Source organism: Micromonospora sp. NPDC047644, from assembly GCF_040704315.1.
In the GTDB taxonomy this organism is placed as follows: domain Bacteria; phylum Actinomycetota; class Actinomycetes; order Mycobacteriales; family Micromonosporaceae; genus Micromonospora.
The window spans coordinates 57,672-172,076 of record NZ_JBEYSY010000005.1 but is presented as its reverse complement, the minus strand read 5'-3'; the positions used below and the strand labels follow the sequence as shown (position 1 = coordinate 172,076).

Below are 114,405 nucleotides of genomic sequence, written 5' to 3'. Positions count from 1 at the left end.
CCGGCACCGACGGCGACCACCAGGGTCACCGCCGCCACCACGATCGCGGTACGCCGGGTCGTCCGCCGACCAGGATCGTCGTCCGGGCTACTTCTTGGCACCGAAGATCTCCATCGTGCAGTCCCGCTCGACCTTGTCCATCGCGGCACCCTCAAGCCCGTTGGTCGGGTCGGCGACGCCGTCGTCGTAGGTCCAGCCCGAGCCGTCCGGCAGTGAATGGATCTTCAGCCCGCGCCCGCGCAGGCACTGGACGTAGTCGTTCCACTGGCTCACGTAGTTCGGGTTCTTGTCCGGATCCAGCTCCGGCGGCTGGAGCGGCAGCTTGTTGGCGCACGCCACGTACGCCGCCTTCGGCTCCCCGCTCTGGTCCAGCGACAGGCCCGTGCCGTCACCCACCGGGCCGGGCCGGGACCGGCCGTCGTTCAGCTTCACGCCGTTGTCGTGCAGGCAGATGTTGTACAACCCCCAGAGCTGGTTCTCCTCCTCGTCGGTGCTGTCGAGGCGCAGCTGTGGACGGCCGCTGACCGTGGTGCCGGTAGCGCTCGCCGAGGCGGACGGGGTGGTCAGCGACGCCACCTCGCCCGTACCGCTGGCGGTGTCCTTGTCGGCGTCACCGCCACCGCCACAGCCGGCCAGGGCGGCGACGAGCACTGTGGCGGCGGCGAGCCCGGCCGCGACCCGATGGGTTGAGTTGGTCATGGCGTGCAGCTTCACGCCCGGGTGTCAGAGACCTGTAAGGAAGCGGTCGTCATCCGATAGCCCCAGCTCAGCGGCCGTACTGGAACCGGTACGCGCCACGTACAGTCGCTGCCGTGTGTGCGTACGTGCTGGTGGCCGAGGACGACCAGAAGCAGGCGGAGTTGGCCCGCCGCTATCTGGAACGCGAGGGGCACGAGGTGACGGTGGTGGCCGACGGTCGGGCCGCCCTGGAGCAGATCCGTCAGCGACCCCCGGCGCTGCTCGTCCTCGACGTGATGATGCCGAAGGTCGACGGCCTGGACGTCTGTCGCATTCTGCGGCGGGAGTCCGACCTGCCGGTGCTCATGCTGACCGCCAGGTCGACCGAGGACGACCTGCTGCTCGGCCTCGACCTGGGCGCCGACGACTACATGACGAAGCCGTACAGCCCCCGTGAACTGGTCGCCCGGGCCCGCAGCCTGCTGCGCCGGGGCCAACGGACGCCGGCGGACCCGGTGCTGCGGGTCGGTGCCGTGCAGGTCGACCCGGTGCGCCACGAGGTACGCAGCGACGGACGCCTCGTCGACTGCACACCCGGCGAGTTCCAGCTGCTCCAGGCGATGGCCGCCCAGCCCTCCCGGGCGTTCACCCGGGATCAGCTCCTGGGCTACCTGCACGGGTTCGACAGGTACATCACCAACCGGACCGTCGACGTGCACGTGATGAACCTCCGCCGCAAGATCGAGCCGAACCCGCGCAAGCCGGCCCGGCTGGTGACCGTGTACGGCATCGGATACAAGCTCGTCGAAGAGCCACCCCGTGTCGGGTGAGGTCCCGCTGCGCCGCAGCCTGCTGCTCCGACTGCTGGCGCTGGCCGTCCTCATCGCCATCGGCTCGATCGCGGCGACCGCCTGGCTGGCTGTGCGCACCACCACCGGAGCGATCCGGCAGGAGCAGGGTCAGGCGCTCGCCGACGACGCGCGCATCTACGACACGGTGCTCGCGTACGCGGCGACCCACCCGAGCTGGGACGGAGTCGACGCGACCCTCCGGCCGCTCGCCCAGGACGTCGGCCGACGGATCGCCCTGACCACCGAGACCGGTGCGCCGATCGCGGACTCGGCCCCCGGAGCGGGCCCGTTGCCGACGACGTCGTCCGCGACCGTCGACGCGCTCGCCGTCGACACCGCCCTGATGCCCGGCACCACCCCGTCGAGCAGCGGTGACGGCGGCACCACCCCGGCGGGCGGCAGCGGTGACGGCGGCACCAGCCGCATCGACCCGCGCACCACCGGGCCGTACCTGCTTCCGCCCGAGGAGCGCGCCGCGCTGCGCGACAAGGCGGCCCGCGCGGCCCAGTGTCTGCGGCTCCGGGCGCAGATCGACGCCACCGTGGTGGACGGGCCCACCGGCCGCCCTCGCCTCGACACCCCCGGCACCGACCTCGCCGACAGTGCCGTCTGCGCTCCGTTGCGGGAAGAACTCGCGACCCGTACGGCCACCGAGGGCAAGGCGCTCGCCCAGCTCAACGCGCTGGTGAACACCTGCCTGGCGCGGCGACGCCTGCCCGCCGTGCAGGTGGACCTGAACTGGACCTGGACGAGGCAGCCGGCGGCCAGCGCACCCGACTCCCGCAGCGCGGCGGGGGTAGACCAGGAGCACAACCGGTCGGTCAGCGCCTGCGTCGGCACCAGTCGACGCGAACAACTCCTCCCGTACGTCGCCCCGGCCGCGACCCTCTTCGTCACCGACCCGGGCGGTCGCCCCTCGACCACCTTCGACCTCTCCCCCGCCAACCAGACCCGCATCGTCGCGGTCGCCGGACTCGTCCTGCTGGTCACGATCGGCTTCACCGTCCTCGCCGGAATCCGGCTGACCCGCCCGCTGCACGCGCTGACCAGGGCCGCCCAACGGATGCGCGACGGCGACGGCGCCGCCCGGGTCCGGGTGACCGGCCGCGACGAGATCGCCCGGTTGGCCGAGGCCTTCAACGACATGGCCGAACGGCGGGAACGGCTGGAGCAGCTACGCCGGGCCATGGTCAGCGACATCGCCCACGAGATGCGTACGCCGGTGAGCAACATCCGGGGTTGGCTCGAAGCGGTCGAAGACGGCGTCGCGGTCCCCGACCGCCGGCTGCTCGCCTCACTGCTGGAGGAGGCGACACTGCTCCAACATGTGATCACCGACCTACAGGACCTGGCCGAGGCCGACGCGGGCGCGTTGCGGCTGCACCGTGAAGAGGTCTACCTCACCGACCTGCTCGCCCAGGTCGCGGAGGCGCACCGGGCCCAGGCCGACCGGGTCGGCGTCACCATCACGGTACGCACCGAGGCCGACCCGCGGGTGGACGCCGACCCGGTGCGACTCCGCCAGGCCGTCGGCAACCTGGTGGCCAACGCGGTACGGCACACCCCGTCGGGCGGGCACGTGACGATCAGCGCCAGCGCGACCGACGCCGAGGTCGCCATCTCGGTGACCGACACCGGCAGCGGCATCAGCGCCGAGGACCTGCCCCGGGTCTTCGACCGCTTCTGGCGGGCCGAGAAGTCCCGGAGCCGGCAGACCGGCGGCAGCGGCCTGGGTCTCGCCATCGTGCGCAAGCTCGCCGAGGCCCACGGCGGCACAGTCAACGCCACCAGCACCCCCACCCAAGGCTCCACCTTCACCCTCCACCTCCCCCACCCTCCCCCCATCCCCCCATCCCCCGCCCACCGCCCCGCCCCCGCCCCGCCCCGCCGGGTTGATCATGAAGTTATTGCCACGACACGCCGCGCAGAGTGGCAATAACTTCATGATCAACGGGGAGCAGGGTGGGAGCCGGACGGGGAGTGGGGTGGGGACCAGGGTGGGGAGCGGGGTGGGTGGGGTTGGGGTGTGGTGGGGCTAGGGTGCGGTGGTATGAGCAGTGAGATTCCAGCCCGCGCCGACGTCGTGATCATCGGTGCCGGGCACAATGGTCTGGTCTCCGCTGTCCTGCTGGCCCGCGCCGGCCTGGACGTCCTCGTGTTGGAGGCAGCCGACGTGATCGGCGGCGCGACCCGCACCGAGAACCCGTTCCCGAAGGTGCCGGGGCTGCGCCACTCCACCGGGTCGTACCTGCTCGGGCTGATGCCCCCGGAACTGCTCGCCACGCTCGACGTACGGATCCCGGTGCTGCGCCGCGACCCCCACTACTTCCTTCCCACCCCGGGTGGCCTCGGCTCGCCGTACCTGCTCTTCGGCAGTGACACCGCCGCCACCCGGGCGCAGCTCGCCGAGTTCTTCTCCCCCGCCGACATGGCCGCCGACGACGCCATGCAGGCCGAGCTGGCCGCGCTGCGGGAAGACCTCGCCCCGGCCTGGTTGGCCGAGCCGCTGAGCGTCCAGGAGACCGCCGAGCGGCACGTCCGTCCGGCGCTGCGCCAGGTCTTCGTCGACCTCGTGCAGGGCTCGGTCGCCGACTACCTGGCCCGGTTCGAGTTCCGCTCGGAGCTGCTGGTCAGCATGTACGCGGTCACCGACGGTCTGTCCGGGCTCAACGCCGGCCCGGACGACCCCGGCACCGGCCACAACTTCCTCGTGCACAACATGTGCCGGCTGCCCGGCTCCGGCGGCACCTGGATGATCGCCGAGGGTGGGATGGGCACCGTCTCCAGGACCTTCGCCGAGGCCGCGCGCGCCGCCGGAGCAACGATCCTGACCGGTACGCCGGTGCACGCGGTGACCCTGGACGGCGGCGCGGCGAGCGGAGTGGTGCTGGCCGACGGTCGGGAGGTCGCCGCCCGGGTGGTGCTCGGCGCGTGTGACCCGTACCGGATGATGGAGCTGTTGCCCGACGGTGCGCTCCCGGCGCGGCTCGGCGAACGGATGGCGGCGGTCCGCCGGCCCGGCACCACCCTCAAGCTCAACCTGGCGCTCACCGGGCTGCCGCGGTTCTCCTGCCTGCCGGACGGCACGCCGAGCCCGTTCGGCTCGACGATCCACCTGCTGCCCGGGTCGGCGTCGCTGGTCGGCGGGGCGCAGACCTCACCGATGACCGCGCTGCGCGCGATGTGGGCGGACGTGCAGGCCGGGTTGCTGCCGGCGGAGCCCACCATCGAGTGGTACCTGCACACCACTGTCGACCCGTCGCTCTCCGACGCCGCCGGGCACCACTCATCGGCGCTGTTCGTCCAGTCCGTCCCCTACGAGTTGGCCGGCACCACCTGGGACGCGGAGCTGCCCGGCTACGTCGACCGGCTGCTCGGAATCGTCGAGCGGTACGCCCCCGGCACCGGCGAGCTGATCGCCGACGCGGTGCCGTTGCCGCCGCCCGGCATCGAGGAGCACTTCGGCATCACCGGCGGCCACATCCACCACGTCGACAACACCGTCTCGTTCACCGATCGGATGCCGTACGCCACCGGCGTCGACGGTGTGTACGCCGGCAGCGCCGGCTGCCACCCGGCCGGCAGCGTCATCGGCGCGGCCGGCCACAACGCCGCCCGCCGCATCCTCACCGACCTCGGCCGCTGACCGGCAGTGTGCTGGCGCGGGCGGAGGGCCGGAGGTCACCCGGCCCCCCGATCAGGTAGAAGCCGACCAGCAGCAGGTACGCGCACAGGCTGAGGATGGGGTTGACGAAGACGATGGCGAACGCGACCAGGTAGAACAGGGGCTTCAGCACTATCCGCCGCGCGACGGCCCTGGCCAGCCGGGGATCCAGGTCGGGGTGGAGCAGTCCGCGCCGACGAGCCCACCACCAGGTCAGGTTCACGAAGATCGCCTCACCGAGCACGGTGCCGACGTAGAGGGCGGCGGTCAGCCGCTGCTCGGTCGGGCTGCCCCGCAGGTTGTCCGACAGCAGGTCGGCGGTGAACGGGATCGTGGCGATGAAGAGCAACACGAGCAGGTTGAAGACCAGCAGCATCTGGTCCACCCGGGCCACGTACCGCCACAGGTTGTGGTGGGCGAGCCACACCTGCCCGGCGATCGCGAAGGTGATCACGTACGCCAGGTAGGACGGCCAGGCGTGGGCCAGGGCGTCCGGAAGCTCTCGCCCGCTCTCCCTGGCCGGGCCGGTCTGGAGCAGCTCGACGGCCATCACCGTCAGCACGACCCCGAAGACCCCGTCGCTGAACGTCTCCACCCGAGCGGCGTCCCGGGCCTTCTCCCGGCCGCGCCCGTACCGGTACTCGCTCTCCCGCGCGTCCGCCCCCGCCACTCACACCCCCAAGCCCGGTCGCCGCGCGGTCACCCCACCCGCGATCTTGCACTTTTTGTCGCCGCTATGGGGTGATTGCCCCACTTTGCTGGGTCCGAAAGTGCAAGATCGCGGGTGGGGTGGGGGTCAGATCACCGCTTCGCCGGCCGGGGCGGGGGTCTCCGCGTCCACCCGGTGGGCTCGCACCTTGTGGCCGACGCTGGTCAGGCAGCGGCCGGACGGCAGGTCGAAGCGCCAGCCGTGCAGCTGACAGGTGAGCTGGTCACCGTCGACGATGCCGAAGCGGGTCAGGTCGGCCTTCAGGTGCGGGCAGCGCCGCTGCACCACCCAGTCGCCCAGCGTGATGTCCTCGGCGTCGGTGCTGCGCTCGTGCTCGTCGTACCAGCCCTCGGCGTACTGGAGACGCTCCTCGGACAGGCACTTGAAGAAGGCGTAGACGAACTCGTTGTACTGGCCGATCCGGGCCGCCGAGAACCGGCAGGACAGGAAGAGCGAGTTGACCCAGTCCACCTCGTCGATGAAGAGCAGGTGCTCGATCAGCGACCGCTCCATCCGGAACCGGTAGCGGACCTTCTCGTCCGCGTACGGCCGGACCTCCTTACCCGGGAAGTCCACCACGATCGACTCGACGCTCTCGCCGTCGTAGCCGACCAGGTCGAAACGGACCGGGCCACCGACCCCCTTGGCCAGGTAGATCGACTCGTCGAGCAGCGGTTCGATCCGACGCTTCATCTCGCCGAGCACGTCCACCTCGGGATGCCGCCAGGACGCCTTCTCCGCCTCGATGATCGGACGCTTGCGCTCCCGCATCTCCTCCAGGTGCGCGACCTTGTTGGCGAAGAACTCCTGCACCGGCACCGGATGGGTGGTGCTCGCGCCCTCGGTGGTGACCTCGGCGACGCTGCCCGGCAGCAGCACGATCCCGTTGGTGCCGCCGACCTTGGCGTACTCGCTCAGGAAGACCGACTGGTCGGGGAAGATGTTGCCCTCGTCGCCGTGGATGTCGTTGAACTGCCACAACTCGTCGTCGAGGAAGCACGGCGGGCCGGCGATCGGGAAGACGTGCGACGCCTTCAGGTCGTCGATGTAGCGCCAGGTCCGATCGAACTGCCGGTCGCGCTTCTGCTTGCCGAACGCGGTCTTCGCCGCCTGGGGCAGCTCGTAGACCATCGGATACCAGATCGCGCCGGAGAACTGGAGCAGATGCGCGTGCACGTGCCCCAGCTCGGCGAAGAGGCTCAGGTCGGTGGGGCGGGCGTCGTTCTGGTTGAGCAGCCGCACCCCGTCGTACTCGACCCAGAGCGACGAGTCGCCGATCGGCCCGTCGGTCGGGCTGGTCAACGCCTGAATCATGACCTTCAGACCGCCGGGCAGCTCCACCACCTGCTCGTTGGGGGTCTTCAGGAACTTGGTGAAGCCCAACGCCCGGAACTCGTCCTCCATCTCCGAGGTGGGGAACTCGGGGAGCAGGACCGTGGCGTCCTTCGAGACGAAGTCACGCAGGTGCTGCGCGTCGAAGTGGTCCCGGTGCAGGTGGGAGACGTACAGGTAGTCGACCTGACCCAGACTCTCCCAGTCCAGCAGTGAATTGTCGGGGAACGGGAACCACGACGCGAAGTAGGCCGGGTTGACCCACGGGTCGCACAGGATGCTGCCCGCGGCCGTGTCGATCCGCATGCTGGCGTGCCCGGTTCCGGTCACTCGCACCGCACAGTCCCCCTCAAACAGACAATCAGGTGTACGCCAAACGCTACCGGAGCGAGTCTGACCGCCGCCCCGCGACGCCGGTAGTGCCCTCCAGCCCAGGTGGGGCAGGGCCGATGGCCAGGAAACCCCCACCCCACCGCACCGCGTACGAGGCGTGCCAGACTAACCAAAGATCCGATCGCGAGGGAAGGACCGACAGTGGCAGGAAGCGAGCCGGTAACGTCGCCAGACCAGCACAAGCCCGGGCACCGCAAGGCCGGGCAGATCGGCGCCGTGCTGTCCGCACTGGCGCTGCTGGCGATGATCTGCGGCAACCACGAGGGCAGGGTCGAGGACATCTGGCTGATCGGCCTGGCCGCGCTGCTGCTGATCATCGTGATCGGCGACATCGTGTTGCGGCGCAGCGGTCTGCGCTCCTGACCCGACCCACCGCCGGACGACCGGCCGACGTACGCCGAGGGCCCGCCCCCACCCGGGGGACGGGCCCTCGTCCGTGTCGCGTCGGGGTCAGCGCCCGAAGAGAATGTCCTGCACGTCCTTCAGCGCGGCGTCGACCTCGGCCTCGAAGTAGCCACCCGGCACCAGGCCGAACCGGAGCGTGTCCAGGTCCTTCGGGTCGACCGGCATCGGGTTGCGGCGCTGCATGCCACCGAGCAGGGTGTCGAAGAACCGGTCCACCTGGTCGGGGTCGTACCCGCTGCCGAACCGGCGCACCTGGAAGCTGCGACGGATCTGGTCGACCCGGTACAGGTCACTGCCGGGCGGACCGGCCATCGGCGGACCACCCATCGGCGGACCGGCCACCGCAGGAGGACCGGCCATCGGCGGCGGACCGGCCATCGGCGGGCCGCCCATGCCCTGCTGCGGCAGCGGAGGCGGACCGGCCGGACCACGGCGCATGTCGCGCAGATCCCGCTCCGGCATCCGGATCTCGGCCGTCATGTCGGCGCGACCGTGCCGTCCGGCCTCGAAGCCGTCGAAGCGCGGCTCCTCCGGCGGCGGCGGATAACCGCCGGGCGCGCGCTGGTCGTCCTGGCCGTACCCGCCGCGCTGATCATCCGGGCCGTAGCCACCGGGTGAGCGCTGGTCGTCCGGGGGGCCGTACGCGCTGGGACCGGCGGGCAGGCCGCGCTGCGGCATACCGTGGCCACCCATCGGGCCGGGGCCCATCGGGCCACCGGGACCCATCGGCGGGCCGGCCGGACCACGTGGCGCGTCGTAACCACCGCCGCGGGGGGCGTCGTACCCACCGGCGAAGGCACCGGTCGGCTCGTCGTAGCGGCCGTAGGGCGGGCCGGGCTGCGCGGGCATCGGCCGGGGCGGCATCGGCTGCGGGACCATGCCCCGGTCGTCACGCATCGGCGGACCCATCCGGTCCGGCGGGCCCATCCGGTCACCCATCCGGGGGTCGCCGCCGCGCCCGGCGTTGTTGCGCTCCTCCAGCTCGGCCAGCTGCCGCTCGACCCGGTCCAGGTGCAGGTCGACCTGCCACTCGTCGTAGCCGTTGAAGCGGACCCGGAAGACGACGTCATGAACCTCCTGGGAGGCCACCGGGGCACCGACCTGTCGGCCGTCGAGCGTCGCCTCGACCCGGTCGAGGAAGGCATCCACCTCGTCGACCTTGTATCCCCGGCGGAGCGCCTTGCGCCGGAAACGCTGACCCTGACTCGCCACTATGTCTCCTGGTCTCGTTCGCCACGCCCGGTCACGCCGGTGCCTCTCCGGCGCGGTCGGTGTTGGTGTCGTTGTCTTCGGCAGCGGCAAGCTGGCCACACGCGCCGTCGATCTCGCGACCTCGGGTGTCCCGAACTGTGGTGGACACCCCGGCGTCGCGCAACCGCCGGACGAACTCCCGCTCGACCGGCTTCGGGCTCGCGTCCCAGCGGCTGCCCGGCGTCGGATTGAGCGGAATGAGGTTCACGTGGGCCAACTTGCCGGCCAGCAGCCGCCCGAGCAGGTCGGCTCGCCACGGCTGGTCGTTCATGTCCTTGATCATCGCGTACTCGATCGACACGCGGCGGCCCGTCCGGGCGGCGTAGTCCCACGCTGCGTCCAGCACCTCGGCTACCTTCCAGCGCTGGTTTACCGGCACGAGTTCGTCGCGCAGATCATCATCGGGCGCGTGCAACGACAACGCAAGGGTCACTGAGAGGTCTTCGCTGGCCAGTCGGTGGATGGCCGGAACCAGGCCAACCGTGGAAACGGTGATGTGCCGCTGGGACAGACCGAGCCCCTCCGGAGCCGGGCTGACCAGCCGACGGATCGCCGCGATCACCCGGTTGTAGTTGGCCAGCGGCTCGCCCATGCCCATGAAGACGACGCGCGACAGCCTCGGCGGGGAACCCGCCACCACGCCGGAGGCCGCCACCCCGGCCATGTAGACCGCCTGGTCGACGATCTCCGCCGTCGACAGGTTACGGGTGAGCCCGGCCTGCCCGGTCGCGCAGAACGGACAGGCCATGCCGCAACCCGCCTGGCTGGAGATGCAGACGGTCACCCGGTCCGGGTAACCCATCAGCACGCTCTCCACCAGCGCACCGTCGTGCAGCCGCCAGAGCGCCTTGCGGGTCGCGCCGTCATCACAGGCCAGCTCGCGCACCGGGTTGAGCAACGTCGGCAGCAACTGGTCTGCCAGCCGCTCCCGGGTCGCCGCGGGCAGATCGGTCATCGCCTGCGGGTCGCGGACCAACCGCCCGAAGTAGTGGTTGGAGACCTGCTTGGCGCGGAAGGCCGGTTCACCCAGCTTGGTGACCAGTTCCTGGCGACCGGCCAGGTCCAGGTCAGCGAGGTGCTGAGGGGGCATGGAGGCCCGGCGCGCGGCGGGGGCGACCGAGATGGCGGGGATCAGGGGCAGGCTCGTCATGGCTGGTCCAGTGTGTCACGCCGTCGGCGGCGGCTGCCGGTCCGGAGGTGTCGGACGGGCCGCGACCGCCGGAGTCGGATGACCAGGTCGCCGTGATTCATACCTCAGCTCACCACCGGCACGAAGACCGCCAACAGCAGGTAGGCCGTCGGCACCGCGAACAGGATCGAGTCCAGCCGGTCCATCAGACCGCCGTGACCGGGCAGCAGGTTGCTCATGTCCTTCACGCCGAGATCCCGCTTGATCATCGACTCGGCCAGGTCGCCGAGGACCGCCGCACAGGAGACGGCCACCCCGAACAGCGCACCCCACCAGGGGGCCACCTCGAACATCAGCCACAGCAGCAACGCTCCGCCCAGGGCCGCCGCGGTGACCGAGCCGGCGAAGCCCTCCCAGGACTTCTTCGGGCTGATCGACGGGGCCATCGGGTGTTTGCCGAAGGAGACCCCGGCCGCGTACCCACCGGTGTCGGAGAGGACCACCCCGATCAGCGTGGCCAGGATGCGCAGATGCCCATCGTCGGGAGCCGCCGCCAGCAACGCCGCGAAACCGGCGAGGAACGGCACGTAGACGGCGATCAGGGTGGCCGCGGTGAGATCCCGCTGGAAGCCGGCCGGCCCGTCACCCAACCGCCAGATCATGGTGCCCAGCACGGTGACCAGCAGCCCCAGGCTGAGCGCGTCCGGGCCCGCGTACCAGGCCAGACCCACTGTCAACACGCCGCCGGCGATCAACGGCACCAGCGGCGGGTGCGCGCCGCTGCGGCGTACCGCGCGGGCCATCTCCCAGGTGCCGACGGCGACCGCGGCGGCGATCACCGGCAGGAAGGCCAACGGATAGAAGGCCAGCGGCACCACGATCAACGCGCCGAGGCCGAGCCCGACCCCGATCGCCGCGGGCAGGTTGCGCCCGGCCCGCCCGGTGCCCACCTGCTGGGTGGCCGGTCGGTCGAGGCTGGCCCGACGTCGCCCCTTCGACCGTCGACCGGTCGTCGGCTCCGGCTCGACGGTCGGCTCCGGATCCGGCCCGATCTCCGCCCCGATGGGCGCCAGCTGCGCGGTCGGGTAATCGGCATCGTCGTCAGAACGGACCGGCCCGTCGAACGGTCCCGGGCCGCCGTACCGGCCGGGCTCACCGAAAGGCGGGAGGCCGCCGCGGGCAGGGGCACCGTCCGCACCGGCGGGCGCGCGGTCACCGTAGCGGTCACCGCGACCCCGGTCGTCGTACCGGTCGGGCTGGTTGCGGTCGTCCACGTGCCGGTCCCGGTCGTCGAAACGGTCGCGCCGGTCCCGGTCGTCGAAACGGTCGTCCGGGCGGACCGGGCGGCCACGCTCGTCGTACGGGTCCGCGGGCCGCGGGTCGGCGTACGGCCGGGCGGGCGGGTCGGCGTACAGCTCAGGGCCGGCGGCCGGACGGCGGCTCCACTGACCGGCCTCCAGCTCCTGGTCCGGCCAGGGCAGCGCCACCGGGCGCTCCGGGCGGTCCCAGCCGCGAGGCTCGCTGCCGTAGGGGTCGGGGTGGGACATCACGCACCGCAAAGCGGCACGAGAACCACCACATGACGCAAGACCACAAGCATCCCCTACACGTGCGATGTTCCTCCGATTGACCGCCCCGACGGTCGGTCGATCCCCGGTGTTCACCACCCGGTGGCCGGGAATCCTGCCGAGCCTACTGCACCGGCCGAATCGGCACGGCGGACGAGGCACGCCCACCGACGTCACCCGGCGCCGCCGGCCCGCCGGCCCGCCGCACACCCATCCGGTACGGCGGACAGCTCGTCCGGTGCGCGATCGAGCACCGCGCCAACCCGCCGGCGTGGTCCGCTGAGGTCGCGCCGGGCACCAGGACCGTCTGGACCCCCTGCTGACCCAGGTACGGAACGAGGCCCGTTCCCGACGTCGGGAACGGGCCTCGGAGCAGGGCTCACACCTCGAGCAGCTCGGTTTCCTTGTGCTTCACCAGGTCGTCGATGCTGGCCACGTACCGCTGGGTCAGGTCGTCGAGTTCCTTCTCGGCGCGGCGGCCGTCGTCCTCGCCGGCCTCGCCGTCCTTGACGATCCGGTCCAGTTCCTCTTTGCCACGGCGGCGGACGTTGCGGATCGCCACCTTGGCCTCCTCGCCCTTGTGCCGAGCCACCTTGATCATGTCGCGGCGGCGTTCCTCGGTCATCTGCGGGAGCAGGATGCGCAGCTGGTTGCCCTCGTTGTTCGGGTTCACCCCGAGGTCCGAGTCGCGGATCGCCTTCTCCATCGCGTTGATCTGCGAGTTGTCGTACGGCTTGATGATCGCCATCCGCGGCTCGGGAACCGCGATGGACGCCATCTGCGTCAGCGGCGTGGGCGTGCCGTAGTAGTCGATAATGACCTTGGAGAACATGGCGGCGTTGGCGCGACCGGTACGGATGGCGCCGAACTCCTCCTTGGCGTGCTCAACCGCACGCTCCATCTTCTCCTCGGCCTCGAGGAGGGTGTCGTCGATCACCGGTCTCCTCGCCTCCTTCTGTGCTCGTGGTGGGCTCTGCTGAAAGTCGTCAGACCGCTGTCGTCGTCGCCGGTAGGCGGGGTTCAGGCGGTGATCAGGGTGCCGATCTTGTCGCCACCCACCGCGCGGATGATGGTGTCGTCACCCTGCGCGCCAAAGACCAGCATCGGCAGGCCGTTCTCCATGCAGAGGCTGAACGCCGCCGCGTCGGCCACCCGCAGGTTGCGGCGCAGCACCTCGGAGAAGGTGATCGAGTCGAGCTTACTGGCGGTGGGGTCGATCCGCGGGTCGGCGGTGTAGACGCCGTCCACGCCGTTCTTGCTCATCAGCACCACGTCGGCCCGGATCTCCAGCGCCCGCTGGGCGGCCACCGTGTCGGTGGAGAAGTACGGCATCCCGGCGCCGGCGCCGAAGATGACCACGCGGCCCTTCTCCAGGTGCCGGATGGCCCGCAGCGGGATGTACGGCTCGGCGACCTGGGCCATCGTGATGGCGCTCTGCACCCGGGTCTCGATGCCCTCCTTCTCCAGGAAGTCCTGGAGCGCGAGGCAGTTCATCACCGTGCCGAGCATGCCCATGTAGTCGGCGCGGGCCCGGTCCATCCCACGCTTCTGCAGCTCCGCGCCGCGGAAGAAGTTGCCTCCGCCGACCACCACGGAGACCTGCACGCCGCGGCGGACCACTGTGGCGATCTGCCGGGCGATGGCCTGGACGACGTCCGGGTCGACGCCGATCGCGCCGCCACCGAAAACCTCACCGGAGAGCTTCAGCACCACCCGGCGGGCGCGCCCCGGCGGCGGTGCCGTCGGATCGTCCAGCTCCAGCGTCCGGTCACTCACAACCTGCGTCATCCGCCCCGCCCTTCCCCACGCGCACGCCCCGTGCGGCGCGTACCGCGAACCTGCCGCTGCCGACCCTATGTGACGAGGAGGCCGCGGTGCCTGTCACGTACACCGGCGGCCTCCTCGTTGACGTCTTCTGCCCACGGGCGCGCGTGGCGCCCGATGGCGGCTCAGGCCTGGCCGACCTCGAACCGCACGAAGCGGGTGACCTCGATGCCGGCCTCGGCCAGCAGCTGCTTCACCGACTTCTTGTTGTCGGAGACGGACGCCTGCTCGATCAGGACGAAGTCCTTGAAGAAGGAGTTGACCCGACCCTCGATGATCTTCGGCAGGGCCGCCTCGGGCTTGTTCTCCTCGCGGGCGGTCTGCTCGGCGATGCGCCGCTCGGACTCGACGACCTCGGCCGGAACCTCGTCCCGGGTGAGGTACTTCGGCCGCATCGCGGCGATCTGCATGGCCACACCACGGGCGTCGGCGTCGCCGGCCTCGTCGGTCTTGCCGGTGTACGACACCAGCACGCCGACGGCCGGAGGCAGGTCCTGGGCCTTGCGGTGCAGGTAGACGGCGGTGGTGCCCTCGACCCGGGCGAACCGGTTCAGCACCAGCTTCTCGCCGATCTTGGCGGACTGCTCCTGGATCAGGTCCGCGATGACCTTGCCGTCGAGCTCGGTGGCGAGCAGCTCCTCGGCGGAGTTCACGCCGGCGCGCTCGCCGTGCTCGACCAGCTGCTGACCCAGCGCGATGAACGACTCGGTCTTGGCGACGAAGTCGGTCTCGCAGTTCAGCTCGAGCAGCGCCTTGCCGGAGTGGGCGATCAGGCCGTTCGCGGCCGTACGGCCGGCCCGCTTGCCAACGTCCTTGGCGCCCTTGACGCGCAGGATCTCGACGGCCTTGTCGAAGTCGCCCTCGGCCTCGGTCAGCGCCTTCTTGCTGTCCATCATGCCGGCGCCGGTGAGGTCGCGGAGCTTCTTGACGTCCGCGGCGGTGATTTGGGACATGGCTCTCTCTTCGGTGTTGAGACGGCGTGTGGATGGTCAGAGGTGCCGGTTACCCGGATCCGGGCGGATGGTGCCCGGCGTACCGCCGCTGCCCGCCGTCCGCGAAAACGGACGGCGGGGCAGCGACGGTGCGATCACTCCGCGGTGGCGGCCGCCGGCTGCTCGGTGGTGGCCTGCGCCGGCTGCTCCGGGGTGGTGGCGGGCTGCTCGGTGGCGGCAGCGGCGGGCTGCTCGGCCGGGGCGGCCTCGTCGGCCTTCTTCGGCTCCAGCAGCTCGCGCTCCCACTCGGTCAGCGGCTCGTCGCTCGCGACACCCTCGGGCTTCTCGTCGTTGCCCCGGCGACGGCCGGAGCGCGCGATCAGACCATCCGCGACGGCAGCGGCGACGACCTTGGTCAGCAGCTCCGCCGAACGGATCGCGTCGTCGTTACCCGGGATCGGGAAGTCGACCTCGTCCGGGTCACAGTTGGTGTCCAGCACCGCGATCACCGGGATGCCCAGCTTGCGGGCCTCGTCGACGGCGATGTGCTCCTTCTTGGTGTCGACGATCCACACCGCGGCGGGAAGCTTCTGCATGTCCCGCAGGCCACCGAGGGTGCGGGTCAGCTTGATCTTCTCGCGGGAGAGCTGCAGGGTCTCCTTCTTGGTGTAACCGGCGGCGGTGCCGCTGAGGTCACCCAGGCCCTCCAGCTCCTTCATCCGCTGGAGCCGCTTGTAAACGGTCTGGAAGTTGGTCAGCATGCCACCGAGCCAGCGGTGGTTGACGTACGGCTGGCCGACCCGGGTCGCCTGCTCGGCAATCGCCTCCTGGGCCTGCTTCTTGGTGCCGACGAACAGGATGCTGCCGCCCTCGGCGACGGTCCCACGCACGAACTCGTACGCCTTCTCGATGTAGTCGAGGGTCTGGCGCAGGTCGATGATGTAGATGCCGTTGCGCTCGGTCATGATGAAGCGCTTCATCTTCGGGTTCCAGCGCCGGGTCTGGTGCCCGAAGTGGACACCGCTCTCCAGCAGCTGACGCATGGTCACGACGGCCATGGTTGGGGTACTCCTCAAGGTCCCTGGTTGTCACGTCCGGCCGGTGGCCGGGCGTCCTGGCGCCTGGTCGCCGACCCATGGTGGACCCGATCAAGATCGGGACCAGGGAGGCCGTCGCTCCACGACGATTCGTGAAGAGGGCGCGCGAGGTCGACCGCACAAGGCGGTCGCCAGTTGGCCAGTGTACGCCCCTCACCCGTTCAGCCGCCCCGGGGTGCGTGTGGCGTACCCCGCCGCCCGCCGCTCGCTGCTCGCTCGTGCGAGTTGCGGGCGGCGGGCGAGCAGCGGGCGGCGGCCGGGTCAGGTCAGCCGGCGGCGAGCGCGGCGGCCACGAAGAGCACCAGGCCGACGGTCAGGTAGGCCGTCGGTGGGCGCAGCCAGCCCCGACCGTTGTCGGCGAGCGCCAGACCTCCGGTTCGTAGCCCGTACAGCCCGGTCGCGAAGATCGGTAGTCCGGCAACCAGGGCGATACCCACCACCACGTTGCCGGCGTCGACCGGATCGCCGGTCACGCCCGCCAGCAGCACCCGCAACGCGGGGACCTCGAAGACCACCACCAACAGAGCGAAGAGTACGGCCAGCACCGGTCGACGGGTCCGATAGACGCCGTCGGCGGCCGGCGGGTACACCGCTGGTTCGCCGGTGGGCAGGTCGGGGCGAGGCCCGATCCCCGGCATCGGGCCGGTCGGCATCTCCAGCGGGTGCGGCGTGTCGCCGCCGCCCCGGGTCGGCTCGACGATCGGGTACCCACCGAGCGGAGCGGGACGAGTCTGGTCAGCGAGCACCCCGGCCGGCACTGTCGACGTGCTGTCGCGGGTGGTCTCCGGCGCCGCGCTGGTCACCGGTGATCCCGCCGTGGTCGTCTCTCGGGCGGCCCGGCGACCGGGCAGCTCTCCGGAGGTCTCGGAGGGGTCCCGGTCCGCCCGCCGCGACCGGGTGGCCCGGTAACCGTCCGCCTCCGGCCGGGCGGCACCCAACGGGTCCACCGCGCCGAAGCGCCCCGAATCAGCCTCGCCCCCACCGAACCGACCGGTCTGGGCGTCGAGGGCGCGAAAGCGACCCGAGTCCGACTCAGGCGTACCGAAGCGGCCCACGTCCACCGCGCTCAGGCGACCCGAATCCGACTCCGGCGTGCCGAAGCGGCTCGCATCGACGGCACCGAAGCGATCCGAGTCCGGCTCCGGCGCACCACCGAAGCTGCTCGCGTCGACGGCACCGAAGCGGCCCGAGTCCGGCTCACGGCGGCGGCCGACGCCGGTGTCGGTGACAGAGCGGTCGTCCTCCGCGCCACGCTGCTCGGGGATCTCGGTGTCCCGGTAGCGCGGTTCGCCCGCGCCGCGCCACTCCGACTCGCCGTAACCGCGACCCCGCTCGTCGGGGTACCAGCGCGACTCCTGATCTTCCGGAAAACTCCGTCGTCCGTCCACGTCAGGCACCGTATGCGACCGGCCACGCCTGCGCCATTTCAACCCGGCGGCCGGGCCGGGACGCCGGCACGAATCGTGCCCCCGAAATGGAGCCACGGGACCCGCACCATGATCAAGGAGACACCGCTAGCACAGCGCGGGCATGATCGTCGCGTTGTCCACAGCACCCCCGTTGTCCACAGCTGGGCTGCCGCCGGGTCGCGGCGACCACCCTCGGGCGGGCACCGTGCCGGCCATGACGAAGCGGAACCAGGCGGTTGGCGCGTACGGCGAGCAATGTGCGGCCCGGCACCTGACCGAGGCGGGGCTGCGCCCCATCGCGCGGAACTGGCGCTGCCCGGCCGGGGAGATCGACATAATCGCGTGGGACGGGCCCGTGCTCGCCTTCTGCGAGGTGAAGACCCGCCGGGGTGAGGGCTTCGGCACCCCGGCCGAGGCGGTCGTACCGGCCAAGGCCCGCCGGCTGCGAGGGCTCGCCGCGCGGTGGCTGACCGAGACCGGCACGACCGCCGAGGAGGTCCGCTTCGACGTGCTGTCGGTGCGGCTGCCCGACGCCGGCCCGGCGCAGGTCGACCACCTCAAGGGCGCGTTCTGAGATGCGTACCCGGAGGATCGGTGACGTGCCGTGAGCTACGCCAAGGTGCTCTGCGTGGGGCTGGTCGGCGTGACCGGACACCTCGTCGAGGTGGAGGCCGACCTGGCCGCCGGTCTGCCGGCAGTGGTGATCTCCGGTCTGCCGGACACCGCACTGCACGAGGCCCGCGACCGGGTCCGCGCCGCCGTGGTCAACTCCGGCCAGCGCTGGCCCAACCGGCGGATCACCCTCAACCTGTTGCCCGCCACGTTGCCGAAGTTCGGGTCGGCCTTCGATCTGGCCATCGCCGCAGCGCTGCTGGGCGGCTCGGGTGAGTTGCCGCTGCTGCCGTTGGAGGGAGTGGTGGTCCTCGGCGAGCTGGGGCTCGACGGGACGGTCCGGCCGGTGCGCGGCGTACTCCCGATGGTCGCCGCCGCGGCCCAGGCCGGCGTCGCGCGGGTGATCGTTCCGGTCGGCAACGCCGCCGAGGCCGCCGTCATCCCCGGGGTACGGGTACGGGCGGTGGACAACCTGCACCGACTCGTCGCCTTCGTTCGGGACGGGACCCCGCTGATCGAACCACCGGCGGACATCCCGGAGCCGCTGACCGGTGGGCCGGATCTCGCCGACGTCGCCGGGCAGCAGCTGGGTCGGCGCGCCCTGGAGGTTTCCGCGGCCGGCGGGCACCACGTGGCACTGCTCGGCCCACCGGGCGCCGGCAAGACGATGCTCGCCGAACGGCTGCCGTCGATCCTGCCCGAGCTGGACGACGACGCGGCGCTGGAGGTCACCGCGCTGCACTCGGTCGCCGGGCTGCTGCCGCCGGGTGGTCGGCTGCTGCGTCGCCCACCGTTCCAGGCGCCGCACCACACCGCGACCGTGCCGTCGCTGGTCGGCGGTGGTTCGGGGCTGGCCCGACCCGGCGCGGTGTCGCTGGCGCATCGCGGGGTGCTCTTTCTGGATGAGGCCCCCGAGTTCAGCAAGGGTGCGCTGGAGGCGCTGCGCCAGCCGCTGGAGCACGGCCGCATCCAGCTCAGCCGCAGCGGGGGCGGCACCGTCTATCCGGCCCGGACCCAGCTGGTGCTGGCCGCCAACCCGTGTCCGTGCGCGAAGCCGGCTGGCGACGCCCACTGCGAGTGTTCGACGCTGGTGCGCCGCCGCTACCTGGGAAGGCTCTCCGGGCCGCTGCTCGACCGGATCGACGTCCAGGTACGGCTGATGCCGGTGCGGGCGGCCGAGCTGATGGCGACCGACGGCGGTGTCGAGCCCTCGGCGACGGTCGCCGCCCGGGTGGCGGCGGCCCGACAGGCGGCGGCCAGCCGCTGGGCGGACCTCGGCCGACGGCTCAACGCCGAGGTGGAAGGGCCGCACCTGCGCCGCCCGCCGTGGCGGCTGCCGGCCCGGGTCACCGTGGAGCTGCGGGGCCGGCTCGACTCCGGCTCGCTGTCGGCGCGCGGCTTCGACCGGGTGATCCGGATGGCCTGGACCATCGCCGATCTCGACGGTCGCGACCGACCTGACCGGGACGACGTCCGGGAGGCGCTTCAACTACGGACGGGGGAGGCGACGTGAGCGCCGAGGAGGAACGACGGCTGGCCCGGGTCGCCCTGACCTGGTTGGCGGAGCCGGGCACGCGCGCTGTGCATCACCTGGTCGAACGGCACGGCCCGGTGGAAACCCTGGAACTGCTGCTCGACGGGGGCAGTCCGGACGGCTGGCTGCACACCACCGTCGCGGCACGCTCGGCGGCCGGCGACGCGCGGGCAGTGGCCGCGGAGGCCCTGGAGCGGGCGGACCGACTGGGCGCCCGCCTGATCACGCCGGACGACGAGGAGTGGCCGGCCCAGGTCGCCAGCCTGGCCGCGTTGCGGCTGCCGGACGTCAGCCGCCGGGTGGACGCGGAGACCGCCCCGCCGCTGTGCTTCTGGGTGCGCGGGAGCTGGCCGCTCGGCGAGGCTCTGGATCGTTCGGTGGCCGTGGTCGGGGCGCGGGCGGCCACCGGATACGGACAGCACGTCGCCACCGAGCTGGGGTACGGCTTGGCGGAGCGGGACTGGACGGTGGTGTCCGGTGGCGCGTTCGGCATCGACGCCGCCGCCCACCGGGGCGCACTCACCGCTGGCGGTCTGACCATCGCGGTGCTCGCCTGTGGGCTCGACCGTCCGTACCCGATGGGCAACGCCGCGCTCTTCGACCGGATCGCCGAGACGGGGCTGCTGGTCAGCGAGTGGCCGCCCGGTGCCGAGCCACTGCGACCCCGTTTCCTGATCCGCAACCGGGTGATCGCCGCGGGCACCCGGGGCACCGTCGTCGTGGAGGCGTCGGCGCGCAGTGGCGCGACGCAGACCGCGCGGCGAGCGGTCCACGCCGATCGGGTGGCCATGGTGGTACCGGGGCCGGTGACCTCGGCGATGTCCGTCGGCGCGCACGAGTTCCTGCGCGAGTTCCCCGACAAGGTCCGACTGGTGACCGGGGTGGCCCACGTGCTGGAGGAGGTGGGTCGGATCGGCGCGGACCTGGCCCCGCTGGCGCGTGGACCGCAGCGGGCCACCGACGCGTTGGACGACGACGCGCGGTCGCTGCTGGAGGCGCTGCCCCGCCGGGGCGCGGTGGGCGTGGACCGGCTCTCCGCGCGCGCCGGCGTCGACGTACGGACCGCGTTGCGCAAGTTGTCGCTGTTGGAGGAGCTGTCCATGGTGGTCCGTCGCGACGACGGCTACGCCCTCGCCGCACCCGTCAAACCCAAGCGTGCTGCGGCGGCGGAGCCGTCCGTTCTGCCTGGTACGTGAGCGGGTGCGAAACAGCCCGCCGGCCGGGGTCGTCGTCATGGTTTCAGCGAGGAGGTGACGCCGGCCGCCGAGAGATTGGTGACGGCGCTGCGGGTCACACGATTGAACGACATCCCTCCCAAGTCGTTGTGCACGGAGCCAGAGGCACAGACTCCTCAGACGTTCGGAGCCCGCCACACCCGAGCAATGAACACTGGTCGAGATCCCCGGGCTCGAAGCTGGCCTCAGAACCAGCGGAAGTGGTCGGCGTTGCGGGGCCGGCTGGCGGCCAGAGCCTGCTTGATCCACCCAAGAAACCGCCTGTAGTGCTCAACCGGGTCGGGTGCGGTCCAGTACAGCTCGGCCAGGTCGCGGTTGGCCTCGGTCAAGCAGTCAGCCATGTCTACCCCGAGCAACCTCGGCTCGTCGGCGTATTCGGCCACCAGTTCGGCCTTAGCCCTGTCGCACGGCCATGGGCGGACGCAGTTTGCGCAGAACCAGAAGGGTCGGACGGGGCTGTGCCGCTGCCGGGTCACCGCTGGACGCCTCGGTATCGGACCGGCGACCACCGACTCAGCCGACGCAGCGGTGGGCGCTCGTTATTCAACACCGAGTTCACCGAACCGAACACCACCCCGGGGGGCCCGGGTCGCCCGATCCAGGTCATCCGTGATCCGCTCGATAGCGGCCAGCCGACTGCGCGCGTCGAACAACTGCCGCCGGGCGAGTCGGAGCGAGCTTTCCAGCTCCCCCACCCTCTCGCGTAGTCGCTCTAGTTCGGGATCTGGTTCCACGTCCCACCTCCGGGGGTTGAGTCGAGGGCGGCACCCCCGCCTGCCACGTGACCCGCCACCACCAGCCGAGGGCCTCGGCCTATCGCACCCCAACGCTTGCCACCCTGTCAACATTAGCGCGCCCACACGAGTGTGACTATGTAGGCGCGCTCATGCTGGCCCGATCGCCTCGGTCTACTTTCCTTGGCATGGGTAGGGGGCCGGGAGAACTCGTCGCAGCAGGCGAGATCTTGGCCATGCTCGGCGTTGGCCGCTCGCGATTCCGCCAGATCCGGGAGCACCCCGCCTTCCCCGAGCCGTACCAGACTCTGAGCGTCGGGTCGATCTGGTTGAAGGCCGACGTTGAGAAGTACATCCGCGAGCACCGTCGCCCCCGCCTGGCCGACGAGGACGAGTAGCCCCTTCCGCCCGTCCGGTGCCCGCCGGGAGACACGGAGCGGCCCGGGGGCGGTGATCACTCCCCGACCCGTCGCGCGTGGCTTCCGTAAATCGTCATGCTACGTAAGCAGCCTCGTACTGAGGCGGCGTCGTCCATCGCGGTCCGTCGGGATGACGGCTACGCCCTCACCCCACCCGCCAAAACCAAGCGAGCGGCGGCAGCGGAGACATCCGGCCGGCCGCGCACCTGAGCGTGGGCGACACAGCCCGCCGGCCTGGGTCATCGTCCAGATGCCCGTACCCCCTCGCGCTCGGGGCCCCAGCCAGCCGGTGCTGCCGGTACCGTGCCCGCTCATGGGTGCAATCAAGCCGTGGCACATCAGCGTGCTCCTCTGTCTCGTCGTGACCGCCGCGCTCGTGGTCGGCCTGGTCGTGGTGCTGAGCAAGAGGAACAACCGCCGGTAGTCGGGGGTGGACGCCGGCAGCGTCGTGCCGGGTGCCGGCCGCGGACCGGCCGTAGGCTGGTGCCGTGTCAGCCGTCAGTGAGGGTGCCGGGGCCGAGGAACCGGCCGGCACGTCGGTGCGGCCACGATGAGCCGACCGGACCGGGGCACCCGGGCCATGCACCAGGCGCTCCCGCCAGCGTTGCGCGACGCTGTCGACGACTTCGCCGCACACCTGTCCCGGGTCCGTAACCGCTCGGCGCACACCGTCCGCGCGTACGTCACCGATGTGGTCTCGCTGCTCGACCACGCCGTCCGGATGGGCTGCGTCGACCTCGCCGAGCTGGACCTGTCGGTGCTGCGCAGTTGGCTGGCGCGGCAGCGCACCACGGGTGCGGCGCGCACGTCGTTGGCCCGGCGGGCCGCGTCGGCGCGGGCTTTCAGCGCCTGGGCGCACCGGGCGGGCCTGCTCCCCGCCGACGTGGGTGCCGCGCTGGCCAGCCCTCGCGCGCACCGGGAGCTGCCCAACGTGCTGCGCGCCGACCAGGCCGCCGCTCTGGTCGAGGCACCGTCCCGGCAGGCGCCTCCCCCGAATCCGCCAACGGAGTCGGGCCCCGGCGAAGCCGCCGAGGCGGTACCGCTGCGGGACCGGGTGCTGTTGGAGCTGCTCTACGCCACCGGCGTACGGGTCAGCGAGGCCTGCGGGTTGAACGTCGGGGACGTCGACCACGGCCGGCGGGTGATCCGGGTGTTCGGCAAGGGCGGGCGGGAGCGCTCGGTGCCGTACGGGGTGCCCGCCCAGCGGGCGTTGGACGACTGGCTGCGCCGGGGCCGCCCGGTGCTGGTGGGCGCGCGTTCCGGCGACGCGCTGCTGCTGGGTGCCCGGGGTGGTCGGCTCAACCCGACGACCGCCCGTCAGGTTGTCGGTGCGTACGCCGAGGCCGCCGGGCTGCCCCGGACCAGCCCGCACGGCCTGCGCCACTCCGCCGCCACCCACCTCCTGGAGGGTGGCGCGGACCTGCGCGCCGTGCAGGAGGTACTCGGCCACTCGTCGCTGGCGAGCACGCAGATCTACACCCACGTCTCGGTCGAGCGGCTGCGGACCGCCTACCGGCAGGCGCATCCGCGCGCCTGATCACGGGGGCCGGAGTGCACGCCCGCCCGCCTGGTCGAGGGCCGTGGGCGCACCTGCGTGGCGGTTACGATCATCAGGTGAGCGTCCCGAGTCCTCCTGAGCCGATCCCGGGCGCCCGCCTGCTCTTCTCCCTGGACCCGGCGGTCAGTCACCTCAACCATGGCTCGTTCGGCGCGGTGCCGATCACCGTGCAGCGCGCCCAGCAGCGGCTGCGCGACGAGATGGAGGCGAACCCGCTGCGCTTCTTCACCCAGGGGCTGGTGGACCGGATCGCGCACACCCGCCGGCACCTCGCCGGGTTCCTGGGTGCCGACCCGGACGGCAGCGCCCTGGTGGGCAACACCACCACCGGCGTCGCGGTGGTGCTCCAGTCGATTGGTCTCGAGGCCGGCGACGAGGTGCTGAGCACCGACCACGGGTACGGGGCGGTGAGCCTGGCGATCCAGCGTGAGTGCCGCCGCACCGGCGCGGTGAGCCGGGTCCTGCCGATCCCGCTGGCCGCCACCGACGAGCAGATCGTGCAGAGCATCCGCGACGGCCTGCGCCCCGGGATCACCCGGCTGCTCGTCGTCGACCAGCTCAGCTCGGCCACCGCGAAGCTCTTTCCGACCGCCGCCATCGTCGGGGCGGCCCGCGAACACGGTGTGCCGGTCCTGGTGGATGCCGCGCACGCCCCGGGGATGCTGCCCATCCCGGTGGCCGGCATCGGCGCGGACTTCTGGGTGGGCAACCTGCACAAGTGGGCGTACGCCCCGCGTGGGACCGCCCTGCTGGCGGTGGCGCCGCGGTGGCGGGACCGGGTCGAGCCGCTGGTGGTGTCGTGGGAGCAGGAGTCGGGTTTCCCGGCCCGGCTCGAGTGGCAGGCCACGCTCGACTACACGCCCTGGCTGGCCGCCCCGGCGGGCCTGTTCGCGATGCGCAGCCTCGGCGTCGACCGGGTGCGGGCGCACAACGCGGCGCTCGCCGCGTACGGCCAGCGGGTGGTGGGGGACGCTCTGGGGGTGGCCCCCGCCGACCTGCCCGACCCCGGCGGGCCGGGGGTGGCTCTGCGCCTCATCCCGCTGCCGGCCGGCACGGGCACCACGATCGACGCGGCGCGGGCGTTGCAGGCGCGGATCGGTGAGCGGCTCGCCGCCGAGGTGGCGGTGATGAGCTGGAACGGCCGGGGGTGGCTGCGGCTCACCGGCCAGGTCTACAACGCGGCCGACGAGTACGAACGGCTTGGCGCGCGGCTGCCGGCACTGCTCGCCCAGCGCTGACCGGACGGCCGGGAGCGGACACCGGGACGGGGTCGGCCGGGAGCAGGCGCACCGGACCGAGGCCGAGCAGGGCCAGCGGGTCGAGATACTCCTCGCCCCGGCGCAGGCCCCAGTGCAGGCACGCCTCGGCCGGGCACCCCGGGTGGCCGGGCAGCAGGTCGCCCAGCGGCGCGCCGGCGGCGACCGGCTGGCCGGGGCGTACGCCGGGTTGGACCGGCTCGTGGGTGGTCCGCAGCCCGTCGGCGTGCCCCACGGTGACCACCGGTCGACCGGCCACCAGGCCGGCGAAGAGCACGGTGCCCGGCCCGGCGCTGCGGACCACCGTGCCGGCGGGAGCCGCCAGGTCGACGCCGCGATGGCCGGGGAGCCATGGCTCAGGTGGCGGGTCGAAGCGGCGCACCGGACGGGGCGGCCCGTCGAGCGGCCAGCGGAACCGCCCAGCGGGAGCGGGCGCGGACGCGGACGCCTGGAACGCGATGGGCACGGTCGGCGTCGGTGGTTGGCCGGGCACCGCCGCGACGAGCACCGCCAAGCCGCAGAGCTGCGCGGTCAGCGCCAGTGGCACGGCGGCGCAGAGCAGCACGCTACGGCACATCGAACGGACCGATGGTTGTCGCATAACGGCAGCCTCCGGTCACGGCCGGGTGTACGCCAGCCCAGCCGACAAACCTGTGGACAACCGACGGCGCTGTGGACGACCACCCGACGCTCTCGATGATCTGCTATGCGCAACGCCGCCACGCAGGGCCTAGGCTGGGCCGCGTACGGCGGGGTGCCGCCGTCTGTACCGGGGAGGCCGCATGACCACTCTCGATGACCGGACGTCGTCCCCGACCGGGCCCACGGTGGCCGACGTGAGCGGCCCGTCCCGGCTCGCGGAGCCGGACGAGACGATCAGCGCCGAGGAGCTGCAACTCGCGGCCCGCAACCACGGCATCCCGTTGGAGGCGCTGCGCTACGACGTCACCCCGGCCGGGTTGCACTACCTGCTGATCCACTACGACATCCCGGCGCTCGACCCGGAGACGCACACACTGACCATCGGCGGTGCGGTCGACCGTCAGCTGACCGTCACCCTCGCCGACCTGCGCGAGCGGCCCCGCGTCACCCGGCAGGTGACCCTGGAGTGCGCCGGCAACGGGCGAGCCCTGCTGCACCCCCGACCGGTCAGCCAACCCTGGCTGGTCGAGGCGGTCGGCAACGCGGAGTGGACCGGCACCCCCCTCGCTCCGCTGCTGCGGGAGGCGGGCGTCGACCCGGACGCGGTGGACGTGGTCTTCACCGGCGCCGATCACGGTGTGGAGCGCGGGATCGAGCAGGACTACCAGCGGGCGCTTCCGGTCGCCGACGCGCTTCGCGAGGAGGTGCTGCTGGCGTACGAGATGAACGGCGCTCCCCTGCTGCCGCAGCATGGCGCGCCGCTGCGGCTGATCGTGCCGGGCTGGTACGGAATGGCGCACGTGAAGTGGGTCCACTCGATCGAGCTGCGGACCGAGCCGTTCGAGGGGTACCAGAACGCGGTGGCCTACCGGGTACGTCGCGACGCGGACGACCCGGGCGTGCCGGTCACCCGGATCGAGCCACGGGCGCTGGTCCGTCCGCCCGGCTTCCCCGACTTCATGTCCCGTCGTCGGGTGCTGCGACAGGGCCCGTGCACGCTGGATGGTCGGGCCTGGTCGGGGCACGCCCCGGTGGTCGCCGTGGAGGTGACCACCGACGGCGGGCGGAGCTGGGCGCCGGCCGAGCTGGACCCGGCGGACGCCGGGGACTTCGCCTGGCGGCGCTGGCGGCACGAGTGGGTCGCCACCCCCGGCCGGTACGTGCTCGGCGCGCGGGCGACCGACGCGTCCGGGCGGACCCAGCCGGTCGAGCAACAGTGGAACCGTGGCGGCTTCGCCAACAACTCGGCGCAGCGGGTCGAGGTCGTGGTGCCGACCGAATGATCGGCGGCGGGTGTCACGCCACGGGTGGGGGGCCCGTGGCGGGGCCCGGCGGCTCGGGTGCGCTCAGCCGCCGAAGCCGGAGTCGGCGGGCAGCGAGATGTCGGGCTTCTCCAGCTCCTCGACGTTGACGTCCTTGAAGGTCATCACCCGGACGTTCTTCACGAAGCGGGCAGGACGGTACATGTCCCAGACCCAGGCGTCGTGCATCTCGACCTCGAAGTAGACCTCGCCGTCGGAGTTGCGCACGTGCAGGTCGACCTGGTTGGCCAGGTAGAACCGACGCTCCGTCTCCACCACGTAGGAGAATTGGCGGACAATGTCGCGGTACTCCCGGTAGAGCTGCAGCTCCATCTCGGTCTCGTACTTCTCGAGATCTTCCGCGCTCATCGCACTCCGCCTTCCATGGCCACATCTTCCCCCACCGGCGTCTGAGGCCGAGGCTGCTCGCCCAACGCCACGCCGACGGTACCCCCTGACGCCCACGAGCGCTCCATCGGCTCATCCGGGCCGTGGCCGCCGGGCCGTCGGGCGCGCGGCGGCCGGCCGTCGCGGCCGGAGACCGCGGCGACATTGACGTACGAGAACCGGTGCTCCCGGCACGGCCCGTGCTCCCGCAGCGCCGCCGAGTGCTCCGGGGTGATGTAGCCCTTGTGCTCGGCGAAGCCGTACGCCGGGAACACCGCGTCCAACTCCACCATGAGCCGGTCCCGGGTGACCTTGGCCAGCACACTGGCCGCCGCCACACACGCGGCAACCCGGTCGCCCTTCCACACCGCCAACCCGGGCACACCCAGGCCGTCCACGCCGAACCCGTCGGTCAGCACGTACTCGGGGCGGGTGGTGAGCGAGGCGAGCGCCCGGCGCATCGCGGCCAGGTTGCACACGTGCAGACCCCGGGCGTCGACCTCCTCGGCCGGGATGACCACCACGGCGTACGCGAGCGCGCGGTCCACCACCTCCGCGTACACCCGCTCCCGGCTGGCCGGGGTGAGCAGCTTCGAGTCGGCCAGCCCCTCGATTTCGCCGCGACGCCCCTCGGGCAGCACCGCCGCGGCGGCGACCAGCGGACCGGCACACGCCCCCCGGCCCGCCTCGTCGGCGCCGGCGACGTGCCGGAAGCCACGCCGCTGCAACGCCCGCTCCAGGGCGTACAGGCCGGCCTCGCGGCGCACCACGGTGCGCGGCGGGGTCAGCACGACGCTCCGCCCTGGCCGACGGCGGTCGACCGCCCCAGCCGGGTCAGCAGGGCGGGCAGTTCGGGCGGGTAGAACCGGTCGCCGCTGGCCACCAGCTCGTCCGGGACCCACCAGCGGTGGTCGGCGATGCTGCGGCGCTCGACGTCGTTGAAGCCGGAGGTGTCCACCTGCCAGGAGTCCACCCGGAAGAGGAAGAAATCCTGCTCCTGGCGGTACCAGGTGCCGTCGAAGGAGAACTCGGTCGCATCGGCCCAGACCGGGTCGCCCAACTGGGCCGGGTCGAGCCGCAGGCCGGTCTCCTCGGCCAACTCCCGGGCCGCGCCCGCCGCCGACGACTCCGACGGGTCGAGCCCGCCGCCGGGAGTGAACCAGTATCGGTGCCCGGGCCGGGCCGGGTCGAAGCCCTCGAACAGCAGGACCCTGCCGGCCGCGTCGACGAGCAGCACGCGAGCCGCGCGTCGAGGGGTGTAGACGGTCACCGCACCAGCCTGCCAGACCGACGGCGGATCGCCCACGCCCCGTCGGCCTACGGCTTGGGAATGCCGTCGAACCCGTCGGGCACCGTCAGCCAGGTGGCCCGGTTGACCGGCCAGAAGACGGTGAACGCCCGCCCGACCACGTCTTCCTCGGGGATGGTGGCCTCGGTGATGTCCTGCTGCGACTGCTGCCAGTGCTCCAGCGAGTCGCCGGAGGCGGAGCGGTGGTCGCCCATCACCCACAGCCGACCCTTCGGCACGGTGATGTCGAACTCCTGGTCGGCGGCCTTGTCGCGAATCCCGTCCATGGAGAAGATGTACGGCTCGTCCAGCGACTTGCCGTTGATCATCAACCGTTCCTCGGGGTCGCAGCAGACCACGTGGTCACCGGGGATGCCGATCACCCGCTTGATGAAGTCCTCACCGTCGGGGTTACCGCTCCACGCGGTCGGCGCCTTGAACACGATCACCTCGCCGCGGTGCGGTGACCGGAAGTCGTAGACCAGCTTGTTGACCAGCACCCGGTCATCGATCTTGAGAGTGTTCTCCATGGACGGGGAGGGGATGAAGAAGGTCTGCAGCACGAAGGCGCGGACCAGCACCGCGACCAGGATCGCCACACCCAGCAGGATCGGCAGCTCCTTCCAGAAGGAGCTGCGCGGCTTGTCGGTCTGCTCGTCAATCACGCCAAGGAGCCTACGTTGCCCGGCTGGACGGCACCGTCCGGAACGCGCGGGAACCACGCAGCGCGGCTACCAATGGAAGCATCAGCAGCACACCGCCCTGCGGAGTCGGTCGCGCCGGAGTCGCACCGGGGGACGCCGTGACCGGCCCGGAGACGTCCTCGAACGTGGACGGCACCGACAGGGCGCTCCACCGCGACGACGGCCAGACCACCATGAAGGCCCGGCCGACCACGTTGTCGATCGGCACCGGCCCCTGGCAACGGGCGTCCTGGGAGACCTCACGGTGATCACCCATCACGAAGATCTGACCGGGTGGCACGACGATCTCGTCGAAGCGCCGGGAGCGGCACTCTGCCGGGTTGGGCGGCAGGTCCAGGGGTGAGTCCCGCAGGACGTACGACTCGTTGAGCGGGATGCCGTTGACGGTCACCCGACCCTGACTGTCGCAGCACGCGACCCGGTCACCGGGAAGACCGATCACCCGCTTGATGAAGTCCTTCTCACCGGGGCGGCTCACCCCGACCAGGTCGCCGACGGTGCGGGCGAGCCGGCCGCTGACGCCGGGCTCCGGCTGCTCGTCGACCTGCGGCGCCCAGCGATCGGTGCCCCGGAAGACCACCACCTCGCCGCGCAGCGGGTCGCGAACGTCGTAGACGACCTTGTTGACCAGCACCCGGTCACCGACGAGGAGGGTGTCCTCCATCGAGCCGGACGGAATGAAGAACGCCTGGAGCAGGAAGGTGCGGATCAGCACCGCGAGGCAGAACGCGACCACCAGCAGCAGCGGCAACTCCTGCCAGAGCGGCATCTGCCGGCGGGTGCGGCGAGCCCGTCGGCGCCACGGATCGACGGTGCCGTCCTCGTCAAGCGTCTGCACCACGCCACTCCCCGGTCCGCAGAAAACACCACCGCCCGGGAGCCTCGTCGAGGCTCCACGGGCGGTCGTGGACAACTACCCGCCACCTGGGGCGGGACCGCTGCCTCGCTGCGCCCGTACCGACCAGGGTAGTGCGCTCTGGTCGGTACGGCATACGCGCAGCTCGGGCGGCGTGGCGAGCGGGAAGTCAGCTGGGCTGCTTCTCCCGCTTCTCCTTGATCTTGGCCTTCTTGCCGCGCAGCTCGCGCAGGTAGTAGAGCTTGGCGCGACGCACGTCACCGCGGGTCACGACCTCGATCCGGTCGATGCCCGGGCCGTTGAGCGGGTAGGTCCGCTCGACGCCGACACCGAAGCTGACCTTGCGGACCGAGAAGGTCTCGCGCAGACCGTCACCCTGGCGACGGATCACGACGCCCTGGAAGATCTGGACACGGGACCGGTTGCCCTCGACGACGCGGGCGTGCACCTTGACGGTGTCACCGGCCCGGAAGTCGGGAAGGTCGGTCCGCTTCGACTGGGCGTCAAGGGCGTCCAGGATGTTCATCGCTGCGTCCTCGTAAGGCTCACGGCGCACCGTCACTCGGTGCGCGGGTGGGTGATTCTGATTCCCGGGTGGTGATCGGCGAACCGACCCCGGTCGGGGATCCTCGCAGCCGACCGCGGGCGCGGACGGATGCGGCAACCCCCCTACTTTGCCACATCCCCCGGTGGAGGTTGAAATCCGGCCTGGTCCAGGGCCGCGATGTCCCGTTTGTCGAGCCGGTCGGCCGGTAGCGCGGCCAGCAGATCCGGCCGGCGGGCGGCGGTGCGCAGCAGACCCTCCTCGCGCCGCCAGCGGGCGATCCTGCCGTGGTCACCGGAGCGGAGCACCTCCGGCACGTCGTGCCCACGCCAGCTCGGCGGCTTGGTGTAGATCGGCGCCTCCAGCAGCCCGTGCGCGTGCGACTCCTCGTCCAACGAGCCCGCGTTGCCCAGCACCCCGGGCAGCAGCCGGGTGACCGCCTCCAGCATCACCAGGACCGCGACCTCGCCGCCGAAGAGCACGTAGTCACCGAGCGACACCTCGGTGACCGGCATCCGGGTGGCGGCGTGCGCCAGGACCCGCTGGTCGATCCCCTCGTAGCGGCCGCAGGTGAAGAGCAGATGCGACTCCGCCGCCAACTCGTACGCCATGGCCTGGGTGAAGGGGGCACCGGCCGGCGACGGCACCAGCAGCCGTGGCGGCGGGGCGTCGAGGGGCGCGAGGGCGTCCAGCGCCTCGCCCCACGGCTCAGGACGCATCACCATGCCCGGCCCGCCACCGTAGGGGGTGTCGTCGACGGTGCGGTGCACGTCATGGGTCCAGGTCCGCAGGTCGTGCACGGCGAGGTGGAGTACGCCGTTGGCCCGCGCCCGTCCGATCAGCGACAGGTCCAGCGGGGCGAAGTACTCCGGAAAGATCGACACGACGTCGACGCGCATGCGGGCTGGTCCTAAAGGTCGAGCAGTCCGGCTGGCGGGTCGACGATCACACGTCCGCCGGCCAGGTCGACCTCCGGAACGATCGCCCGGACGAACGGGATCAACGCGGTACGCCCCTCTGGGCGCCGCAGCACCAGCAGGTCGGACGAGGGCGCGTGGTCGATGCGGGCGACCTCACCCAGGCGCTCACCGGCCGGGGTCACCACGGCCAACCCGACCAACTGGTGGTCGTGGAACTCCTCCGGGTCGTCCGGTGGGGTCACGTCGGCGCTGTCCAGCACGAGCAGCGTCCCGCGCAGCGCCTCGGCGGTGTTGCGGTCCAGGATGCCCTCGAACGCGATCAGCATCCGGCCCTGGTGGAAGCGGGCTTCCTCGATGGTCAGCTCCGCGGGAACCCGGAACGGCACCCCGGGCCCATCGCTGGCCGGTGGGGGTGTCGCCCCCGGCTCAGTGCGCAGCACACCGCTGCTGCGCGGGGACGCAGTCGGGGGTGTCGCCCCCGGCTCAGTGCGCAGCACACCGCTGCTGCGCGGGGACGCAGTCGGGGGCGTCGCCCCCGGCTCAGTGCGCAGCACTGCACCGGGGGCGAACCGTGCCTCGGGCTCGTCGGTCCGCACTTCCACGGTGACCTCACCGCGGACACCGTGCGGCTTGCCGATCCTGCCGACGACGAGCTGCATCAGTACGAGTCGACGATGTCGACGCGAACCCCGCGCCCGCCGATGGAGCCGATCACCTGGCGCAGCGCCTTGGCGGTCCGGCCGGACCGCCCGATCACAGTGCCGAGGTCCTCGGGGTGCACGCGGACTTCCAGCCGCTTACCCCGACGGGAATCGACCAACCGCACCCGGACGTCGTCCGGGTGGTCGACGATGCCCTTGACCAGGTGCTCCAACGCCGGACGCAGTGGCATGTCAGGCCTGCTCACCGGCGTCGGCAGCGGCCGGAGCCTCGGCCTTCGGAGCCTCGGCGGCCGGAGTCTCAGCGTCGGCCTTCGGAGCCTCGGCAGCCTTGGCGGCCTTCTTGGCCGGCTTGGCCGGGGTCTCCGGGGCGAGCCCGGCGGCGGCCTTCGCCTCAGCCTCGTACGCCGCCTTGCGGTCGGCCCGCTCGGGAGCGACCAGGAGCGGCGGCGGGGCCGGCAGGCCCTTGTACTTCTGCCAGTCACCGGTCAGCTCCAGCAGCCGCTGCACCGCCTCGCTCGGCTGAGCGCCGACGGACAGCCAGTACTGGACCCGCTCCGACTTGACCTCGATGATCGAGGGGTCTTCCTTGGGCTGGTAAACCCCGACGAACTCGATCGCCCGGCCGTCACGCTTGGTGCGCGAATCGGCGACGACGATGCGGTACTGCGGGTTGCGGATCTTGCCCATCCGCAGGAGCCGGATCTTTACGGCCACAGTTGTTTCGCTCCTGTTGCGATCTCACCGGCCCAAACGGGCGGTGTGCATGGGTGAGCGCCGACCGGCACAGTGGGGTTGGGCCGGAGACTACTCGGTGGACTGGCGACGTGCCCGGGTTAGAGGGCGCCGGACGCGCGCCGGATACCAGCTAGCCATTCTGCCAGATCCGGCGCCGATCTCCCGCATCGGAGGGGTACACCACGTCGTCGGCGACCTCGACACCGCTCAGCGCACCGGTGGACGGTCCCATCCCGGTGGCAGTTTGTCTGGTATGCCCCACTCCGGCGGGGGTGTGAAGTCACACCAGGTGCCGTCGAACGGGAACTCGCCGGACTCGGCCAGCGCGATCACCCGCTCCCCCTCGGCGCGGACCGCCTTCTCGTCGGTCACCCAGTAGTCGGCGCCGAAGGCGAGCCGCTCGACGAACTCACCCTCGTCCTTCCACTCCCAGCTGCGGTCCGGCCACACCACCACGTCCAGGTCCTGGTCCACCACGTCGACGCCGGCCACCGGGCCGTCGTCCCAGCGGACACCGGGCTCCTCCAGGTTGACGTACCAGTGGGCGAACCGGCCCTGGGCGTCGGAGAACCACCAGACGGAGTGCGCCGCCCCCGTGGGCAGGAACTTCAACAGCGGCGGGCCGTTCCAACGCCCCTGCGCCAACCGGTACGTCGACGAGATCCACTCGGCGAACGGCATCGCCCGCATCCCCAGCCCGGCCTCGGTCACCTCGTGGGCCACCGGCGAGTCCCGGGCGATCCAGACCAGCAACCCTCGATCATCGTCGCTGACCACGCGGGCCGGCCGGACCCACCCGATCCGGCCGTGCCGCACGTTCCGATGCATGATCAGCCGGCCTGGCGCGAAGCGCACGACCGTCCTACGTCTCAGTAGGCGCGGGCGAGGATGGCGACCAGATCCGGCTCGTCCTCCGAGTCCGGTACCGACCCGTCGGCGCGCAGCAGGCAGCGCACCGTGACGCCCTGACCGTTCGCCTCCGCCTCACCGGCCACGCCGACCGCCGACCACGGCACCCGCGCCCAGCCGGTCGCGGCGGCCTCGATCGCCTCGGCCAGGGTGGCCACCTCCACGGTGCGCGACTCGCGGTTGGCCAGCGCCTGGTCGTGCAGCACCTGCTGGTCCGTCTCCAAAGCGCTCAGCACCGCGGTGACCACGTCCGCCACCGGCGTCGGGGTCTTCGAACCGTCGGTCCGCCGCACCACCGTCGCATTGCCAACGGCCAGGTCACGGGGGCCGACCTCGACGCGTACCGGATAGCCACGCAGCTCGGCGTCGACGGCCCGGCGGCCGAACGGGGTGTCGGTCCGGTCGTCGAGCGCGACCCGGACACCGGCGTCGCGCAGGCCGTCGCGCAGCTTGGCCGCCGCCTCGCCGACGCCGTCGCCGTCCTTGACGATCATGACGTACGCCTGGATCGGGGCCAGCTTCGGCGGCACGCGCAGGCCGTTGTCGTCGCCGTGCGCCATGATCAGGCCACCGAGCATGCGGGTGGACGTGCCCCAGGAGGTGGTCCAGGCGTGCTCCCGGCCGCCCTCCTTGGAGGAGTAGCTGATGTCGAAGGCCCTGGCGAAGTTCTGGCCCAGCTCGTGGCTGGTGCCCAGCTGCAACGCCTTGCCGTCGCCCATCATGCCTTCGCAGGTGTACGTGGCCGTCGCCCCGGCGAAGCGCTCACGCTTCGTCTTCAGACCGACCACGACCGGAATGCCGATCACGTTGACCATCAGGTCCTCGTACGCCTCGTGCAGAATCCGCCGCGCGTACGCCCGGGCGTCCTCACGGGTGGCGTGCGCGGTGTGCCCCTCCTGCCAGAGGAACTCGCTGGTACGCAGGAAGATCCGCGGCCGAAGCTCCCACCGGACCACGTTCGCCCACTGGTTCAGCAGCAGCGGCAGGTCCCGGTACGAGTCGATCCACTTGGCCATGAACTCGCCGATGACCGTCTCGCTGGTCGGGCGCACCACCACCGGCTCGGCCAGCGGCTTGCCACCACCGTGCGTGACGACGGCCAGCTCCGGCGAGAATCCCTCGACGTGCTCCGCCTCGCGCTTGAGATAGTTCTCGGGGATGAACAACGGGAAGTACGCGTTCTCCGCACCCGCCGCCTTGATCCGAGCGTCCATCTCAGCCTGCATACGCTCCCAGATGGCGTAGCCGGCCGGTCGGATGACCATGGTGCCGCGAACCGGGCCGTTGTCGGCCAGCTTCGCCTTGGCGATCAGGTCCTGGTACCAGCGGGGAAAATCCTCCGCACGGGGAGTGAGCACGCGTGCCATGACCGCACATCCTATGCGCCGCTCGTCAGAGCGGTGCGCTCGGGCGCGGCATCGCCTGCCCCCGCCGCCCTGTCCTCCGTCCGCACGCCCGCGCAAGTTCCCGGATGTTGCGGCCTCAGGTGCGCAGGAGGCAGCAACATCCCCGATGTCGCGGGGATCTTTCTCTCTCCGGGCCCGCCTGATCTCGCTACGACGCCGAGATCGCGCCGGCTCGGCCCCGGGCCGGTCGGTGTGGCGCTCGGGGAGGCGGTCAGCGGATGACGCGGCCGCGGAGGATCGTGCGGGACGGGGCGCGGACGACGCGCAGGTCACTGCGGGGGTCCTCGGGGTAGACGGTCAGGTCGGCGAGGCCGCCCTCCACCAGGCCGGGAAAGCCGAGCCACTCCCGGGCGCCCCAGGAGGCGGCGGCGAGCACGTCGATCGGAGCCATGCCCGCCCGCTCGTGCAGCAGCAGCATCTCCTCGGCGGCCAACCCGTGATCGATGCCACCGCCGGCGTCGGTGCCCACGTAGATGGGCACCCCAGCCTCGTACGCGGCACGCACCACCTCGGGGAAGCCGTCACGCAACGCCAGCATGTGGTCGGCGTACCCGGGAAACTTGCCCCGCGCCTGCTCGGCGATCCCCCCGAAGGTGGCGATGTTGATCATCGTGGGGACCAGCGCGGTGCCCTGGCGGGCCATCTCGTCGATCAGGTCGAGGCTGAGCCCGGTGCCGTGCTCCACCGAGTCGACCCCGGCCCGCACCATGATCTCGACGGCCGACTCGGAGAAGGTGTGCACCGCGGCGCGTACCCCGGCGTCGTGTGCGGCCCGCACGGCGGCGCTGAGGGTGTCCGCGTCCCAGGCCGGCGCCAGGTCACCGACGCCACGGTCGATCCAGTCGCCGACCAGTTTGACCCAGCCGTTGCCGGCCCGTGCCTGCACGGCCACCGTCGCGGCGACCTCGGTCGCGTCGACCTCCACGCCGATGTCGCGCAGGTAGCGCTTCGGCGGGGCGACGTGGCGGCCCGCGCGGGCCAGTCGCGGCAGGTCCGGCTCGTCGTCCAGTTCGGGGTACGGGTACGGCGAGCCGGCGTCCCGGATCGCCAGCACCCCGGCGTCCCGGTCGACGTGGGCCAACGTGCGGGCCTGGTCGAGTGAGGTGATCGGGGCGCCACCTCGGGCGATGCCGATGTGGCAGTGCGCGTCGACCAACCCCGGCAACACGAAGCCGCCGTCGACGACGGTCTGGGCATCGGGTACGGGGGTGAAGGTCACCCGGTCGCCGACCAGCCAGAGATCCCGGACCTCGTCGTCGGGGAGCAGCACGCCGCGCACATGAAGAGCCATGCGCACAGTCCTACCCGATCACTCCCCGTCGGGGGCGAGCAGGTCGTTCTTCCGAGCGGTCAGGGCGGGCAGGTCCACGGAGACCTTCCACGGGTGCTCGGTGACGAACAGGTCCTCGGTGTGGGCGACCTGCTCGTACTCGCGGGTGGCGCCAAGGGTGTACTCGGTCAGCGTGACGCGTTCCTGCAACGGGTCCACCACCCAGTAGGACCGGACTCCGGCGTGCGCGTAGACCTTCGCCTTGTCGTACATGTCGCGGAAGCTGGAGGTCGGGGAGACGACCTCCACGGCGAGCAGGGCGTCCTCCACCGGGACCGGCGATCGGCCGGCATGCTTACGGCGAATGACCACCACGTCGGGGCGAGGCTCGTTGCGCCGGTCGACCCGCATGGACAGGTCGATACTGACCAGGTATTCCGGCGGGCAGTTGACTTCGACGGCCAGCAGCAGTCGAACACAGAGATCTTGGTGCACGGCAGTCGGCGACGGCACGATCAACCTTCCGTTGATCAGTTCGTACGGAAGGTCCTTCGGCAGGTCACCGAGGTCGTCGACCGTCCACTCGTGCCGTTCGGGCAGGATCGGGGCCGCGGTCATGACATCTCCTTCCAGGGGGCGACCTCACCCTAAGCGCCGGATCAGTCGCCCGCCGTCACCGACACACGTCAGCGCGGGCCCTTGTCGCCGCCCTTGCCGAGCTTGTTGAAGTCGATCTTCGGAAGCTTGAAGCCGGGCGGCAGGCCCTGGCCGCCAGCGAGGTCGTTCGGGTCCATCCCCGGCGGGAGCTGCGGCATTCCGCCGGGGAAACCGGCGGGCATCCCGGCGCCGGCGCCGGTACGCGGACGACCGCCACCCTTGGTGCCCTTGCGCTTGTTCTTCGGCGACTTGGTCGCCTTGCGCCGGCCACCGCCGGGCAGGCCCATCATGCCGCCCATCTGCTTCATCATCTTCTGCGCGTCGGCGAAGCGGTTGAGCAGTTGGTTGACGTCCATCACGGTGACCCCGGAGCCGTTGGCGATACGCGCCCGGCGGGAACCGTTGATGATCTTCGGGTTGGTCCGCTCGCCCGGGGTCATCGACCGGATGATCGCGGTGACCCGGTCGAAGTGGCTGTCGTCCAGCTCGGCGAGCTGGTCCTTCATCTGCCCCATGCCCGGCATCATGGCCAGCACGTTGGCGATCGGGCCCATCCGCCGCACCGCGATGAGCTGGTCGAGGAAGTCGTCAAGGGTGAACTGCTCACCGCCCATCAGCTTGGCGGTCATCTTCTCCTTCTGATCGGAGTCGAAGGCCTGCTCGGCCTGCTCGATCAGAGTGAGGACGTCGCCCATGCCGAGGATCCGGCTGGCCATCCGGTCGGGGTGGAAGACGTCGAAGTCCTCCAGCTTCTCACCGGTGGACGCGAACAGGATCGGCTGCCCGGTGACCTCGCGGACCGACAGCGCGGCACCACCACGGGCGTCGCCGTCGAGCTTGGAGAGCACCACACCGGTGATGCCGACGCCGTCGCGGAACGCCTCGGCGGTGCGGACGGCGTCCTGACCGACCATCGCGTCGATGACGAAGATGACCTCGTCCGGCGAGACGGCGTCGCGAATGTCGGCGGCCTGCTGCATCATCTCGGCGTCGATGCCGAGGCGGCCGGCGGTGTCGACGATGACGATGTCGCGGGCGGCGCGCTTGGCGTGCTCGATCGACGCGCGGGCCACCTGCACCGGGTCACCGGTGCCGTTGCCGGGCTCCGGGGCGTACACCTCGACACCGGCCCGGCCACCGAGCACCTGGAGCTGCCCGACGGCGTTGGGGCGCTGGAGGTCGGCGGCGACGAGCAGCGGCTGATGCCCCTGGCCCTTCAGCCAGCGGGCCAGCTTGCCGGCGAGGGTCGTCTTACCGGAACCCTGGAGGCCGGCCAACATGATCACTGTCGGCGGCTGCTTGGCGAACTGGAGTCGCCGTCCCTCGCCGCCGAGCACGTTGATCAGCTCTTCGTTGACGATCTTGATGATCTGCTGGGCCGGGTTCAGCGCCTGGGAGACCTCGGAGCTGCGGGCCCGCTCCTTGACGGCCGCGATGAAACCCTTGACCACCGGCAGCGCGACGTCCGCCTCCAGCAGCGCGAGGCGGATCTCGCGCGCGGTGGCGTCGATGTCGGCGTCGGTGAGCCGCCCCTTGCCGCGGAGCTTGGTGAAGATCCCGGACAGGCGGTCACTCAAGGTGTCAAACACGCGAACATCCCGTTTGTCAGTGTTCCGGCGGGCACAACGCGGCCGGCACTGCGGAGTCCGGCCACCGCTAGGGTAACCGCCCGGCCGTAGGGCCGCTGTCGCCCGGCCCCGGCCTCACCCCGAGACCAACCCCGACTGGTACGCGAACACGACGAGCTGGGCCCGATCCCGGGCTCCCAGCTTGCCCATCGCCCGGCTGACGTGGGTCCGCGCGGTCGCCGGGCTGACCACCAACCGCACGGCGATCTCCTCGTTGTTCAGGCCCTCACCGACCAGGCCGACGACCTGACGCTCCCGATCGGTCAGCGCCTCCAGTCGCGGGTGCGGACGAGGCACCCGCGACGGCCGGGTGGCGAACTCCCGCACCACCCGACGGGTCACCGACGGCGACAGCAGCGCCTCCCCCTCGGCGACGAGCCGGATCGCGCGCAGCAGCTCAGTCGGTCTGGTGTCCTTGGTGAGGAACCCGCTCGCACCGTGCCGCAGCGCGTCGAAGACGTACTCGTCCAGCTCGAACGTGGTGAGCACCACCACCCGCGTGCCGGTCAGGTCGGGGTCGCCGACGATACGGCGGGTCGCCTCGATGCCGTCGATGCCGGGCATCCGGATGTCCATCAGCACCACGTCCGGGCGCTCCCGACGGGCCAACTCGACCGCCCGCAGCCCGTCGGACGCCTCGCCGGCCAGCGCCAGGTCGTCCTCGCTCTCCACCAACGCGCGCAGCCCGAGCCGGACCAGATCCTGGTCGTCGGCGATCAGCACCCGGATCACGTGGTCGGCTCCACGGGCAGCTCGGCGTACACCCGAAACCCGCCCCCGGCGCGCGGCCCGGTGGTCAACCGCCCACCCAGCGCCGCGACCCGCTCGCGCATCCCGGCCAGACCGTGGCCACCCTCGCCGTCGGCCGGAGCCGTCCCGGCGCGGTCGGCACCTGACCCCCGGTCGGTGACCTCGACGGTCACCTCGTCGACCCGGTAGTCCACCGTCACCTCGGCGCTCGCCACTCCCGCGTGACGCAGCACGTTGGTCAACGCCTCCTGCACCACCCGGTACGCGGCCAGGTCCACCGCGGCCGGCACCTCCCTGGGCTCCCCGACCACGCGCACCTCGACGGCGAGCCCCGCCCCGGCCAGCCGGTCGCGCAGCGCCGGAAGCCGGGCCAGGCCGGGTACCGGCTCGCGCTCGGCGCCCCGGCGCACCGCACCCAGGGTGACCCGCAGCTCGTCCAGCGCCTCGCGGCTGGTCCGGCTGATCGCGGTCAAGGCCACCTCCGCCTGCTCCGGCCGCTTCGGCAGCAGGTGCAGGGCGATCTCCGCCTGCATGCTGATCGCGGCCAGCCCGTGCCCCACCACGTCGTGCACCTCCTGCGCGATGCGCAGCCGCTCCTCGTCGGCCTGCCGTCGCGCCTGCTCAACTCGGCCGCGGGCCTCTTCGGCACGGGTACGCGCGGTCGCCTCGCGGCTCACCCGCACCACCACCCCCACCGCGAACGGTACGACCACCCAGGCCGACGCGGGCAGCACTCCCGTCCAACCCGGCGCGGGCCCCCGCCCGAAGAACACGTGCGTCAACAACAAAACGAACGCGCCACCGGTGGCGAGCGCCGCCGGTCGCACCGGCAGCCACACGGCCACGGTGTAGACCGCGACCAGGAACGTGACCAGAATCGGGCCGTACGGGTAGCCGATCAGCAGGTACGCCGAGGTGGCCACCGTTACCACGGCGAGGGCGACGACCGGAGCACGCCGCCGCACCAGCAGGGCGAGCGCCGCGACGGCGATCAGCACCCGACTCACGGCGTCCACCGGCCTCGACCCCGGCTGGTTGTCCCCGGCCAGCCCGGTGGCGAGCAGTCCGAACCCGAGCAGCACCACGCCGAGCGCGGCATCCGCCGCCACCTCCGGCCACCACCACCGCCCGCCTCGCCGCATGTCCGTCATTCTGCCCGCGCGGTCCCCGCGCGACGTCCGTCCACCAGCGGCACCGCCCCTACGCCCCCCGACGTACCCCCGCCCGCCCGCCCCCGCCCCACCCTCGCCCCCGCCCTCGCCCTCGCCCCCGCCCTCGCCCTCGCGATCTTGCACTTTGTGTCGTCGCTATGCGGCTTTTGCCTGGTATGCGGGGACACAAAGTGCAAGATCGACGTAGAGGTGCGGCGGCGACGCGGGGCCGGGGCGACGCGGGGCCGGGGCGGGGCCGGGGCGACGCGGGGCGGGGCGGGGCGGGGCGGTTAGACGGCGGCTAGGACGGCGGCTTCCAGGCGGGCCCGGGTGGTGTCGTCCGGCCAACCGCCCACCAGGTAGAAGGCGTCGACCACGTCGGCGCCGAGGGTGGAGATGCGGGCCGCGCGAACCAGGGCGCCGGCCTCGTCGAGCGCGCAGGTGACCCGGTAGAGCAGCCCGGCGGCGTCGGCGGCGCGCAGTTCCAGCAGTACGGCGTCGGTGGCCGCCTCGCGGTGCCAGACCACCCGTGGAGCCGCGCCACCGCCACGGCTGGCGAGGGCACGGCCCCGCAGCCGTTGGGTGACCGACACGTCGCCGGCGACCGCCCGGCGCAGGTCGGCGCGGAGCGGGACCGGGTCCGGCGGAAGGCCGTAGCGAGGCTGCACCCGGCACTCGACCAGAGCCCGACCGTCGACGGCGGAGGCGTCCGCGGAGATCACCTCCAGCCGGTGCAGGGCCAGGCAGCCGGCCACCGTGGCGAGCAGACCCCGCCGGTCGGCCGCCGCGACCGACACCCGGTCGCCGGTCAGGTGGACGACCGGCAGAGGCCCGGCCAGCAGCTCCGGGTCCGGGGCGGGTGGCTCCGGGAGTACGCCGGTGTCCAGCGCGGTGCGGACCCGGGCGACCAACTCGGCGACGAGCCGGCCCTTCCAGTCGGACCAGGCCGCCGGCCCGGTCGCCGCCGCGTCGGCGCGGACCAACGCGTGCAGCACGTCGAGGGTTCCGGTGTCGCCGACCGCCTCGGCCACCGAGGCGATGGTGACCGGGTCGCTCAGGTCCCGGCGGGTGGCCACGTCGGGCAGCAGCAGGTGCAGCCGGACCAGCTTGCCGATCAGCTCGACCTCGGCGGTGGGCAGACCGACCCTGGTGGCCACCGCCTGGGCTACCGGCACACCGACGGTGCTGTGGTCACCGGGGAGTCCCTTGCCGATGTCGTGCAGGAGAGCGCCGAGGAGCAGCAGGTCCGGGCGCTCCACCTCGCGGGCGTGCCGGCTGGCCTCGTGCGCGGTCTGCACGAGGTGCCGGTCGAGGGTGAAGCGGTGCACCGGGTTGTGCTGGGGCAGGCTGCGCAGCCGGGTCCACTCGGGCAGCCAGCCGTCGACCAGCCCGTACCGGTCGCAGGTCTCCCAGGCGGGCACCAGGCCGGGACCGGCGCCCAGCAGGGTGATCAGCGCGGCCCGGGCCTCGGCCGGCCAGGGGGCCGGCAGGGGCGGACAGTACGCCGCCAGCCACTCGCAGGTGGCCCGCGCGATGGGGAGTCGGGTCGTGGCCGACGCGGCGGCCACCCGCAGCGAGAGGCTCGGGTCGGGGCGCGCCCCGATCGCCGTGCGGGCGAGCACCAACTCGCCGTCGTGTTCGACCACGTCGCGGGCGACCGGGCGGCGGACCGGGCGGCCGTTGCCGCCGCGGGAGCGGCCGGAGCGCAGCCGGTCGGCGGCCCGGAAGGCGTCGTCCAGGGCGTGGCTGACCGTGCGGGCGTCACCGGCGACCCGACGCAGCAGCGCGTCGCCGTCGTCCACCACGGCGCCCGGCCGCCCCTCGGCGTCGGACCCGCCGGGCTGGAGTTGTCGCAGGCCGAGCAGGGTGGCCACTCCGTCGCGTTCCTGGGCGACCAGCCGGTCGACCCGTCGGCCGACCTGCTGGTGCAGCGCGTCGCGGGTGTCCAACAGGCGCAGGTGAGCGGCGCGTACGGCGGGACGCAGCGCGTCGGTGATGCCGGCGGCGGAGATCGCCCGCAGCAGCCCCACGTCGCGCAGCCCACCGGCGGCCTCCTTGAGGTCGCCCTCCAGCAGGAACGCCAGCTCGCCGTGGGCCTGCCAACGGGCCTCGGTGACCTCCCGCAGGCCGGAAAGGTGCCGGACGGCGGTACGTCGCCAGTGATCGGCGGCGGTGCGGATCAGCGCGTCGGCCAGCGCCTGGTCCCCCACGATCATCCGGGCGTCGAGCAGCCCGAGGGCTACCTTGACGTCGTCCTGGGCCACCGAGAGCGCCTCGGCGACGGTGCGGACGGAGTGGTCGAGCCGCAGGCCCGCGTCCCAGATCGGGTACCACACCGAGGCGGCCAGCTCGTCGGTGCCGGGCACCCCGGCGTGCACCAGCACCAGGTCGAGGTCGCTGTACGGGGCACACTGCCGCCGACCCAGGCCCCCGACGGCCAGCAGCGCCACCCCGTCCCGCGGCGGCAGCAACCCCCGCAGGAACGCGTCGTACGCCGCGGCCCGCCCCCGCCGGGCCGCTTCCCCGATCCCCCCGGGAACGCCGACGACCTCGTTGATCAAGAAGTTCGCGTCGCCGTCATCGGCGGGTCCTGACGCGTTCTTCTTGATCAACGAGGTCATGTCAGTCGTGGCCCGCGTCAGAGTGCGTCGAGGCCGCGTTCGCCGGTACGTACCCGGACGACCTCTTCGACACCGGTGACCCAGACCTTGCCGTCACCGATCTTGCCCGTGCGGGCCGCTCCGACGATGGCGTCCACCACCTTGTCGACGTCGATCTCGTCGGTGAGCACCTCGACCCGGATCTTGGGCAGGAACTCGACCGTGTACTCGGCACCCCGGTAGACCTCGGTGTGCCCCTTCTGCCGTCCGTACCCCTGAACCTCGCTGACGGTCAGCCCGGCCACCCCGAGGGCGTGCAGGGCCTCCTTCACCGCGTCCAGTTGGTACGGCTTGATGACTGCGGTCACCAGCTTCATGTCCAACCCCTCCATCCCAGGAACGTTAACCGGCGACCTTTTCGCTGACCGGCTCGGCGGGCTCCGCCTCCGGCTTGGCACCACTCGTCGAACCGCCACCGGAGGTGCCGATGCCGGCCATCGCGAACGCGCCGCCCGCGCCGCCACCGGCCGGGGACAGGTCGTAGCCGCTCTCGGCGTGCTCGCCGATGTCGATGCCCTCGACCTCCGCCTCGGCCTTGACCCGGAAGCCGATCGTCTTCTCGATGACGAAGGCGAGCACCCAGGCGATGCCGAACGACCAGGCGGTGACGATCAGGCCGGCGAGCGCCTGGCGTCCGAGTTGGGTCACGCCGCCGCCGTAGAAGAGGCCGTCGGACGCGCCCACCACGTCGGTGATCGCGGAGTTGACCGAGTTGGTGGCGAAGAGGCCGAGCCAGAGCGACCCGATCCAACCACCGACGAAGTGCACGCCCACCACGTCGAGCGAGTCGTCGTAGCCGAGCTTGTACTTGAGGCTGACGGCGAGCGCGCACACCGCGCCGGCGACGACACCGAGCAGGACGGACGCCCACGGTGCGATGAAGCCACAGGCCGGAGTGATGGCGACCAGGCCGGCGACGGCGCCGGACGAGGCGCCGACCATCGTCGGCTTGCGGGTCTTGACCCACTCGACAGCGATCCAGCCGAGCACCGCCGCAGCCGTGGCGAGCTGGGTGTTGATGAAGGCGAGGCCGGCGACCGAGTCGACGGTCAGCTCCGAGCCGGCGTTGAACCCGAACCAGCCGAACCACAGCAGACCCGCACCGAGCGCGACCAGCGGGATGTTGTGCGGCTTCATGCCCTCACGCGGCCAACCGAGCCGCTTTCCGAGGACCAGGACCACGGCCAGGGCCGCCGCACCGGCGTTGATGTGCACCGCGGTGCCACCGGCGAAGTCCAGCGCGTGGATGTCGCCGCCGATGATGCCGCCGCCCCACACCCAGTGGGCGACCGGGAAGTAGACCAGGGTGGCCCAGCCGAAGGCGAACAGCAGCCAGCCGGCGAACTTGGCCCGGTCGGCGATGGCGCCGCTGATGAGCGCGACGGTGATCACCGCGAAGACCATCTGGAAGGCCATGAACACGTAGAGCGGGACGCCGATGCCGCTGGGGTTCTCCGCCGTGGCACCCCACAGGTCGGTCTCGGCGAGGAAGGTCTTGGTGCCGAGGTACGCGCCCGGGTCGCCCCAGAAGCCGTTCACGTCGGTCCCGAAGGCGACGCTGAATCCGTAGAACCACCACAGAATAGAGATGAGCCCGATAGCCGAGAAGCTCATCATCATCATGTTGAGTACGCCCTTGGCCCGGTTGAGGCCGCCGTAGAACAGCGCCAGTCCGGGGGTCATGAGCAGCACGAGCGCGGTCGAAACCAGCAGCCACGTGGTATTGGCGCCGTCGATCGTCGGTGCTTCAGGCACGCTGGCCTCCTAAAAGGTGAAGTCCTCCTTCGCGGCTTTCCGGGGCAGCGTCGCCCGTAGGCCGGTTGCGCGGAAGCTTCGCGGCCGGCTGTTTCACTTTGGGTCCCGTGCGGGTTTCCGTTTCGTGACGGGTTGTTTCGGACGTGTCACGAACTCCGCACAGTCATCAGCATGGACGATTGTGGATCGACCGGACGGCGACCGTCGATGGCTGACCGGTCAACGGCATCGACCGGTGCGCTTGACGCGCCCGGCCGAGCATCGCCGGCCGGCGCTCAGCGGAGGGCGTTCTCCAGGGTGTGCCGCTCGTAGTCGAGCAGTCGCAGATCGCGCATCGGTCGACGCAGGTGGCCCTTGTGCACGATCCGGACGAACGCCGGCTCGCCGGCGGCGGCCATCCGGCGGATCCCCTCGACGTGGTCCACGATCCGTTTACGGATGGTGCGGATCAGCCGGTGCCGGTCCCGGGGGATCAGCCCGTACGCGTCGGCGAAGAGCCGGAGGCGGCGAGGGCGGTCCGGGTTCTTCCAGCCCAGCGTGATCGAGTCGCGGTCCGCGAAGATCGGCACCCAGGTCCAGGCCGCGTACGCCACGTCGTAGATCCGCGCTCCGGGCGAGGCGAGGTCGAAGTCGATCAGCCCGAGGGTGCCGTCCGGACGCCAGATCACGTTGTGCGGCGCGGCGTCGTGGTGACAGATCACCTCGGTGTCCGGCGGTGGGGGCCCGAACGAGCGCCAGACCGCCGCCTGCGGAGGGGTGAAGCCGTACTGCGCGTCGTGGAACATGCGCAGCATGGTGGCGACGGTGACCAGGGCCTCGTCGGTCACCCAGTGCGGGGCGAGCGGATATTCGCCGCACTCCCCCTCCAGGTACGACAGCACCTCACGGTTGCGCTCGTCCATCCCGAGCGCCCGGGGGGCTCCGGTGAACCCCACGTACTCCAGGTGGCGCAGCAGCGCGTGCACGGACGGGGTCCACGGTCCGGCGTTGCGACGGACCGTGTCACCCACGCGGACGACGGTGCTCACGTTGCCGCCGTGGAGCGGGATCTCCTGCGAAGTCACGTACGGTCTCCCGAGGCGCTGCGAAGAATGGCCAGGGTCACGCCAGCCCGCGTACGCGCGATCGTCAGTGGTCACCCGAGACTACGCGTCCCGGCCGGTGGCCTCAGTCCCCAGCAACGCGTCGACGAACTGCGCCGGGTCGAACGGAGCCAGGTCGTCCTTGCCCTCGCCGAGGCCGACCAGCTTCACGGGGATACCGAGCTTGCGCTGCACGGCGATCACGATGCCGCCCTTGGCGGTGCCGTCGAGCTTGGTGAGCACCACGCCGGTCACGTTGACCACCTCGGTGAAGACCCGGGCCTGCTCCAGGCCGTTCTGCCCGGTGGTGGCGTCCAGGATGAGCAGTGTCTCGTCGATCGGGCCCTGCTTCTCCACCACGCGCTTGACCTTGCCCAGCTCGTCCATCAGGCCGATCTTGTTCTGCAGGCGGCCGGCGGTGTCGATGAGCACGGTGTCCACGCCGGTGTCGATACCGCGCTTGACGGCGTCGAAGGCGACGCTGGCCGGATCGGCGGCCTCGGGCCCCCGCACGGTTTCCGCTCCGACGCGGGAGCCCCAGGTCTCCAGTTGGTCGGCCGCGGCGGCCCGGAAGGTGTCCGCCGCGCCGAGCAGCACGCTGCGACCGTCGGCCACCAGCACCCGGGCGATCTTGCCGCAGGTGGTGGTCTTGCCGGCGCCGTTGACGCCGACGACGAGGACTACCGCGGGCACGCCGTCCTTGGGGGCGGTCCGCAACGAGCGGTCCAGGCTCGGGTCGAGCGCGTTGACCAGCTCGGCGGCGAGCAGTGCCCGCAGCTCGGAGGCCGAGCGGGTACCGAGCACCCGGGTGCGCTCGCGAAGCCGGTCGACGATGTCGCGGGTGGCGTCGACGCCGACGTCGGCGGTGATCAGGCTGTCCTCGATCTCCTCCCAGACGTCCTCGTCGAGGTGGTCACGGGCGAGCAGACCGAGCAGGCCCTTGCCGAACACGCTCTGTGAGCGGGACAGCCGCGAGCGGAGCCGGACCAGCCGGCCGGCGGTCGGCTCGGGCACCTCGACCTGCGGTTCGAGGACCGGCGGCGGCTCGACCAGGACGCCGGTGGACAGATCGGACTCCGGTGCCTCGACCGGCGGGCCGGCGAGATCCTCCTCGGCCCTGGTGTCGACCTCCGTGCGGGGCAACGGGGGCTCGGGCCGTCGCCGCAGGCGCGGGACGACCAACCCGACTGTGCCGGCGATCAGCACACCGAGCAGGACCAGAGCGAGGACGAGATATTCGGCCATGCCGGAATCCTGTCAGATGCCGGCGACGGCGTCCCAGCCACCGCACCCCGAGCCGTGCACGGAGTCTCAGCCGCCGCCCTCCCAGGCGGTGCCCGGCATCTCAGCCGCCGCCCTCCCGCGCGGTGCCCAGCATCTCAGCCACCGCCCGCAGCCGGTGCCCGGAATCCGGCGGTAGGCTCGCGCCATGTCCGCCGCACACCTCCTCATCGGCCCACTCCTGCGGCGAGTCGTGGACACCCGGGCCACCATCTGGGTGGAGACCGCCGGGCCCGCCGTGGTCACCGTCCGCACCGCCGACGGCGCCACCGGCACCGCGCCCACCTTCTCGGCGTACGACCATCACTACGCCCTCGTGGTCGTGGAGGGGCTCACCCCGGACAGCGAGACCACCTACGAGGTGCTCGTCGACGACGAGCTCGTCTGGCCCGTGCCGAGCAGCGGGTTCCCGCCGAGCGTGATCCGCACCCGGGCCGCCGACGACCGGGACCAGCCGGTCAACCTGATCTTCGGCTCGTGCCGGGAGACCACCCAGCACTCCACCACCCGCAAGCTGCCACCTGACGCGCTGGACGCGTACGCCCGGCGGTTGATGGCGGACCCGGAGTCGAACCCGCTGCCCGACCTGCTCGTATTGCTCGGTGACCAGGTCTACGCCGACGTCACCTCGCCCACTGTGCGCCGGTTGCTGCGTCGACGGCGGCGGCGGCCGAAGGGCGCTCCCGCCGACCAGGTGGTGAGTTTCGACGAGTACACCAAGCTCTACCTGGAGTCCTGGCGTGATCCGGAGATCCGCTGGCTGCTCTCCACGGTGCCCAGCGTGATGATCTTCGACGATCACGAGATTATCGACGACTGGAACACCTCGGCGGCGTGGCGGGCCGAGGTACGCGAGCAGCCGTGGTGGGCGGAGCGGATCGGCAGCGGGCTCGCCTCGTACTGGGTCTACCAGCACCTGGGCAATCTCTCGCCCGACGAGATCGTCGCCGATCCGGTCTTTGCCAAGGTCGCCGCCGCCGAGGACGCCACCAGCGTGCTGCGCGAGTTCGGCCACCGGGTCGACCAGGAGTCCGACCTGGCCCACGACACCGAACGCTGGCGCGCGGTGCAGTATCAGTGGAGCTACGCACTGGATCTGGGCCGGACCCGGCTGGTCATGCTGGACAACCGGTGCAGCCGGGTGCTCGAGCCCAACAGCAGGGCGATGCTGCCGCCGGGCGAGTGGGCCTGGTTCCTCGACCAGGCGCACGGGGTCTACGACCACCTGGTGGTGGGCGCCTCGCTGCCCTGGCTGCTGCCGCAGGGCATCCACCACATCGAGGCGTGGAACGAAAAGCTGGCGGACTCACGCCGGCCGTGGGTGGCGCGCGGGGCGGAAAAGCTGCGGCGTGCCCTGGATCTGGAGCACTGGGCTGCGTTCCGGCGGTCCTTCGAGGCTCTCGCGGAAACGTTCGCCCGGATCGGCACCGGCACGCCGCGGCAGTCCGGCGCGCGGATCGGGGCCGGCCCGGCGTACGCCCCACCGGCGTCGATCAGCGTGCTCTCCGGTGACGTGCACCACTCGTACGTGGCGCGGGCCCGGTTCGCGGACCCGGCGGTGGTCACTCCGGTGCACCAGCTCACCTGTTCGCCGATCCACAACCAGGTGCCGGCGGGCATTCGTCCGCTGATGAAGCTGGGCTGGTCGCCGGGGCCGGCCGGGGCCACCCGGGCGCTGGCCCGTTCGGCGGGCGTACGCCGGCCGGGGGTGCGCTGGCGCAAGCTGGCCGGCCCGTACTTCGGCAACGCGGTCGCCACTCTGACCCATCAGGGGCGCGGGGCGGACGTGGTCATCGAGGGCACCACGAAGGACGGGCACCTACGCCCCGTGATGCGGCGTCGACTCTCCGGCGACGGCGAGCCGGCCGCGCCGTAGTCTCTACGCCGTGGACGAGCACCTGCCGGAGCCGATCCGGGCGGTCGAGCACGAGTTGACCGCTTTGCTGCGCCGTGGCCGGGCGGTCTCCTGGGAGATCGCCCGGGAGGTGCACCCGAATCTGGAGCCGAACACCTATGGGCTGTTGCTCTGGTTGCGGCGTAGCGGATCGATCCGGTTGACCGAGTTGGCGGCGCGGTTGGGCGTGGGCAAGGGCACGCTGAGCCGGCAGATCAACGCGTTGGAGGTCCTCGGCCTGGTCCACCGCGACCCCGATCCGAGTGATCGGCGGGCCGCGCAGATCAGCATGACCGAGGAGGGGCAGCGCCGGTTCGACGTTGCCCGTTCGGCGCGACTGGGCGAGTTTCTGCGTGCCCTGGACGGTTGGCCGGAGCGGGACGTTGAGGAGTTCGCCCGGCTGCTCGGCCGGTTCAACGACTCCTGGCAGTAGGCGTCGCGGCGGGGAATAGCGCGCCGGTCCCACAAGTTGTTGCTTCAGGCAACCAAGGCATACGGTTGCCTCAGGCAATTCTCAGGCGGCCCGCGCGTACCGGCCCCGCCGCCGTTCCACCTCGACTCCGCTCGGAGGCAACCCACGATGAGCCAGGCCACAGTCCCCACCCGGGCGGCCGCCGTCGACATGACCCACCGGCAGATCCTGGAAGCACTCTCCGGCCTGCTGCTGGGTCTGTTCGTCGCGATCCTCTCCTCCACGGTCATCTCGAACGCGCTGCCGCGAATCATCACCGAACTGCACGGCGGCCAGTCCGCGTACACCTGGGTGGTGACCTCGGCCCTGCTCGCGACCACCGCGACCACCCCCATCTGGGGCAAGATGGCCGATCTGACCAACAAGAAGACACTCGTCCAGATCGCGCTGGGGGTCTACGTGCTGGGCTCGGTGCTGGCCGGCCTCGCGCAGGGCACCGGCGAGCTGATCGCCTGCCGGGTGCTTCAGGGCGTCGGCGCAGGCGGCCTCACCGCACTGGCCCAGGTGATCATGGCCACGATGATCTCGCCGCGCGAGCGGGGCCGCTACAGCGGCTACCTCGGCGCGGTGATGGCCGTCGGCACCATCGGCGGCCCGCTGATCGGCGGCGTGATCGTGGACACCTCCTGGCTCGGCTGGCGCTGGTGCTTCTACGTCGGCGTGCCGTTCGCCATCATCGCGCTGATCGTGCTCCAGAAGACCCTGCACCTGCCGGTGGTCAAGCGGAAGGCGCAGATCGACTGGTGGGGCGCCACTCTGATCACCGCGGCCGTCTCGCTGCTGCTGATCTGGGTCTCGCTCGCCGGCGACCAGTTCGCCTGGGCGTCCTGGCAGACCGCCGCGATGGTCGTCGGTGCCGTGCTCCTCGGCGCGCTGGCGATCCGGGTCGAGACCCGGGCCGCCGAGCCGGTGATCCCGCCGCGGTTGTTCCGCAACCGCACCATCACCCTCGCCGTGGTCGCCAGCGTCGCGGTCGGTGTGGCTCTGTTCGGCGCGTCGATCTTCCTCGGTCAGTACTTCCAGATCAGCCGCGGCCAGAGCCCGACCATGTCCGGTCTGATGACCCTGCCGATGATCCTCGGCCTGCTGGTCGCCTCCACGGTGATCGGGCGGGTCATCTCCACGACCGGCCGCTGGAAGCGGTACCTGGTGATCGGCACGGCGCTGCTCACCGTCGGCTTCGCCCTGATGGGCACGCTCCGCGCGGACACCAGCTTCACCCTGCTCAGCGTGTACATGGCGCTGATCGGCCTCGGCCTGGGCATGACGATGCAGAACCTGGTCCTCGCCGTGCAGAACACCGTCAGCGTCCACGAGCTCGGCGCGGCCAGCTCGGTGGTGGCGTTCTTCCGCAGCCTCGGTGGCGCGATCGGTGTCTCCGCCCTCGGCGCGGTGCTCGCCCACCGGGTCAAGGACTACACCGCCGACGGGCTGGCCCAGCTCGGCATCCCCGCCTCCAGCTCCGGCAGCGGCGGCACCCTGCCCGACGTGCACACCCTGCCCGGCCCGCTGCGGGCTGTCGTCGAGAGCGCGTACGGCCACGGTGCCGGCGACATCTTCCTGGTGGCCGCCCCGTTCGCGTTGATCGCGTTCATCGCGGTGCTCTGCATCAAGGAGGTGCCGCTGCGTCAGCACAACGACAGCCCGGTTTCCGCCGAGGTCGAGCGGGAATCGACAGTCGCCGCCGGCGCTGGCGCGGCCGTGATCCGTACCGGCGAGCAGAGGTGAGGTAGAGCCATGGGCGTGGGAGCACCGGACCGCGAGGAGTACGGCCCCCGGACCCGACCGCTGCCCTTCGAGCGCGGCACGGACGGCCCTCGGGTGATCATGGCGGGTGTCGACGGCACCCGCACCTCCGAGCGGGCCGGTGCCTACGCCGCCGGCCTGGCCCGTCGGCAGAGCGCCGCGCTGGTGGTGGTCTTCGTCAGCTCACCGAGCGGGCTGACCGCCCTGGTTCCCGGCATGGACGCCGGCGCGGTCCAACGCACGCACGACGAGCTGGCCGACGAACTGCGCCGGGAGTGCCGGCGTGGGGCCGAGCAGTGGGGCATCCCGGTGACCCTGCTGGTGCGGCGCGGCGACGCGTACGGCGAGCTGTGCGCGGCGGCCGACGAGTTCCAGGCCGACATGCTCGTGGTCGGCGCGTCCGAGCAGGCCGGACACCGGCTGGTCGGCTCGGTCGCCACCCGGCTGGTCCGTGCCGGCCGCTGGCCCGTCGTCGTGGTGCCCTGATAACCCGTCGCGGCATGTCCGGGGTGCCGGGCAGGATGCGCGGCATGATCTGGACCGCACCGGAGATAACCCGGACTCCCGAACCGTACGTCGGCGACGAGCGCACCATGCTCGACGGCTGGCTCGACTACCACCGACAGACGCTGCTGCTCAAGTGTGCCGGGCTGACCGAGGAGCAGTTGCGCACGCCGAGCGTGCAACCGTCCGGGCTGACCCTGCTCGGCCTGGTCCGGCACCTGGCCGAGGTGGAGGCCTGGTGGTTCCGGGAGAACTTCGCCGGCGAGCCCGTCGACTACCCGTACTTCACCCCGGAGAACCCGGACGCCGACCACGACGTCAGCGCCGCCGACGCCGAGGCCGACTTCGCCACCTTCCACCGCGAGGTGGCACTGGCCCGCGAGGCCGCCGCCGGCCACTCGCTCGACGAGACGTTCATCGAGGTCGGCGCGAAGAAGCGCACCTTCAACCTGCGCTGGGTGTACGTGCACATGATCGAGGAGTACGCCCGGCACAACGGCCACGCCGACCTGATCCGGGAACGCATCGACGGCGTCACCGGCGAGTGACAAGGGCTCAGTAGTCCAGGGCCGCCCGCAGGTAACGCAGGTCGGCGTGGCCGCCCCAGCGGTGCGCCGACAACCCGGCGGACCGGGCACCCCGCACGGCCCAGTCCTCGTCGTCGACGCACAGGACCCGGGCCGGCGGGGTGGCCAGGGCCACGCAGGCGGCCTTGAAGTATTCCGGGGCGGGCTTGTGCACGCCGATCACCGAGGAGTTGACCACCACGTCCAGCTCGCCGACCAGGCCGAGCGCGGCCAGGTCGGAGTCGAGCAGGTCGGTGGCGTTGGTGCCCAGCCCGACCCGGACGCCCGCCGCACGGACCTCCCGAACGAACGCCAGCACCTCCTGGTCGACCTCTCCCCGGTAGCTCTGCCACTGCTCCACGGCGGCGCGGGCCCGTTCCGGGCTGCCCACCGACTCGGCCAGGGCGTCCGCCACGCTGTTCACCCACTCGGCGTGGTTGACCTGGCCGGTGAGCACCGGCTGGAGCCGCCCCCACTGCATGGCGATCTCGCCGAGCACCCCCTCGGAGAGGCCGTACTCCCGCTCGACAACGGCGGCCACCGCCGGGTCCCACCGGCGCAGTACGCCGTCGAAGTCCAGCAGGAGCGCCGTCGCGCGTTCCCGAGCCACTACCCGTTCTCCTCGCCGCGGCCGTGCCGCTGGTCGTTCTCGTCGGTCTGGTTGAGCCGTTGGCTGATCACCTGGGTGACCCCACTGCGCATGGTCACGCCGTAGAGCGCGTCGGCGATCTCCATCGTCCGCTTCTGGTGCGTGATGACGATCAACTGACTCTTCTCGCGCAACTGTGCCATCAACGTGATCAACCGGCCCAGGTTGACGTCGTCCAGGGCCGCCTCCACCTCGTCCATGATGTAGAACGGGCTGGGCCGGGCGCGGAAGATCGCCACCAACATGGCCACCGCGGTCAGCGACCGCTCGCCACCGGAGAGCAGCGACAGCCGCTTGATCTTCTTGCCCGGCGGGCGGGCCTCCACCTCGACGCCGGTGGTGAGCAGGTCGTCGGGTTCGGTGAGGATCAGCCGTCCCTCACCACCGGGGAAGAGGACGGTGAACACCTGCTCGAACTCCCGGGCGGTGTCCTCGAAGGCACTGGCGAAGACCTCCAGGATCCGCTCGTCCACGTCCTTGACCACGGTGAGCAGGTCCCGACGGGTGGCCTTGAGGTCCTCCAACTGCTCGGAGAGGAACTTGAAACGCTCCTCCAGCGCGGCGAACTCCTCCAGCGCGAGTGGGTTGACCTTGCCGAGCAGGGCGAGTTCGCGTTCCGCCTTCGCGGCGCGCTTCTCCTGCACCGGCCGCTCGTAGCGCACCGGCTCGGGCACCGGCAGACCGTCACGTTCGGCCGTCGCGACGTCCACCGGGGTCGGCGGAACGGGCTGCGTCGGACCGTACTCGGCGACCAGCGTCTCCACGTCCAGCCCGAAATCCTCGGCGGCCTTCGCCTCCAACTGCTCGATGCGCAGCCGCTGCTCCGCCCGCGCCACCTCGTCGCGGTGCACCTGGCTGGTCAGCCGCTCCAACTCCGCCCCGAGCCGTTTGGCGGCACCGCGTACCTCCTGAAGCTCCGCCTCCCGCGCGGCGCGCTCCAGGGCGACCGCGTCGCGGTGCTCCTCCGCCGTCGCGATCGAGGTGGTCAGTCGGGTCAGCGCCTCCCGGGCGCCACCGGCGACGGACCGGGCGATGCCCGCACCCCGGGCGCGGGCGGCCCGGCGGGCCGCCGCGCGTTCCCGGGCGGCCCGCTCCGCGGTGGCCTGCCGCGCGAGCGAGTCGGCCCGGCCGGCGATCGAGGAGACCCGCTCCTCGGCGGTACGCACGGCGAGCCGGACCTCCATCTCGTTCTGCCGGGCCTGCGGCACCATGGCCGCCAATTGATCCCGTTCCTCGCTGGAGGGCTCGGCGTCGACCGGGGTCTCCTCGGCCAGCCGTAGCCGCTCCTCCAACTCGGCGAGCGCGGTGAGGTCCCGTTGCCGGGCGGCCTCGGCGCGGGAGCGGGAGTCGCCGAGCCGGTCGGTCTCGGCCTTCGCGGAGCGGGCCGCCGCGCCCAGCTCGGCCAGCCGGCGGGCAGCGGCGTTGCGGTGGCTCTCCGCCTCACGCTTCTCGGCGGCGGCGTGCTGCACGGCCTCCTTGGCGGTCGCCACCTCGGCGCGCGCCTCGACCAACTGATCACGCAACTCCAGGCCGGCGCGTTCGGCGGTGACCCGGTTGGCGCGGGCCTCCTCGACTGCGGCCTGCACCTCGATGTAACTGGGAGCCTTGGCCGACCCGCCCGCCGCCGCGTACGCCCCGACGACGTCACCGTCCGGGGTGACCGCCCGCAGCTCGGGGTTGCTGGCGATCAGCTCGGCGGCGGCGGCCAGATCGTCGACGAGCGCCACGTCCCGCAGGGCCCGGTGCACCGCCGGACGCAGCTCGGCGCTGCACTCCACCAGGTCGGGCGCCCACCGGGCGTCGTCCGGCAACTTCGGGCGCAGAGCGTCCGCGGAGCCGGTCATGCCGGGCCCCGCCGGGCTGCCGACCAGCAGTCCGGCCCGGCCGGCGTCGGAGATCTTCAACAGCCGCATCGCCTCGACGGCCTCGTCCACCCCACTGACGGCGACGGCGTCGGCGAGGCCGCCGAGCGCGGCGGCCAGCGCGGCCTCGTGACCGGGCGTGACGGTGAGCAACCCGGCGAGGCTGCCGAGCAGGCCGGGCACGTCTCCGGCGCGGGCGAGCAGCGCCCCGGCGCCGTCCTTGCGCCGCAGCCCCAGGGCGAGCGCCTCCTCGCGGGCCTTCCAGGAGGCGGCGTCCTTCTCCGCCGCCCGCTCGGCGTCGGACAGCGATCGGACGGTGGCTTGGGCCCGTTCCTGCACGGCGACCGCCTCGGCGTGCCGGGCGTCCAGGTCCGCGTTGTCCCGGTCGGCCTCGGTGGACTGGGCGGCGACCGCGTCCAGGTCGGCCTGCGCCTGCTCGGCGCGGCCCAGCGCGTCGGCGTGCGCGATCGCGAGGCGTTCGATCTCCTCGCCGGCGCTGGTGGTCCGGGCCCGGGCGGAGTTGACCTGGCCGGTGAGCCGGGCCATGCCCTCGCGCCGGTCGGCGATGGCCTTGGCCGCGGCGACCAGCTCGCGCTCGGCGGCGGCCAACTGCCGCTCCAACTCCTGGCGGTGCTCGACCGCCTCAGCCAGTCGGATCTGGTCGTCGGTGAGCGCGCCGCGCAGCTCCTCCTCCTGCTCGCGGACGCGTTCCGCCTCGGCTTCCAGCTGGTCCGGATCGCGGCCGGGCCGCTCGTCGTCGCCGGTGGCGCTGAGGTGCCGCAGCCGCTCCCGGGCCAACTGCTCGATCGAGCGAAAGCGTTCCTGGAGGGCGGAGAGCTTGTACCAGGTGTCCTGGGCGGCGGCGAGCAGCGGCGCGTCCTCGGCGAGGGCGGCCTCCAACTCGCCGAGCCGACCCTGCACCTCGGTGTGCTCACCCTCGATCTGCTCGCGCCGCTCGCGCAGCGCGGTCTCGTCGGCGATCTCCCGGTCCAGGGTGGTCCGCAGGGTGGCCAGGTCGTCGGCGAGCAGCCGCAACCGGGCGTCGCGCAGGTTGGCCTGGATGGCGGCGGCGCGGCGGGCCACCTCGGCCTGCCGGCCCAGCGGCTTGAGCTGACGACGCAGCTCCGCCGTGAGGTCGGTCAGGCGATTGAGATTCACCTGCATCGCGTCGAGCTTGCGAAGCGCCTTCTCCTTGCGCTTGCGGTGCTTGAGGACGCCGGCCGCCTCCTCGATGAACGCCCGGCGGTCCTCCGGCTTGGCGTGCAGCATGCCGTCGAGGCGGCCCTGCCCGACGATGATGTGCATCTCCCGGCCGATGCCGGAGTCGGACAGCAGCTCCTGGATGTCGAGCAACCGGCAGGAGTTGCCGTTGATCTCGTACTCGCTCTCACCGGAACGGAACATCCGGCGGGTGATGGAGACCTCGGTGTACTCGATCGGCAGCGCGCCGTCGGTGTTGTCGATGGTGAGGGTGACCTCGGCGCGACCCAGCGGAGCCCGGCCGGCGGTGCCGGCGAAGATGACGTCCTCCATCTTGCCGCCACGGAGGGCCTTGGCGCCCTGCTCGCCGAGGACCCAGGCGATGGCGTCGACGACGTTGGACTTGCCCGAGCCGTTCGGGCCCACCACACAGGTGATCCCGGGCTCCAGCTTCAACGTCGTGGCGGAGGCGAAGGACTTGAACCCCTTCACCGTCAGGCTCTTGAGATACACCTACTCGATCCTCGTCCGGTGGCCGCCGTACCGTCGCCGGCTGCGGGGACCTGGGTGAACCCGCAGACTAACCCGGCGGTGTGAGCGGGCCGGCACGCGACCCGCCCCGCGTCGCGTCGACAGGGTTCGCGCTGTTGTTCGGTTGACCGCGAGAAAGACAAGCGCCTTTCATGATCGGCTTATCCGCCGACGTGCTTTTCGGTAACTGTGCGGCGCGCTTCCCACACGATCGGCTGCAAGATCATGAATGGTCGGCACCGAAAAGGTGCCGGACAGTGTTGCGCGCCGGCACTCAGGTGTCGGCGCGCATTTTTGCGGTGGTGCGATTCAGTTTTTTGCGACGTGAAGATCAGGTCAACGCCGGCTCGGCCAGACGGAGAAGATCATCCGCCTCCGCCGCAGCCGCCGCGAGCCGATCATTGTCGGCACGCAGACGCGTGATCTCGAACTCCAGCGCCTGAACCCTGGAACGCAGTCGGGTGACCTCGTCGAGCAGACGCCGGTCGGGCGCTGCACCTACGTGGCCGTAGAGGGCCTTCGCCATGCTGACTCCTTGATATGCGCTGCCGGAAAGGCCGGCCAAACGCGCGCCCATTTGTACGCGGCTGTCATTCCAGGCTGTATCTGGGCATGACCGGGCGCGACTGGCGACACCTATATATTGAGCCGCAAACCCCTCCTTCGTCAAGTTCTCGCAGGCCGTAGATCATCTCCACGTCGACCTGTCCACTTGTCGGGGGGCTGCCACAAGGCACGGACACTCTCTGTCCGGACGCCTTTACTGTACGCCTGGATTCGCGGAAGTCCGCACCCTGGCGTCCGACTTCCCCTTAACTCTTTCTTAGCCACGTTGCCGCAGGTCGTAGGCGCGCCGTAGCGTCACCCCGGCCCGCAACCGACCCCTGGAGGCATAGGCGTGTACGGCTGGACCGATCCGATGGACCCCAACGGCGCCCCCCGGCGCGCCGGAGGACCGACCGACGAGCCGGCCTGGCTGCACGACCGCCCGGAACCCCGCTCGGCCTACCTCTTCGGCGACGAACCCGATCAGCCGCGCGACGAGTGGCACCGGGAGCACACCGACAGCCGGCAACCGGACCCGGCGAACCCCGCCGAGGCGGCCGACGCCCGCACCGCCGCCTGGGGGGCGTACCAGCCGGACGGAGCGACCCACGGTTGGGGCGACAGCCACCCGGCCGAGGACACCACCGGAGGACGGCGCGCCGAGACGCCCGGCGGCTGGCACACCGACACCGACCCGGCGGCCACCGACGGCTGGCACGGCACCGCCGAGACCAGCCGGCCCGGTGAGGGACGGCACCGCTCCCCACGCCGCTGGCGCCGCCCACTGATGATCGGAGGGGCCGCCGCGGCCGCCACCCTCGTGGTGAGCTTCGGCGTCGGCGCGCTCACCCTGCCCGGCGGTGACGACGGGGCCGCTCAGCCGACGGCAGTCGACGACTCCTTCGCCACGCCGGCCGCGCCCACCGAAGAGCCGGTGCTGGACACCCTCGCCGCGCCCTCTCCGTCGACCATCCCCAGCCCGGCTTCTCCCAGCCCGTCGCCGACCAAGGTCGTCAAGCCCACGCCGGCGGCGTCGCGGAGCACCGCCGCCTCGCGCCGCAGCGTCCAACGCAGCACCGCGCCGAGCAACACCGGCAACTCCGCCGGTTCCAACGGCTCCAGCGGCACCGTCAGCGCGCAGGCCCGCGAGGTCGTGGACCTGGTCAACGCCGAGCGGGCCAAGGCCGGCTGCCAGGCGCTGAGCATCAACACCAAGCTGATGACGGCCGCCCAGCGGCACAGCCAGGACCAGGCCGACAACAAGAACATGTCGCACACCGGCAGCGACGGCAGCAACGCCGGCACCCGCCTGGACCGGGTCGGCTACACCTGGCGCACGTACGGCGAGAACGTGGCCTGGAACCAGCAGACCCCCGCCGCGGTGATGGACGCCTGGATGAACAGCTCCGGCCACAAGGCCAACATCCTGAACTGCGCGTTCACCGAGATCGGCGTCGGCATCGCCAACAGCAACGGACCGTACTGGACGCAGGTCTTCGCAGCACCGCGCTGACCGCGCGTCGTTCCCGCCCCCGCGCTCGTTGACCCGGTGAGGTACGTCGGGCCGGAGCGTGGGGGCCGCGTACCGGTGCGGGCGGCGACCGGCCGCCCGGGACCCGGGAGCTGCCGATGCGGATCCGGCCGCGGCGACGCGTCGCCGTACGCCCAGTGCGCCGCGCCCTGTCCGCCAGCGTCGCGCTCGTGCTGGTCATACCGGCGTACGGGTGCCGCCCGGCGCTGACCCCGCCCGGTGCGCCCACCGCGTGGCCGGCGGCGCAGGCCCGGCACTGGCAGTGGCAGTGGCAGCTCAGCGGCCCGCTCGACCCGGCGGTGGACGCCCACGTCTTCCTCCTCGACCCGGTGGCCACCACCGCCGCACAGACCGCCGACCTGCGTTCCCGGGACCGCCGGTTGATCTGCCAGGTCCACGTCGGATCGGTCCGCTCCGACGACCCGGACGCCAGCCGGTTTCCCGAGGTCGTCCGGGGCGCGGCCGGACGTAGAGCCGACAGCCGGTGGCTGGACGTCCGGAGTTGGGACGCGCTCCGGCCGGTGCTGACCGACCGGTTCCGGCTCTGCCGGGGCAAGGGCTTCGGCGCGGTGGCGCTCTTCGACGCCGACGGGTACGCGGCGCGCTCCGGCTTTGCGCTCGACTTCGACGACCAACTGCTGTTCAACCGCCGGCTGGCCGAGCTGGCCCGCTCACTGAGCCTCTCCCCGGGGCTGGTCAACGACGTGCCACAGCTCGCCGCGCTGGCCCCGGACTTCGACTTCGCCGTCAACGAGGAGTGCGTCCGGCTGACCCAGTGCGCCAAACTGCTGCCGTTCAGCGACGCCGGCAAGCCGGTCTTCCACGTCGAGTACACCGGCTCGACCGACGACTTCTGTGTCACCACCGTCGGCTACGGCTTCGCGTCCATCCGAAAGGACCGCACCCTCGACGCATCCCGCGAACCCTGCCCCCTCCCCTAACCCCACCCCACCCCGCCCCTACGCCCCACGCCCGCGCCCGCCCCGCCCCGCCCTGCCCTGCCCCGCCCCGCGATCTTGCACTTTCGGTTACCGTTTTGCCGGGTTGCTCCCGCTTTGCCGCGACAGAAACCGCAAGATCGCCGGGCTGAAGGCGGGGTGGGGCTGAGTGGGCTGGGCAGGGCGGGGACGAGGCGGGAGCGGGGGCGGGACGGGGGCGGGGCGGGAGCGGGGGCGGGAGCGGGGCGGGCGGGGGTTAGGGCACTGGGACCAGTTCCGGGGCGGAGGCGGGTGGGTCGGTGGGGGCGGGGGCCGGGCGGGGGCGCAGGAATCGCGGGGCCCACCAGTTGGCGTCGCCGAGCATGGTCATCAAGGCCGGCAGCACCACGCCCCGGATGATGGTGGCGTCCAGCAGGATGGCCGCCGCCAGCCCGATGCCGAGCTGCTTCATGTCGATCGTGCTGAGCGTGGCGAAGATCGAGAAGACCCCGACCATCACGATCGCCGCACTGGTCACCACCCCGGCCGACGACGTGATCCCGTACGACACGGCGTCGCGGTTGGGCAGGCCGGACCGGACGCCCTCGCGGATCCGACTGACCACGAAGACGTGGTAGTCCATCGAGAGGCCGAAGAGCACCACGAACAGGAACAGCGGCAGCCAGGACACGATGGCGCCCATCGAGGTGAAGCCGAGCAGCCCCTGCGCCCACTCACCCTGGAAGACCAGCACCAGCAGGCCGTACGCGGCGCCGGCGGAGAGCAGGTTCAGCGCGATCGAGCTCGCCGCGATCACCACCGACCGGAAGGTGAACGTCATGACCAGGAAGGTCAGCACCAGCACGAAGCCCATGACCAGCGGCAGCTTGTCCCGGACGTGCTGGGCGTAGTCCTCGCTGTCGGCGACGCTCCCGCCCACCGCGTACTCGATGCCGGGGATGGCCCGCAGTTCGGCCGGGACCAGATCCTCGCGCAGCTTCTCCAGCGACTGCACCGACCGGTCGTCCCGGCTGGCGTACGGGGTGGGAACCTCCAGCACCGAGACCCGCCGATCGGCCGACACCTCGATCTTCGGTCCGTCCGCCTCGGCCGGGGCGAACAGCGGATCGGCGGCTGCCCGGATGGACAGGCCGGTGAGGGCGGCGCGTACCCGATCGGCCTGGTCGGCGGGCGCCCGGACGGCCACCACGTGATTGGTGCCGGCGCTCGGGAAAGCGGCGGTGAGCCGGTCGTACGCCTGCATTGCCGGAGTCGTGCGGGGCAGGTCCTCCATGCCGGGGAACTTCAGCTTCATGCCGAGCGCCGGCGCGGCCAGCGCCAGCAGCAGACCGACCGAGATGACGAGCGTCGCCACCGGGGCGCGCAGCGCGGGTCGGAGCACCGCCGGCCACAGCCGGGGCGCGCGGGGCTCGCCGTGCCGGCCGGTACGTGGCGCGGTCAGTCGCCAGAGCAGCGGCACCCGGGGCCGGTCCACCCAACGGCCGAGCCGGGCCAGCAGGGCGGGCAGGACGGTCAGTGAGCCGGTCACCGCGACGGCCACCACGAGGATCGAGCCGATGGCGAGGGACGAGAAGACGACGTCGCCGGCGAGCAGCAGCCCGGCCATCGAGATGATCACCGCGAAGCCGGAGACGACGACGGCGTGCCCTGAGGTCTCCGCGGCGATCTCCACCGCGTCCAGACCGGACCGACCCTTGGCTCGTTCCTCCCGCTCTCGACGGATGTAGAACAGCGAGTAGTCGACGCCGACCGCCATGCCGATCAGAAGGATCACCGGTGCCGTGGTGTCGGTGGCCGGCACCAGGTGGGAGGCGAGTGTGGACAGACCCATCGCGGCGGCGACCGAGGAGAGGGCCAGCAGCACCGGCACGCTCGCCGCGATCAACGCGCCGAACGCGATGATCAGGATCGCCAGGGTGACCGGCAGGCTGAGCAGCTCGGCGCGCTTGAAGTCCTTGCCCAGGGTGTCGTCGAGGGCCTGGCCGATCGACGGTCCGCCGACCTGCTCGACGCGAAGCCCGGGGTGCGCGGCCTGCACGGAGGCGGTGGCGTCCCGCAACGGCTGCACCCGCTCCGAGGCCGTCTCCGGGTCACCCGACATGGTGATCGGCAGCAGCAGCGCCGAGCCGTCCCGCGCGGTGACCGGCTGCCCCACCCCGGCGACCCCGGGGACCGTCCGCAGCCGGGCCGCCGCGTCGTCGGCCGCCGACTTTGCCGCCGCCGGGTCCAACGCGCCACCCCGGGCGGTGATGAGGACGTTGTCCACGGCCGGGTCGTCGAAGCTACCGGCGTCGACGATCAGGCCGGCCCGCCCCGCCTCGCCGATCGCCTGGTCACCGCTGGTGGCCTCGTTGATTCCGGCGGCGTTGCCGCCGACGAAGCACACCGCCACGAACACGGCCCACAGTGCGATCGCCCGCCACGGATGCTCGGCGCTCCACCGCGCCAGCCGCACCGTCACCGGTCTTCTGCCCATCTCGGGTCCCCCTGTCACGTCAACCCCCTGTCAACGGTGCTGACGCTAGGTGCGTGACGAGGCGGTCACATCGGGGATCGACCCGGGCCCACCCTGGAACCGGCGGACCGGGCGCGGGGGTGCGTCCGCCGGACATCGGCCCGCGATTCGGACGTACACCGGGGGCCTGCCCCGAGCGCCAGGCCGCGACCCGCCGGCATCGCCCCGAGCCGGCTCCGGGTCATCCCCGAAGGGAACCCCGGGGCCGTGGCTGACAGTGCGGGCAACTGTACGAGGACCGGTTCATGAACGCCTCACGGCGGATCGGCGCGCCACACCGACGGCACGGCTCGCCCTCGCGGCCGTAGGCGTTGAGCGCCCGGTCGAAGTAGCCGCTCTCGCCATTGACGTTCACGTAGAGGGCGTCGAAGCTGGTGCCGCCCTCGCTGATCGCCTCGGCCAGCACGTCACGGACGTGGCCGAGCAGACGCTGCGCGGCCGGGCCGGTCAACGCGTCGGTGGGTCGGCCGCCGTGCAGCTTGGCGCGCCAGAGCGCCTCGTCGGCGTAGATGTTGCCCACCCCGGAGATCAGGGTCTGGTCGAGCAGCGCGCGCTTCACCTCGGTGTGCCGGCGGCGCAGCGCCGCGACGAACGCCTCGTCGGAGAACTCCGGGTCCATCGGGTCGCGGGCGATGTGCGCGATTTCGTCGGGCAACTCGGCGCCGCCCTCGCTCACCGAGAGCCCGCCGAACGTGCGCTGGTCGACGAAGCGCAGCTCCGGACCGTCGTCGCTGAACCGGAACCGGACCCGAAGGTGGGTCTCGTCGGTCGTGCCGGGGGGCTGGAGCAGTAGCTGACCCGACATGCCGAGGTGCCCGACGATCGCGTCACCGCTGTCCAGTGGCAGCCACAGGTACTTGCCGCGACGGCGGGCGTCCAGCACCGTCCGGCCGGCGAGCACGTCGGCGAAGTGCACGTCGCCGGGAGCGTGCCGGCGGACCGCACGCGGATGACGAACCTCGACCGAGGCGATCCGGCGGCCGACGACCCACTGGGCCACCCCCTGCCGGACGGTCTCCACCTCGGGCAGCTCAGGCACGCGGGCCACCCGTCTCGTGACCGTCGGCGCCCCCGGCCGGCAGGGCCTGCGCCAGGTGGTCGGCCTGCTCGGCCTGCGCCGCCCGCTCGGCGCTCTCCAGCGGCCCGAACGACTCGCCCCGATCGGCCGAGTCGTCCCGGTCGGCCGGCTGGCCCCGGCCGGGGTCGCCGTCCTGACCACCCTGGCTGCCGTCGCCGTTCTGGCCGTCCTGGCCGCCGTCGCCGTTCTGGCCGTTCTGCTCGGCGAGCGTCCGCCAGGCGGCCTCGGCGGCCCGCTGCTCGGCCTCCTTCTTGCTGCGCCCCTCCGCGCCGCCGTACCGGTTGCCGGCAACGACCACCCAGGCGGTGAACGTCTTGAGGTGGTCCGGGCCGGTGCCCTCGATCCGGTACTCCGGGACGCCGAGACCGAGCGCCGCCGTCAGCTCCTGGAGACTGGTCTTCCAGTCCAGCGCGGCCCCACGACCGGCCGACTCGGCCATCAGCGGGTCGAAGAGCCGGTGGATGACGATCCCCGTGGTGTCCAGGCCGTACTGGAGGTAGATCGCGCCGAGCAGCGCCTCCAGCGTGTCGGCGAGGATGCTCGCCTTGTCCCGACCGCCGGTCGTCTCCTCACCCTTGCCGAGCAGCAGGTACGCGCCGAGCCCGTCCGGGCCCAGACCGCGCGCCACGTCGGCGAGCGCCCGCATGTTGACCACGCTGGCCCGCAACTTGGCCAACTGCCCCTCGGGCAGATCCGGGTGGTTGTGGAACAGCGCCGTGGTGATCACCACGCCGAGCACCGAGTCGCCGAGGAACTCCAGCCGCTCGTTGGTCGGCAGCCCGCCGTTCTCGTACGCGTACGACCGGTGGGTCAACGCGCGCTGGAGCAGCTCGGGTTCCAGGCTTACTCCGAAGGCGGCTTCCAGGTGACCGACGGACGCCCGCCGCCGCTTGTCGTTGCTCATGTGCGTACCTCGGTGTCGGTGGAGCGGTCGGTGCGACCGGTCGCGGCGTTGCGGTCGAGCAACGCGGAGACCAGATCGGTGGCGCGCCGCCGCCACAGGTGGGCGGCGAGAGCTATGCCGGAGGCGACGTCGTCGGCGCGGGCGGACCCGTGACAGACGACCACCGTCCCCGCGACGCCCAGCAGGGCCGCCGCGCGGGGCGCGCCGCCCTGGGCAGGTGGGCCGCCGGCCATCGCGTACGCGCCCTCAATGGCCTTGAGCAGCACGTTACCGGTGAAGCCGTCGGTGACGACCACATCGGCGCGCGCGCCGAGGGCCACGTCGAACCCTTCGACCAGGCCGACGTAGCGCGCCCCGCCGGGCAGCGGTTCGACGGCCAGCAGGGGGTCGGTGGCGCGGCGGACCCGGTCACCCTTTCCGGCCTCGGTGCCGACCGAGAGCAGCCCGACCCGGGGCGCGGCGATCGAGTGGGCCACCGCCGCGTACGCGGCGCCGAGCACGGCGTGGCGGGCGAGGGTCGCCGGGCGGGGTTCCAGGGAACCGCCGACGTCGAGCAACACGACCGGACCGGCCACGGCGGGCAGGGTGGCGGCCAGCGCGGGTTGGCGGATCTCCGGCGAACGGCCGAGGCCGAGTACGGCCGCGGTGACGGTGGCACCGGTGGCACCGGCGGAGACCAGGGCATCGGCGGTCCCGTCCCGGACGGCGGTGACCGCGGCCCGGACGGTGCTCTCGGAGCGGGCGGCGCTGGGATGGTCGGCCATGCCGACGACATCGCGCACGGGTCGCACCGTGATCCTGGCGCGTTGCGTGGGATCGAGGGCAGCGATCAGCTCGTCGGCGACCTCGGTCGGACCGACGAGAAGCAGGTGCAGGTCGGGGTCGGCGCGCATGGCCCGCAGAGCGCCGTCAACCACGACGGCGGGAGCGTCGTCCCCGCCGAGGAGGTCAACGGCGATCCGCGCGGTGCCCGGCTCCACCGGAACGCCGGCCGGGTTGGACCGGCCGGCGTCGGAGGGAGCCGGGGCACCGGGCGAATGCCAGGATGCGCGCGCCTCCCGACCTGAGGTCGGGGGCGTCACTCGGCGTCCAGGTCAGACCTCGAGAACCTGGCGGCCGTTGTAGGTGCCGCAGACGGAGCAGGCGGCGTGCGGCAGCTTCGGGGACTTGCACTGCGGGCACGCGACGGTCGCGACCACTGTCGCCTTCCAGTTCGCCCGGCGGGACCGGGTGTTGCTGCGCGACATCTTGCGCTTCGGGACGGCCACGGTTCTTACTCCTCTGTAACGGTCAGTTGCGACAGGCCCGCCCAACGCGGGTCGATCTGCTGGTGACTGTGGTCGGCCGGCAGATCGTCCCAGTGCGCCCCGCATTCGGGGCACAGTCCTGGGCAGTCCTCCCGGCAGAGCGGGTTGGTCGGCAGCGTGAGCACCAACGCGTCCCGCAGCGCCGGCTCCAGGTCGATCAGATCGCCCTGCATCCGGCCCACCTCGTCCTCGTCGGTCGTGGCGTCCGTGGTGCTGTCCTCGTACGCGTACAGCTCCTGGATCGTCACGCCCATCGAGTCGTTGATCTCGCGCAGGCAACGGCCGCACTCACCCCGGACGGGACCGGTGATGGTCCCGGAGACGAGCACGCCCTCGGACACCGACTGCAACCTCAGATCGAGGTCGAGGTCCGCGCCCTCCGGCACGCCGATCAACTCCACACCGAGGTCCGCCGGTGCCGGCACGACCCGCCGGACCTCACGCAACGCGCCAGGGCGACGCGGCAGTTCCCTCGTGTCGAGGACCAGCGGCGACCTGGGGTTGAGTGTCGATGGCGAGTGCTTGGGCATAGTTAGACTCCGGCCGGTGAGAGGCCGACAAAAAAGGTTACCTGGACGACCGCCGGACCGTCGAACCGGGGGCGACGCCCGCCTGAGAAGTCGGCTGGTGAGGTGCCGCTCAGAAGGGTAGCGGGCGTTCGGCCTCATCCCCAGCGAAGGTGCCGATCTCCCGCAGCGCGTGCATCTTGTCCCGGCCGCGCTCTATCGAGGCCAGCGCCCGGGTGAGGAACTGCTCGAAGTTGGCCAGCGCGGTGTCGACGTAGTCGTCGACCTCCTCACGCAGGCGTTGCGCCTCGGCGCGGGCCTCGCCGATGATCCGGGCGCCCTCGTGCTCGGCCGACACGGTGATCTCGTTCACCGAGACCAGGCGGGCGTGTTCTGCCTCACCCTCGCTGATGATCCGGTCCGCCTCGCGCTTGCCGGCGTCCATGATCTTGTCCCGCTCCTCGAGGAGCGCGGCGGCGCGACGCAGGTCGGCGGGGAGATCGGCACGCATCTCATCGAGGGCAGCGATCATCTCACCCCGGTCGACCATGCAGTTGTTGCGCGACATCGGGACGGAGCGGGCCTGCTCCAGGATGGCGATCAGTTCTTCGATGCGATCGAGCGGGTCCACCGGCTACCTCACTCCTGTCGTTCGTCGGCCGACCTCCATGATGCGGGCTACGGCCGTTCCCCGCGCCACCAATCATGTCGTGCCGGCCCCACCACCGCCCCACTCACCCCAACCCGGCGAGTCGCGACATAGTCACCCGCGGCTCCCACCGCGCCGATCTTGCACTTTCCGTCCCGTCAAACCATGACGAAAAAGGCGTTGCGGGCACCGCAAGTGCAAGATCGCGAAGGTGGGAGGTGGAAGGCGGCCGGGGTTCGTTCAGTGGCGGGGGGCGAGGCGGGCCTGGAGGGCTTCGCGGACCGGGTCCGGGACGTGGGCGGAGATGTCGCCGCCCCACTTGGCCACGTCCTTGACCAGACTCGACGAGAGGAACGAGTAGAGCGGGTTGGTCGGCATGAAGAGCGTCTCGACGCCGGCCAGACCGATGTTCATCTGGGCCATCTGCAACTCGTAGTCGAAGTCGCTGACCGCCCGCAGGCCCTTGATCAGCACACTGGCCTGCTGCGCCCGGCAGAAGTCCACCAGCAGCCCCCGGAACGACTCGACCCGTACGTTGCCGTACGACGAGGTCACCTCGCGGAGCATCTCGATGCGCTCCTCGACGGTGAACAGGCCACTCTTCGACTGATTCACCAGCACACCGACGATCACCTCGTCGAAGAGCCGGCTGGCCCGCCCGATGATGTCGAGGTGTCCGTTGGTGACCGGATCGAACGAACCGGGGCACACCGCACGTCTCATGATCGGCGACCGTACCAAAGGGTGGTCTCGCCGTAACGGCGACTGCGCTCGGCGGTGATCCCCTCCACCCAGTCGAACTCCCTGGTGCGGCGGGACCGCTCCACCACCACCAACGCGTCGGGCGTCAGCCAGCCGCCGTCGACCAGCGCGGCCAACAGCGCGGTGATCTCCTCGTCCGGCACCGCGTACGGCGGGTCGGCGAAGACCACGTCGTACGGCCCGTCGTCCGGCCCGGCGGCCAGCACAGTCGCCACCTTGCCGGTGACCAGACGGGCCGCCGGACCCGCACGGAGAGCCGCCACGTTCTCCCGGATCACCCGGGCCGCCCGCGGATCGGACTCGACCAGCAACACGTGCCGGGCGCCTCGGGAGAGCGCCTCCAGGCCGACCGCGCCGGAGCCGGCGTACAGGTCCGCGAAGCGGGCGCCATCGAGATCGACAGCGGCCTGGACGGCACTGAACAGCGCCTCCCGAACCCGGTCCGAGGTGGGTCGGGTGCCGGCGCCGGGTGGCGCGGCGATCCGCCGGCCACCGAGCGTCCCGGCCACGATCCGGGTCACCGTTTCCTCCTGCTCATGCCCGCGACGCTACGCGATGCGGCGCGGACCCGGTCCGCACGGCACGGATCCGGGGAGCGGGCCGGCCGGCAACGACGGGGGCACCTGAGCAGCCTCGACGCAGCGGCATCCACCGTGGAGCCGGAGCGGGGCGGACCGTCCCCAGTGACCGGACCGGCACCTTCGGTATATCAAAGATCACGAATCGACTACATTGCCGGATGGCAATGATCTGAACTCCCCTCATTAACCACCCATCAGTACAGTCTCCCCCTGTCCCCGCTTTCGCCGCGGGAACACCACCGCGTCGCGCGACGCCCCGGTGAGCAGTGACTCCCCGGTCACGATGCCTCCCGGCCTTCCGCCACGCGATCCGTACCCCCCTCACCAGGAGCAGGCGTGAACCCTCCCAAGTCTCCGTTCCGGCGCGTAGCGGCCATCGCCGCGGGCGCGTTGATCGGCATCGCCGGCGTCGGCGTCCTCGCGAGCCCCGCGAGTGCCCACCACCCCGAGCCCTCCGGCACCTACTGCCTGACCTCCGACGGCCAGGTCAAGGTGACCTGGACGGTCGGCAACAGCGAGAACATCACCGCGAAGATCACCACGCTGAAGTCGACCGTTCCGGCCGACTTCACCGGCGGCCTGGCGCAGGACGCCACTCTCCCGGCGAAGGGCGAGGGTTTCCTCACCGGCACCCAGGCCTACCGCTTCGACCAGAAGCGGCCGACGGTCGAGCTGACCGTCGAGGCCCGCTGGGTGCGCGACGACCGGATCGTGAGCGAGTCGCGGACCGTGGCCGCCGAGCCGAAGGGCACCTGCGCGGCAGAGGCCACGCCCTCGCCGAGCAGCCCGACGCCGACCGCCACTCCGTCGGCGACCCCCACCCCGACCCCCACTGTCGCCTCGCCGTCGCCGAGCCAGCCTCCGACCCAGAGCCCGACCCCGACTGCCACCCCGGCTCCGGCGGAGCCGGTGGGCTCGGTCGAGTCGACCTGCGACAAGCTGACCTTCGCGATCGAGAACCCCGCCGACGGTGAGACCGTCACGCTCACCCTGACCCCGAACAAGGGCGAGGTGAAGACGCTGGTCGTCAAGCCGGGCGAGACCGGCTCCGTCTCCTTCGACGCGACCGAGGGTCTCGTCGTCACGCCGGCGGCCGAGGGCCTCGACGACACCGAGCCGATCGCCTGGGAGCAGCCGGCCGACTGCGCCCCGGGTCAGGGTGGCGGCAAGGACGAGCCGGCTCTGCCGCTGACCGGTGCCGCCACCGGCGGCATCATCGCCGGTGCCGTGGTGCTGCTGGCCGCCGGTGCCGCCCTGTTCGTGGTGGCCCGTCGTCGTCGGGTCCGCTTCACCGCCTGAGACAACCCGCTCCGACAGCTGAGGGCGCGTCGACCACCCGGTCGGCGCGCCCTCAGCCATGTGATGGCTTGCGTGGTCAGCCCTTCTCCAGGTACTCCGCGCGGTCCTCGTCCACCAGTGCGGCCACCGACGCGGCCAGTGCCGGGCTGCGGGCCAGCTCCGGGTCGTCCTCGATCAGGGTGATCGCCTCGGCGCGGGCGTCGCGGATCAGGTCGGCGTCGCGCCGCAGGGACAGCAACCGCAGGTGCGAGCGGTGCCCGGACTGGGTGGCACCCAGCACGTCGCCCTCGCGGCGTTGCTCCAGATCCAGTTCGGCGAGCTTGAAACCGTCGCTCGTGGACGCCACCGCGTCCAACCGTTCCCGCGCCGACGAACCCTCGGCCGCCTCGCTGACCAGCAGGCACAGCCCGGCGGCGGCGCCCCGGCCGACCCGGCCCCGCAACTGGTGCAGTTGGGAGACACCGAACCGGTCGGCGTCCAGCACGATCATCACTGTCGCGTTCGGCACGTCCACGCCGACCTCGATCACTGTGGTCGCCACCAGCACGTCCAGGTCACCGGCCGCGAAGGAACGCATCACCGCGTCCTTCTCGTCGGCCGGCAGGCGACCGTGCAGCACCCCGATCCGCAGGCCGCGCAGCGGACCCTCGGCCAGCAGCGGGGCCACCTCGGTCACCGCCAGCGGCGGCCGACGGCCGTTGTCGTCCTCGGCTGGCGGCTCCTCGTCGGACGTGGGACCGTCACCGATCCGGGGACACACCACGTACGCCTGGTGGCCGGCGGTCACCTCCTCGCGCAGCCGACGCCAGGCCCGGTCCAGGTAGGCGGGCTTCTCGGCGGCCGGCACCACGTGCGAGGCGATCGGCGACCGCCCCCGGGGCAGCTGGGAGAGCGTGGAGACCTCCAGGTCGCCGTAGACGGTCATCGCCACCGTGCGCGGGATCGGGGTGGCCGTCATCACCAGCACGTGCGGCGGCTGGTCGGCTTTGGCGCGCAGGGCGTCGCGCTGCTCCACGCCGAAGCGGTGCTGCTCGTCGACCACCACCAGGCCGAGATCGGCGAAGTCGACCCCCTCGTAGAGCAGGGCGTGGGTGCCGAGCACGATGCCGGCGGCACCGCTGGCCACCTCGCCGAGCGCCCGACGGCGGGCCGCCGCGCCGAGCGAGCCGGTGACCAACTCGACCCGGGTGGCGTGCTCGGCGGAGCCCAGCTCACCGGCCCGCCCGAGCGGCCCGAGCAGGTCGAGCATGCCGCGGTGGTGTTGGGCGGCCAGCACCTCGGTCGGCGCCAGCAGCGCGGCCTGCCCACCCGCGTCGACCACCTGGAGCATCGCCCGTAGCGCCACCACCGTCTTGCCCGAACCCACCTCGCCCTGCAACAGGCGGTGCATGGGGTGCGCTGTGGCCAGGTCAGCGGCGATCTCCACACCGACCTCCCGCTGACCGGCCGTCAGCTCGTACGGAAGTCGGGCGTCGAAGGCCTCCAACAGCCCGTCCGGACGCGCCGGGCGGGGCCGGGCCGGCCAGTCGGCCGCCCGGTGCTTGCGCTGCACCAGGGTCACCTGGACGGCGAAAGCCTCGTCCCACTTGAGGCGCCGCCGCGCCTGGTGCAGCGCCTCCTTGCTGGACGGCCGGTGGATCTCGGTCAACGCGACGCCCAGCCCGACGAGCTTGCGGCCGGCCCGCACGGCGCTCGGCAGTGGATCGTCCGGCGGGGTGAACGTGTCCAGTACGACGCGCACGCAGCGCGCGATCACCCAGGTCGGCACGGCCGCGGCGGCCGGGTAGACCGGGATCAGCGCCCCGGCGAACTCCTCGATGTCCTCGCTGATCGCCGCCTCGCCGTCGCCGCCCTCACCGAGCAGGACGTACTCCGGGCCGTTGAGCTGCCGTTTGCTGCGGAACTCGGTGACCTTGCCGGCGAACAGACCCCACCGACCCGGGCGCAGCTCGCGCTCGCGCCACGCCTGGTTGCCGAAGAAGGTCAACGTCAGCACCCCGCCGGAGCCGTCGCCGACGGTCACCTCGAGCAGGTTGCCCCGCCGCTGACGCATCGGGCGCACGGTGGTGCGCTGCACCTGGGCCATGACGGTGACCTGCTCACCGACGTCCAGTGAGCGGATGTCGGTGTGTTCGCCGCGCTCGTCGTAGCGACGCGGGAAGTGGTAGACCAGGTCACCCGCGGTGTGCAGGTCGAGGTGCGAGGCCAGCGCCTTCGCTGTCTTGTCCCCGACCAGCTTCTTCAGCGGAGTGTCCACGGTGGCTGGTTCGCTCATTCGATCCCTACCAGGAGCGGATAAAACGGCTGACCGCCCGGGTACGCGTGCACCTCGACGAACGGCCAGCGTCGCGCGACGTGCGCGCGGACGGCGTCGGTGAGCCCGGCCGGAGCGTCCACCCCGGCCAGCAGGGTGACCATCTCGCCGCCACCACCGAGCATCCGGTCGACCACCGCCGCGCAGGTGTCGGTGAGGTCGGTGCCGATCAGGTGCACCTCCCCCTCCACCAGCGCCAGCACGTCACCGGGACGGCACGGGCCGGCCACGGTCAGCGCCTCCCGGCTGGCATGGCAGACCTCGGCGTACCGGCAGGCCCCAGCCGCCTCGGCCATCGCGATGACGTCGTCCTCGAAACGGCGGTCGCCGTCGCGGACCGCGAGCGCCGCCAGGGCCTGCACCGGCGAGCGGGTCGGCACCACGCTCACCTTGATGCCGTACCGATGGGCCTCGCGGGCGGCGGCGCTCGCCACCGCCTCGGTGTTGGCGTCGTTGGGCAGCACCACCACCCGGGCCGCGCCGGTGCCGCGGACGGCGTCGAGCAACTCACCGGTGGACGGGTTGCCAGGCACGACGGTCGCGCCCTCCGCGGCGAACAGGTCGGCGATGCCGCCGCCGGTGGCCACCACCACCGCGGCCCGGCCGGCCACCACCGGGCCGGGGGGCGACTCTTGCTGGTCGGCCAAACGGGTGACCGAGATGCGGTACGGGCGGCCGGCGGCGACACCCGCCTCCACCGCCGCGCCCACGTCGTTGACGTGCACGTGCACGTTCCAGGTGCCCTCCGGCTCACGCCCGTCGCCGACGACGACCAGCGAGTCGCCCAGGGCGTCGAGGGCCCGCCGCAGCCCGTCGACCGCCTCGGCGTGGGCGTCGAGCAGGAACTGCACCTCGTACGCGTACTCGCCCGAACCGGTCTCGCGGGCGACGGTGGCCGCCGGGCGGGCGGGGCGCGGTGCCGGCGCGGGACCTGCCGCGCTCTCCCCGGTCAGCACCTCGACCAGGGCGTCGAGCAACACGCAGAGCCCCCGGCCACCGGCGTCGACCACACCCGCGCGGGCCAGCGCCGGCAACTGCTCCGGGGTCCGGGCGAGCGCCTCGGCCGCCGCTCGGGCCGCGACCCCGGCCACCGCCGGCAGGTCGTCGCTGTCCGCGCCTTCGGCCGCGGCGGCGGCGGCCGCGATCACGGTGAGCAGGGTGCCCTCGACCGGCCGGGAGACCGCCGTGTACGCGGCGGTGGTGCCGCAGCGCAGCGCGGCGGCCAACTCCCGGCCACGCACCGCCGGCACCCCGGCGACCTGGTCGGCGAGGCCACGCAGGATCTGCGAGAGGATCACCCCGGAGTTGCCCCGCGCGCCGAGCAGCGCTCCCTGGGCCATCAGCCGCAGCGCGTGCCCGTGCGCTGTGGGCCCGCTGTGCGGGAGCGTGTCCAGATCCATGGCGAGGGCCTGCTGCGCCGAGGTGAGGGTGAGCACCAGGTTGGTGCCGGTGTCACCGTCGGGCACCGGATAGACGTTGAGCTGGTCGATCTCGCCCTGGTGGCGCTTCAGTGCGGCCAGCCCGCTCGCGCACCAGCGGCGGACCGCGGCGGCGTCGAGGGTGTCCAGCACGGGCAGAAGCCTACTGGCGCACACCGACACCCGTCGGACTCGTCCGGCGTGTCCTCGCCGGCCCCGGGCGGCGTAGGCCGCAGGCTCTCGCGGGGCCCGTGCGGCGCTGGCCGCGGCGGGGACGAGCACCTCCGGTACCCTTGCCGCCGGGCCGGCCCGCCGCAGGGCGGACGGGCCCACGACCAGGCGTGAGCCGGGGCACGGGCGAGCGCCGGACCGGGCCGGTTGGCCGGGTCGGCGAGTCATCGGGTAACCTGACCAGGTTGCCCGGGCAGCACCTGCCGGCGACCTCATGAACGTATCAATCCCAGGAGTATCCCGTGGCTAGCGTGTGCGACGTCTGTGGCAAGGGACCGGGCTTCGGCCACAACGTGTCCCACTCGCACCGGCGGACCAACCGCCGCTGGAACCCGAACATCCAGTCGGTGCGTACCCCGGCCGGTGGCGGCAACACCAAGAAGTTGAAGGTCTGCACCTCGTGCATCAAGGCCGGCAAGGTCACCCGCGCCTGACGCGGTAGCACCCACCTTTCGTTCGGCTCAGCCGGCGGACCCCGAGGGTCCGCCGGCTGAGTCGTGTTCCCGGGCAGATGCCGCACACCGCCCGGGGCCTGGGCACGCCCAGGTCCCCGGCGAGCAGGTCAGAGGGTACGGCCGAAGGAGACGCAGCCCTCCGCGTCCTTGTAGAAGCCGAAGTTCGGGATCCGTTCGTACCCGGCGGAGCCGTACATGGCGATCGCCTCGGGCTGCTTGTCACCGCACTCCAGGACCACCCGCTTGCGGCCGTGCTCGCGGGCGGAGCGTTCGACGGCCGCCAGCACCGCCCGGGCCACCCCGCGCCCCCGTGCCGCCGGGGCCGTGTACATCCGCTTCAGCTCCGCGCTGTCCGCGCCGTGGCTGCGCCAGCCACCGCAGCCGACCGGCTCACCGGCCAGGTAGGCCACCAGGAACGCGCCATCGGGCGGCTCGAACTCGGCCGCGTCGACCGGGGTGTCGTCGCCGGTGCCGCCGTAACGGGCACCGAGGTCGGCCAGTGCGGCATGGATCAGGTGCTGCGCCACCGGTGCGTCGAACCGCACCGCCCGGATCTCGATCTCACTCACGGTATCAGGGTACGGCGGCGCGAGGGCCTTACCGGAAGTGGTCCCAGCCGGCCGGGCCGTCGTAGGCGACGCCGTCGACCGTCACACCGCCACCGTCGGTGACCAGGCCGATCGGCTGCCAGCCCGGCGGCAACGCCACCGCCGGGGGGAAGGTCGCGGCCAGCGCGTGATCGTCGCCACCGGCGAGAATCCAGGTGTACGGGTCGACGCCGAGCGCCTGCGCCGCGTCGGCCATCTGCCGGGGCACCTCGAACCCGTCGCGGCGCACGTCGATCGCCACCCCGCTGGCCGCCGAGACGTGCCCGAGGTCGGCGAGGAGCCCGTCCGAGACGTCGATCATGGAGGTGGCGCCGAGCTGTGCGGCCTGCGGGCCGGCCTGGTAGGGCACCTGCGGTCGCCGGTACGCCTCGACCAGCAGCCGGGGTGTACGGAAGCCCCGGGTCAGCACGGTCAGCCCGGCCGCCGCGTACCCGGTGCGCCCGGCCAGAGCGAGCACGTCCCCAGGTCGGGCGCCCGAGCGCAGCACGGGCGGACGGCCCCCCAGGTCGCCCAGCGCGGTGACCGCGACGGTCAGGGTGGGGCTGGCCGACATGTCCCCGCCGACGACGCTCGCGCCGACCGTCGCCGCCTCCGCGGCGAGCCCGTCGGCCAACTCCTCCGCCCAGGCGGTGTCCAGATCCGCCGGCATGCAGAGAGCGACCAGCAGGGCGGTCGGCGTGGCGCCCATCGCCGCGATGTCCGCCAGGTTGGCGGCTGCCGCCCGGTGCCCCACGTCGCGGGCCGAGGACCAGTCCCGTCGGAAGTGCCGCCCGTCGACCAGTACGTCGGTGGAGGCCGCCACCCGGCCGTCCGGCGCGGCCACCACCGCCGCGTCGTCGCCCGGGCCGAGCAGGGTCGTCGGCCCGTACGACAGCCGGGCGGTGATCTTCCCGATCAGCCCGAACTCCCCGATTCCGGACACCCCGACGCCGCTGCGGTCATTCCGCCCGTGCTGCCCGGCCCCGCCGTGCTCGCTCACCGCTGCTCCTTGACCACCGATAGGGATCAGACCTGGTCCGTAAGGTAGTTTCACCCTTCGGGCCGCTCCCGGGCGGCGACGGACGGAGGTCGAGTCGTGGTACAGGCGTACATCCTCATCCAGACCGAGGTCGGCCGCGCACGTGACGTGGCGGGTCTCATCGCGGACATCCCCGGCGTGGTACGCGTCGACGCCGTCACCGGGCCGTACGACGTGGTCGTCCTCACCGAGGCGAACACCGTCGACGAGCTCGGCAAACTCATCGTCAGCAAGGTGCAGATGGTGCCCGGCATCACCCGCACCCTCACGTGTTCGGTGGTGCGGCTGTAAGTGGACGAGATGACGACCTCCTCCTCGGCTCTGGACGACGGCGGGGCGCGCGACGCGGCCGACGGGACGCCCGAGCCGGCTGACGGTAACCGCGAGTCGACCGATCCCGCCGCCGCCGCGCCGGCCGGCCGGGATCGGACCATGCGTGGCGCGGCTCTGCTGGCCACGTTGATCGCGTTGCCGATCACGCTGCTGGTGGCCGTGCTGGCCTTCAGCAAGCTCAGTCCGGACGCGCCGGCCGCCGCGCCGACGCCCTCCGCGACCACCACCCGGGTGCAGTCCACCACCCCGGTGGAGATGGCCGCCCCGGCGCTGGCCGCCCGACCGGCCACGGTCTGCCGGGCCCTGCTCTCGCAGCTTCCGGCGAACATCCGCGACCTGGCCCAGCGACCGGTCACCGCCGGCCCGGAGCAGAACGCCGCCTACGGCGACCCCGCGCTCACCGTGGCCTGCGGCGGCACCGAACCGACGTTTCCCAGCACCGACGAGGTCTGGACGGTCAACCGGGTCTGTTGGCACCTGGCCGACCAGGCCGACGCGGCGGTCCTCTCCACTGTCGACCGGGAGACGCTGATCACCGTGCGCGTCCCGCGCTCGTACGAGCAGCCGTTGCAGTGGTTGCCGACGATCTCCAGCACGATCGTGGCGAGCGTGCCCTCCGGCGGGGCGATCCCGTCGGGCTGCCAGCGCTGAACCCGAACCGACCCCGCCCGCGCCGGCTGACCGGCGCGGGCGGGGTTCGGACTGCTCAGTGCAGGCCGACGCCGCGCCGCTGGGCGGTACGGATCAGCCGGTTGACCAGCTTCGGGTACTCCAGGCCGGAGGCCGCCCACATCCGCGGGAACATCGACGTCGGAGTGAAGCCGGGCATCGTGTTGATCTCGTTGAGGTAGACGTCCAGCTCGTCGGTGACGAAGAAGTCGGCCCGGGCGAGACCGGCGCAGTCCAGCGCGGTGAACGCGCGGACCGCGTACTCCTGCACCTGGCGGGTCACCTTCTCCGGCAGGTTGGCCGGGATGTCGTACTCGCAGGAGTCGTCGAGGTACTTCGCCTCGAAGTCGTAGAAGTCGTGGTCGGCGACGACCCGCACCTCGGCCAGCACGGACGCCTCTGGCGTGCCACCGGCCTCGCCCTCCAGCACCCCGCACTCGATCTCGCGGCCGACGATCGCGGCCTCGATGATGACCTTCGGGTCGAACTGCCGGGCGGCGGCGACGGCCGCATCCAACTCGGCCCAGTCGGTGACCTTGCTGACGCCGAACGACGAACCGGCCCGGGACGGCTTGACGAAGACCGGCAGGCCGAGCCGCTCCTTGTCCTGCTCGCTGAGCGTCATGCCGTTGCGCAGCACGGCGTACGTGCCGACCGGGATGCCCTCGACGGCACAGAGCTTCTTGGTGAACTCCTTGTCCATGGCGGCCGCGGAGGCGAACACGTTCGCCCCGACGTAGGGGATGCCGGCCATCTCCAGCATTCCCTGGATGGTGCCGTCCTCGCCGTAGGTGCCGTGCAGCACCGGGAAGACCACGTCCACGTCGGCCAGCGCCCGGGGGCCCTCGGTCGGGTCGAGCACCATCAGCCCGTTACCGGTGGGGTCGGCGCGCAGCACGATGTCGTCACCCGAGTCGGCGGTGATCTCCGGCAGCTGACGGGCGTTGATCGCGAGCTGGGCGGGGTCTCCGTTGGTCAGCACCCACTGGCCGGCCCGGGTGATGCCCACCGGCACCACCTCGAACTCGTCCGGGTCGAGTGCGCCGAACACGCTGCCGGCGCTGACGCAGGAGATGCCGTGCTCCGGGCTGCGTCCGCCGAAGACGATCGCCACGCGGGTCTTGCCTGGGGTGGTCACTCCGGTCACCTCTTCGTACGCGACTGCGGCTGGTCGTGCTCGCCGGTGGCGCTCACCCGGTTGACCTTACTGTGCGTGGCCGCAGGGCGAGGCGATACCCGGCGAGCCACGGGACGACACGGCAACCAGTCAGGAGAGGATATACGGTGCGTAATCGGGCGGTAGCCGTGTCACCGACCGCCGACCTGGGGCTGTTCAGTCCCGGGAGTGCCGGCGGCCGACCGCGATCACCTTCACCCGCTGCCGGCCGGCCCGCACCATGCCCAGCGCCATGAACGCGCCGGCGATGCGGTCGGCGGCCTCCCGACTGCTGGCGCCGACGACCTGCCGGCGCCGTTCCGGCGCGACCCGCTCGTTGCGGTTGACGCCCTCGACGGGACGCACGTCGGTGAGCACCACGAGGAAGCGGGTCATCGCACTCCGCCCGAGGGTACGGCGGAGGGCTCCGGGCGGGTTCGCACGTCGTCTCCTTCCGGCAGGCCGGGGTGGAGGGGCGGCACGCGACGATCGGGTACGGGGGAGAAACCCGATCGCCGCGCGCCCCATCCCCTCCGGTCGCTCACCACCACCGTCGCCACGACAACCGGCGGTGAGGACGCCATAACAGATTGACACGTGTATAGGCGTGAATGCAACTCCCATCGACGTTCTCTCATGCAGACGTTCCCGCAAATGTATGCGACCATCGATGCATGGCCCCGAAGACCGCCCGCGCCCGCCGGCTCGGCATCGCCCTGCGCCACCACCGGGAAGCCGCCGGGCTGACGCTGGAGACCGCGGCGGATGAGATCAACAGCACCCGCAGCACCCTCTCCCGCTACGAGAACGCCCAGACCCTGATCAGCCCCGCCACCGTGCGCGCCCTGCTCACGTCGTACGGGGTGAGTGCCGAGGAGGTGGCTGCGGCGGTGCAGCTCGCCAAGGACGCCCGTAAGCCCGGCTGGTGGGTGTCGTACTCCTACCTGCTGGATCCACGCACCATCGACTTCATCGCACTGGAGGCCGAGGCGACCGCCATCGCCAACTTCGAGCCCTCGGTGGTGCCCGGCCTGTTGCAGACCGCCGACTACATCCGTGGCGTGATGCGCGGCGGGCCGCACACCCTCGGCGACGACCTGGTGGAGCAGCGGGTCAAGATCCGGCTCGACCGACAACAGCGGCTCACCGCCGACCAGCCGCCGATCCTCGACGCGATCATCGACGAGGGCGCGCTGCTCCGGCCGGTCGGTGACCAGTCGGTGATGAATGGGCAACTACGGCACCTGGTCAAGATGGCCGAGTTGCCGAACATCAGCGTCCAGGTGATCCCGCTCTCCGCCGGCTACCACCGGGGCACCCGGGGTTCCCTGCACATCCTCGAGTTCGCCGACCCGGAGGACCCGATCATCGCCTCGGTGGAGACCGTCGCGGGTCAGATGATCCTCGACCGCGCGGGCGAGACGCGTACCTGCACCAAGATCATGGAGCATCTCCGAAGCGTGGCGCTCAGCCCGGCGGACAGCCGCGAGATGCTCCTGTCAGTCCTGAAGGGACGGTAGGACCCGATGACCCCGATGATCACAGCGGCCTTGGCCACGGCGCGGTGGCGCAAGAGCAGCCGCAGCGGCGACGAAGGCGCCTGCGTGGAGGTGGCCGCGATCCCGCGGCTCGTTGCCGTGCGCGACTCCAAGGACCCGGCCGGCCCGGCCCTGCTGTTCCCAACGGCGGCCTGGGCCGCCTTCGCCCAGGCGCCGCCGCAGCCCTGACCAGAGGTGCCGCCTGGGCCGCCCTCGCCCAGGCGGCACCGCACCACTGACCGCAGGTGCCGCCTGGGCCGCCCTCGACCAGGCGGCACCTGTGTGTCGACCGGAGGCGCCGGGCCGGTGCGGGCCGAGGCCCGCGCCGGCTCAGGCAACCAGCGGGCGGGGCTCCGGAGTGGCGCGTAGCGCCTCCAGCGCGGCGATCGCGACCCCTCGGGCACCGGCCATGTCCCGATCCGGCACCAGGGCGAAGTGTGCCACCGCCGCCTGCTCCTCGCGGAGCACCGTGTGCTCGCGGACCGTCGCCAGGAACCAGTCGCGGAACTCCGGTGCCGCCTCCACCACTCCGCCGCCGACGAAGTACGCGTGCGGGTCGCTGAAGTTCGCGGCGACGGTGAACAGCCGCCCCAGCGCCATCGCCTGCTGGGTGAAGAGGTCCCGCGCGAGAGCGTCCTCCCGCTCGCCGTACCCCCGGACCAGCTTTGCCGCCCGGGCCAACGGCTCGGCGGCGAGCGGGTGGTCGGGGTACCGGGTCAACCAGTACGGCAGCAGGTTGCGTTCGATGCCGGTCAGCGAGGCGACGCTCTCGACGTCTCCGGTGAAGCCGCAGGCACAGGTGGGCTCCGGCTGACCCGGGCCGAGCAACCCGCTCAGCGGGATGTGCACGTGGCCCAGCTCCCCGGCCATCCCGGCCGCACCGGCGATCACCCGACCGCTCTCGACCACACCGCCACCCAGGCCGGTGCCGACGATCGCGGACACCGACGAGCGGCTCATCGCGTCGGCACCGAAGTAGACGTGGTGGGCGTAGAGCGCTGCCGCGTTGCCGTCGTTGTGATAGATCACCGGCAGCCCGAGCCGTCGCTCCAGCGCCCCTCGCACGTCGAAGCCGCGCCAGGCCGGCTGGGAGAAGTTGGTGGAGCCCCGCGACGAGATGACGCCGTCGGCGCTGGCCGGGCCGGGAGTGTCCAGCCCGACCGCCTGGACCAGGTCACGCGGCACGCCGGTCTGCGCCAGGGCGCCGTCGAGCGCCTGAGCCAACGCCTCGATCGCCGCCTCCGGCCCGGCCCGCACCTCGCTCGGGATCTCCAGCAGCCCGTCCACCAGGAAACGGCCGTCCATCGTCAGCACCGTGGCGTTGTTGCTGGTGCCGCCGTTGTCCAGGCCGACGACCACCGGCACCCCTGCGCTGCCCACCGAAACCGCCTCCTGCCGTCATGAGTGTGAGCCGAGGCTAGTGCCAACCCCTCTCCCCCGCCACGCCCGGGCGGCCCCACCAGCCTCACCGTGGCCACAAACCCGACAGCCCGGCTGGGTCGATCATGGAGTTGTGGTGAGGGACAAATGACTCGTACCCGCACCAACCAGGCACCACAACTCCATGATCGACGCGGGTCAGGGGGTTGCGGGTCGGGGCGCCGGGGGGCACGGGCGCCGGGGGTGGGTTAGGCGGGGCGGCGGGCGGTTAGGGCGGTGGCGTCCAGGTCTTCGTTGTGGTGGGCGGTGGGGATCAGGCCGGCTTCGCCGAAGGCGTCGCAGAGGGCGTCGATCTGGGTGGTGCCGACTTCCACCACCAGGTGACCGCCGGGAGCGAGCCAACCGGCCGCGTCGACACCGACCCGGCGCAACACGGAGAGCCCGTCCGGGCCGCCGTCGAGCGCCACCGGGGCCTCGTGCAGCCGCGCCTCCGGCGGCATCAGCGCGACCGCGTCGGTCGGCACGTACGGGGCGTTGGCGACCACCAGGTCCAGCCGCCCCCGCCACCGCTCGGGCAGCGGAGCGAAGAGGTCACCCTCGTACACCTCGACGTCCAACCCGGCGACGTTGCGACGGGCACACGCCACGGCCGCCGGGTCGATGTCGGCGGCACCCAACCAGCGCGGCCCGAGCCGATGTGCCAGCGCGACGGTGGTGGCACCGGAGCCGCAGCAGAGGTCGACCACGGCCGGCGCCGCGCCGGTCAACTCGGCAGCCATCTCGACCAGCAGCGCGGTCCGGGCCCGGGGCACGAAGACGCCCTCCTCGACGGCTATCCGCAGGCCGCAGAACTCCGCCCAGCCGAGCAGGTACTCCAACGGAGCGCCCGCCACCCGACGGTCGGTCAGGTCGGCCAACGCCGCCGGGCTGCGCGCGGCGGCCAGCAGCAACTCGGCCTCGTCCTCGGCGTAGACGCAACCCGCGGCCCGCAGCCGGCTCACGAGGGCGGCCCGCTCGGCGGGGGACGGAGACGTCAAACCGGTCCGGCCACGTCGAGCGCGGCGGCGATGTCCGCCACCAGGTCCGCGGTGTCCTCCGCGCCACAGGAGAGCCGGACGAAGCCGGGAGCGGTGTCGTCGCCCCACTGCGCCCGCCGGTCCGCCGTGGTGTGCAGGCCACCGAAGGAGGTCGCCGCCGCCACCAACCGGGCGGCCTCGACGAAACGGCCCACCCGGTCGGCGTCGCCCAGGTCGAACGAGAGCACCCCCGGTATCCGGCGCATCTGCGCCGAGGCCACCGGGTACGCCGGGTCGTCCGGCCGCCCCGGCCACCGCAGGCCGGTCACGTCCGACCGGCCGGCGAGCAGCTCGACGACCGCGGCGGCGTTCGCGCTCTGCCGCGCCAACCGCAGGTCGAGAGTGGCCAGTGACCGGTGGGCCAGCCAGGAGTCGAACGCGCCCGGAACCGCCCCGGTGGTGGTACGCCAGGTCGTCACCGCGTCGATCAGCTCGGTGGAGCGGCTGGCCAGATAGCCCAGCAGCAGGTCGGAGTGGCCGGTGAGCGCCTTCGTCCCGGAGGCGACCACCAGGTCGGCACCCAGATCCAGCGGGCGTTGTCCGAGCGGGGTGGCGGTGGTGTTGTCCACCGCCAGCAGCGCGCCGGCGGCGTGCGCCCGCTCGGCCAGGGCCGCCACGTCGACCACGTCGAGGCCCGGGTTGGCGGGCGTCTCCACCAGCACCAGCCGGACGCCCTCGAACGACGGGTACGGCCCGACGGTCGGCACGAACAGCACCCGTACGCCGATCGCCTCCAGCACGCCGGTGGCGAACGCCCGGACCGGGAAGTATCCGTCGGTGGGGAGCACCACCGTGTCCCCCGGCCGCAGCAGGGTGAGCAGCAGGCCGGTGATGGCTGCCTGACCGGTCGCGAAGACCCGGCAGTCACCGCCCTCCAGCTCGCCCACCGCCACCTCCAAGAGCCGGCGGGTCGGGTTGTCGGGGCGACCGTAGCCGTTCGGTGACGTGCCCTGACCCTCGAACGGGTCGAGGTGGTACGGCGCGGCGAAGACCGGCCCGGGCAGGAACGGGTCCCCCGGTGCCGGCTCGGGCAGGCCAGCACGTACGCAGCGGGTGCCGTCCCCCCACTCGCTCATCGGGTTCCTCACTCGTACGACTCGGGTTTGGCGGTGCGGCTCATCAGGGTCTCCACGGCGAGCCGCGGATCCATCCCCTCGTGGCAGATCCGCTCGACGTGCTCGGTGATCGGCATCTCCACGCCGTGCGCCCGGGCCAGGTCGCGGATCGCCAGGCAACTCTTCACGCCCTCGGCGGTCTGCCGGGTGGCGGTCTGCGCCTGCCCCAACGTCTCACCCCGGCCCAGATGCTCGCCGAAGGTGCGGTTGCGGGCCAGCGGGGACGAGCAGGACGCGACCAGGTCGCCCATGCCGGCGAGGCCGGCGAAGGTGATCGGGTCCGCGCCGAGCGCCACGCCCAGTCGGGCCGTCTCGGCCAGCCCGCGGGTCATCAGCATGGCCCGGGTGTTGTCGCCGAAGCCCATCGCGGTGGCGATGCCGTACGACAGGGCGATCACGTTCTTGACCGCCCCACCCAGCTCACAGCCGATCACGTCGTCGTTCGTGTAGGGGCGCAGGTACGGCGTCCGGATCGACGACTGGACGAGCGTGGCGCGGTCGCTGTTCGTCCCGGCGACCACCGTCGCGGCGGGCTGCTCGGCGGCGATCTCCGGGGCCAGGTTCGGGCCGGACACGACCACCACCCGGTCCGCGGCGACCCCGGCGGTCTCCACGATGACCTCGCTCATCCGCTTGGTGGTGCCCAGCTCGATGCCCTTCATCAGCGACACCAGGGTGGAATCCGGGTGCAGGTGACCGGCCCATTCGGCGAGGTTGCCGCGCAGCGTCTGCGACGGCACCGCCAACACCACCACCTCGGCCCCGGTTATCGCCTCGGCGGCGTCGGCGGTGGCGGTGACCCGGGCCGGGAGCAGCAGGTCGGGCAGGTACTCCGGATTACGGCGCTCGGTGCGGATGCTCTCGGCGACGGGCGCCCGCCGGGCCCACACCGTCACGTCCCGCCCCGCGTCCGCGAGGATCTTGGCGAACGCGGTGCCCCAGGAACCGGCACCGAGCACCGCAACATGACCGCTCATGCGACCGCTCCGCTTCGCTGCGCGGCGGCCTGAACGGCACCAGCACCACTGAGCCCGATGATTCGCTCGCTTCGCTCGTCCAGACCACCGCTCCGCTGCGCTCCGCCGCGGCCTGAACGGTCACCACTGAGCCCGATGATTCGCTCGCTTCGCTCGTCCAGACCACCGCTCCGCTGCGCTCCGCCGCAGCCTGAACGGTCACCACTGAGCCCGATGATTCGCTCGCTTCGCTCGCTCATGCCGCATCGTCCCGCTGCTCGGAGCCGACGGACGGTCGGGCCGGTCGCTCCCACAGTGGCGGCGGGGTACCGCCACGGATCTCGGCGAGCATGTCCCGCAGCCGCAACATGATGGTGTCCGTCATCTCCTCGAGGGTGGCCCGGGTCGGCTGGGCGTCCGCCCACCGGCTCAGGTCGATCGGCTCCCCGGCGGCAACGGTCACCGGGATCCGGGGGCGCAGGCTGACACGGGTCGTCCGCGGGTCGAAGATCCGTTCCGGCCCCCACATCACCACCGGTACGACCGGAGCGCCGGTGGCCAGGGCCAGGCGGGCCGCACCGGTCTTGGCCTTCATCGGCCAGAGCTCCGGCTGTCGCGTGGTGGTGCCCTCAGGGTAGATCACGACCGCGCCGCCCTCGTCGAGCGCGGCGACCAGTGCGTCCAGCGAGCGGACGGCGTCCACGCTGCCCCGCTCGACCGGGATCTGCCGGCACCGGTGCAGGATCCAGCCCACCACCGGCACCCGGAACACGCTGGCCTTGCCCAGGTACTGCGGCCAACGCCCGGAGTCGTAGATGAAGTGGGCGGACACCAGCGGGTCGGCGTGGGAGATGTGGTTCGCCACGATGATCACGCCGCCGTCGCCGTGGAGATGTTCCTGACCACGCCAGGTACGCCGGGTCCAGACGGTCATCACCGGCTTCACCAGCCACACGGCGAACCGTTGCCAGAACCCCAGCCTCCGCCGTGCCACTGTGCCTCCTCGTCGCGCCCCAACCCGCCGCGAAATCCCGCCCGCGACGCCCGCAGCGGAAATCATGCCTGCTCGCCCCCGGTACGGCCAGCGAGGGGCCCGCCGCCCGGCTGGCAGGATTGCGGACGTGACTCAGCCGAGGTGGGCCGTGGTGGTGCCGGTGAAGCGGCTGACCGTGGCCAAGAGCCGGCTGCGAGGCGCGCTGCCCGGCGTACCGCATGAGGAGTTGGCGCTGGCCCTGGCGGCCGACACGCTCCGCGCGGTGCTGGCCTGCCCGGCGGTCGCCGAGGTCCTGGTGGTGACCGACGACGCCCGGGTGGCGGGGGCGGCGCGGGCCGCCGGCGCGGGGGTGCTGCCGGACGAGCCGGATGCCGGCCTGAACGCCGCGTTCCGGCACGGTGCGGCCCGGGCCGCCGCCGGGTGGGTGGCCGGGATCACCGCTGACGTGCCGGCGCTGCGCCCGGCCGAGTTGGCCGGCGCGCTGCTGGCGGCGCAGAACGGCCGAGCCGGGGTACGCCGGTTCCTGCCGGACGCGCCCGGCGGGGGCACGGTGCTGCTCACCGCCGGGCCGGGTGTGCCGCTGGATCCGCGTTTCGGGGTGGGCTCGGCGGTCGCGCACGCGGCGAGCGGGGCGCTGCCGCTCGGCGGCGACTGGCCCAGCCTGCGCCGGGACGTGGACACCGCCGCGGACCTGGCCGCCGCCGCCCGGCTCGGGCTGGGGCCGCGCACGGCCGCGCTGGTGGCCGCCGGTCGTCCCGCCCGCGCCGCAGGCTGAGCCGCCCGCTGGTCCGAGCCCGCTGGTCCGAGCCCGCTGAGCCGAGCCCGCGCCACCGGCCGGACCGCCCGGTGTACGGTGCCAGCATGCAGGGCACGGTGGCCAGCTACGACGCGGCGACGCGCAGCGGTGTCCTGCTGCTCGACGACGGCACCGAGATGCGTTTCCCCGCTCGGGCGTTCGACGCCTCCGGGCTGCGGCTTCTCCGCCTCGGGCAGCGCGTCCACATCGACACCGATCCCGACGGCGAGGTCGTCCGGGTGACATTGCCGACGATGATCTGAGCCGGCGAGCCCAAGTTCATTTTGCGTTTACCGTAATCGGGTGATTATGAGCGGGTGAGCACCCCTCGCGAGCAGCCGTCCCGCCCGCCCGCCACCGACCTCCGCAACGGCTCCCGTACGCGCGGCGCCGACGGGCGCTTCCGCCCGTCCCGCGCCGAACGTGCCGGTGCCGCCCGCGCCGACACGCTCGCCGACGATCCCGGAGCCGCCTCCTCCGGGCTGGACGAGGTCATCGAACCCGAGCCGGCGATCGAAGGCACGCCCCGAACCCCTGCCGACGTACACCCGGTCCTGTCGGACGGCCTGCCGAACCCCGTGGTGGAGGACGACGAGCCGACGCCCCCGCCGCTGCCCGAGGACCGGTTCCTCAACCGGGAGCTGTCCTGGCTCGACTTCAACGCCCGGGTGCTCACCCTGGCCGAGGACCAGGCCACCCCGCTGCTGGAGCGGGCCAAGTTCCTGGCCATCTTCGCCAGCAATCTCGACGAGTTCTACATGGTGCGCATCGCCGGGCTGAAGCGGCGGCTCTCCGCCGGCCTTCCGGTGCGCGGCGGGGACCGGTTGCCCCTGCGTACGCAGTTGGAGCTGATCGCCGAACGGACCGCCGCGCTGGGCGCCCGGCACGCCGCCTGCTTCGTCGACGACGTGCTGCCCAAGCTGGCCGACGAGGGCATCCGCATCCTGCGCTGGGGTGATCTGGGCGACGGCGAGCGGGAGCGGCTGCGCACCTACTTCCGGGAGCACATCTTTCCGGTGCTGACCCCGCTCGCGGTGGATCCGGCGCACCCGTTCCCGTACATCTCGGGGCGGTCGCTGAACCTGGCGGTGGCGGTCCGTGACCCCGACGGCGGTTCGAAGCTGTTCGCCCGGGTGAAGGTGCCCAACAACGTTCCCCGCTTCGTCCGGGTGGACCGGGACCAGCCGGGCGTCCGGATGTTGCCGGTGGAGGACCTCATCTCGGTGCACCTGGGGCAGCTGTTCAGCGGCATGCAGGTGGTCGAGTGCCACCTGTTCCGGGTCACCCGCAACGCCGAGGTGGAGGTCGACGAGGACCGCGACGAGGATCTGCTCCAGGCCCTGGAGCGGGAGTTGGCCCGACGGCGGTTCGGTCCGCCGGTCCGGCTGGAGGTCGCCGCGTCCATCTCCGACCACATGTTGGAGCTGCTCGTCCGCGAGTTGGACATGGACGACCAGGACGTGCTCCGGGTGCCCGGCCTGCTGGACCTGTCCGCGCTGTGGCAGGTCTACGGGGAGGCGGACCGGCCGGACCTGAAGGACCCGCCGTTCGTGCCGGCCACCCATCCCCGGCTCGCCGAGGGCGAGGTGCCGCGCAGCGTCTTCGCCACCCTGCGCGACGGCGACATCCTGGTGCACCACCCGTACCACTCGTTCGCCACCAGCGTGCAGCGCTTCATCGAGCAGGCCGCCGCCGACCCGAACGTGCTGGCCATCAAGCAGACCCTCTACCGGACCAGCGGCGACTCCCCGATCGTCGACGCGCTCGTCGACGCGGCCGCCGCCGGCAAGCAGGTGGTGGTGCTGGTGGAGGTGAAGGCCCGCTTCGACGAGGTGGCGAACATCGGCTGGGCCCGCACGCTGGAACGCGCCGGCTGCCACGTCGTCTACGGCCTGGTCGGCCTGAAGACGCACTGCAAGACCGCGCTGGTGGTCCGGCAGGAGGGCAATCAGATCCGTCGCTACTGCCACATCGGCACCGGCAACTACCACCCGAAGACGGCCCGACTGTACGAGGACTTCGGCATGCTCACCGCCGACCCGGAGATCGGCGCCGACCTCACCGACCTGTTCAACGTGCTCACCGGGTACAGCCGGCAGACCGCGTACCGGCGGTTGCTGGTCGCCCCGCAGGGCATCCGCAGCGGCCTCATCGAGCGGATCGAGCGGGAGATCTCGCACGTCCGCCTGGGTATGCCCGGCCTGGTCCAGTTCAAGGTCAACTCCCTGGTGGACGAGGGGGTGACCGACGCGCTGTACCGCGCCTCCCAGGCCGGCGTCCACGTCGACCTGCTCATCCGGGGCATGTGCACGCTGCGCCCGGGGGTGCCGGGGCTGTCGGAGAACATCCGGGTCCGCTCGATCCTCGGCCGGTTTCTGGAGCACTCCCGGGTCTTCCGGTTCGGCAACAACGGTGAGGCCGAGTTCTGGATGGGCTCGGCCGACCTCATGCACCGCAACCTGGACCGGCGGGTGGAGGCGCTGGTGCAGGTGAGCGACCCGATCGCCCGCGCCGAGTTGGACCAGGTGCTCACCGCAGCGATGAGCCCCGACGTGGACGCGTTCGAGCTGGCCGGCGACGGGACCTGGACCCGGCGTACCGGCGGTGACAACGCGGCCCGGGCCCATCTGCAGGAACTGCTGCTGCGCCGCGTCGGTGGCACGGCCAGCTGACCGTGCAGCGCATAGGCTGAGCTGATGGTCGAGGAGGAGCAGAAGTACGAGGTGGACGACGCCTACGCGCTGCCGGACCTGGCCGGCACGGCCCCGGCCGGCGGCCGGGTCCGGGCACTGCCACCGGTGACGCTCGTCGCCCGCTACCTCGACACCGTCGACCTGCGGCTGGCCCGGTCCGGCGCCTCGCTGCGCCACCGCAAGGGTGACGAGCTGCCCTGGACCGTGAAACTGCCGACCGGGACCCCGGGCGTCCGGCACGAAATCTCCCGTCCCGGGTCCAAGGGGCAGCCGCCGCCGGAGCTGGTGGAGTTGGTCACCATCCTGCACCGGGGTGCGCCGCTGGCCCCGGTGACGGTGGTCCGCACGGTGCGGCACGCGTACGAGGTGTGTGACCGGGCCGGCACCGTGCTCGCCGAGGTGGTGGACGACCGGGTGACGGTGCTCGACGACTCCGGCACCCCCACCGACACCTTCCGCGAGGTGGAGGTGGAGCTGAAGGCCGGCGACCGGGAGCTGCTCGACCGGGTCGGCGGGGTGCTGCGCGAGGCCGGCGCCCAGGGCGGGTCGTTCACGCCGAAGCACGTACGGGCGCTGGGCGCGACGGCGCAGGCCGATCCGGATCTGGTCGCGCCGACCGGGCTGACCGCCGAGCCGAACGCCGGTGACGTGGTGACCGAGTCGCTCCGCAAGGAGATCCGTCGGCTGTTGGCGCACGACCCGCTGGTCCGGCTGCGCGCCTCGGCCGCCGGTGGCGACACCGCCGTGCATCAGATGCGGGTGGCCTGCCGACGCCTGCGCAGTGATCTGCGCACCTTCAAACCGTTGCTGCGAAAGACCTGGTCCCGCCCGCTGCGCACCGAGCTGCGCTGGCTGGCCGGCGTGCTCGGCGCGGCCCGCGACGCCGAGGTGCTGCGCGCGCGGCTGCGCCGTACCGCCGACGCCGACCCGCTGAGCCCGCTCGACCGGGGCGCTGTGGACCGGCTCGACGAGGTGCTCGCCGAACGGCAGCGGCAGGCGCTCACCGCGATCGACGAGATGCTGCGCTCCGCGCGCTACCTGGCCCTGGTGGACTCCCTGGTGCTGGCCGCCCGCGCGCCCCGGTTCACCCGAGGCGCGGCAGCGCCCGCCGCGCAGGCGCTACCCGCGCTGGTGGCCCGCCCCTGGCGGCGGTTGACCGGGCCGGACGGCGTCGGCGGGCTCGACGCGCAGTCGCCGGACGAGCGCTGGCACGCCGTCCGCAAGGAGGGCAAGCAGACCCGGTACGCGGTCAACGCGGTCGCCCCGACGGTCGGCAAGGGCGCACGGCGGCTGTCCCGCGCGCTCGCCCAGGTGCAGGACGTGCTCGGCGAGCACCAGGACGCGGCGGTGGCGGCGGACACCTGGCTGGAGATCGCCGCCGAGCGACCGGGCGACCACGAGCTGGCCGTCACCGCCGGGCGGCTGGCCGAGCGGGAACGCCAGTCGGTACGCCGGACGCGCAGTCTCCTCCCGGCTGCCTGGCACCGGGCCACCCGGCGACGGCGCACCGGTTGGCTGCCGTGACGGGCATCCGGGCAGCGGGCGGGGTGGCCTGGCGGCCGACCGACGACGGCGTACGCGTCTGCGTGGTGCACCGACCCCGTTACGGCGACTGGACGCTGCCGAAGGGCAAGTTGGAGCCGGGCGAGCACGCGCTGGCCGCGGCGGTCCGTGAGGTGGCCGAGGAGGCCGACGTGCGGGGCGTGCCGCAGGTGCGGCTGCCGTCGGTGCGCTACCGCAGCGAGGGGCAACCCAAGCTCGTCGACTACTGGTCGATGCTCGCGGCGGCCAGTGGTGGTTTCCAACCGGACACCGAGGTGGACGACATCCGCTGGCTCGCGGTGGACGACGCGATCCGGTTGGTCAGCTACCCGCACGACGCCGAGGTGTTGGCGGCGTTCGCCGCGCTGCCGTCGGTGACGGCGACTGTCGCGCTGGTCCGGCACGCGCACGCCGGTAAGCGGGCCACCTGGTCCGGCCCGGACGTCGGGCGACCCCTGGATGCCGAGGGGTGGGCCCAGGCGAGCACGCTGGCCGGGCTGATCGCCCTGATCCGGCCGGCCCGGCTGGTGTCGGCGTCGCCGCGACGGTGCGTGCAGACACTCGATCCGGTCGCCGCGTTGCTCGATCTGCCGATCGAGGTCTGTGGCGACCTGGACGAGCCGCAACCCGGCCAGCAGGGCGACGAGCAGATCCTGCACACCGCCGCCCGGCTGCTGGAGTTGGCCGGCACCGGTGGGCAGTCGGCGGTGTGCAGTCAGGGCAAGGTCCTGCCGGGCGCCCTGGAGCGGCTGACCGGCCGCACCGATGCGGACTTCACCACGCCGAAGGGCGGCGGTTGGCTGCTCGCCTTCGCCGCCGACCGGCTGTTGGCCGCCGATCGCCTGTAGGGCCCGCCTTCGTCAGCGGGGCGGCAGGGTCAGGGTCACCGCGACCGGCAGGTGGTCGCTGGCGGTGCTGCGCGGCGCGACTGGATCGCCGGGGGTCAGGCCGGGCGAGACGAAGATGTGGTCGATCTGCTGGCGCGGGTCGTCCGCCGGGCTGGTCGCCAGTGGTCGGGCGGCGGCCAACGCGTCGACCAGGCCGGCCTTGGTGAACTCCCCGAACGCCTCGTCGCCCGGTTCGGTGTTCAGGTCACCCGCCACCACCAACGGCCGACCGGCCGCGTACCGGGTGGCGAAGTCGGCGACCGCGCGGGCCTGGACCACCGGGCCCTTGCCGGGCGGCGGTTGCAGGTGGGTGATGACGACGGCGGCGCGGACACCGTCGCTGAGGTCGAGCGTGACGGCGAGGGCCTGCGCGCCGGTGGGCGCCCCGACGGCGGCCAGCGGCAGGGTCCGCGGATCGTCCACCGGCCAACGGCTGAGCACCGCGTCACCCCAGACCGGGTCGGCGGCCGGCCCGAAGACGTAGGGCATGCCGAGCCGGTCGGCCAGCAGGTCGAGGGTGTCGTGCCCGCCGTTGAGCAGCCACGCCCGGTCGACCTCGCTGAGCAGCACCACGTCGGGCCGTTGCCGCGCGACCACCTCGGCGAGACCGGCCAGGTCGAACCGGCCGTCCAGCCCGAACCCCATCCGGATGTTGTACGCCACCACGGTCAACCGGTCCGGCGGGCCGTCCCGATTGCTGGCCACCGGCACCTCGTCAGCGAGCACCGGTGCCAGCAGGGCCAACGCGGTGACCGCGGCGGCGGCCCGCAGCGGCGGAAACGGCCCGGGGAGCCGGTCGACGACGGGGCGGGCGGTGAACGCCACGGCGGCGATCAGCACAGCCACCACCACCGGCACCGCCGCGTTGGGGTAGCCGAGGTCGTAGGCCGAGTAGTAGCCGACCGCCCCCACCGCGAAGACGAGCATCCCGGCGGCGACCGCGTACCCCCGCCGGGCGGCACCGGTGTCGGCGCTCGCGGTGTCGGCGTTCGCGGTGTCGGCGGCAGGCTGGCCGGTGTCGGCGGTCAGCGCGAGGCATGCACCGAGGCCGACCGCGGCGAGGAGGACGGCCGGCAGGAGCAGGTCGCCCCGGTCGAGGGCGAACAGCACCGCGCCGGCGAGCAGCGCCACCGGGCCGTACGCCCGGCCCCACCCACGCGGGGGCCGGGTCAACGCGGCGCAGAGGAACCCGGCGACCGCCACCGGCACCGGCGCCAGGCCGAACAGCGGCGAACGAGCCACCCCGTCTCCGGCGACCAGGTACGACATTCCGGTTCGGGCCAGTGCCGGGGAGAGTGCCACCATCCCGGCCAGCAGAAGCGCCGGCCCGGCCAGCAGCCAGGCCCGACCACCACCAGGGCCGACAGCGGCGTCAGCGGGGTCGACAGGGGCGTCAGCGGGGCCGGCGAGGGCGTCACCCGCACCGCCGCGCCGACCGGGTTGCGCCGTGCCGGCCAGGAACACCGCCACCGCGACGGCGCTGAGCAGCCAGGCCACCCAGTCACCCCGCCAGACCAGGTCGACGGTGTCCAACACCGCGTGCAGGGCGGCGTTGACAGCGAACCCCAACGCCAGCCCCGGTACCGGACGGTCGGTGGCGGCCGCGACGCCGACCAGCCAGACCAACCCGGCGAGCAGACCGGCGGTGGCCAACCAGAGCTGTGTACGCCCGCCGGGAGCGGCGGTGAGCGCGAGCCGGGCGACGGCGAGCGCGACGGCGGCGACAACGGCGACCGGGCGGGCTCCGACCCGGCGGACCACGGCGGGTGCGCCCATCGCGAGCACGAACCAACCGAGGGCGAACGCCCCCATCAGCTCGGCCGGGGTGGACGCCGCCTGGCCGAAGATGGTGATGATGCCGGGCAGCCAGACCCGCAGCACGTCGATGAGGAGGAGCACGCCCAGCGCGAGCGTGCCGGTGGCGAGCTGTCGGTAGCGCACCGGCGCCCCATTTCCGTCGACGGGCCGGCCCAGGGGTGGCCGGCACGGCGATTCTGCGCGAGCCGGCCAACCCGGTCAACGGTCCCCGTACGCCGAGAAGCCGTCCTGGTACGCCGAAAGGGCGCCCACCCACCGGTGGACGCCCTCGCGGTACCTGTCGGTCAGCGCTTGCTGGCCGCCTTCTTGGCCGGAGCCTTCTTCGCCGGCGCCTTCTTGGCCGCCGTGCTCTTGCTCGCCGCCGCGGTGGTCTTCTTCGCCGCGGTCGACCGGGTCGCGGCGGTGGTCTTCTTCGCCGCTGTGGTCTTCTTGCTGGCGGCCGTCTTGGTCGCCGTGGTGGTCTTGCTCGCCTTGGCCGGGGCGGTCTTCTTGCTGGCGGCCGTCTTGGTCGCCGTGGCGGTCTTGCTCGCCTTGGCCGGGGCGGTCTTCTTGCTGGCCGCCTTCGCCGTGGTCGCCTTGGTGCCCGCCGCCTTGGCGGTGGCCGCCTTGGTGCCGGTCGCCTTCGTGCCCGCCGCCTTGGCCGTGGCGGTGCTGGTGGCGGTCTTCTTCGTCGCCGCCGCGGCCTTCGGCACCTTGCCGCTGGCCACCATCTCCTTGAACCCGGCGCCGGGGCGGAAGGTCGGGACTGACGTCTTCTTGACCTTCACCGCCTCGCCGGTACGCGGGTTGCGCGCTGTTCGCGCGCCACGCACACGCTTTTCGAATGCTCCGAATCCGGTGATCGCCACCTTCTCGCCCTTGGTGACCGCCGCCTGGACCTCGGTGAGGACCGCGTCGAGCGCGGCCGTCGCCATCTTCCGGTCCCCCAGGCGAACGGCGAGCGCCTCGATGAGCTCGGCCTTGTTCACGACTTCCTCCCGATTGTGCAACTGACTCGTCGCGAGCCATTCTGCGCGCACGGTATGCCCTGTGCTGCCTGGACACAAACATTCGGTAGAAAAAAGCCCTTGTGTCGTAACGGATTCACCCCCACCGGATGGACCGATGGGGGTGAAATCCGCTGTGCCGACGGCCTAACGGCTATGCCACGGAGGGCAGGAAGGGCAGTCGGCGCGCCTCGTAGGAGTCGATGTCGGCGCCGTGGCGGAGGGTGAGTCCAATGTCGTCGAGGCCCTCCAGCAAGCGCCAACGGCTGAAGTCGTCGAGCGGGAACGACCAGCTGGCGTCCCCCGCCCGGACCTGGCGGGCGGTCAGGTCGACCGTCACCGCAGTGGTGGGATCCGCTTCGACCAGGTCCCACAACTCTTCGACGGCTTTCAATTCCAACTCGACCGGCAACAGACCTTCCTTGAGAGCGTTGCCGCGGAAGATGTCACCGAAGCGCGGGGCCACCACGGCGCGGAAGCCCCAGTCCCGTAGCGCCCAGACGGCGTGTTCCCGGGAGGACCCCGTGCCGAACTCCGGACCGGCGATGAGGATCGACGCCCCGGAATAGTTTTCATCGTTGAGCACGAATGCCGGGTCTTCCCGCCAGGCGCTGAACAGCCCGTCGGCGAAGCCCGTCCGGGTCACCCGCTTGAGGTACACGGCGGGGATGATCTGATCGGTGTCCACGTTGGACCGGCGCAGCGGCACGGCGGTGCCGGTGTGGGTGGTGAACTTGTCCATCTCGTCGGTCCCTTCTACAGGTCGGCGGGGGCGGCCAGCCGGCCGACCACGGCGGTGGCGGCGGCCACCGGCGGCGAGACCAGGTGGGTGCGCCCGCCCCGGCCCTGACGGCCCTCGAAGTTGCGGTTCGAGGTGGAGGCGGAGCGCTCGCCCGGCTTCAACGTGTCGGGGTTCATCCCCAGACACATGGAGCAGCCGGCGAACCGCCACTCCGCCCCGGCGTCGGCGAAGACCTTGTCCAGGCCCTCGGCCTCGGCGGCCTCGCGCACCGCGGCGGAGCCGGGCACCACGAGCATCCGCACGCCGTCGGCGACCCGGTGGCCACGCAGCACGTCGGCGGCGGCCCGCAGGTCCTCCAGACGCCCGTTCGTGCAGGAACCCACGAACACCACGTCGATCGGCAGCTCCCGGAGCGGGGTGCCGGGACGCAGGTCCATGTACTCCAGGGCGCGGCGTGCGGCGGCCCGCTCCGAGTCGGTGACGAACTCCTCCGGGTCCGGCACCGGCGCGCTCAGCGGCGCGCCCTGCCCCGGGTTGGTGCCCCAGGTGACGAACGGCGTGATCTGGCTGGCATCCAGGGTCACCTCGGCGTCGAAGCGCGCGCCCTCGTCGGAGGGCAGCGTCCGCCACCACGCCACCGCCGCGTCCCAGTCCGCGCCCTGCGGCGCGTTCGGTCGACCCTTGAGGTACGCGAAGGTGGTCTCGTCCGGCGCGATCATGCCGGCCTTGGCGCCCCACTCGATGGACATGTTGGCGATGGTCATCCGTCCCTCCATGGAGAGGGCGCGGATCGCGTCGCCGCGGTACTCGACGATGTGCCCGCGACCTCCACCGGTGCCGACCTGCGTGATCAGCGCGAGCACCAGGTCCTTGGCGGTCACGCCGGGCGCGAGCCGGCCGGTGACGTTCACGGCCATCGTCTTCGGCCGGCTCTGCGGCAGCGTCTGGGTGGCCAGCACGTGCTCCACCTCGCTGGTGCCGATGCCGAAGGCGAGCGCGCCGAACGCGCCGTGGGTGGCGGTGTGCGAATCGCCACAGACGATCGTCATGCCCGGCTGGGTGACACCGAGCTGCGGGCCGATCACGTGCACGATGCCCTGGTTGTCGTCGCCGAGCGGGTGCAGCCGCACCCCGAACTCCGCGCAGTTGCGGCGCAACGTCTCGATCTGCGTACGCGACGTGGGGTCCGCGATGGTGAGCAGGTCACCACGGCGGAGGCGGAACGCCGGGTCGTCGTACCCGGTCGGGGTGTTGTGGTCCTCGGTCGCGAGGGTCAGGTCGGTACGACGCACCCGGCGCCCGGCGAGCCGCAGCCCGTCGAAGGCCTGCGGGCTGGTCACCTCGTGCAGCAGGTGCAGGTCGATGAAGAGCAGGTCCGGCTCACCGGCGGCGGACCGTACGACGTGCGCGTCCCAGACCTTCTCGGCCAGGGTCCTCGGCTCAGGAGTGACTCCCACCATCTGGACATCCTAAATTCTGGGAGGTAAGTTTCGGCTTGTGGGACACAGTATGAGCGGTGTCGGCGTTCTCGACAAGGCGGTGGTCATCCTGGCCGCCTGCGTGGACGGCGCCAGCCTGGCCGAACTCGTCGAACGCACCAAGCTGCCCCGGGCCACAGCACATCGCCTGGCCCAGGCCCTGGAGATCCACCGAATGCTGGTGCGGGACACCCAGGGCAGATGGCGGCCCGGCCCCCGTCTGGGTGAGCTGGCGAACGCCGCACCGGACGTTCTGCTGACCGCCGCCGAGCCGCTGCTGGCCGCGCTGCGCGACGCCACCGGTGAGAGCGCGCAGCTCTACCTGCGCCGCGCCGACGAGCGGATCTGCGTGGCGGCGGCGGAACGCGCCAGCGGTCTACGGGACACCGTTCCGGTCGGCTCGGTGCTGCCGATGACGGCCGGCTCAGCGGCTCAGATCCTGCTGGCCTGGGAGCCGCCGGAGGCGGTCATGCCGCTGCTGCCGCGCAGCAAGTTCACCGGACGCACCCTCGCCGAGGTACGCCGTCGCGGCTGGGCGCAGAGCGTCGCCGAGCGGGAGGCCGGTGTGGCGAGCGTCTCCGCCCCGATCCGCGACCGCACCGGCCGGGTCATCGCCTCGGTCAGCATCTCCGGCCCGATCGAGCGCCTGGGCCGCCGCCCCGGCGAACGCCACGCCATGGCAGTGGTAAGAGCCGGCCAACGCCTCTCCGGCCTCTAACCCCCGCCGCCCCTCTCCCCCCGACCCGGCCCGCCCTCGTTGATCATGAAGTTATTGTCACGACACGCCGAGGGTGAGGGCAATAACTTCATGATCAACCGGGGTGAGGGGGTGGGGTGGGACGGGAAAAGGCTCATCTCGCGGCGGCGAGATGAGCCTTTGGTTGTAGCCCCGACCGGATTCGAACCGGCGCTACCGCCTTGAGAGGGCGGCGTCCTGGGCCGCTAGACGACGGGGCCAGAACTTTTCCGTTCACCACCCTCGCGGGCGGTGCGAATGTAGTCTAGCGGCACCGTACCCGGGCGCGAGCGCGGGGTGCGCTGTCGCGCGAGGGTCCGACAGGACGCCGGGCCGGGCCCGACAAGCGGACACGAAACAGCCCGCCTCACGAGGTGAGACGGGCTGTGCTCGCTGTAGCCCCGACCGGATTCGAACCGGCGCTACCGCCTTGAGAGGGCGGCGTCCTGGGCCGCTAGACGACGGGGCCAGAACAACTTTGCTCCCCCACCTCAGCGGTGGAGGAGCTGCACTCTACCGAAGACCACCCTCCGCCCCCGAAGGGGCGGAGTCGAACTCCGTCAGAATCCAGCGTCTGGACATTCTCGCGAATTCCAGCAGCGCTGGGGTACCAGGACTCGAACCTAGACTAACTGAACCAGAATCAGTCGGGCTGCCAATTACCCCATACCCCATTGGCCCCTTGCGGCGCCGGGAGTGAACTTTACCCTCCCGGTGCCGGCAGGCCAAATCCGATCCCCCCGAACCACCCGTGAGCTGCGGAAACAGGGGCATCAGACGGATCAGGCGACGGGAACCACCGGGTTGGTGAGCTCGCCGATGCCGTCGATCCGCACGGTGACCGTATCCCCCTCGACAAGCGGGCTAACCCCGGCTGGAGTGCCGGTGAGAACGACGTCGCCGGGCAGGAGGGTCATGACGTGCGAGATGTACGACACCAGGCCCGGCACGTCGAAGACCATGTCCTTCGTCCGGCCGAGTTGGCGTACCTCCATCTCCTCCGGGTTGCGACCCACCTCACACCGGATCTCCAGGTCGGACACGTCCAGCCCGGTGGTGATCCACGGACCGATCGGGCAGAACGAGTCGAAGCCCTTGGCCCGGGTCCACTGCCCGTCCGACCGCTGGAGGTCCCGAGCGGTGACGTCGTTGGCGCAGGTGTAGCCGAAGATGGCCCGTTCGGCGGCGGCGCGGTCGGCGCGGCGCGCACCCGGCGCCCCGATCACGACGGCGAGTTCCGCCTCGTGCTCGACCTGCTTGGAGAAGATCGGCAGTCGGATGGCGTCCCGGGGGCCGATCACCGAGGTGGACGGCTTGAGGAAGAGCAGCGGCTCCTTGGGCACCTCGTTGCCGAGCTCGGCGGCGTGGTCGGCGTAGTTGCGGCCGACACAGACCACCTTGCTGGGCAGGATCGGCGAGAGCAGCCGGACGTCGGAGAGGGCCCAGCGGGCCCCGGTGAAGGAGAGGTTGCCGAACGGGTGGCCGTCGATCTCGGCGATGGTCAGGCCCTGCGGCCCGGCCTCCGCTTCGCCTTCGACGGCACCGAACGACATTCCCTTGGCATGGGCGAAACGAGCGATACGCACCCGGACAATCTAGCGCCGCCGGCACCCCGACCGGCCAGGACCGGCCGTGGGGTGTGCTCAACCCGTCACCGCGCGCACCCTAGCCGAGCCGGAGGTGACCGGGGTGGACTTCTCGACTTCGTACCCGCACGGAGCCGGCCGGCCCCTAGCGTCGGCTCCGGAGGTTCGTTCGTATGCCTGCATCGACACGACACCACAGAGCCCTCGCAGTGTTCGTGCACTGCCTCGGCATCCTCGCCGCCGTGCCGGCCCTACCGACGGCGGCCCCGGAGGTGGCGGCCACGCCACGACCACCGGCCGCCACCCAAGGACCACCGGCGGCCACGCACCGACCACCGGCCGCCACGCCAGAACCGACGGCCGCCGCACCACCGGCCGCCACGGCACCACCGGCCGCCACACCGGCACCGGTGGGGACCCGGCCGCCGGTGGCGATGGTCGCGCGAGTGACCGAGCCCACCCCACCCTCGGCGCCACCGGCGATGGCACCACCGACCCGGGCACCCGCCTCGGCGCCCCCGCAACAGGTCACCGTGGCGGTGGCGACGGAGAGCAGCGCGGCACCGAGGTACCGGATCCAGGTGCGCAACGTGAGCAACTCGCCGCTGGAGACCACGGTGCGTCAGGAACTGCCGCCCGGCTCGTCGACGACCGCGATCAGCGGTGGTGGCCGGTCCACTCCGGCCGGCGGATCGGCCACCGAGGTGACCTGGCGGCTGCGGCTGCCCGCGCACAGCACCACCACCCTGGGCACCGCGCTCGCGGCGACCGCGCCGGGCCGGCCGCTGACCGCGCCGACCTGCGCGTTCACCAGTGACGGCAGCCGGCCGTACGACTGCGCAACGGCCACCTGGCAGGCGGCAGCGGCACCGGCGGCCGAGGTGAGCGAGGCACCGCCGTGGCGTCGCTACCCGGTGCTGCTCGCCGGACTGGCGGTCCTGCTGCTGATCGGTGCCACCCTGGTCTGGGTGTGGCGACGTCGGCGCGGGCGTCGGGTGACGGCTGCCGCGCTCGCCACCGGCGGCGGCGCCGAGGATGGTCGCGGGACGGTCTATCCCCGGCCGGCAGCCCCGAGTCCGGTGCGGCGTCGGCGTACCCCGCCGGTCTGGATGGTGGTGGGTGCCGCCGTGGTGGTGCTCGCCGGCGTGGTCGGCACCGCGGGTTGGACGGCGACCCGGCAGGTCTCAGCTATCGACACACAGAAGCAGCCCACCAGCGGCGCGTGGGTGGGCACCGGGGTCGCCGGGGCGATGGGAGTGCCGCTGCGCGAGTCGGCGTTCGAGTTCACCGTGTACCGGATGACGTGCGGCGCGCCCGGCACCGCCGGGAAGGCCGCCGGCGGCGGTGCCGCACCGGCCGACGGGCGACGCTGCGAGGCCACCGTCGGGGTGCGCAACGTCACCGGCGACCACCAGCCCTGGCACAGCGAGCTGCAACGGGCGTACCTGCCCGGTGGGCGCTGGGTGAGCACCGACGAGTCGGCCACCCGGACGGCGAATCTGGGTCGGGACGTCTTCGCCGACCCGATGGCGGCGGGCACCCGGATGGTGCTCCCGCTGGTCTTCACCGTCGACGGGCGGGACCCGCCCCAGCAGTTGGAGCTGCGCAGCGGGGTGTTCTCCGCAGGCGTCCGGGTGCAGATGCCCTGACCGGGTGCGCGGGCGGCGGTCGTACCCTGGGGTGCGTGACCGCCGCCCTCGCCCCCGCCGTGCTCGACGCGGCGCAGTGGCAGGCCCGCCGGCGGGCCCACGAGGAGCGGGTGGATGTCTGGCTGACCCCGCACCTGGCCCGGCGACGACGCGGTGAGCGGCATCCGGTGGCCGACTTCCTGTTCACCTACTACTCGCACCGTCCGGCCCAGCTGCGGCGCTGGCATCCGGGGCCCGGGGTCGAGCTACGGGACGCCGACCCGGCCGAGTTCGGCCGCGACTACCGCGCCGGCACCGCCGGGGTCACCCTCGACACCGAGGGGGTACGCGCGCGGCGCGGGGAGTCGATCGCCTGGATCCGCTCGCTGCTGGAGGCGACCCGGGGACGGGCGCCGCACTTCGGCTGCTTCGGGATGCACGAGTGGGCGATGGTCTACCGGCAGACCCGGGAGGAGTTGCGGCACAACGCCTGGCCGCTGCGGCTCGACGCGGAACGCACCGCCGAGGTCGTCGAGGAGCGGGGCGTGCGGTGCAGCCACTTCGACGCGTTCCGGTTCTTCACCCCGCCGGCCCGCCCGCTGAACCTGCTCACCCCCAGCCGGGAGACGCAGCACGCGCACGAGCAGCCAGGTTGCCTGCACGCCAACATGGATCTCTACAAGTGGGCGTACAAGTTGTCGCCGTTGGTCGCCTCGGAGCTGGTGGCCGACGCGTTCGACCTGGCCCGGGACATCCGCACGCTGGACATGCGGGCCAGTCCGTACGACCTGGCGGCCCTCGGCTACCCGCCGGTGCGGGTGGAGACCCCGGACGGCCGGGCGGAGTACGCGGCGGCGCAGCGCGGCTTCGCCGAGCGTGCCGCCGTGCTGCGCGACCGGCTGCTCGCCGCCGTCCCGGGCTAGTCGTCGTCGGCGCGGCGGTCTCGTTTGCGTTGGGACTGGCGCTTCTTCTCGGCCAGTCGGCGTTCCTTGGCCCCGCGTGACGGGCGGGTGGCACGGCGGGCCGGCGGTGGGGGCGCGGCGGCCTCCCGCAGCAGAGCTGTCATCCGGGCCCGGGCCGCCTCCCGGTTGGCCAACTGGGCCCGGTGTTCGCTGGCGGCGATCGTCAGCACCCCGTCGACGAGGCGGTTGGCCAGCCGGGCCAGCGCCCGCGACCGCAGCCACTCGGGCACGGTCGGCGAGTTGGCCAGGTCGTAGCTCAGCTCGACCCGGGAGTCCGCGGTGTTCACGCCCTGCCCGCCCGGCCCCGACGAGCGGGAGAAGCGCTCCCGTAGCTCCCCGGCGGGGACGACCCACCGGTCGGTCACCCGCAGTCCGTCGTCCACGTCCCGAGGCTAACCCGCGACGACCTGCCGGGGGTCATCGGTGCGGAGGCTCACTCTGCGTCGGGGACTGGCTGGGCGCGGGCCCGGCGGTCTCCTCGTCGGAGCCGACGGCCGCGTACGCCACCGCGCCGAAGAGCAGCACCCCGATGACCGCGGCCTTCACGACGACGCCGCGGATCAGTGACCAGGCGCCACGACGAGCGCCTGGCACCGATTTCTTGACGGTCTGGTAATCGTTCCACCCTCGCCGTGCCCGGGCGTACGCCGACCCCACTGCACATCCGATGACCAGGCCCACCAGCAGGAGGACCGTGAGAAGAGGACGCTCCACCTCAGCCAGTATCCATACCGAGCGTCATATTTCCATTGTCCGATGCCGTCCGGCCGGATATCCGACAGTGCTGGCCCCGTCAGGGCGTTCGCGCAGCTCAGCCGCCCTTGCCGATGATCGTGTCGGCGGTCTGCTGCACCTGGTCGATCGGGATGGCGAACCCGATGCCGATCGAGCCGTTTCCATCGATGGTGGCGATCGCGGTGTTCACCCCGACCACCTCCCCGCGCGCGTTGACCAGTGGCCCACCGGAGTTGCCGGGGTTGATCGACGCGTCGGTCTGCACCGCCGTGTGCCGGTTGTTGCCGAGCCGCACCTCCCGGTCGAGCGCGCTGACGATGCCGGCGGTGACCGTCCCCGCCAGACCGAGCGGCGAACCGACCGCGAGCACCGGCTCACCGACCCGGGTCGCGCCGGGCTTGGCCAGGGGCAGCGGGGTGAGACCGGCCGATGCCGGCACCTTCAGCACCGCCAGGTCGCTGCGCGGTTCCCGTCCGACCACCTCGGCGGCGAACCGGCGGCCGTCGGGCAGCTCGACGGTCACCGGTCCGCCGCCGCCCTTGGCCAGGATGTGGTCGTTGGTGATCAGGTGCTGCTGGTCGTCCACGGCGAAGCCGGAGCCGGTCGCGGATCCGCTGCTCGCGCCGCCGGCCAGCACCGACACCACCCCGGGTACGGTCCGCGCGGCAGCGGTGACCAGCTCGGCCGGCACCGGGGCGGCGGACGCCGCGGCCGGGCCACCAGCCCCGTCCCGACTGGCCACCACGCCGCCGGCGAGAGCACCGGAGACGGCCGAGACCGCCACCACGGCCAACACGGTGAACAGCCGCCCGGGCCGTCGCCCGCCCGGGTCGCGCTCGGGAGCGTCCCACCACCCGCGCCCGTCCGGGTCGAGTTCCGGTGAGATGAACCAGGGACCGCGCGGTTCGCCCAGTCCGGTCTGCACTGCCATGCGTACTCCTCACTGTCGACGTCGGTGGTGCGCGGCGGTCAGGGCAGCCGGGAGAACCAGCGCATCGAGCCGGCGGCGGCGCCCATGGCGAACACCAGTCCGAGGCCGATGAAGCGGGCCGAGATGTCCTGCCGCTCGGTGCGGTAGCCGACCGAACTGCCGATGTCGTCGTAGACGGCGCGCAGCTCGTCGGTGGTGCTGGCCTCGTGGAACATGCCGCCGGTCTCCTCGGCGACCGCCCTGAGGGTCTGTCCGTCCACCGGCACCTGAATGGGCCGTCCACCTCGGTCGACGAACCCGGACGGGGTGCCGAACGAGATCGAGTGCACCGGCACCTCCGCCTTCACCGCTTCCGCGGCCGCCTCCATGGGGTCCATTCCGGAGGTGTTGGCACCGTCGGAGAGCAGGATGACCCGGGCGGGTGGGGTCTCCTTCGCGGCCTCGCTGTCGAGGCTCTTGACCGCGCCGAGTGAGGTGTTGATGGCCTCGCCGATCGCGGTGCCCTGGACGCCGGTGATGCCCTCGGCGAGCCGGTCGATCCCCTCGTCGAGGGCGTCCCGGTCGGTGCTCGGCGGCACCAGTACGGCGGCACTGCCGGCGAACGCGACGAGACCGACGTTGAACTCGTCGGGCAGGCCCTTGACGAAGCGCCGGGCGGCTTCCTTGGCTGCGGCCAGCCGGTCCGGTTCGACGTCGGTGGCGAGCATCGACGTGGAGACGTCCACCGCCACCATCACCGTGGCCCGTTCCCGGGGCACCCGCACCTCGGCGCTCGGTCGGGCGAAGCCGACCACGAGCAGCGCCAGCATGGCCAGGAAGAGCCCCGCCGGTACGTGCCGACGCCAGGCGGGCCGCTCCGGCGCCACCCGGTCCAGCAGCCGCAGGTTGGTGAAGCGGACCGCGTACCGGCTGCGTCGCCGTTGCAGCACCAGGTACGCGACGACCAGGGCGAGCACGCCGAGCAGCAGCCAGAGTCGCAGCGGCGACTGCCAGATCACGCGGCACCTCCCCGGGGCCGGCCGACCGGCGCGGCGGCCAGCCGACGCTGGGCGTGCACGTGCCGGACGATGTCGGCGCTCCAGTCGCCGTCGGTGCGCAGCGGCAGATGGGTGGCCCCGCTGCGGCGCAGCGCCTGGTGGACCTGTTCGCGCTGGGCGGTGGCGGCCTCGGCGTACCGCTCGCGCAGCCCACGGTCCGATGTGCACACCTCACGGTGTCGACCGGTCTCCGGGTCGACGAGCGTGATCAGGCCGACGTCCGGTAGTTCCAGCTCCCGGGGGTCGGTCACCTCGATCGCCAGCACCTGGTGCCGGACGGCCAGCCGGCGCATGGTCCGCTCCCAGGGTGCTGCCTGCGCGGCGTCGTCGGGCAGGCCGTCGAGGAAGTCGGAGACCACCACGACCAGCCCACGCCGGTTGGCGATCCGGTGCAGCGCGTCGAGCCCGTCCGCCAGGTCGGGCGGTCGGGTCGCCGGCACTCGCGCCGGCCGGCCGGTGGGCGCGGTGGCCCGGGGGGCGGCGAGCAGCGCGCGGAGCAGGGAGAGCAGGTGGGTACGCCCGCTGCGGGCCGGGAAGCGGCGTACCCCGTCGGCGCGCAGCACCTGTGCGCCCAGGCGGTTGCCGACGCCCGCGGTCAGGAAACCGACCGCCGCGACGGCAGCCACCGCCAGTTCCCGTTTGTCCAGCTCGGCGGTGCCGAACTCCATGCTGGCGCTGCCGTCGACGAGCAGCCAGGTGGTCAGCTCCCGGTCGGCGTCGACCTGCCGGACGTGCGGGACGGCGGTCCGGGCGGTCACCGCCCAGTCCATCCGGCGCACCTCGTCCTCGCCCGGCCGGTATTCGCGACTGCCGGAGGGTTCACTGCCGGGACCGGGCAGCAGTCCACGGTACTGGCCGTGCAGCAGGCCGTTCAGCCGACGCGTGACGGTCAGCTCCAGGCGACGCAGGCGCTGGTCCGGGGCCAGCTCGGCCAGGCCGGGGTCGGCTGGCGCGACGGTGGCGCGTCTCATGCCGCCGCCAGATCCGGTGTCTGCTGCGGGTGTCCGGCGGCCAGCCGGGGCGGCGGTACCGCATCGACGAGCCGTCGCACCACGCTCTCAGCCGTCACCCCGTCGGCCACCGCGTCGAAGGAGAGCACCAGCCGGTGGGCGAGGACGTCGACGGCCAGCTCGCGGATGTCCTCGGGTAGCACGTACTCCCGCCCTCGCAGCAGGGCCTGCGCCCGGGCCGCCGCGACCAGGCCCAGGGTTGCTCGGGGGCTGGCCCCGTACGCCAACAGCGGGGCGATCTCCGGTAGCCCGAACCGGCCCGGGTCGCGGGTGGCGAGGATCAGCCGCACCACGTACTCGGCCAACGCGTGGTGGACGAAGACCCGCTCGGCGTGGGTCTGGAGGTCCCGCAGCCGTTGGGCGTCGAGCACCTGGCGCGGGGTCGGTCGGTCGGTGCTCATCCGGTAGAGGATGGCCAGCTCGTCGGCGTCGCTGGGGTAGTCGACGACCACCTTCATCAGGAACCGGTCACGCTGCGCCTCCGGGAGCTGGTAGACCCCCTCGGACTCGATCGGGTTCTGGGTGGCCAGCACCAGGAACGGCTCCGGCACCGGCCAGCTGCGCCCACCGATGGAGACCTGCCGTTCGGCCATCGCCTCCAGCAGCGCCGACTGGACCTTGGCCGGGGCCCGGTTGATCTCGTCGGCCAGCACCAGGTTGGCCATGATCGGGCCCAGCTCGATGTCGAAGGTCTCCTTGGACGCCCGGTAGATCCGGGTGCCGACTATGTCGGAGGGCACCAGGTCCGGGGTGAACTGGATCCGGGAGAAGGTGCCGCCGACCACCGTCGCGAGGGTCTGCGCGGCCAGTGTCTTGGCCACGCCGGGCACCCCCTCCAGGAGGCAGTGTCCGTTGGCGACCAGGGCGGTGAGCAGGCGTTCGACGAGGCGATCCTGCCCGACGATCACGCGTTTGACCTCGAAGAGGGTCTGTTCCAGCTCGATGCCGGTCGGCTCCGGATCGACCGGGCTGGGCATGCTGGCCAGGGTGTCCGAGATGTCCGTCACGGTGCTTGCTTCCCGGGCACACGTCCGGCAAACGTGGGATTGTGCGGCCCGGACCGGCCCGGAGTGGCCGGAACGGGGATGAGCCGCGCGCAAGGGTGACGACCGTCGCGAGCCCGCCGAGGAGCGCACAACCGGCAGGTGACCAACCGCCGGATGCCCGACCGGGCACGAACCGGTCGAGGACAGCCCTCGCCGATCTCGCGAGGCTGCCGTCGCCCGACGCGGAGCTGACCCGGGTCGACGGCGACGCCGATGAGCGGGCCGATCCGCTCGGGTTCAGGGAAGTCGGGGCGTCCGCATGATCGGGACACCCCGGGTTACCGACAGCCGGGTGGATCGGATTACCCGGCCAGGCCGGCCGAGGTAGCGGCCGGCGCGCTGAGCGGACAGAGTCCGGCCCCCGTGCCGGATGCGACGGGGGCCGGATGTCGGGTCGGTCAGGGTGTGTGGGTGAGCAGGGTGAAGCCCAGGTTGGCCGGCACCCCGGCCGAGTTGCGGGTCTGCACGAAGACCGCGTTGGGCGTCAGCAGCCGCGGGGCGACCGAGACCTCGCCGCCCGGCGGGATGCAGCAGGAGCCGGACAGGGACAGGGTGGCCAGGAAGGCGCCGGCCGAGACGTTGTAACCGAAGATCACCTCGTACTCCCCGACGCCGTACTTGACCACGGTGCCGGTGCCGCGCGCCTTGGTGCCATTGGAGTTGACGACGGTGTAGACGTTGGTGGCCACCAGTGGGGTGGCCGCGTTCGCCTTCAGCGCGGCTTTCGCGAGACGCGCCGACTCGGCGCTGACCGGCGGCTGGGAGTTCGTGCCGCGGGCCGGCTGGACCGTTTCCTGCGGCGCCTTCGCCGACGGCTGGGCGATAGCGATGCCCCCGCCGGCGAGACTGAGCCCCAGGACAGCGAACGTGACCGCCGCCACCTTACGTCGGAAGGATGTGCTCATGACAGGTCCCCCTTGTGTGAGCGTGCGAATTCGGCCGACCCGCGGGGCGGGACGGATGACTGCCAACAAATAGGCGTACGACGACAGTTAGGCGGGCGAAAGCTGCCTTGCTCACACCCGACGAGATTGATTTCTCAGCAATCTACATCCCCTCTGAGCTGCTGTTACTACTCAGAGTTGCGTCGTTTAAGCCAGATGGAACGTAGCACCGGAAAAAGCCACCAGTCAATAGTTGATCTCGCTTTTCCGGGGTGTCAACCAACCGTCAGACAATGATGAAATGTGAGCGCATCACCATTCATGAAATGGTTTCGCCGGGCCCTACTAGGATCATCTTCGTGATCGTCGACGCGCCATCCGCGCACCGGAACGCCCGGCTCGGCACTGCGCTCTGCTGGGTTGCCGTCGTACCCACCGCCCTCTGGGCGGTAGCCCGACTGGTCGGCCTGGACCGGGGGCCGCTGGTGCAGGCGCTCGCGTTCACGCCGTACGTCGCGGGGGTCAGCGTGCTGGTCCTGGCTCTCACGCTCGCCCTGCGGCGCTGGTGGCCGGCGGCGGTCGCGGCCCTGGCGGCGGTGGCGTTGCTCGGTGCCGTCGCACCTCGGGCGCTGGCCAACCCGCAGCCGGCAGCGGCCGGGCCGACGGTTCGGCTGCTCACCGCCAATCTGCTGGCCGGTGCCGGCGACGCGCGGACACTGGTGGAGCTCATCCGGCGACACCGGGTGGACGTGCTCACCGTGCAGGAGTTCACGCCCGACGCGCAGGCCGCCCTGGATCAACTCGGTCTCGCCACGCTGCTGCCGCACCGGAAGCTCAACCCCGAGATCGGCACCACCGGCTCCGGGCTCTACTCACGGTGGGCGATCACCGACGGTGGCGTCCGACGCAACCTCGACGGCTGGGGCTTCAGCCAGGCGTACGCGACGGTGTCCGTCCCCGGCGGGCCCCCGGTCCGCGTCGAGTCGGCCCACCCCTCGGCACCGTACGCGCTGGACCAGGTGGGTGCCTGGCGTGCCGACCTGACCGCCCAACCTCCGGCCACCCCGGACGGTGGCCTGCGGATCCTCGCCGGAGACTTCAACGCGACCCTCGACCACAGTCCACTGCGGGCACTGCTGCGCAGCGGATACGTCGATGCCGCCGACGCGACAGGGCAGGGTCTGACCGGCACCTGGGGCCCGTACGACGGCGATCTCATCCCACCCGTCACCATCGACCACGTCCTGGTCGACCACCGGATAGCGGTCCGCTCCGTGCAGGTGCTGACCCTCCCCAACACCGACCACCGCCCCCTCCAAGCCACCCTCACCCTCCCCCAAACCCCCTAACCCCCCGCCCCACCCCCGCCCCACCGCGCCGATCTTGCACTTTCTGTCCCGGCATCAGCGACAAAAGCCGCATGACGTCGACACAAAGTGCAAGATCGGCGAGAGCGGGGGCGGGGGCGGGGGGCGGTGTGGGCGGGGGTGTGGCGGTGGGGGTTAGACGGGGGTGGGGGCTAGGCCGTAGGTCAGGGCGTCCACCAGGGCGTGCCAGCTGGCTTCGACCACGTTGGGGTGGACGCCTACCGTGGTCCAGTCGCGGCCGTTGCCGTTCGAGGTTTCCAGCAGCACCCGGGTGACCGCGCCGGTGCCGTGACTGCCCTCCAGGATCCGCACCTTGTAGTCGGCCAACTCGAAGTCGCGCAGTTGCGGATAGTGCCGCGCCAGCCCCACCCGCAGCGCCTCGTCGAGGGCGTTGACCGGGCCGTTGCCCTCGGCGGTGGCGATCACCCGCTCACCGCGGACCCGGATCTTGACGGTCGCCTCGGAGACCACGGCGCCGTCCTCACGGTGCTCGACCAACACCCGGTACGACTCCAGGGTGAACGGTCGGGCCGGGCTGCCCTCCGGCATCTCGGAGCGCACCAGCAGCTCGAACGAGGCGTCGGCCGCCTCGAACGACCAGCCACCCGCCTCCAACTCCTTGACCCGCTTGGTGACCCGGTTCAGGGCGTCCGGGCTGGCGGCCAGGTCCAGGCCGAGCTCACGACTCTTGAGCTCGACGCTGGCCCGACCGGCCATCTCCGTGACCAGGATCCGCATGTCGTTGCCCACCACCGACGGGTCCACGTGGTTGTAGAGCAACGGGTCGACCTTGATCGCGCTCGCGTGCAGCCCCGCTTTGTGGGCGAAGGCGGCGGCCCCGGCGTACGCCTGGTGGGTGTCGGGGGCGATGTTGGCGATCTCGGCGATGGCGTGCGAGACCCGCACCATCTGCGCCAGGCAGCCCTCCGGTAGGACGGGCATGCCGAGCTTGAGTTGGAGGTTGGCGACGACCGCGAAGATGTCGGCGTTGCCGGGGCGCTCGCCGTACCCGTTGGCGGTGCCCTGCACGTGGCGGACGCCCGCCTCGACGGCGGCGATGGTGTTGGCCACCGCGCAGGCGGTGTCGTTCTGGGCGTGCATACCGAGCAGCCCGGCGTCGATCCCGAGCCTGTTGGTCAGGTCCTGGATCACGGCGGTCACCTGGGACGGCAACATGCCGCCGTTGGTGTCGCAGAGCACCATCCGTTCGGCGCCGGCGGCGAGCGCGGTCTGCACCACGGCGGCGCCGTACGCGGGGTCGTGCCGGTAACCGTCGAAGAAGTGTTCGCCGTCGACGAAGACCCGTCGACCCTCGCGGACGAGGTGGTCGACGGTGTCGTGGATCATCGCGAGGTTCTCCGCGCCGGTGGTGCGCAGCGCGCGCTCGACGTGCCGGGTGTCGGCCTTGGCGACCAGGGCCACGGCCGGGGTCTGCGCGTCCAGCAGGGCGCGTACCTGGGGGTCGTCCGCGACCGCGACGCCGGCCTTGCGGGTGGCGCCGAACGCGACGAGTACGGCGTGCCGCAGGTCCAGCTCGGTGCGGGCGCGGCGGAAGAACTCGGTGTCCTTGGGCACCGCGCCCGGCCAGCCGCCCTCGATGAAGCCGACGCCGAACTCGTCGAGCAGCCGGGCCACGGCCAGCTTGTCGACCACCGAGTAGGTGAGTCCCTCGCGCTGAGCGCCGTCGCGCAACGTGGTGTCGAAGACCTGGAACGTCATCAGGATCCTTTCTCGGAGCAACAAAAAGACCTCCCGCGGATGCGGGAGGTCTGCGCGCTCGGCAGAGGGGAGAGCCGGCGCGCTAGGTCGCAATAATCAGGGCGGTGCTGGTCACGATGGCCACTCTGCCACCCTCGCCCCGAATGTGGGAGGAACAATCCATATAGCGGGATGGTGACGGAGGGTTCGTACGCCCCGAACCGCCGCTCGTGATCGGCTTCACACGCCACCCAGCCCACGCGTCGGGGGAAACAGCCGTGCGGAAGCATCGGGAACGGATCCGATGATGGCCACCGTGCCATCTGCAAGGAGGACCTGTGCTCACCGTCAGTGACCGCTTACCTGAGCACGGCCTCGCCGCCTGTGTATCGCTGGGCGCCAACAACGCGTCCACGGCGGTCAACCACACGTCCCACGAGGGCACGTGGTGTGTGGTCTTCGTCGGGCCGATGGGTTTCACCTCCATCAGCCCGGCGGGGATCGCCGACGAGACCTCCGGGTTCTGACCATGGGCCTGGACGCGATCAGGGCGGCTCTGCCGGAGTACGCCAACGACATCAGGCTCAACCTGGACGCCACGATCGGTTCCTCGGCGCTGACTTCGCCGCAGACCTGGGGCGTCGCGCTGGCCTGTGCGGTGACCGCTCGCAACCCGGTGGTGTTGCGGGAGATCGCAGCCGAGGCGCTCGGGCACCTCGGGCCGGAGGGTGTCGAGGCGGCCAAGGGCGCTGCGGCGATCATGGCGATGAACACCATCTACTACCGGGCCAAGCACCTGATCGGCGACGAGCGGTACGCCTCGATGCCGGCCCGACTGCGGATGCGGATCATCGCGAGGCCGGGGGTGGACAAGGGCGACTTCGAGCTCTGGTGTTTCGCCGTGTCGGCCGTCACCGGCTGCGAAGTGTGCCTGACGTTGCACGAGAAGAAGCTGCGCGGCAGCGGCTTCAGCCGGGAGCAGCTGAACGACGCCCTGCGAATCTCGGCCGTGGTGCACGCCGCGGCCATCACCCTGGACGCCGAGACCGCACTGGCCTGATCGCCGTTTCCGGCCCCCGACGGCCGGGTAGCTCCTGCGGGGACGCAGACAGCTACGGCAGACGATCGGCGACAGTCAGGAGCGAACGGCATGGACAGGATCGATCCGCACGCCACCCACGCCGGGCCGGACCCGCTGCGCGGCGGCGACCAGGGCGCGGTGCCCGGCGGTGCGCCGGCCGGCACGTTCGACCCCTGGCGCTACCGGGACCAGGCCGGCGTGGCCGACGTCGACCTGGTCGGCTACAAGGTCGAGGCCACCGACGGGGGAATCGGCAAGATCGACAGCGCGAGTCACGAGGTGGGCGGCAGCTACCTGGTCGTGGACACCGGGCCCTGGATCTTCGGCAAGAAGGTGATGTTGCCGGCCGGCACCGTCAACCAGGTCGACCACGACCAGCGCACCGTCTCCGTCGACCGGACCCAGGACCAGATCAAGGCCGCCCCGGAGTACGACGAGACCAGCCACAGCGACCCGAGCTACCGGGATCAGCTCGGCGGCTACTACGACGAGACGTACGGCGCGCTCCCGCCCGGCACCGCACGCTGACTGTTCGACCCGACGGCCGGTGGGGCACTGTCCCACCGGCCGTTACCGTGTGAGCGTGGACGCCACCGAGAACAACCCCCCGCTCTCGCTCCCCGCCACCTTCAACTTCCGCGACGTCGGTGGCCACCTCGGCCACGACGACCGGTCGGTACGCCGAGGTCGGCTCTACCGCTCCGACTCGCTGCACCGCCTCACCGAGCAGGACCGGGACGCGTTCGCCGCGATCGGGATCCGTACCGTCATCGACCTGCGCCGCCCGACCGAGGTGCAGCGCGACGGCCGGGTGCCGGAGTACCAGGGACTGACCTACCGGAACATCCACCCGGAGCACGCCGACTGGTCGGGTACGCCGCACGAGGAGGGCGCCAGCCTGGCCCGCTACCTCGCGGACCGGTACGCCGACCTGGCCCAGACCGGCACCGCCGGGCTGGCCGAGGCGGTCGGCCTGATCGCCGACTCCGCCAACGCCCCGGTGGTGGTGCACTGCGTCGCCGGCAAGGACCGCACCGGCATCGTGTGCGCGTTGACCCTCGCCGTGCTCGGCGTCGACGACGCGGACATCACCGCGGACTACGCGTTGAGCAGTGTGGCGTCGGCCCGGTACAGCGCCTGGCTGGCCTCCGTCACGCCGGGCGGCGTGGACGTGCCGGCACCGTTTTTGAGCTCACCCGCGGAGGCGATGCAGATCTTCCTGGACGAGTTGCGCGCGGGGCACGGCTCGGTCGAGGCGTACCTGCGCCACGCCGGGGTGACCGAGGAGCAACTCGCCGCGCTGCGCGACCACCTGCTCGACGAGCTGGCCGAGGCGCAGCCCGGCGACGCGTAGAGCCGACCGCGCGGGCCCGTCCGGGTGGACGGGCCGGCGCGGCGACGGGAATCAGAAGACCCGCTGCACCCAGCCGTGTGGGTCGGCCGTTTTGCCCCGCTGGATGTCGACCAACTGCTGACGCAGGGCCATGGTGACCTGACCGGGCTCGCCACCACCGATGAGGAACTCGCCGTCCGGGAAGCGGACCCCGCCGATCGGGGTGACCACCGCTGCGGTGCCGCAGGCGAACACCTCCTTCAGGCGTCCGCTGGCGGCGTCGGCCTGCCAGTCGGCGAAGCTGACCGGCCGCTCCTCGACCTGGTGTCCGGCCCCGGCGGCCAGCGTGAGGACGGCGTCGCGGGTGATGCCCGGCAGGATCGTGCCGGTCAACGGTGGGGTGACCACCGTGCCGTCGTCGTAGACGAAGAAGACGTTCATGCCGCCCAGTTCGTCGACGAACCGGCGCTCCACCGCGTCCAGGAAGACGACCTGGTCGCAGCCGGCCTCGATGGCCTCCGCCTGAGCGGCGAGCGACGCGGCGTAGTTGCCGCCGCACTTGGCCGCGCCGGTGCCACCGGGCGCGGCCCGGGTGTAGTCCGGGGAGACCCAGACGGTGACCGGCTTGACGCCACCGGTGAAGTACGCCCCGACCGGTGAGGCGATCACCATGTAGAGGTATTCGTTGGCCGGCCGGACGCCGAGGAAGACCTCGTTGGCGAACATGAACGGCCGCAGGTAGAGGCTGCCGTCCTCGCCGGTGGGGATCCACTCCCGGTCGATCTCGATGAGCTTGTGCAGCGAGTCGACGAACACGTCCGGCGGCAGCACCGGCATCGCCATCCGCTGTGCGGAGGTGGCGAAGCGGGCCGCGTTGGCGTCCGGCCGGAACATCGTCACGCCGCCGTCGGCGGTGCGGTACGCCTTGAGCCCTTCGAAGATCTCCTGCGCGTAGTGCAGCACCGCGCTGGCCGGGTCCATCGGGATCGGGGCTCGGGCCTCCACCCGGGCGTCGTACCAGCCCTTGCCGTCGGCGTAGCGGACGGTGACCATGTGGTCGGTGAAGACCCGGCCGAACCCCGGGTTGGTCAACAGTGCGGCCCGATCGGCGGCGGATACCGGCGCGAGATTCGGACGGATCTCGAAGTCGAGCTTGTCACCACCGCTCATCGCGCTGACCTCCCTGCGGGACAACGGCATGCGGGACCGCACACCGACATGGCTGTGCCAGAAACTTACCCCGAACGCTCGTTCAGCGGGTAACGCCGGTCGGGCCGCCTGCGGCAGGCCGGTCGCCGCGCGGGCCGGGGTGATCAGGCTACGGCGTGGGCGGCGAGCCGGTCGCCGACCTCTTCGGTACGCAGCGTGACGCCCGGCACACGACTGGCCAGCTCGGCGGCGACCGCCGCGTTGACCCGAGCGGCCGACTCGCTGTGCCCGAGCTGCTCCAGCAGCAACGCGGCGGAGAGCACCGCGGCGACCGGGTCGGCGATGCCCTGCCCGGCGATGTCCGGCGCCGAGCCGTGCACCGGCTCGAACATCGAGGGGTACGCCCCCTCGGGGTTGATGCAGCCGCTGGCGGCCAGCCCGATGCCGCCGGTGACGGCCGCCGCGATGTCGGTGAGGATGTCGCCGAAGAGGTTGTCGGTGACCACCACGTCGTAGCGCTGCGGCTGGGTGACCAGGAACATGGCCGCCGCGTCGACGTGCTGGTACTCGGTCTCGATGTCCGGGTGCTCGGCGGCGACCGCGTCGAACGTACGCGCCCAGAGCGACCCGGCGTGGGTGAGCACGTTGGTCTTGTGCACGAGGGTGACCTTGCGCCGTTCGCGGCGGCCGGCGCGGGCGAACGCGTCGCGGATCACCCGCTCCACGCCGTGCCGGGTGTTCAGGCTCTCCTCGGTGGCGACCTCGGCCGGGGTGTCCCGGTGCAGGGAACCACCGGCACCGGCGTAGAGACCCTCGGTGCCCTCGCGCACCACCACGAGGTCGACCTCGCCCGGCTTCACGTTGCCCAGCGGGCCGGCGACCCCGGGCCAGAGCCGGGACGGGCGCAGGTTGACGTACTGATCGAAGGCGAAACGGAGCTTGAGCAGCAGCCCGCGCTCCAGCACACCCGGCGGGACCGTCGGGTCACCGACCGCGCCGAGCAGGATCGCGTCGTGCCCGGCCAGCTCGGTCAGCACCGAGTCGGGCAGCACCTCTCCGCTACGGTGCCAGCGGGCGGCGCCGAGGTCGTACTCGGTGGCCTGCACGTCGGGCAGCACCGCGTCGAGGACCTTGCGGGCCTGCGCGACCACCTCGGGCCCGATGCCATCTCCGGCCACCACCGCGATCCGCGCCACGACCGCACTCCTCTGCTCAACGGTTCCGTTCGGGCAACGGTACGTCGCTGTCCCGCCTCCCGGTACGCGGCGTCCACGATCTGGGATTCCCGGATGCACAGCACCCTCTCAGCTGGGACTCATGGGGCGGTCATCTCCGCTGCCTACGGTAGTGCTCAGTGGGTCGCGGGGGCCTGCTGACCAACGGGGTCGCGCTGACGCGGCACCATGTGCGAGGGGGCAGATGCGATGCGCATCGACGAGCAGCCGCGGACCCGCTGGCCGGACACGTCCGCGTTCCGCAACCGCCGGCCGGACCTTCGACTCGGCAGCCGTCGGCACCGGATCGACCCGGCCGCCGCCACCGAGGGCCGGATCGCGGTGCAGCACACCGTACGCACCGCGACCGGCGATTACACCCTGCTGCTCAACGCCCCCGAGTGGCTCGGCCGCCGGGGCGTGGGCGAGGCGCTGCGGGACAGCGTCGCCGAGTTGCGCGCCATCGACCTCACCTACGGTCCCAACCGGCCGGAGAGCCTGGTCTCCCGACTGCGCCGGGGCGAGATCAGCCCGGAGTCGTACCCGCCGCTGGCCGATCTGGTGGACCGCTGCGCCGCGATGCGCGC

The 114,405-nt window shown here is 72.1% G+C and carries 111 protein-coding genes, 3 tRNA genes and 1 pseudogene (2 of these 115 running past the window's edge); 38 read left to right on the top strand and 77 right to left on the bottom strand.

The window, feature by feature from the left end:
- Both AB0877_RS10325 and AB0877_RS10320 read right to left on the bottom strand, forming a co-directional pair.
- Positions 1-101 carry the 5' portion of an efflux RND transporter periplasmic adaptor subunit gene (locus AB0877_RS10325; RefSeq protein ID WP_366608277.1) on the bottom strand. The gene continues 1,033 nt to the left of window position 1, outside the view, so only the first 101 of its 1,134 coding nucleotides appear in the window; it begins with the start codon at positions 99-101; its stop codon lies beyond the left edge, outside the window.
- A complete protein-coding gene (locus AB0877_RS10320; RefSeq protein ID WP_366608276.1) occupies positions 88-699 on the bottom strand; it encodes a hypothetical protein in 612 nt (203 codons plus the stop codon). The genes AB0877_RS10325 and AB0877_RS10320 overlap by 14 nt, the downstream gene beginning before the upstream one ends.
- A 113-nt stretch (positions 700-812) precedes the next feature.
- Here AB0877_RS10320 and AB0877_RS10315 point away from each other — a divergent pair, with 113 nt between their 5' ends.
- From AB0877_RS10315 to AB0877_RS10305, 3 genes are all read left to right on the top strand, one after another.
- The gene (locus AB0877_RS10315; RefSeq protein ID WP_366608275.1) at positions 813-1,508 is read left to right on the top strand and encodes a response regulator transcription factor; all 696 of its coding nucleotides are present in this window, start codon (positions 813-815) and stop codon (positions 1,506-1,508) included.
- Complete coding sequence (locus tag AB0877_RS10310) at positions 1,498-3,468, top strand: HAMP domain-containing sensor histidine kinase (RefSeq protein ID WP_366608274.1); 1,971 nt, start codon at positions 1,498-1,500, stop codon at positions 3,466-3,468. The genes AB0877_RS10315 and AB0877_RS10310 overlap by 11 nt, the downstream gene beginning before the upstream one ends.
- 111 nt (positions 3,469-3,579) lie before the next feature.
- Positions 3,580-5,175, top strand: coding sequence for an NAD(P)/FAD-dependent oxidoreductase (locus tag AB0877_RS10305; protein WP_366608273.1), 1,596 nt, complete (start codon positions 3,580-3,582; stop codon positions 5,173-5,175).
- Here the strand turns inward: AB0877_RS10305 and AB0877_RS10300 are convergent.
- Positions 5,156-5,863: a TMEM175 family protein gene (locus AB0877_RS10300; protein WP_366608272.1), complete on the bottom strand. Its 708-nt coding sequence runs from the start codon at positions 5,861-5,863 to the stop codon at positions 5,156-5,158. The two genes, AB0877_RS10305 and AB0877_RS10300, sit on opposite strands and share 20 nt — an antisense overlap.
- 126 nt (positions 5,864-5,989) lie before the next feature.
- Positions 5,990-7,570, bottom strand: coding sequence for a Rieske 2Fe-2S domain-containing protein (locus tag AB0877_RS10295; RefSeq protein WP_366608271.1), 1,581 nt, complete (start codon positions 7,568-7,570; stop codon positions 5,990-5,992).
- A 198-nt stretch (positions 7,571-7,768) separates the two neighbouring features.
- Between AB0877_RS10295 and AB0877_RS10290 the strand changes: the two genes are divergently transcribed.
- On the top strand, positions 7,769-7,990 hold the full coding sequence (locus AB0877_RS10290; RefSeq protein WP_036412111.1) for a DUF2631 domain-containing protein: 222 nt from the start codon (positions 7,769-7,771) through the stop codon (positions 7,988-7,990).
- Positions 7,991-8,077: 87 nt separating this feature from the next.
- Here the strand turns inward: AB0877_RS10290 and AB0877_RS10285 are convergent, their stop codons facing one another.
- The 8 genes from AB0877_RS10285 to AB0877_RS10250 all read right to left on the bottom strand — a co-directional run bounded on the left by AB0877_RS10285 (position 8,078) and on the right by AB0877_RS10250 (position 17,221).
- The gene (locus AB0877_RS10285; protein WP_366608270.1) at positions 8,078-9,244 is read right to left on the bottom strand and encodes a DivIVA domain-containing protein; all 1,167 of its coding nucleotides are present in this window, start codon (positions 9,242-9,244) and stop codon (positions 8,078-8,080) included.
- Between the two features lie 31 nt (positions 9,245-9,275).
- Entirely contained in the window at positions 9,276-10,433 is a 1,158-nt protein-coding gene (rlmN, locus tag AB0877_RS10280) for a 23S rRNA (adenine(2503)-C(2))-methyltransferase RlmN (RefSeq protein ID WP_366608269.1), read from the bottom strand.
- A gap of 104 nt (positions 10,434-10,537) precedes the next feature.
- Positions 10,538-11,959, bottom strand: coding sequence for a phosphatidate cytidylyltransferase (locus AB0877_RS10275; protein ID WP_366608268.1), 1,422 nt, complete (start codon positions 11,957-11,959; stop codon positions 10,538-10,540).
- A 400-nt stretch (positions 11,960-12,359) separates the two neighbouring features.
- Positions 12,360-12,917 (bottom strand): ribosome recycling factor, encoded by a 558-nt coding sequence (frr, locus tag AB0877_RS10270; protein WP_088946658.1) that lies wholly within the window; start codon positions 12,915-12,917, stop codon positions 12,360-12,362.
- A gap of 83 nt (positions 12,918-13,000) precedes the next feature.
- Positions 13,001-13,768, bottom strand: a complete 768-nt coding sequence (gene pyrH / locus AB0877_RS10265) for a UMP kinase (RefSeq protein WP_030335195.1) — start codon at positions 13,766-13,768, stop codon at positions 13,001-13,003.
- Between the two features lie 161 nt (positions 13,769-13,929).
- A complete protein-coding gene (gene tsf, locus AB0877_RS10260) occupies positions 13,930-14,757 on the bottom strand; it encodes a translation elongation factor Ts (RefSeq protein WP_366608267.1) in 828 nt (275 codons plus the stop codon).
- A 134-nt stretch (positions 14,758-14,891) separates the two neighbouring features.
- Positions 14,892-15,794, bottom strand: coding sequence for a 30S ribosomal protein S2 (gene rpsB / locus AB0877_RS10255; RefSeq protein WP_366608266.1), 903 nt, complete (start codon positions 15,792-15,794; stop codon positions 14,892-14,894).
- 305 nt (positions 15,795-16,099) lie between these two features.
- Positions 16,100-17,221 carry a hypothetical protein gene (locus AB0877_RS10250; RefSeq protein ID WP_366608265.1) on the bottom strand — a complete coding sequence of 374 codons (1,122 nt, stop codon included), beginning with the start codon at positions 17,219-17,221 and terminating at the stop codon, positions 16,100-16,102.
- 235 nt (positions 17,222-17,456) lie between these two features.
- On the opposite strand from AB0877_RS10250, the gene AB0877_RS10245 reads away from it, so the two are divergent.
- The 3 genes from AB0877_RS10245 to dprA are packed head-to-tail and all read left to right on the top strand — an operon-like array spanning position 17,457 to position 20,584.
- A complete protein-coding gene (locus AB0877_RS10245) occupies positions 17,457-17,816 on the top strand; it encodes a YraN family protein (RefSeq protein ID WP_355005226.1) in 360 nt (119 codons plus the stop codon).
- Between the two features lie 30 nt (positions 17,817-17,846).
- The gene (locus AB0877_RS10240; RefSeq protein ID WP_366608264.1) at positions 17,847-19,367 is read left to right on the top strand and encodes a YifB family Mg chelatase-like AAA ATPase; all 1,521 of its coding nucleotides are present in this window, start codon (positions 17,847-17,849) and stop codon (positions 19,365-19,367) included.
- On the top strand, positions 19,364-20,584 hold the full coding sequence (gene dprA / locus AB0877_RS10235) for a DNA-processing protein DprA (protein WP_366608263.1): 1,221 nt from the start codon (positions 19,364-19,366) through the stop codon (positions 20,582-20,584). Before AB0877_RS10240 ends, dprA begins: the two co-directional genes overlap by 4 nt.
- A gap of 224 nt (positions 20,585-20,808) precedes the next feature.
- Here the strand turns inward: dprA and AB0877_RS10230 are convergent, their stop codons facing one another.
- Entirely contained in the window at positions 20,809-20,964 is a 156-nt protein-coding gene (locus tag AB0877_RS10230; protein WP_366608262.1) for a hypothetical protein, read from the bottom strand.
- A 581-nt stretch (positions 20,965-21,545) separates the two neighbouring features.
- On the opposite strand from AB0877_RS10230, the gene AB0877_RS10225 reads away from it, so the two are divergent.
- The 3 genes from AB0877_RS10225 to AB0877_RS10215 all read left to right on the top strand — a co-directional run bounded on the left by AB0877_RS10225 (position 21,546) and on the right by AB0877_RS10215 (position 24,572).
- Positions 21,546-21,755 carry a hypothetical protein gene (locus tag AB0877_RS10225; RefSeq protein ID WP_366608261.1) on the top strand — a complete coding sequence of 70 codons (210 nt, stop codon included), beginning with the start codon at positions 21,546-21,548 and terminating at the stop codon, positions 21,753-21,755.
- Positions 21,756-22,326: 571 nt separating this feature from the next.
- Entirely contained in the window at positions 22,327-23,313 is a 987-nt protein-coding gene (locus AB0877_RS10220) for a tyrosine recombinase XerC (protein ID WP_366608260.1), read from the top strand.
- Between the two features lie 77 nt (positions 23,314-23,390).
- Positions 23,391-24,572 carry an aminotransferase class V-fold PLP-dependent enzyme gene (locus AB0877_RS10215; protein WP_366608259.1) on the top strand — a complete coding sequence of 394 codons (1,182 nt, stop codon included), beginning with the start codon at positions 23,391-23,393 and terminating at the stop codon, positions 24,570-24,572.
- Here the strand turns inward: AB0877_RS10215 and AB0877_RS10210 are convergent.
- Positions 24,493-25,191, bottom strand: a complete 699-nt coding sequence (locus AB0877_RS10210) for a M23 family metallopeptidase (protein ID WP_366608258.1) — start codon at positions 25,189-25,191, stop codon at positions 24,493-24,495. The genes AB0877_RS10215 and AB0877_RS10210 overlap by 80 nt on opposite strands.
- A 181-nt stretch (positions 25,192-25,372) precedes the next feature.
- Between AB0877_RS10210 and AB0877_RS10205 the strand changes: the two genes are divergently transcribed.
- On the top strand, positions 25,373-26,515 hold the full coding sequence (locus AB0877_RS10205) for a sulfite oxidase (protein ID WP_366608257.1): 1,143 nt from the start codon (positions 25,373-25,375) through the stop codon (positions 26,513-26,515).
- A 63-nt stretch (positions 26,516-26,578) separates the two neighbouring features.
- Here the strand turns inward: AB0877_RS10205 and AB0877_RS10200 are convergent, their stop codons facing one another.
- The 22 genes from AB0877_RS10200 to ftsY all read right to left on the bottom strand — a co-directional run bounded on the left by AB0877_RS10200 (position 26,579) and on the right by ftsY (position 47,142).
- The gene (locus AB0877_RS10200) at positions 26,579-26,902 is read right to left on the bottom strand and encodes a DUF2469 domain-containing protein (RefSeq protein ID WP_007075222.1); all 324 of its coding nucleotides are present in this window, start codon (positions 26,900-26,902) and stop codon (positions 26,579-26,581) included.
- Positions 26,899-27,711, bottom strand: a complete 813-nt coding sequence (locus AB0877_RS10195) for a ribonuclease HII (protein ID WP_366608256.1) — start codon at positions 27,709-27,711, stop codon at positions 26,899-26,901. The genes AB0877_RS10200 and AB0877_RS10195 overlap by 4 nt, the downstream gene beginning before the upstream one ends.
- On the bottom strand, positions 27,705-28,190 hold the full coding sequence (locus AB0877_RS10190) for an NUDIX domain-containing protein (protein WP_366608255.1): 486 nt from the start codon (positions 28,188-28,190) through the stop codon (positions 27,705-27,707). The genes AB0877_RS10195 and AB0877_RS10190 overlap by 7 nt, the downstream gene beginning before the upstream one ends.
- Positions 28,191-28,237: 47 nt before the next feature.
- The gene (lepB, locus tag AB0877_RS10185; protein ID WP_366608254.1) at positions 28,238-28,873 is read right to left on the bottom strand and encodes a signal peptidase I; all 636 of its coding nucleotides are present in this window, start codon (positions 28,871-28,873) and stop codon (positions 28,238-28,240) included.
- Positions 28,874-28,883: 10 nt separating this feature from the next.
- Entirely contained in the window at positions 28,884-29,753 is an 870-nt protein-coding gene (gene lepB / locus AB0877_RS10180) for a signal peptidase I (RefSeq protein WP_366608253.1), read from the bottom strand.
- Between the two features lie 184 nt (positions 29,754-29,937).
- Positions 29,938-30,294, bottom strand: coding sequence for a 50S ribosomal protein L19 (gene rplS / locus AB0877_RS10175; RefSeq protein WP_030335223.1), 357 nt, complete (start codon positions 30,292-30,294; stop codon positions 29,938-29,940).
- Positions 30,295-30,437: 143 nt separating this feature from the next.
- Positions 30,438-31,211, bottom strand: coding sequence for a tRNA (guanosine(37)-N1)-methyltransferase TrmD (trmD, locus tag AB0877_RS10170; protein ID WP_366608252.1), 774 nt, complete (start codon positions 31,209-31,211; stop codon positions 30,438-30,440).
- A gap of 11 nt (positions 31,212-31,222) precedes the next feature.
- Positions 31,223-31,891 carry a ribosome maturation factor RimM gene (rimM, locus tag AB0877_RS10165; protein ID WP_366608251.1) on the bottom strand — a complete coding sequence of 223 codons (669 nt, stop codon included), beginning with the start codon at positions 31,889-31,891 and terminating at the stop codon, positions 31,223-31,225.
- Entirely contained in the window at positions 31,891-32,151 is a 261-nt protein-coding gene (locus AB0877_RS10160) for an RNA-binding protein (protein WP_186718042.1), read from the bottom strand. Before AB0877_RS10160 ends, rimM begins: the two co-directional genes overlap by 1 nt.
- Positions 32,126-32,608, bottom strand: a complete 483-nt coding sequence (gene rpsP, locus AB0877_RS10155; RefSeq protein ID WP_366608250.1) for a 30S ribosomal protein S16 — start codon at positions 32,606-32,608, stop codon at positions 32,126-32,128. Before rpsP ends, AB0877_RS10160 begins: the two co-directional genes overlap by 26 nt.
- 228 nt (positions 32,609-32,836) lie before the next feature.
- Complete coding sequence (locus AB0877_RS10150; RefSeq protein WP_366608249.1) at positions 32,837-33,484, bottom strand: DUF402 domain-containing protein; 648 nt, start codon at positions 33,482-33,484, stop codon at positions 32,837-32,839.
- A gap of 14 nt (positions 33,485-33,498) precedes the next feature.
- Positions 33,499-34,905, bottom strand: a complete 1,407-nt coding sequence (gene proS, locus AB0877_RS10145; protein ID WP_366608248.1) for a proline--tRNA ligase — start codon at positions 34,903-34,905, stop codon at positions 33,499-33,501.
- Positions 34,906-35,155: 250 nt separating this feature from the next.
- On the bottom strand, positions 35,156-36,235 hold the full coding sequence (locus AB0877_RS10140; RefSeq protein WP_366608247.1) for an amidohydrolase family protein: 1,080 nt from the start codon (positions 36,233-36,235) through the stop codon (positions 35,156-35,158).
- 18 nt (positions 36,236-36,253) lie between these two features.
- A complete protein-coding gene (locus tag AB0877_RS10135) occupies positions 36,254-36,832 on the bottom strand; it encodes a Uma2 family endonuclease (RefSeq protein ID WP_366608246.1) in 579 nt (192 codons plus the stop codon).
- Positions 36,833-36,900: 68 nt separating this feature from the next.
- On the bottom strand, positions 36,901-38,460 hold the full coding sequence (gene ffh / locus AB0877_RS10130; RefSeq protein WP_357269939.1) for a signal recognition particle protein: 1,560 nt from the start codon (positions 38,458-38,460) through the stop codon (positions 36,901-36,903).
- Positions 38,461-38,574: 114 nt separating this feature from the next.
- The gene (locus tag AB0877_RS10125) at positions 38,575-39,231 is read right to left on the bottom strand and encodes a response regulator transcription factor (RefSeq protein WP_366608245.1); all 657 of its coding nucleotides are present in this window, start codon (positions 39,229-39,231) and stop codon (positions 38,575-38,577) included.
- Complete coding sequence (locus tag AB0877_RS10120) at positions 39,228-40,391, bottom strand: sensor histidine kinase (RefSeq protein ID WP_366608244.1); 1,164 nt, start codon at positions 40,389-40,391, stop codon at positions 39,228-39,230. Before AB0877_RS10120 ends, AB0877_RS10125 begins: the two co-directional genes overlap by 4 nt.
- Positions 40,392-40,690: 299 nt before the next feature.
- Complete coding sequence (locus AB0877_RS10115; protein ID WP_366608243.1) at positions 40,691-43,021, bottom strand: [protein-PII] uridylyltransferase; 2,331 nt, start codon at positions 43,019-43,021, stop codon at positions 40,691-40,693.
- Between the two features lie 17 nt (positions 43,022-43,038).
- Positions 43,039-43,377, bottom strand: coding sequence for a P-II family nitrogen regulator (locus AB0877_RS10110; RefSeq protein ID WP_172862163.1), 339 nt, complete (start codon positions 43,375-43,377; stop codon positions 43,039-43,041).
- 25 nt (positions 43,378-43,402) lie between these two features.
- Positions 43,403-44,815 carry an ammonium transporter gene (locus AB0877_RS10105; RefSeq protein WP_366608242.1) on the bottom strand — a complete coding sequence of 471 codons (1,413 nt, stop codon included), beginning with the start codon at positions 44,813-44,815 and terminating at the stop codon, positions 43,403-43,405.
- A gap of 275 nt (positions 44,816-45,090) precedes the next feature.
- Positions 45,091-45,954: an aminoglycoside phosphotransferase family protein gene (locus AB0877_RS10100; protein ID WP_366608241.1), complete on the bottom strand. Its 864-nt coding sequence runs from the start codon at positions 45,952-45,954 to the stop codon at positions 45,091-45,093.
- 6 nt (positions 45,955-45,960) lie between these two features.
- The gene (gene ftsY, locus AB0877_RS10095) at positions 45,961-47,142 is read right to left on the bottom strand and encodes a signal recognition particle-docking protein FtsY (RefSeq protein ID WP_366608240.1); all 1,182 of its coding nucleotides are present in this window, start codon (positions 47,140-47,142) and stop codon (positions 45,961-45,963) included.
- A 184-nt stretch (positions 47,143-47,326) separates the two neighbouring features.
- On the opposite strand from ftsY, the gene AB0877_RS10090 reads away from it, so the two are divergent.
- The 5 genes from AB0877_RS10090 to AB0877_RS10070 all read left to right on the top strand — a co-directional run bounded on the left by AB0877_RS10090 (position 47,327) and on the right by AB0877_RS10070 (position 52,342).
- Positions 47,327-49,054: an alkaline phosphatase D family protein gene (locus AB0877_RS10090; RefSeq protein WP_366608239.1), complete on the top strand. Its 1,728-nt coding sequence runs from the start codon at positions 47,327-47,329 to the stop codon at positions 49,052-49,054.
- A gap of 10 nt (positions 49,055-49,064) precedes the next feature.
- On the top strand, positions 49,065-49,505 hold the full coding sequence (locus tag AB0877_RS10085; RefSeq protein WP_366608238.1) for a MarR family transcriptional regulator: 441 nt from the start codon (positions 49,065-49,067) through the stop codon (positions 49,503-49,505).
- A gap of 147 nt (positions 49,506-49,652) precedes the next feature.
- Complete coding sequence (locus tag AB0877_RS10080; protein ID WP_366608237.1) at positions 49,653-51,272, top strand: MDR family MFS transporter; 1,620 nt, start codon at positions 49,653-49,655, stop codon at positions 51,270-51,272.
- Between the two features lie 9 nt (positions 51,273-51,281).
- Positions 51,282-51,776, top strand: coding sequence for a universal stress protein (locus AB0877_RS10075; RefSeq protein WP_355005258.1), 495 nt, complete (start codon positions 51,282-51,284; stop codon positions 51,774-51,776).
- Positions 51,777-51,820: 44 nt separating this feature from the next.
- The gene (locus AB0877_RS10070) at positions 51,821-52,342 is read left to right on the top strand and encodes a DinB family protein (protein ID WP_366608236.1); all 522 of its coding nucleotides are present in this window, start codon (positions 51,821-51,823) and stop codon (positions 52,340-52,342) included.
- A 7-nt stretch (positions 52,343-52,349) separates the two neighbouring features.
- On the opposite strand, the gene AB0877_RS10065 is transcribed toward AB0877_RS10070, so the two are convergent.
- From AB0877_RS10065 to AB0877_RS10055, 3 genes are all read right to left on the bottom strand, one after another.
- Positions 52,350-52,970 carry an HAD-IA family hydrolase gene (locus tag AB0877_RS10065; RefSeq protein ID WP_366608235.1) on the bottom strand — a complete coding sequence of 207 codons (621 nt, stop codon included), beginning with the start codon at positions 52,968-52,970 and terminating at the stop codon, positions 52,350-52,352.
- On the bottom strand, positions 52,970-56,584 hold the full coding sequence (gene smc, locus AB0877_RS10060) for a chromosome segregation protein SMC (RefSeq protein ID WP_366608234.1): 3,615 nt from the start codon (positions 56,582-56,584) through the stop codon (positions 52,970-52,972). Before smc ends, AB0877_RS10065 begins: the two co-directional genes overlap by 1 nt.
- 349 nt (positions 56,585-56,933) lie before the next feature.
- Positions 56,934-57,128, bottom strand: coding sequence for a hypothetical protein (locus AB0877_RS10055; RefSeq protein WP_030487463.1), 195 nt, complete (start codon positions 57,126-57,128; stop codon positions 56,934-56,936).
- A 372-nt stretch (positions 57,129-57,500) separates the two neighbouring features.
- Here AB0877_RS10055 and AB0877_RS10050 point away from each other — a divergent pair, with 372 nt between their 5' ends.
- Together AB0877_RS10050 and AB0877_RS10045 are read left to right on the top strand one after the other, a co-directional pair.
- Positions 57,501-58,661, top strand: a complete 1,161-nt coding sequence (locus tag AB0877_RS10050; protein WP_366608233.1) for a CAP domain-containing protein — start codon at positions 57,501-57,503, stop codon at positions 58,659-58,661.
- A gap of 116 nt (positions 58,662-58,777) precedes the next feature.
- On the top strand, positions 58,778-59,620 hold the full coding sequence (locus AB0877_RS10045; RefSeq protein ID WP_366608232.1) for an endo alpha-1,4 polygalactosaminidase: 843 nt from the start codon (positions 58,778-58,780) through the stop codon (positions 59,618-59,620).
- Positions 59,621-59,873: 253 nt separating this feature from the next.
- Here AB0877_RS10045 and AB0877_RS10040 read toward each other — a convergent pair whose 3' ends face one another.
- From AB0877_RS10040 to rsmD, 9 genes and pseudogenes are all read right to left on the bottom strand, one after another.
- Complete coding sequence (locus tag AB0877_RS10040) at positions 59,874-62,093, bottom strand: MMPL family transporter (RefSeq protein ID WP_366608231.1); 2,220 nt, start codon at positions 62,091-62,093, stop codon at positions 59,874-59,876.
- A 220-nt stretch (positions 62,094-62,313) separates the two neighbouring features.
- A complete protein-coding gene (gene mutM / locus AB0877_RS10035; RefSeq protein WP_112582008.1) occupies positions 62,314-63,171 on the bottom strand; it encodes a bifunctional DNA-formamidopyrimidine glycosylase/DNA-(apurinic or apyrimidinic site) lyase in 858 nt (285 codons plus the stop codon).
- Positions 63,172-63,406: 235 nt separating this feature from the next.
- A pseudogene (gene rnc, locus AB0877_RS10030) lies at positions 63,407-64,114 on the bottom strand (ribonuclease III); the annotation flags it as partial.
- Positions 64,111-65,094 (bottom strand): phosphate acyltransferase PlsX, encoded by a 984-nt coding sequence (locus AB0877_RS10025; protein WP_366608230.1) that lies wholly within the window; start codon positions 65,092-65,094, stop codon positions 64,111-64,113. The gene AB0877_RS10025 and the pseudogene rnc, both read right to left, overlap by 4 nt.
- A 114-nt stretch (positions 65,095-65,208) precedes the next feature.
- Positions 65,209-65,382 (bottom strand): 50S ribosomal protein L32, encoded by a 174-nt coding sequence (gene rpmF / locus AB0877_RS10020; protein ID WP_030335284.1) that lies wholly within the window; start codon positions 65,380-65,382, stop codon positions 65,209-65,211.
- Positions 65,383-65,387: 5 nt separating this feature from the next.
- Positions 65,388-65,951, bottom strand: coding sequence for a YceD family protein (locus AB0877_RS10015; protein WP_366608229.1), 564 nt, complete (start codon positions 65,949-65,951; stop codon positions 65,388-65,390).
- 109 nt (positions 65,952-66,060) lie between these two features.
- Positions 66,061-66,558, bottom strand: a complete 498-nt coding sequence (locus tag AB0877_RS10010; protein WP_355005267.1) for a hypothetical protein — start codon at positions 66,556-66,558, stop codon at positions 66,061-66,063.
- A 258-nt stretch (positions 66,559-66,816) separates the two neighbouring features.
- Positions 66,817-67,299 carry a pantetheine-phosphate adenylyltransferase gene (gene coaD, locus AB0877_RS10005; RefSeq protein WP_366608228.1) on the bottom strand — a complete coding sequence of 161 codons (483 nt, stop codon included), beginning with the start codon at positions 67,297-67,299 and terminating at the stop codon, positions 66,817-66,819.
- Positions 67,296-67,859 carry a 16S rRNA (guanine(966)-N(2))-methyltransferase RsmD gene (gene rsmD / locus AB0877_RS10000; RefSeq protein WP_366608227.1) on the bottom strand — a complete coding sequence of 188 codons (564 nt, stop codon included), beginning with the start codon at positions 67,857-67,859 and terminating at the stop codon, positions 67,296-67,298. The genes coaD and rsmD overlap by 4 nt, the downstream gene beginning before the upstream one ends.
- Positions 67,860-68,255: 396 nt before the next feature.
- On the opposite strand from rsmD, the gene AB0877_RS09995 reads away from it, so the two are divergent.
- Positions 68,256-69,218 carry an LPXTG cell wall anchor domain-containing protein gene (locus AB0877_RS09995; protein ID WP_366608226.1) on the top strand — a complete coding sequence of 321 codons (963 nt, stop codon included), beginning with the start codon at positions 68,256-68,258 and terminating at the stop codon, positions 69,216-69,218.
- Between the two features lie 76 nt (positions 69,219-69,294).
- Here AB0877_RS09995 and recG read toward each other — a convergent pair whose 3' ends face one another.
- Both recG and AB0877_RS09985 read right to left on the bottom strand, forming a co-directional pair.
- Positions 69,295-71,493 carry an ATP-dependent DNA helicase RecG gene (gene recG / locus AB0877_RS09990; RefSeq protein WP_366608225.1) on the bottom strand — a complete coding sequence of 733 codons (2,199 nt, stop codon included), beginning with the start codon at positions 71,491-71,493 and terminating at the stop codon, positions 69,295-69,297.
- Positions 71,490-73,103, bottom strand: coding sequence for a DAK2 domain-containing protein (locus tag AB0877_RS09985; RefSeq protein ID WP_366608224.1), 1,614 nt, complete (start codon positions 73,101-73,103; stop codon positions 71,490-71,492). Before AB0877_RS09985 ends, recG begins: the two co-directional genes overlap by 4 nt.
- A 320-nt stretch (positions 73,104-73,423) precedes the next feature.
- Between AB0877_RS09985 and rpmB the strand changes: the two genes are divergently transcribed.
- Positions 73,424-73,615: a 50S ribosomal protein L28 gene (gene rpmB / locus AB0877_RS09980; protein ID WP_011905179.1), complete on the top strand. Its 192-nt coding sequence runs from the start codon at positions 73,424-73,426 to the stop codon at positions 73,613-73,615.
- A gap of 128 nt (positions 73,616-73,743) precedes the next feature.
- On the opposite strand, the gene AB0877_RS09975 is transcribed toward rpmB, so the two are convergent.
- Together AB0877_RS09975 and AB0877_RS09970 are read right to left on the bottom strand one after the other, a co-directional pair.
- On the bottom strand, positions 73,744-74,205 hold the full coding sequence (locus AB0877_RS09975; RefSeq protein WP_366608223.1) for a GNAT family N-acetyltransferase: 462 nt from the start codon (positions 74,203-74,205) through the stop codon (positions 73,744-73,746).
- Between the two features lie 28 nt (positions 74,206-74,233).
- Positions 74,234-75,223, bottom strand: a complete 990-nt coding sequence (locus AB0877_RS09970) for a thiamine-phosphate kinase (protein ID WP_366608222.1) — start codon at positions 75,221-75,223, stop codon at positions 74,234-74,236.
- 96 nt (positions 75,224-75,319) lie between these two features.
- Between AB0877_RS09970 and AB0877_RS09965 the strand changes: the two genes are divergently transcribed.
- Complete coding sequence (locus AB0877_RS09965) at positions 75,320-75,553, top strand: Lrp/AsnC ligand binding domain-containing protein (RefSeq protein WP_030487446.1); 234 nt, start codon at positions 75,320-75,322, stop codon at positions 75,551-75,553.
- The gene (locus AB0877_RS09960; RefSeq protein WP_366608221.1) at positions 75,554-76,246 is read left to right on the top strand and encodes a DUF3515 family protein; all 693 of its coding nucleotides are present in this window, start codon (positions 75,554-75,556) and stop codon (positions 76,244-76,246) included.
- 55 nt (positions 76,247-76,301) lie between these two features.
- Here AB0877_RS09960 and AB0877_RS09955 read toward each other — a convergent pair whose 3' ends face one another.
- Both AB0877_RS09955 and AB0877_RS09950 read right to left on the bottom strand, forming a co-directional pair.
- Positions 76,302-77,402: a D-alanine--D-alanine ligase family protein gene (locus tag AB0877_RS09955; protein WP_366608220.1), complete on the bottom strand. Its 1,101-nt coding sequence runs from the start codon at positions 77,400-77,402 to the stop codon at positions 76,302-76,304.
- Positions 77,403-77,597: 195 nt separating this feature from the next.
- Positions 77,598-77,816, bottom strand: a complete 219-nt coding sequence (locus AB0877_RS09950) for a hypothetical protein (protein WP_030335309.1) — start codon at positions 77,814-77,816, stop codon at positions 77,598-77,600.
- Positions 77,817-78,094: 278 nt separating this feature from the next.
- Here AB0877_RS09950 and AB0877_RS09945 point away from each other — a divergent pair, with 278 nt between their 5' ends.
- Positions 78,095-78,940 (top strand): helix-turn-helix transcriptional regulator, encoded by an 846-nt coding sequence (locus AB0877_RS09945; RefSeq protein ID WP_091393087.1) that lies wholly within the window; start codon positions 78,095-78,097, stop codon positions 78,938-78,940.
- Positions 78,941-78,946: 6 nt separating this feature from the next.
- Positions 78,947-79,147, top strand: a complete 201-nt coding sequence (locus tag AB0877_RS09940; RefSeq protein WP_366608219.1) for a DUF397 domain-containing protein — start codon at positions 78,947-78,949, stop codon at positions 79,145-79,147.
- A gap of 141 nt (positions 79,148-79,288) precedes the next feature.
- On the opposite strand, the gene AB0877_RS09935 is transcribed toward AB0877_RS09940, so the two are convergent.
- The 5 genes from AB0877_RS09935 to AB0877_RS09915 form a co-directional block, all read right to left on the bottom strand.
- Positions 79,289-80,338 carry an ROK family protein gene (locus AB0877_RS09935; protein ID WP_366608218.1) on the bottom strand — a complete coding sequence of 350 codons (1,050 nt, stop codon included), beginning with the start codon at positions 80,336-80,338 and terminating at the stop codon, positions 79,289-79,291.
- Positions 80,339-80,586: 248 nt separating this feature from the next.
- The gene (locus AB0877_RS09930) at positions 80,587-81,375 is read right to left on the bottom strand and encodes a putative protein N(5)-glutamine methyltransferase (protein ID WP_366608217.1); all 789 of its coding nucleotides are present in this window, start codon (positions 81,373-81,375) and stop codon (positions 80,587-80,589) included.
- Positions 81,372-82,490, bottom strand: coding sequence for a cystathionine gamma-lyase (locus AB0877_RS09925; protein WP_366608216.1), 1,119 nt, complete (start codon positions 82,488-82,490; stop codon positions 81,372-81,374). The genes AB0877_RS09930 and AB0877_RS09925 overlap by 4 nt, the downstream gene beginning before the upstream one ends.
- 8 nt (positions 82,491-82,498) lie before the next feature.
- On the bottom strand, positions 82,499-83,506 hold the full coding sequence (locus tag AB0877_RS09920; protein WP_366608215.1) for an NAD(P)H-dependent glycerol-3-phosphate dehydrogenase: 1,008 nt from the start codon (positions 83,504-83,506) through the stop codon (positions 82,499-82,501).
- A 235-nt stretch (positions 83,507-83,741) separates the two neighbouring features.
- Positions 83,742-84,479 carry a lysophospholipid acyltransferase family protein gene (locus tag AB0877_RS09915; protein WP_366608214.1) on the bottom strand — a complete coding sequence of 246 codons (738 nt, stop codon included), beginning with the start codon at positions 84,477-84,479 and terminating at the stop codon, positions 83,742-83,744.
- Between the two features lie 127 nt (positions 84,480-84,606).
- Here AB0877_RS09915 and cofC point away from each other — a divergent pair, with 127 nt between their 5' ends.
- From cofC to AB0877_RS09890, 5 genes are all read left to right on the top strand, one after another.
- Positions 84,607-85,254 (top strand): 2-phospho-L-lactate guanylyltransferase, encoded by a 648-nt coding sequence (cofC, locus tag AB0877_RS09910; protein ID WP_366608213.1) that lies wholly within the window; start codon positions 84,607-84,609, stop codon positions 85,252-85,254.
- 86 nt (positions 85,255-85,340) lie between these two features.
- Complete coding sequence (locus AB0877_RS09905) at positions 85,341-85,538, top strand: cold-shock protein (protein WP_355172353.1); 198 nt, start codon at positions 85,341-85,343, stop codon at positions 85,536-85,538.
- A 54-nt stretch (positions 85,539-85,592) separates the two neighbouring features.
- Positions 85,593-87,947 (top strand): RNA degradosome polyphosphate kinase, encoded by a 2,355-nt coding sequence (locus AB0877_RS09900; protein ID WP_366608212.1) that lies wholly within the window; start codon positions 85,593-85,595, stop codon positions 87,945-87,947.
- A 24-nt stretch (positions 87,948-87,971) separates the two neighbouring features.
- A complete protein-coding gene (locus AB0877_RS09895; RefSeq protein ID WP_366608211.1) occupies positions 87,972-89,492 on the top strand; it encodes a CYTH and CHAD domain-containing protein in 1,521 nt (506 codons plus the stop codon).
- Complete coding sequence (locus tag AB0877_RS09890) at positions 89,480-90,358, top strand: NUDIX hydrolase (RefSeq protein ID WP_366608210.1); 879 nt, start codon at positions 89,480-89,482, stop codon at positions 90,356-90,358. Before AB0877_RS09895 ends, AB0877_RS09890 begins: the two co-directional genes overlap by 13 nt.
- Before the next feature lie 12 nt (positions 90,359-90,370).
- Here AB0877_RS09890 and AB0877_RS09885 read toward each other — a convergent pair whose 3' ends face one another.
- The 4 genes from AB0877_RS09885 to leuC all read right to left on the bottom strand — a co-directional run bounded on the left by AB0877_RS09885 (position 90,371) and on the right by leuC (position 95,403).
- Entirely contained in the window at positions 90,371-92,338 is a 1,968-nt protein-coding gene (locus AB0877_RS09885; RefSeq protein ID WP_366608209.1) for an endonuclease/exonuclease/phosphatase family protein, read from the bottom strand.
- A gap of 161 nt (positions 92,339-92,499) precedes the next feature.
- Complete coding sequence (locus AB0877_RS09880; RefSeq protein ID WP_366608208.1) at positions 92,500-93,183, bottom strand: HU family DNA-binding protein; 684 nt, start codon at positions 93,181-93,183, stop codon at positions 92,500-92,502.
- A gap of 172 nt (positions 93,184-93,355) precedes the next feature.
- Positions 93,356-93,943 carry a 3-isopropylmalate dehydratase small subunit gene (gene leuD / locus AB0877_RS09875; protein ID WP_366608207.1) on the bottom strand — a complete coding sequence of 196 codons (588 nt, stop codon included), beginning with the start codon at positions 93,941-93,943 and terminating at the stop codon, positions 93,356-93,358.
- A 14-nt stretch (positions 93,944-93,957) separates the two neighbouring features.
- Positions 93,958-95,403: a 3-isopropylmalate dehydratase large subunit gene (gene leuC, locus AB0877_RS09870; RefSeq protein WP_366608206.1), complete on the bottom strand. Its 1,446-nt coding sequence runs from the start codon at positions 95,401-95,403 to the stop codon at positions 93,958-93,960.
- Positions 95,404-95,452: 49 nt separating this feature from the next.
- On the opposite strand from leuC, the gene AB0877_RS09865 reads away from it, so the two are divergent.
- Positions 95,453-96,139 carry an IclR family transcriptional regulator gene (locus AB0877_RS09865; RefSeq protein WP_007456408.1) on the top strand — a complete coding sequence of 229 codons (687 nt, stop codon included), beginning with the start codon at positions 95,453-95,455 and terminating at the stop codon, positions 96,137-96,139.
- A gap of 166 nt (positions 96,140-96,305) precedes the next feature.
- On the opposite strand, the gene AB0877_RS09860 is transcribed toward AB0877_RS09865, so the two are convergent.
- The 4 genes from AB0877_RS09860 to AB0877_RS09845 form a co-directional block, all read right to left on the bottom strand.
- A tRNA-Glu gene (locus tag AB0877_RS09860) sits at positions 96,306-96,378 on the bottom strand.
- A gap of 175 nt (positions 96,379-96,553) precedes the next feature.
- A tRNA-Glu gene (locus tag AB0877_RS09855) sits at positions 96,554-96,626 on the bottom strand.
- A gap of 133 nt (positions 96,627-96,759) precedes the next feature.
- Positions 96,760-96,831 (bottom strand) — tRNA-Gln (locus tag AB0877_RS09850).
- A gap of 108 nt (positions 96,832-96,939) precedes the next feature.
- On the bottom strand, positions 96,940-97,743 hold the full coding sequence (locus tag AB0877_RS09845) for a fumarylacetoacetate hydrolase family protein (RefSeq protein WP_366608205.1): 804 nt from the start codon (positions 97,741-97,743) through the stop codon (positions 96,940-96,942).
- A gap of 173 nt (positions 97,744-97,916) precedes the next feature.
- Here AB0877_RS09845 and AB0877_RS09840 point away from each other — a divergent pair, with 173 nt between their 5' ends.
- Together AB0877_RS09840 and AB0877_RS09835 are read left to right on the top strand one after the other, a co-directional pair.
- Complete coding sequence (locus AB0877_RS09840) at positions 97,917-99,392, top strand: hypothetical protein (RefSeq protein WP_366608204.1); 1,476 nt, start codon at positions 97,917-97,919, stop codon at positions 99,390-99,392.
- 35 nt (positions 99,393-99,427) lie between these two features.
- Positions 99,428-100,294 carry a 3-methyladenine DNA glycosylase gene (locus AB0877_RS09835; RefSeq protein WP_366608203.1) on the top strand — a complete coding sequence of 289 codons (867 nt, stop codon included), beginning with the start codon at positions 99,428-99,430 and terminating at the stop codon, positions 100,292-100,294.
- Here AB0877_RS09835 and arfB read toward each other — a convergent pair.
- The 7 genes from arfB to AB0877_RS09800 form a co-directional block, all read right to left on the bottom strand.
- Positions 100,291-100,716, bottom strand: coding sequence for an alternative ribosome rescue aminoacyl-tRNA hydrolase ArfB (gene arfB, locus AB0877_RS09830; RefSeq protein WP_366608202.1), 426 nt, complete (start codon positions 100,714-100,716; stop codon positions 100,291-100,293). The genes AB0877_RS09835 and arfB overlap by 4 nt on opposite strands.
- 34 nt (positions 100,717-100,750) lie before the next feature.
- On the bottom strand, positions 100,751-101,047 hold the full coding sequence (locus AB0877_RS09825) for a hypothetical protein (RefSeq protein WP_210786404.1): 297 nt from the start codon (positions 101,045-101,047) through the stop codon (positions 100,751-100,753).
- Between the two features lie 97 nt (positions 101,048-101,144).
- Positions 101,145-101,999 (bottom strand): trypsin-like peptidase domain-containing protein, encoded by an 855-nt coding sequence (locus tag AB0877_RS09820; RefSeq protein ID WP_366608201.1) that lies wholly within the window; start codon positions 101,997-101,999, stop codon positions 101,145-101,147.
- A gap of 38 nt (positions 102,000-102,037) precedes the next feature.
- Positions 102,038-102,997: a VWA domain-containing protein gene (locus tag AB0877_RS09815; protein ID WP_366608200.1), complete on the bottom strand. Its 960-nt coding sequence runs from the start codon at positions 102,995-102,997 to the stop codon at positions 102,038-102,040.
- A complete protein-coding gene (locus AB0877_RS09810) occupies positions 102,994-104,007 on the bottom strand; it encodes a DUF58 domain-containing protein (protein WP_366608199.1) in 1,014 nt (337 codons plus the stop codon). Before AB0877_RS09810 ends, AB0877_RS09815 begins: the two co-directional genes overlap by 4 nt.
- On the bottom strand, positions 104,004-105,053 hold the full coding sequence (locus AB0877_RS09805) for a MoxR family ATPase (protein WP_366608198.1): 1,050 nt from the start codon (positions 105,051-105,053) through the stop codon (positions 104,004-104,006). The genes AB0877_RS09810 and AB0877_RS09805 overlap by 4 nt, the downstream gene beginning before the upstream one ends.
- Before the next feature lie 437 nt (positions 105,054-105,490).
- The gene (locus AB0877_RS09800) at positions 105,491-105,997 is read right to left on the bottom strand and encodes a hypothetical protein (protein ID WP_366608197.1); all 507 of its coding nucleotides are present in this window, start codon (positions 105,995-105,997) and stop codon (positions 105,491-105,493) included.
- 341 nt (positions 105,998-106,338) lie between these two features.
- Here AB0877_RS09800 and AB0877_RS09795 point away from each other — a divergent pair, with 341 nt between their 5' ends.
- The gene (locus AB0877_RS09795; protein ID WP_366608424.1) at positions 106,339-107,325 is read left to right on the top strand and encodes an endonuclease/exonuclease/phosphatase family protein; all 987 of its coding nucleotides are present in this window, start codon (positions 106,339-106,341) and stop codon (positions 107,323-107,325) included.
- Between the two features lie 153 nt (positions 107,326-107,478).
- Here AB0877_RS09795 and cimA read toward each other — a convergent pair whose 3' ends face one another.
- The gene (gene cimA, locus AB0877_RS09790; RefSeq protein ID WP_366608196.1) at positions 107,479-109,062 is read right to left on the bottom strand and encodes a citramalate synthase; all 1,584 of its coding nucleotides are present in this window, start codon (positions 109,060-109,062) and stop codon (positions 107,479-107,481) included.
- Between the two features lie 317 nt (positions 109,063-109,379).
- On the opposite strand from cimA, the gene AB0877_RS09785 reads away from it, so the two are divergent.
- The 4 genes from AB0877_RS09785 (at position 109,380) to AB0877_RS09770 (ending at position 111,476) form a co-directional block, all read left to right on the top strand.
- Positions 109,380-109,568 carry a hypothetical protein gene (locus AB0877_RS09785; RefSeq protein WP_366608195.1) on the top strand — a complete coding sequence of 63 codons (189 nt, stop codon included), beginning with the start codon at positions 109,380-109,382 and terminating at the stop codon, positions 109,566-109,568.
- Positions 109,569-109,570: 2 nt separating this feature from the next.
- A complete protein-coding gene (locus tag AB0877_RS09780) occupies positions 109,571-110,101 on the top strand; it encodes a carboxymuconolactone decarboxylase family protein (RefSeq protein ID WP_366608194.1) in 531 nt (176 codons plus the stop codon).
- Between the two features lie 90 nt (positions 110,102-110,191).
- The gene (locus AB0877_RS09775) at positions 110,192-110,650 is read left to right on the top strand and encodes a PRC-barrel domain containing protein (RefSeq protein ID WP_355005300.1); all 459 of its coding nucleotides are present in this window, start codon (positions 110,192-110,194) and stop codon (positions 110,648-110,650) included.
- 55 nt (positions 110,651-110,705) lie between these two features.
- Positions 110,706-111,476: a tyrosine-protein phosphatase gene (locus AB0877_RS09770; RefSeq protein WP_366608193.1), complete on the top strand. Its 771-nt coding sequence runs from the start codon at positions 110,706-110,708 to the stop codon at positions 111,474-111,476.
- Positions 111,477-111,527: 51 nt separating this feature from the next.
- On the opposite strand, the gene AB0877_RS09765 is transcribed toward AB0877_RS09770, so the two are convergent.
- Entirely contained in the window at positions 111,528-112,625 is a 1,098-nt protein-coding gene (locus AB0877_RS09765) for a branched-chain amino acid aminotransferase (protein ID WP_366608192.1), read from the bottom strand.
- A 143-nt stretch (positions 112,626-112,768) separates the two neighbouring features.
- Positions 112,769-113,800, bottom strand: a complete 1,032-nt coding sequence (locus tag AB0877_RS09760; protein ID WP_366608191.1) for a 3-isopropylmalate dehydrogenase — start codon at positions 113,798-113,800, stop codon at positions 112,769-112,771.
- Positions 113,801-114,028: 228 nt separating this feature from the next.
- On the opposite strand from AB0877_RS09760, the gene AB0877_RS09755 reads away from it, so the two are divergent.
- Positions 114,029-114,405, top strand: the beginning of a protein-coding gene (locus AB0877_RS09755) for an FAD:protein FMN transferase (protein WP_366608190.1). It continues 466 nt past the right edge of the window; 377 of the gene's 843 nt are visible here — the first part of the coding sequence; its start codon is at positions 114,029-114,031; its stop codon lies beyond the right edge, outside the window.

Coding starts and splice junctions, on each gene's coding strand:
- AB0877_RS10320 (WP_366608276.1), bottom strand. CDS start 699: ATGACCAACTCAACCCATCGGGTCGCGGCCGGGCTCGCCGCCGCCACA.
- AB0877_RS10305 (WP_366608273.1), top strand. CDS start 3,580: ATGAGCAGTGAGATTCCAGCCCGCGCCGACGTCGTGATCATCGGTGCC.
- rlmN (WP_366608269.1), bottom strand. CDS start 10,433: ATGACGAGCCTGCCCCTGATCCCCGCCATCTCGGTCGCCCCCGCCGCG.
- AB0877_RS10275 (WP_366608268.1), bottom strand. CDS start 11,959: ATGTCCCACCCCGACCCCTACGGCAGCGAGCCTCGCGGCTGGGACCGC.
- pyrH (WP_030335195.1), bottom strand. CDS start 13,768: ATGACGCAGGTTGTGAGTGACCGGACGCTGGAGCTGGACGATCCGACG.
- tsf (WP_366608267.1), bottom strand. CDS start 14,757: ATGTCCCAAATCACCGCCGCGGACGTCAAGAAGCTCCGCGACCTCACC.
- rpsB (WP_366608266.1), bottom strand. CDS start 15,794: ATGGCCGTCGTGACCATGCGTCAGCTGCTGGAGAGCGGTGTCCACTTC.
- AB0877_RS10245 (WP_355005226.1), top strand. CDS start 17,457: ATGACGAAGCGGAACCAGGCGGTTGGCGCGTACGGCGAGCAATGTGCG.
- AB0877_RS10230 (WP_366608262.1), bottom strand. CDS start 20,964: ATGGCTGACTGCTTGACCGAGGCCAACCGCGACCTGGCCGAGCTGTAC.
- AB0877_RS10225 (WP_366608261.1), top strand. CDS start 21,546: ATGGGTAGGGGGCCGGGAGAACTCGTCGCAGCAGGCGAGATCTTGGCC.
- AB0877_RS10220 (WP_366608260.1), top strand. CDS start 22,327: ATGAGCCGACCGGACCGGGGCACCCGGGCCATGCACCAGGCGCTCCCG.
- AB0877_RS10210 (WP_366608258.1), bottom strand. CDS start 25,191: ATGCGACAACCATCGGTCCGTTCGATGTGCCGTAGCGTGCTGCTCTGC.
- AB0877_RS10205 (WP_366608257.1), top strand. CDS start 25,373: ATGACCACTCTCGATGACCGGACGTCGTCCCCGACCGGGCCCACGGTG.
- AB0877_RS10200 (WP_007075222.1), bottom strand. CDS start 26,902: ATGAGCGCGGAAGATCTCGAGAAGTACGAGACCGAGATGGAGCTGCAG.
- rplS (WP_030335223.1), bottom strand. CDS start 30,294: ATGAACATCCTGGACGCCCTTGACGCCCAGTCGAAGCGGACCGACCTT.
- trmD (WP_366608252.1), bottom strand. CDS start 31,211: ATGCGCGTCGACGTCGTGTCGATCTTTCCGGAGTACTTCGCCCCGCTG.
- rimM (WP_366608251.1), bottom strand. CDS start 31,891: ATGCAGCTCGTCGTCGGCAGGATCGGCAAGCCGCACGGTGTCCGCGGT.
- proS (WP_366608248.1), bottom strand. CDS start 34,905: ATGGCACGCGTGCTCACTCCCCGTGCGGAGGATTTTCCCCGCTGGTAC.
- AB0877_RS10140 (WP_366608247.1), bottom strand. CDS start 36,235: ATGGCTCTTCATGTGCGCGGCGTGCTGCTCCCCGACGACGAGGTCCGG.
- AB0877_RS10135 (WP_366608246.1), bottom strand. CDS start 36,832: ATGACCGCGGCCCCGATCCTGCCCGAACGGCACGAGTGGACGGTCGAC.
- AB0877_RS10120 (WP_366608244.1), bottom strand. CDS start 40,391: ATGCGGCGAGGCGGGCGGTGGTGGTGGCCGGAGGTGGCGGCGGATGCC.
- AB0877_RS10115 (WP_366608243.1), bottom strand. CDS start 43,021: ATGACCTCGTTGATCAAGAAGAACGCGTCAGGACCCGCCGATGACGGC.
- AB0877_RS10110 (WP_172862163.1), bottom strand. CDS start 43,377: ATGAAGCTGGTGACCGCAGTCATCAAGCCGTACCAACTGGACGCGGTG.
- ftsY (WP_366608240.1), bottom strand. CDS start 47,142: ATGGCCGAATATCTCGTCCTCGCTCTGGTCCTGCTCGGTGTGCTGATC.
- AB0877_RS10090 (WP_366608239.1), top strand. CDS start 47,327: ATGTCCGCCGCACACCTCCTCATCGGCCCACTCCTGCGGCGAGTCGTG.
- AB0877_RS10080 (WP_366608237.1), top strand. CDS start 49,653: ATGAGCCAGGCCACAGTCCCCACCCGGGCGGCCGCCGTCGACATGACC.
- AB0877_RS10075 (WP_355005258.1), top strand. CDS start 51,282: ATGGGCGTGGGAGCACCGGACCGCGAGGAGTACGGCCCCCGGACCCGA.
- AB0877_RS10070 (WP_366608236.1), top strand. CDS start 51,821: ATGATCTGGACCGCACCGGAGATAACCCGGACTCCCGAACCGTACGTC.
- AB0877_RS10055 (WP_030487463.1), bottom strand. CDS start 57,128: ATGGCGAAGGCCCTCTACGGCCACGTAGGTGCAGCGCCCGACCGGCGT.
- AB0877_RS10045 (WP_366608232.1), top strand. CDS start 58,778: ATGCGGATCCGGCCGCGGCGACGCGTCGCCGTACGCCCAGTGCGCCGC.
- AB0877_RS10040 (WP_366608231.1), bottom strand. CDS start 62,093: ATGGGCAGAAGACCGGTGACGGTGCGGCTGGCGCGGTGGAGCGCCGAG.
- AB0877_RS10015 (WP_366608229.1), bottom strand. CDS start 65,951: ATGCCCAAGCACTCGCCATCGACACTCAACCCCAGGTCGCCGCTGGTC.
- coaD (WP_366608228.1), bottom strand. CDS start 67,299: ATGAGACGTGCGGTGTGCCCCGGTTCGTTCGATCCGGTCACCAACGGA.
- recG (WP_366608225.1), bottom strand. CDS start 71,493: ATGAGCGAACCAGCCACCGTGGACACTCCGCTGAAGAAGCTGGTCGGG.
- AB0877_RS09950 (WP_030335309.1), bottom strand. CDS start 77,816: ATGACCCGCTTCCTCGTGGTGCTCACCGACGTGCGTCCCGTCGAGGGC.
- AB0877_RS09945 (WP_091393087.1), top strand. CDS start 78,095: ATGGCCCCGAAGACCGCCCGCGCCCGCCGGCTCGGCATCGCCCTGCGC.
- AB0877_RS09940 (WP_366608219.1), top strand. CDS start 78,947: ATGACCCCGATGATCACAGCGGCCTTGGCCACGGCGCGGTGGCGCAAG.
- AB0877_RS09925 (WP_366608216.1), bottom strand. CDS start 82,490: ATGAGCGAGTGGGGGGACGGCACCCGCTGCGTACGTGCTGGCCTGCCC.
- AB0877_RS09920 (WP_366608215.1), bottom strand. CDS start 83,506: ATGAGCGGTCATGTTGCGGTGCTCGGTGCCGGTTCCTGGGGCACCGCG.
- AB0877_RS09905 (WP_355172353.1), top strand. CDS start 85,341: ATGCAGGGCACGGTGGCCAGCTACGACGCGGCGACGCGCAGCGGTGTC.
- AB0877_RS09895 (WP_366608211.1), top strand. CDS start 87,972: ATGGTCGAGGAGGAGCAGAAGTACGAGGTGGACGACGCCTACGCGCTG.
- leuD (WP_366608207.1), bottom strand. CDS start 93,943: ATGGACAAGTTCACCACCCACACCGGCACCGCCGTGCCGCTGCGCCGG.
- leuC (WP_366608206.1), bottom strand. CDS start 95,403: ATGGTGGGAGTCACTCCTGAGCCGAGGACCCTGGCCGAGAAGGTCTGG.
- AB0877_RS09865 (WP_007456408.1), top strand. CDS start 95,453: ATGAGCGGTGTCGGCGTTCTCGACAAGGCGGTGGTCATCCTGGCCGCC.
- AB0877_RS09840 (WP_366608204.1), top strand. CDS start 97,917: ATGCCTGCATCGACACGACACCACAGAGCCCTCGCAGTGTTCGTGCAC.
- AB0877_RS09820 (WP_366608201.1), bottom strand. CDS start 101,999: ATGGCAGTGCAGACCGGACTGGGCGAACCGCGCGGTCCCTGGTTCATC.
- AB0877_RS09810 (WP_366608199.1), bottom strand. CDS start 104,007: ATGAGACGCGCCACCGTCGCGCCAGCCGACCCCGGCCTGGCCGAGCTG.
- AB0877_RS09800 (WP_366608197.1), bottom strand. CDS start 105,997: ATGAGCACATCCTTCCGACGTAAGGTGGCGGCGGTCACGTTCGCTGTC.
- cimA (WP_366608196.1), bottom strand. CDS start 109,062: ATGACGTTCCAGGTCTTCGACACCACGTTGCGCGACGGCGCTCAGCGC.
- AB0877_RS09780 (WP_366608194.1), top strand. CDS start 109,571: ATGGGCCTGGACGCGATCAGGGCGGCTCTGCCGGAGTACGCCAACGAC.
- AB0877_RS09775 (WP_355005300.1), top strand. CDS start 110,192: ATGGACAGGATCGATCCGCACGCCACCCACGCCGGGCCGGACCCGCTG.
- AB0877_RS09765 (WP_366608192.1), bottom strand. CDS start 112,625: ATGAGCGGTGGTGACAAGCTCGACTTCGAGATCCGTCCGAATCTCGCG.